Source organism: Methylobacterium brachythecii (assembly GCF_014196345.1).
In the GTDB taxonomy this organism is placed as follows: domain Bacteria; phylum Pseudomonadota; class Alphaproteobacteria; order Rhizobiales; family Beijerinckiaceae; genus Methylobacterium; species Methylobacterium brachythecii.
This window is the reverse complement of the sequence record NZ_JACIDN010000010.1, coordinates 110,506-213,275: the sequence shown is the minus strand read 5'-3', so window position 1 is coordinate 213,275 and position 102,770 is coordinate 110,506. Positions and strand designations below refer to the sequence as shown.

102 protein-coding genes, 2 tRNA genes, 1 other RNA gene and 1 pseudogene (1 of these 106 running past the window's edge) are annotated in these 102,770 nt (G+C 66.3%); 46 read left to right on the top strand and 60 right to left on the bottom strand.

Going from position 1 to position 102,770, the window contains the following annotated elements; all coding sequences use genetic code 11:
• Nucleotides 1-199: 199 nt before the first annotated feature.
• From GGR33_RS23275 to GGR33_RS23255, 5 genes are all read right to left on the bottom strand, one after another.
• Entirely contained in the window at nt 200-952 is a 753-nt protein-coding gene (locus tag GGR33_RS23275; protein ID WP_183511904.1) for a GntR family transcriptional regulator, read from the bottom strand.
• A 132-nt stretch (nt 953-1,084) separates the two neighbouring features.
• Complete coding sequence (locus GGR33_RS23270; RefSeq protein ID WP_183511901.1) at nt 1,085-2,074, bottom strand: Ldh family oxidoreductase; 990 nt, start codon at nt 2,072-2,074, stop codon at nt 1,085-1,087.
• 2 nt (nt 2,075-2,076) lie between these two features.
• Nucleotides 2,077-3,018, bottom strand: coding sequence for a hydroxyacid dehydrogenase (locus GGR33_RS23265; protein ID WP_183511896.1), 942 nt, complete (start codon nt 3,016-3,018; stop codon nt 2,077-2,079).
• 206 nt (nt 3,019-3,224) lie between these two features.
• A complete protein-coding gene (locus GGR33_RS23260; protein ID WP_183511890.1) occupies nt 3,225-4,502 on the bottom strand; it encodes a UxaA family hydrolase in 1,278 nt (425 codons plus the stop codon).
• Between the two features lie 7 nt (nt 4,503-4,509).
• Nucleotides 4,510-4,797, bottom strand: coding sequence for a UxaA family hydrolase (locus GGR33_RS23255; RefSeq protein ID WP_183511885.1), 288 nt, complete (start codon nt 4,795-4,797; stop codon nt 4,510-4,512).
• Between the two features lie 400 nt (nt 4,798-5,197).
• Here GGR33_RS23255 and GGR33_RS23250 point away from each other — a divergent pair, with 400 nt between their 5' ends.
• Entirely contained in the window at nt 5,198-6,586 is a 1,389-nt protein-coding gene (locus GGR33_RS23250; protein ID WP_183511881.1) for an MFS transporter, read from the top strand.
• A gap of 118 nt (nt 6,587-6,704) precedes the next feature.
• Here the strand turns inward: GGR33_RS23250 and GGR33_RS26320 are convergent, their stop codons facing one another.
• Together GGR33_RS26320 and GGR33_RS23245 are read right to left on the bottom strand one after the other, a co-directional pair.
• Nucleotides 6,705-6,839: a hypothetical protein gene (locus tag GGR33_RS26320; protein WP_281381202.1), complete on the bottom strand. Its 135-nt coding sequence runs from the start codon at nt 6,837-6,839 to the stop codon at nt 6,705-6,707.
• Between the two features lie 515 nt (nt 6,840-7,354).
• Nucleotides 7,355-7,444: transfer RNA gene (locus tag GGR33_RS23245), tRNA-Ser, on the bottom strand.
• A gap of 210 nt (nt 7,445-7,654) precedes the next feature.
• On the opposite strand from GGR33_RS23245, the gene GGR33_RS23240 reads away from it, so the two are divergent.
• Nucleotides 7,655-8,308 (top strand): ABC transporter ATP-binding protein, encoded by a 654-nt coding sequence (locus GGR33_RS23240; protein ID WP_183511877.1) that lies wholly within the window; start codon nt 7,655-7,657, stop codon nt 8,306-8,308.
• A 127-nt stretch (nt 8,309-8,435) separates the two neighbouring features.
• Nucleotides 8,436-9,677 (top strand): KpsE/RkpR family capsule polysaccharide export protein, encoded by a 1,242-nt coding sequence (locus tag GGR33_RS23235; RefSeq protein WP_183511874.1) that lies wholly within the window; start codon nt 8,436-8,438, stop codon nt 9,675-9,677.
• A gap of 9 nt (nt 9,678-9,686) precedes the next feature.
• Here the strand turns inward: GGR33_RS23235 and GGR33_RS23230 are convergent, their stop codons facing one another.
• Complete coding sequence (locus GGR33_RS23230; protein WP_183511870.1) at nt 9,687-10,376, bottom strand: general stress protein; 690 nt, start codon at nt 10,374-10,376, stop codon at nt 9,687-9,689.
• Between the two features lie 202 nt (nt 10,377-10,578).
• Here GGR33_RS23230 and flhA point away from each other — a divergent pair, with 202 nt between their 5' ends.
• Both flhA and GGR33_RS23220 read left to right on the top strand, forming a co-directional pair.
• Nucleotides 10,579-12,723: a flagellar biosynthesis protein FlhA gene (gene flhA / locus GGR33_RS23225; RefSeq protein ID WP_183511864.1), complete on the top strand. Its 2,145-nt coding sequence runs from the start codon at nt 10,579-10,581 to the stop codon at nt 12,721-12,723.
• A gap of 339 nt (nt 12,724-13,062) precedes the next feature.
• Nucleotides 13,063-15,144 (top strand): protein meaA, encoded by a 2,082-nt coding sequence (locus tag GGR33_RS23220; RefSeq protein WP_183511859.1) that lies wholly within the window; start codon nt 13,063-13,065, stop codon nt 15,142-15,144.
• Between the two features lie 72 nt (nt 15,145-15,216).
• Here GGR33_RS23220 and egtD read toward each other — a convergent pair whose 3' ends face one another.
• Entirely contained in the window at nt 15,217-16,197 is a 981-nt protein-coding gene (egtD, locus tag GGR33_RS23215; protein ID WP_183511854.1) for an L-histidine N(alpha)-methyltransferase, read from the bottom strand.
• Nucleotides 16,198-16,295: 98 nt separating this feature from the next.
• Complete coding sequence (gene egtB, locus GGR33_RS23210) at nt 16,296-17,564, bottom strand: ergothioneine biosynthesis protein EgtB (RefSeq protein ID WP_183511842.1); 1,269 nt, start codon at nt 17,562-17,564, stop codon at nt 16,296-16,298.
• 241 nt (nt 17,565-17,805) lie between these two features.
• Between egtB and murI the strand changes: the two genes are divergently transcribed.
• The 4 genes from murI (at nt 17,806) to rpsD (ending at nt 21,942) form a co-directional block, all read left to right on the top strand.
• Nucleotides 17,806-18,681 (top strand): glutamate racemase, encoded by an 876-nt coding sequence (gene murI / locus GGR33_RS23205; RefSeq protein WP_183511838.1) that lies wholly within the window; start codon nt 17,806-17,808, stop codon nt 18,679-18,681.
• A 16-nt stretch (nt 18,682-18,697) separates the two neighbouring features.
• The gene (locus tag GGR33_RS23200) at nt 18,698-19,027 is read left to right on the top strand and encodes a GlpM family protein (RefSeq protein WP_183511835.1); all 330 of its coding nucleotides are present in this window, start codon (nt 18,698-18,700) and stop codon (nt 19,025-19,027) included.
• A 143-nt stretch (nt 19,028-19,170) separates the two neighbouring features.
• On the top strand, nt 19,171-20,766 hold the full coding sequence (locus GGR33_RS23195) for a sensor histidine kinase (protein WP_306484389.1): 1,596 nt from the start codon (nt 19,171-19,173) through the stop codon (nt 20,764-20,766).
• A 558-nt stretch (nt 20,767-21,324) separates the two neighbouring features.
• Nucleotides 21,325-21,942 (top strand): 30S ribosomal protein S4, encoded by a 618-nt coding sequence (gene rpsD, locus GGR33_RS23190; protein ID WP_183511822.1) that lies wholly within the window; start codon nt 21,325-21,327, stop codon nt 21,940-21,942.
• A 103-nt stretch (nt 21,943-22,045) separates the two neighbouring features.
• Here rpsD and GGR33_RS23185 read toward each other — a convergent pair whose 3' ends face one another.
• The 3 genes from GGR33_RS23185 to GGR33_RS26315 form a co-directional block, all read right to left on the bottom strand.
• Nucleotides 22,046-23,044 carry a phosphoribosylaminoimidazolesuccinocarboxamide synthase gene (locus tag GGR33_RS23185; RefSeq protein WP_183511809.1) on the bottom strand — a complete coding sequence of 333 codons (999 nt, stop codon included), beginning with the start codon at nt 23,042-23,044 and terminating at the stop codon, nt 22,046-22,048.
• 156 nt (nt 23,045-23,200) lie between these two features.
• A complete protein-coding gene (locus GGR33_RS23180; RefSeq protein WP_246413412.1) occupies nt 23,201-23,473 on the bottom strand; it encodes a hypothetical protein in 273 nt (90 codons plus the stop codon).
• Between the two features lie 105 nt (nt 23,474-23,578).
• Nucleotides 23,579-24,349 carry a cold-shock protein gene (locus tag GGR33_RS26315; protein WP_183511804.1) on the bottom strand — a complete coding sequence of 257 codons (771 nt, stop codon included), beginning with the start codon at nt 24,347-24,349 and terminating at the stop codon, nt 23,579-23,581.
• Nucleotides 24,350-24,693: 344 nt separating this feature from the next.
• Between GGR33_RS26315 and GGR33_RS23170 the strand changes: the two genes are divergently transcribed.
• Nucleotides 24,694-25,167, top strand: a complete 474-nt coding sequence (locus GGR33_RS23170) for a response regulator (RefSeq protein ID WP_183511798.1) — start codon at nt 24,694-24,696, stop codon at nt 25,165-25,167.
• A 137-nt stretch (nt 25,168-25,304) separates the two neighbouring features.
• On the top strand, nt 25,305-26,459 hold the full coding sequence (locus GGR33_RS23165) for a Ppx/GppA phosphatase family protein (RefSeq protein ID WP_246413411.1): 1,155 nt from the start codon (nt 25,305-25,307) through the stop codon (nt 26,457-26,459).
• Nucleotides 26,460-26,465: 6 nt separating this feature from the next.
• On the opposite strand, the gene GGR33_RS23160 is transcribed toward GGR33_RS23165, so the two are convergent.
• On the bottom strand, nt 26,466-27,089 hold the full coding sequence (locus GGR33_RS23160) for a TetR/AcrR family transcriptional regulator (RefSeq protein WP_183511793.1): 624 nt from the start codon (nt 27,087-27,089) through the stop codon (nt 26,466-26,468).
• A 235-nt stretch (nt 27,090-27,324) separates the two neighbouring features.
• Here GGR33_RS23160 and GGR33_RS23155 point away from each other — a divergent pair, with 235 nt between their 5' ends.
• Nucleotides 27,325-29,058 (top strand): methyl-accepting chemotaxis protein, encoded by a 1,734-nt coding sequence (locus GGR33_RS23155; RefSeq protein ID WP_183511787.1) that lies wholly within the window; start codon nt 27,325-27,327, stop codon nt 29,056-29,058.
• A gap of 64 nt (nt 29,059-29,122) precedes the next feature.
• Here the strand turns inward: GGR33_RS23155 and GGR33_RS23150 are convergent, their stop codons facing one another.
• Nucleotides 29,123-30,076 (bottom strand): GlxA family transcriptional regulator, encoded by a 954-nt coding sequence (locus GGR33_RS23150; RefSeq protein ID WP_183511782.1) that lies wholly within the window; start codon nt 30,074-30,076, stop codon nt 29,123-29,125.
• A 120-nt stretch (nt 30,077-30,196) separates the two neighbouring features.
• On the opposite strand from GGR33_RS23150, the gene GGR33_RS23145 reads away from it, so the two are divergent.
• From GGR33_RS23145 to GGR33_RS23135, 3 genes are all read left to right on the top strand, one after another.
• Complete coding sequence (locus GGR33_RS23145) at nt 30,197-30,436, top strand: hypothetical protein (RefSeq protein ID WP_183511779.1); 240 nt, start codon at nt 30,197-30,199, stop codon at nt 30,434-30,436.
• 142 nt (nt 30,437-30,578) lie between these two features.
• Nucleotides 30,579-31,391 (top strand): SDR family NAD(P)-dependent oxidoreductase, encoded by an 813-nt coding sequence (locus GGR33_RS23140; protein ID WP_183511776.1) that lies wholly within the window; start codon nt 30,579-30,581, stop codon nt 31,389-31,391.
• A 14-nt stretch (nt 31,392-31,405) separates the two neighbouring features.
• Nucleotides 31,406-31,801: a tautomerase gene (locus GGR33_RS23135; protein WP_183511773.1), complete on the top strand. Its 396-nt coding sequence runs from the start codon at nt 31,406-31,408 to the stop codon at nt 31,799-31,801.
• A gap of 179 nt (nt 31,802-31,980) precedes the next feature.
• On the opposite strand, the pseudogene GGR33_RS26080 reads toward GGR33_RS23135, so the two are convergent.
• From GGR33_RS26080 to GGR33_RS23115, 5 genes and pseudogenes are all read right to left on the bottom strand, one after another.
• Nucleotides 31,981-32,208 (bottom strand): annotated as a pseudogene (locus tag GGR33_RS26080) (hypothetical protein); the annotation flags it as partial.
• Between the two features lie 191 nt (nt 32,209-32,399).
• Nucleotides 32,400-32,801 carry a hypothetical protein gene (locus tag GGR33_RS23130; RefSeq protein WP_183511770.1) on the bottom strand — a complete coding sequence of 134 codons (402 nt, stop codon included), beginning with the start codon at nt 32,799-32,801 and terminating at the stop codon, nt 32,400-32,402.
• A gap of 345 nt (nt 32,802-33,146) precedes the next feature.
• Nucleotides 33,147-34,982 carry an NADPH-dependent assimilatory sulfite reductase hemoprotein subunit gene (locus GGR33_RS23125; protein ID WP_183511765.1) on the bottom strand — a complete coding sequence of 612 codons (1,836 nt, stop codon included), beginning with the start codon at nt 34,980-34,982 and terminating at the stop codon, nt 33,147-33,149.
• Between the two features lie 172 nt (nt 34,983-35,154).
• The gene (locus tag GGR33_RS23120) at nt 35,155-36,927 is read right to left on the bottom strand and encodes a diflavin oxidoreductase (RefSeq protein ID WP_183511760.1); all 1,773 of its coding nucleotides are present in this window, start codon (nt 36,925-36,927) and stop codon (nt 35,155-35,157) included.
• Between the two features lie 112 nt (nt 36,928-37,039).
• A complete protein-coding gene (locus GGR33_RS23115) occupies nt 37,040-37,543 on the bottom strand; it encodes an Lrp/AsnC family transcriptional regulator (protein WP_183511757.1) in 504 nt (167 codons plus the stop codon).
• A gap of 274 nt (nt 37,544-37,817) precedes the next feature.
• Here GGR33_RS23115 and GGR33_RS23110 point away from each other — a divergent pair, with 274 nt between their 5' ends.
• Genes GGR33_RS23110 through cysN form a run of 3 tightly spaced genes read left to right on the top strand, consistent with a single transcriptional unit; the run spans nt 37,818 to nt 40,977 of the window.
• Nucleotides 37,818-38,627, top strand: coding sequence for a phosphoadenylyl-sulfate reductase (locus tag GGR33_RS23110; RefSeq protein WP_183511751.1), 810 nt, complete (start codon nt 37,818-37,820; stop codon nt 38,625-38,627).
• The gene (gene cysD / locus GGR33_RS23105; RefSeq protein WP_183511745.1) at nt 38,627-39,577 is read left to right on the top strand and encodes a sulfate adenylyltransferase subunit CysD; all 951 of its coding nucleotides are present in this window, start codon (nt 38,627-38,629) and stop codon (nt 39,575-39,577) included. The genes GGR33_RS23110 and cysD overlap by 1 nt, the downstream gene beginning before the upstream one ends.
• Entirely contained in the window at nt 39,577-40,977 is a 1,401-nt protein-coding gene (gene cysN / locus GGR33_RS23100; RefSeq protein WP_183511733.1) for a sulfate adenylyltransferase subunit CysN, read from the top strand. Before cysD ends, cysN begins: the two co-directional genes overlap by 1 nt.
• 463 nt (nt 40,978-41,440) lie before the next feature.
• On the opposite strand, the gene GGR33_RS23095 is transcribed toward cysN, so the two are convergent.
• Nucleotides 41,441-41,671, bottom strand: a complete 231-nt coding sequence (locus tag GGR33_RS23095; protein ID WP_183511728.1) for a DUF6894 family protein — start codon at nt 41,669-41,671, stop codon at nt 41,441-41,443.
• A gap of 295 nt (nt 41,672-41,966) precedes the next feature.
• On the opposite strand from GGR33_RS23095, the gene GGR33_RS23090 reads away from it, so the two are divergent.
• Both GGR33_RS23090 and GGR33_RS23085 read left to right on the top strand, forming a co-directional pair.
• Nucleotides 41,967-43,169: a pyridoxal phosphate-dependent aminotransferase gene (locus GGR33_RS23090; protein WP_183511725.1), complete on the top strand. Its 1,203-nt coding sequence runs from the start codon at nt 41,967-41,969 to the stop codon at nt 43,167-43,169.
• 29 nt (nt 43,170-43,198) lie between these two features.
• Nucleotides 43,199-44,050: an NAD(P)-dependent oxidoreductase gene (locus GGR33_RS23085; RefSeq protein ID WP_183511722.1), complete on the top strand. Its 852-nt coding sequence runs from the start codon at nt 43,199-43,201 to the stop codon at nt 44,048-44,050.
• A 32-nt stretch (nt 44,051-44,082) separates the two neighbouring features.
• Here GGR33_RS23085 and GGR33_RS23080 read toward each other — a convergent pair whose 3' ends face one another.
• The 10 genes from GGR33_RS23080 to rpmE all read right to left on the bottom strand — a co-directional run bounded on the left by GGR33_RS23080 (nt 44,083) and on the right by rpmE (nt 52,493).
• Nucleotides 44,083-44,646 (bottom strand): DUF4142 domain-containing protein, encoded by a 564-nt coding sequence (locus tag GGR33_RS23080; protein ID WP_183511719.1) that lies wholly within the window; start codon nt 44,644-44,646, stop codon nt 44,083-44,085.
• Nucleotides 44,647-44,751: 105 nt separating this feature from the next.
• A complete protein-coding gene (locus GGR33_RS23075; RefSeq protein ID WP_246413409.1) occupies nt 44,752-45,141 on the bottom strand; it encodes a hypothetical protein in 390 nt (129 codons plus the stop codon).
• Nucleotides 45,138-46,889: a S10 family peptidase gene (locus GGR33_RS23070; protein ID WP_183511713.1), complete on the bottom strand. Its 1,752-nt coding sequence runs from the start codon at nt 46,887-46,889 to the stop codon at nt 45,138-45,140. The genes GGR33_RS23075 and GGR33_RS23070 overlap by 4 nt, the downstream gene beginning before the upstream one ends.
• 8 nt (nt 46,890-46,897) lie before the next feature.
• Complete coding sequence (locus GGR33_RS23065) at nt 46,898-47,350, bottom strand: DNA polymerase III subunit chi (protein WP_183511707.1); 453 nt, start codon at nt 47,348-47,350, stop codon at nt 46,898-46,900.
• A 60-nt stretch (nt 47,351-47,410) separates the two neighbouring features.
• Complete coding sequence (locus GGR33_RS23060; RefSeq protein ID WP_183511701.1) at nt 47,411-48,580, bottom strand: glutathionylspermidine synthase family protein; 1,170 nt, start codon at nt 48,578-48,580, stop codon at nt 47,411-47,413.
• Nucleotides 48,580-49,179, bottom strand: coding sequence for a DUF1190 domain-containing protein (locus tag GGR33_RS23055; protein ID WP_183511696.1), 600 nt, complete (start codon nt 49,177-49,179; stop codon nt 48,580-48,582). Before GGR33_RS23055 ends, GGR33_RS23060 begins: the two co-directional genes overlap by 1 nt.
• Before the next feature lie 78 nt (nt 49,180-49,257).
• Nucleotides 49,258-49,656 carry a DUF350 domain-containing protein gene (locus tag GGR33_RS23050; protein WP_183511692.1) on the bottom strand — a complete coding sequence of 133 codons (399 nt, stop codon included), beginning with the start codon at nt 49,654-49,656 and terminating at the stop codon, nt 49,258-49,260.
• 16 nt (nt 49,657-49,672) lie between these two features.
• Nucleotides 49,673-51,328 (bottom strand): CTP synthase, encoded by a 1,656-nt coding sequence (gene pyrG, locus GGR33_RS23045; protein WP_183511681.1) that lies wholly within the window; start codon nt 51,326-51,328, stop codon nt 49,673-49,675.
• A gap of 215 nt (nt 51,329-51,543) precedes the next feature.
• Nucleotides 51,544-51,975, bottom strand: a complete 432-nt coding sequence (gene secG, locus GGR33_RS23040; RefSeq protein ID WP_183511668.1) for a preprotein translocase subunit SecG — start codon at nt 51,973-51,975, stop codon at nt 51,544-51,546.
• A 263-nt stretch (nt 51,976-52,238) separates the two neighbouring features.
• The gene (gene rpmE, locus GGR33_RS23035) at nt 52,239-52,493 is read right to left on the bottom strand and encodes a 50S ribosomal protein L31 (RefSeq protein ID WP_183511664.1); all 255 of its coding nucleotides are present in this window, start codon (nt 52,491-52,493) and stop codon (nt 52,239-52,241) included.
• 181 nt (nt 52,494-52,674) lie between these two features.
• On the opposite strand from rpmE, the gene GGR33_RS23030 reads away from it, so the two are divergent.
• Both GGR33_RS23030 and GGR33_RS23025 read left to right on the top strand, forming a co-directional pair.
• On the top strand, nt 52,675-54,567 hold the full coding sequence (locus GGR33_RS23030; RefSeq protein ID WP_183511659.1) for an ABC transporter transmembrane domain-containing protein: 1,893 nt from the start codon (nt 52,675-52,677) through the stop codon (nt 54,565-54,567).
• A gap of 6 nt (nt 54,568-54,573) precedes the next feature.
• Complete coding sequence (locus GGR33_RS23025) at nt 54,574-55,596, top strand: D-cysteine desulfhydrase family protein (RefSeq protein ID WP_183511971.1); 1,023 nt, start codon at nt 54,574-54,576, stop codon at nt 55,594-55,596.
• Between the two features lie 138 nt (nt 55,597-55,734).
• On the opposite strand, the gene GGR33_RS23020 is transcribed toward GGR33_RS23025, so the two are convergent.
• From GGR33_RS23020 to GGR33_RS22985, 8 genes are all read right to left on the bottom strand, one after another.
• Nucleotides 55,735-56,748, bottom strand: coding sequence for a peptidoglycan -binding protein (locus GGR33_RS23020; protein ID WP_183511644.1), 1,014 nt, complete (start codon nt 56,746-56,748; stop codon nt 55,735-55,737).
• Entirely contained in the window at nt 56,748-57,728 is a 981-nt protein-coding gene (locus GGR33_RS23015; RefSeq protein WP_183511638.1) for a MotA/TolQ/ExbB proton channel family protein, read from the bottom strand. Before GGR33_RS23015 ends, GGR33_RS23020 begins: the two co-directional genes overlap by 1 nt.
• A gap of 123 nt (nt 57,729-57,851) precedes the next feature.
• Nucleotides 57,852-58,673 (bottom strand): TIGR00282 family metallophosphoesterase, encoded by an 822-nt coding sequence (locus GGR33_RS23010; RefSeq protein ID WP_183511632.1) that lies wholly within the window; start codon nt 58,671-58,673, stop codon nt 57,852-57,854.
• Between the two features lie 4 nt (nt 58,674-58,677).
• Nucleotides 58,678-59,286 carry a 5-formyltetrahydrofolate cyclo-ligase gene (locus tag GGR33_RS23005; RefSeq protein ID WP_425488810.1) on the bottom strand — a complete coding sequence of 203 codons (609 nt, stop codon included), beginning with the start codon at nt 59,284-59,286 and terminating at the stop codon, nt 58,678-58,680.
• Nucleotides 59,276-59,432: non-coding RNA, 6S RNA (ssrS, locus tag GGR33_RS23000), on the bottom strand. The genes GGR33_RS23005 and ssrS overlap by 11 nt, the downstream gene beginning before the upstream one ends.
• Nucleotides 59,433-59,561: 129 nt before the next feature.
• Nucleotides 59,562-60,515, bottom strand: a complete 954-nt coding sequence (locus tag GGR33_RS22995; RefSeq protein WP_183511625.1) for a DMT family transporter — start codon at nt 60,513-60,515, stop codon at nt 59,562-59,564.
• Between the two features lie 189 nt (nt 60,516-60,704).
• Nucleotides 60,705-61,082, bottom strand: a complete 378-nt coding sequence (locus GGR33_RS22990; RefSeq protein WP_183511621.1) for a cell division protein ZapA — start codon at nt 61,080-61,082, stop codon at nt 60,705-60,707.
• Nucleotides 61,083-61,205: 123 nt separating this feature from the next.
• A complete protein-coding gene (locus tag GGR33_RS22985) occupies nt 61,206-61,496 on the bottom strand; it encodes a DUF4164 domain-containing protein (RefSeq protein ID WP_183511617.1) in 291 nt (96 codons plus the stop codon).
• Nucleotides 61,497-61,898: 402 nt separating this feature from the next.
• Between GGR33_RS22985 and gap the strand changes: the two genes are divergently transcribed.
• The 6 genes from gap to GGR33_RS22955 all read left to right on the top strand — a co-directional run bounded on the left by gap (nt 61,899) and on the right by GGR33_RS22955 (nt 67,738).
• Nucleotides 61,899-62,906, top strand: a complete 1,008-nt coding sequence (gap, locus tag GGR33_RS22980; protein ID WP_183511613.1) for a type I glyceraldehyde-3-phosphate dehydrogenase — start codon at nt 61,899-61,901, stop codon at nt 62,904-62,906.
• 69 nt (nt 62,907-62,975) lie between these two features.
• Nucleotides 62,976-63,461 carry a hypothetical protein gene (locus GGR33_RS22975; protein WP_183511600.1) on the top strand — a complete coding sequence of 162 codons (486 nt, stop codon included), beginning with the start codon at nt 62,976-62,978 and terminating at the stop codon, nt 63,459-63,461.
• Nucleotides 63,462-63,471: 10 nt separating this feature from the next.
• On the top strand, nt 63,472-64,674 hold the full coding sequence (locus GGR33_RS22970; protein ID WP_183511593.1) for a phosphoglycerate kinase: 1,203 nt from the start codon (nt 63,472-63,474) through the stop codon (nt 64,672-64,674).
• 191 nt (nt 64,675-64,865) lie between these two features.
• Entirely contained in the window at nt 64,866-65,933 is a 1,068-nt protein-coding gene (gene fba / locus GGR33_RS22965; RefSeq protein WP_183511586.1) for a class II fructose-bisphosphate aldolase, read from the top strand.
• Between the two features lie 96 nt (nt 65,934-66,029).
• Complete coding sequence (locus GGR33_RS22960) at nt 66,030-66,692, top strand: thiamine phosphate synthase (protein WP_183511574.1); 663 nt, start codon at nt 66,030-66,032, stop codon at nt 66,690-66,692.
• Nucleotides 66,689-67,738 carry a tetratricopeptide repeat protein gene (locus GGR33_RS22955; protein WP_183511561.1) on the top strand — a complete coding sequence of 350 codons (1,050 nt, stop codon included), beginning with the start codon at nt 66,689-66,691 and terminating at the stop codon, nt 67,736-67,738. Before GGR33_RS22960 ends, GGR33_RS22955 begins: the two co-directional genes overlap by 4 nt.
• Before the next feature lie 155 nt (nt 67,739-67,893).
• Here GGR33_RS22955 and GGR33_RS22950 read toward each other — a convergent pair whose 3' ends face one another.
• The 4 genes from GGR33_RS22950 to GGR33_RS22935 form a co-directional block, all read right to left on the bottom strand.
• On the bottom strand, nt 67,894-68,343 hold the full coding sequence (locus GGR33_RS22950) for a hypothetical protein (RefSeq protein ID WP_183511555.1): 450 nt from the start codon (nt 68,341-68,343) through the stop codon (nt 67,894-67,896).
• A 147-nt stretch (nt 68,344-68,490) separates the two neighbouring features.
• Complete coding sequence (locus GGR33_RS22945; RefSeq protein ID WP_183511550.1) at nt 68,491-68,886, bottom strand: hypothetical protein; 396 nt, start codon at nt 68,884-68,886, stop codon at nt 68,491-68,493.
• A 75-nt stretch (nt 68,887-68,961) separates the two neighbouring features.
• A complete protein-coding gene (locus tag GGR33_RS22940; RefSeq protein ID WP_183511547.1) occupies nt 68,962-70,788 on the bottom strand; it encodes a methylmalonyl-CoA mutase subunit beta in 1,827 nt (608 codons plus the stop codon).
• Nucleotides 70,789-70,907: 119 nt separating this feature from the next.
• The gene (locus GGR33_RS22935) at nt 70,908-71,765 is read right to left on the bottom strand and encodes an undecaprenyl-diphosphate phosphatase (RefSeq protein WP_183511543.1); all 858 of its coding nucleotides are present in this window, start codon (nt 71,763-71,765) and stop codon (nt 70,908-70,910) included.
• Between the two features lie 292 nt (nt 71,766-72,057).
• Between GGR33_RS22935 and GGR33_RS22930 the strand changes: the two genes are divergently transcribed.
• From GGR33_RS22930 to GGR33_RS22920, 3 genes are read left to right on the top strand one after another with little or no spacing between them, the layout of a single operon-like run.
• A complete protein-coding gene (locus tag GGR33_RS22930) occupies nt 72,058-72,750 on the top strand; it encodes a glutathione S-transferase family protein (RefSeq protein WP_183511538.1) in 693 nt (230 codons plus the stop codon).
• 44 nt (nt 72,751-72,794) lie between these two features.
• A complete protein-coding gene (gene queG, locus GGR33_RS22925) occupies nt 72,795-74,015 on the top strand; it encodes a tRNA epoxyqueuosine(34) reductase QueG (RefSeq protein WP_425488811.1) in 1,221 nt (406 codons plus the stop codon).
• Complete coding sequence (locus GGR33_RS22920; protein ID WP_183511535.1) at nt 74,012-74,881, top strand: SDR family oxidoreductase; 870 nt, start codon at nt 74,012-74,014, stop codon at nt 74,879-74,881. The genes queG and GGR33_RS22920 overlap by 4 nt, the downstream gene beginning before the upstream one ends.
• A gap of 2 nt (nt 74,882-74,883) precedes the next feature.
• Here GGR33_RS22920 and GGR33_RS22915 read toward each other — a convergent pair whose 3' ends face one another.
• On the bottom strand, nt 74,884-76,299 hold the full coding sequence (locus tag GGR33_RS22915; RefSeq protein WP_183511531.1) for a TAXI family TRAP transporter solute-binding subunit: 1,416 nt from the start codon (nt 76,297-76,299) through the stop codon (nt 74,884-74,886).
• A gap of 224 nt (nt 76,300-76,523) precedes the next feature.
• Here GGR33_RS22915 and GGR33_RS22910 point away from each other — a divergent pair, with 224 nt between their 5' ends.
• The 4 genes from GGR33_RS22910 to GGR33_RS22895 all read left to right on the top strand — a co-directional run bounded on the left by GGR33_RS22910 (nt 76,524) and on the right by GGR33_RS22895 (nt 80,634).
• Nucleotides 76,524-77,003 carry a RecX family transcriptional regulator gene (locus tag GGR33_RS22910; protein WP_306484265.1) on the top strand — a complete coding sequence of 160 codons (480 nt, stop codon included), beginning with the start codon at nt 76,524-76,526 and terminating at the stop codon, nt 77,001-77,003.
• Nucleotides 77,004-77,063: 60 nt separating this feature from the next.
• Nucleotides 77,064-77,489, top strand: coding sequence for an OsmC family protein (locus GGR33_RS22905; protein WP_183511502.1), 426 nt, complete (start codon nt 77,064-77,066; stop codon nt 77,487-77,489).
• Nucleotides 77,490-77,731: 242 nt separating this feature from the next.
• The gene (locus GGR33_RS22900) at nt 77,732-78,943 is read left to right on the top strand and encodes a putative DNA modification/repair radical SAM protein (protein WP_183511497.1); all 1,212 of its coding nucleotides are present in this window, start codon (nt 77,732-77,734) and stop codon (nt 78,941-78,943) included.
• Between the two features lie 248 nt (nt 78,944-79,191).
• Entirely contained in the window at nt 79,192-80,634 is a 1,443-nt protein-coding gene (locus tag GGR33_RS22895; protein WP_183511490.1) for a UdgX family uracil-DNA binding protein, read from the top strand.
• On the opposite strand, the gene GGR33_RS22890 is transcribed toward GGR33_RS22895, so the two are convergent.
• The 4 genes from GGR33_RS22890 to GGR33_RS22875 form a co-directional block, all read right to left on the bottom strand.
• Nucleotides 80,631-80,936: a hypothetical protein gene (locus GGR33_RS22890; RefSeq protein ID WP_183511465.1), complete on the bottom strand. Its 306-nt coding sequence runs from the start codon at nt 80,934-80,936 to the stop codon at nt 80,631-80,633. The two genes, GGR33_RS22895 and GGR33_RS22890, sit on opposite strands and share 4 nt — an antisense overlap.
• 8 nt (nt 80,937-80,944) lie before the next feature.
• The gene (locus GGR33_RS22885; protein WP_183511456.1) at nt 80,945-81,622 is read right to left on the bottom strand and encodes a hypothetical protein; all 678 of its coding nucleotides are present in this window, start codon (nt 81,620-81,622) and stop codon (nt 80,945-80,947) included.
• A gap of 183 nt (nt 81,623-81,805) precedes the next feature.
• Complete coding sequence (locus GGR33_RS22880) at nt 81,806-82,165, bottom strand: hypothetical protein (protein ID WP_246413405.1); 360 nt, start codon at nt 82,163-82,165, stop codon at nt 81,806-81,808.
• Nucleotides 82,166-82,504: 339 nt separating this feature from the next.
• A complete protein-coding gene (locus GGR33_RS22875) occupies nt 82,505-82,984 on the bottom strand; it encodes a cupin domain-containing protein (RefSeq protein ID WP_183511446.1) in 480 nt (159 codons plus the stop codon).
• Nucleotides 82,985-83,132: 148 nt separating this feature from the next.
• Between GGR33_RS22875 and polA the strand changes: the two genes are divergently transcribed.
• Nucleotides 83,133-86,210 carry a DNA polymerase I gene (gene polA, locus GGR33_RS22870; RefSeq protein WP_183511438.1) on the top strand — a complete coding sequence of 1,026 codons (3,078 nt, stop codon included), beginning with the start codon at nt 83,133-83,135 and terminating at the stop codon, nt 86,208-86,210.
• A gap of 96 nt (nt 86,211-86,306) precedes the next feature.
• On the opposite strand, the gene GGR33_RS22865 is transcribed toward polA, so the two are convergent.
• A complete protein-coding gene (locus tag GGR33_RS22865) occupies nt 86,307-86,852 on the bottom strand; it encodes a hypothetical protein (protein WP_183511429.1) in 546 nt (181 codons plus the stop codon).
• Between the two features lie 489 nt (nt 86,853-87,341).
• Between GGR33_RS22865 and trhO the strand changes: the two genes are divergently transcribed.
• From trhO to GGR33_RS22840, 5 genes are all read left to right on the top strand, one after another.
• On the top strand, nt 87,342-88,091 hold the full coding sequence (gene trhO, locus GGR33_RS22860) for an oxygen-dependent tRNA uridine(34) hydroxylase TrhO (RefSeq protein WP_183511424.1): 750 nt from the start codon (nt 87,342-87,344) through the stop codon (nt 88,089-88,091).
• A gap of 675 nt (nt 88,092-88,766) precedes the next feature.
• A complete protein-coding gene (locus GGR33_RS22855; protein ID WP_183511417.1) occupies nt 88,767-88,982 on the top strand; it encodes a SlyX family protein in 216 nt (71 codons plus the stop codon).
• A 61-nt stretch (nt 88,983-89,043) separates the two neighbouring features.
• Nucleotides 89,044-89,119: transfer RNA gene (locus GGR33_RS22850), tRNA-Val, on the top strand.
• Between the two features lie 232 nt (nt 89,120-89,351).
• Nucleotides 89,352-90,116: a class I SAM-dependent methyltransferase gene (locus GGR33_RS22845; protein ID WP_183511409.1), complete on the top strand. Its 765-nt coding sequence runs from the start codon at nt 89,352-89,354 to the stop codon at nt 90,114-90,116.
• 93 nt (nt 90,117-90,209) lie between these two features.
• A complete protein-coding gene (locus GGR33_RS22840; RefSeq protein ID WP_183511401.1) occupies nt 90,210-90,713 on the top strand; it encodes a hypothetical protein in 504 nt (167 codons plus the stop codon).
• A gap of 92 nt (nt 90,714-90,805) precedes the next feature.
• On the opposite strand, the gene GGR33_RS22835 is transcribed toward GGR33_RS22840, so the two are convergent.
• From GGR33_RS22835 to GGR33_RS22810, 6 genes are all read right to left on the bottom strand, one after another.
• Complete coding sequence (locus GGR33_RS22835; RefSeq protein ID WP_183511393.1) at nt 90,806-91,162, bottom strand: hypothetical protein; 357 nt, start codon at nt 91,160-91,162, stop codon at nt 90,806-90,808.
• Nucleotides 91,163-91,168: 6 nt separating this feature from the next.
• The gene (locus GGR33_RS22830; RefSeq protein ID WP_183511389.1) at nt 91,169-91,579 is read right to left on the bottom strand and encodes a hypothetical protein; all 411 of its coding nucleotides are present in this window, start codon (nt 91,577-91,579) and stop codon (nt 91,169-91,171) included.
• Complete coding sequence (locus GGR33_RS22825) at nt 91,579-91,842, bottom strand: hypothetical protein (protein WP_183511383.1); 264 nt, start codon at nt 91,840-91,842, stop codon at nt 91,579-91,581. Before GGR33_RS22825 ends, GGR33_RS22830 begins: the two co-directional genes overlap by 1 nt.
• Before the next feature lie 2 nt (nt 91,843-91,844).
• The gene (locus tag GGR33_RS22820; RefSeq protein ID WP_183511378.1) at nt 91,845-92,561 is read right to left on the bottom strand and encodes a lysozyme family protein; all 717 of its coding nucleotides are present in this window, start codon (nt 92,559-92,561) and stop codon (nt 91,845-91,847) included.
• Nucleotides 92,562-92,840: 279 nt separating this feature from the next.
• Nucleotides 92,841-93,344 (bottom strand): sterol desaturase family protein, encoded by a 504-nt coding sequence (locus GGR33_RS22815; RefSeq protein WP_183511367.1) that lies wholly within the window; start codon nt 93,342-93,344, stop codon nt 92,841-92,843.
• Nucleotides 93,341-93,685 carry a septal ring lytic transglycosylase RlpA family protein gene (locus tag GGR33_RS22810; protein WP_183511358.1) on the bottom strand — a complete coding sequence of 115 codons (345 nt, stop codon included), beginning with the start codon at nt 93,683-93,685 and terminating at the stop codon, nt 93,341-93,343. The genes GGR33_RS22815 and GGR33_RS22810 overlap by 4 nt, the downstream gene beginning before the upstream one ends.
• A 149-nt stretch (nt 93,686-93,834) precedes the next feature.
• Here GGR33_RS22810 and GGR33_RS22805 point away from each other — a divergent pair, with 149 nt between their 5' ends.
• Complete coding sequence (locus tag GGR33_RS22805; protein WP_183511344.1) at nt 93,835-94,314, top strand: YadA-like family protein; 480 nt, start codon at nt 93,835-93,837, stop codon at nt 94,312-94,314.
• A 5-nt stretch (nt 94,315-94,319) separates the two neighbouring features.
• Here GGR33_RS22805 and GGR33_RS22800 read toward each other — a convergent pair whose 3' ends face one another.
• Genes GGR33_RS22800 through GGR33_RS22785 form a run of 4 tightly spaced genes read right to left on the bottom strand, consistent with a single transcriptional unit; the run spans nt 94,320 to nt 97,889 of the window.
• A complete protein-coding gene (locus tag GGR33_RS22800; protein ID WP_183511329.1) occupies nt 94,320-95,954 on the bottom strand; it encodes a hypothetical protein in 1,635 nt (544 codons plus the stop codon).
• A gap of 3 nt (nt 95,955-95,957) precedes the next feature.
• Nucleotides 95,958-96,317 carry a hypothetical protein gene (locus tag GGR33_RS22795; protein ID WP_183511325.1) on the bottom strand — a complete coding sequence of 120 codons (360 nt, stop codon included), beginning with the start codon at nt 96,315-96,317 and terminating at the stop codon, nt 95,958-95,960.
• A gap of 13 nt (nt 96,318-96,330) precedes the next feature.
• Nucleotides 96,331-96,735, bottom strand: a complete 405-nt coding sequence (locus GGR33_RS22790; RefSeq protein ID WP_183511321.1) for a hypothetical protein — start codon at nt 96,733-96,735, stop codon at nt 96,331-96,333.
• Between the two features lie 2 nt (nt 96,736-96,737).
• Nucleotides 96,738-97,889, bottom strand: coding sequence for a hypothetical protein (locus GGR33_RS22785; protein ID WP_183511315.1), 1,152 nt, complete (start codon nt 97,887-97,889; stop codon nt 96,738-96,740).
• A 314-nt stretch (nt 97,890-98,203) separates the two neighbouring features.
• On the opposite strand from GGR33_RS22785, the gene GGR33_RS22780 reads away from it, so the two are divergent.
• From GGR33_RS22780 to GGR33_RS22765, 4 genes are all read left to right on the top strand, one after another.
• Complete coding sequence (locus GGR33_RS22780) at nt 98,204-99,103, top strand: S1 family peptidase (RefSeq protein ID WP_183511308.1); 900 nt, start codon at nt 98,204-98,206, stop codon at nt 99,101-99,103.
• Between the two features lie 403 nt (nt 99,104-99,506).
• Nucleotides 99,507-99,857: a Rap1a/Tai family immunity protein gene (locus tag GGR33_RS22775; RefSeq protein ID WP_183511302.1), complete on the top strand. Its 351-nt coding sequence runs from the start codon at nt 99,507-99,509 to the stop codon at nt 99,855-99,857.
• Between the two features lie 124 nt (nt 99,858-99,981).
• Nucleotides 99,982-100,329 (top strand): Rap1a/Tai family immunity protein, encoded by a 348-nt coding sequence (locus GGR33_RS22770; RefSeq protein WP_183511298.1) that lies wholly within the window; start codon nt 99,982-99,984, stop codon nt 100,327-100,329.
• The gene (locus GGR33_RS22765) at nt 100,326-100,562 is read left to right on the top strand and encodes a hypothetical protein (RefSeq protein WP_183511291.1); all 237 of its coding nucleotides are present in this window, start codon (nt 100,326-100,328) and stop codon (nt 100,560-100,562) included. The genes GGR33_RS22770 and GGR33_RS22765 overlap by 4 nt, the downstream gene beginning before the upstream one ends.
• Here GGR33_RS22765 and GGR33_RS22760 read toward each other — a convergent pair.
• Nucleotides 100,545-102,770: the 3' portion of a hypothetical protein gene (locus GGR33_RS22760; RefSeq protein ID WP_183511286.1), read on the bottom strand. It continues 1,194 nt past the right edge of the window; the window shows 2,226 of its 3,420 coding nt (coding positions 1,195-3,420); its start codon lies beyond the right edge, outside the window; it ends in the stop codon at nt 100,545-100,547. The genes GGR33_RS22765 and GGR33_RS22760 overlap by 18 nt on opposite strands.

Below are 102,770 nucleotides of genomic sequence, written 5' to 3'. Positions count from 1 at the left end.
GCCCCTCGATCCATGGGTCGAAACACAAACCAAAACGGTTCAAAAAAAACCGGAAGATCCTTGAGAGGGCGATTGCGGAAACCGGAAGCCCAGGCCGTCGACCGATAGGGATCATGCCATCCTCACCGCCGCGCTCTGTCCACCTTCGATCCGGCTCTCGAGCATACCCAAGGCGGGCCGCTTTGATGGCGGCGGGTCGTCAGCGCAGTAACGAGTTGTAATGCAGCAGCTGCGTCAAGCAGATCGAGAGACGCCATTCGACGGGGCGATCTTCGAGATCGACGGCGATGCGATCGATCTCCAGGGCGGCGGTGCCCGTGCTGGTTTCGAGCAATTGCGCTTGGCGGGCGTCGAGGGAGATGGCTTTCAGACGCTCGTTGGCCGTCGCGATCGTGATGCCAAAACGGGTCGCGTAGAGACTGTAGAGCGTATTTGGGATCTCCATGCGGGCAAAGCCCGGAAACAGCACCGCAGGAACGCTGATCGTCTCGGCGATGCAGAGCCGGCCGTCGAGGTAACGCAAGCGTTCGATCCGCACGACCTGGGCCGTTCGCAGAAGATCGAGATTCTCGCGCTCGTCGGCGTTCGGGCTGGTCTCGGTCATCGTGATGACGCGGCTGGTCGGCATGCCGGCGCCGGCGCGATCGGGCCGCAGCTTGAAGAAGCGAAACACGCTCTGCTGATCGTCATGCTCGGCCACGAAGGTGCCGCGGCCCTGCCGGCGGATCAGCAAGCTGTCGGCGGTGAGCGCATCCAGGGCCTTGCGGACGGTGCCCTGGCTCACGCCCAACTCGACGGCGAGCTGACCCTCGCTCGGGAGCATCTGGCCCGGCTGCCAGACCGCGTCGGCGAGGCGCTTGAGAAGCTTGTCGTAGACTTGGCGGTAGAGCGGCCGGTACCCGATCTCGCTTCGGCCTGCCGCGGTCGTTGGGTCGTCGCCCGTGCGTTCCATGTCGTGCCGCTGATGCGCCCGCTAGAAGGGAAGGGCGTCGAGGGACGGAACCAGCAACTCTTCCTCCCTTTGCTTAGCTGTACCCACCAGCGCGAGCAATCACGGACCCGGCCGCGGATGGGTGCCGTGCCATCAGAGGGCCTCGATCTCGGTCAGCAAAGCCTCGGAAACGGCGAGCCCGGATTCCGCAGCGCGGCGGCGGAGTTCGAGCCGCCGCGTTCCCGGCAGGCGCGCGCCCTCCTGGCCCTCGATCGATCCAGCGAGGACCGCGAAGCGTTCCAGCGCGTCCGGCGACAACGTGTCCGTAGCGATCGCGATCAGGAACTGTCCGGTGCCGGGCGGACCTCCTTCGGCGTCGAGGAAAGACGAGGCTTCGTCGGCGTACCGGGCTCCCACGAGGCCAGCTGCAAGAAGCTCGACCATCAGCGCCAGCGCCGTGCCCTTGGCGTCGCCGAGCGGCACCATCGTTCCCTTCAACGCGGCGGTCGCATCCGTCGTCGGTTTTCCCTCGGCATCGAGCGCCCAGCCTTCGGGGATCGTCTCTCCCCGCTGCTTGGCGCCCACGATGTTGCCCCTGGCAACCTTCGATAGGGCGAGGTCGACGACGATCGGTGCTCGGCCAGGTAGCGGGCAGGCGAAAGCGAGCGGGTTGGTGCCGAACACGGCCCGACGGCCGCCCCAGGGTGCCATCGCCGCCGGAGTATTTGCGAACAGCAGCGCGATCAGGCCTTTCTCGGCCAGCGCCTCGACGGGGAGGCCCGCGGCGCCGCAATGGTGCGAGCGACGGATGCCGGCCGCGGCGATGCCCTGGCTGCGGGCGATTTCGGGCAGGCGTTCCGTCGCCGCGTCGATGGCCGGATAGGCAAAGCCGTTCGCCGCGTCGATGGCGAGAAGGGCCGGCCTAGGCTGCTCGACGCCGACGACCGCATCACCGACGACCTTTCCCGCTTTCACCTGCGCCGCATAGCTCGGGACGCGCGTAAGGCCATGGCCCTTGAGGCCGTCGGCCTCCGCGGCCACCAAGGCGCGGGCGACGCTCGCGGCCGCTCCTGGCGAGGTGGCGCATCGCTCGAGCGCGTCGGCGACGAGATGCTCCGCGTCGCGCAGGGAGAGGTTCGGCATGGTCAGCCCTCCAGGAGATGCCGCCGCACCGCTTCCGCGGTGACGGCCGAAACGCGCACGTTCGACTCGACGGTCACGCCGGCGATGTGCGGCGTCAGGATGAGATTAGGCGCGTCGGCGAAAATCGCCCCGGCCGCGGCATCGAGCGGTTCACGATCGAAGACGTCGAGCGCGGCACCGCCGAGATGCCTCGATTTCAGCGCGGCTGCGACGGCCGCCTCGTCGACGACGCCACCGCGGGCGGCATTGATCAGGATCGCTCCTTTTGGCATCCGTGCGATCGCCGCGGCACCGATCAGCCGGCGGGTCTTGTCGGTCAGCGGGACGTGCAGCGAGAGCACGTCGCTTTCCGCGATCAGCGCCTCGAGGGTTTTGGACGCGACGGGTCCGTAACCCGGCCTCCAGGCCGGATCATCGGTGCCGAGAAATGGATCGTAGGCGGCTAGCTGCATGCCGAGCGCAGCCGCGCGTTGCGCCGTTTCGCGGGCAATGGCGCCGAACCCGACGAGGCCGAGGCGTTTGCCGGAGATCTCGCGGCCCATGAGGGCGTTGCGCGGCCATTCGCCTGCGGCGACCCGGCCCGTGGCGCCATAGGCGCCGCGCAGCAGCAGCATGGCCGTGCCAATCACGTATTCGGCGACCGCGCCATCGTTGGCGCCCGTCGCCGGGAAGACCGCGATGCCACGCGCCTGGCAGGCGTCCATGTCGATGTTGTCGAGCCCGACACCGAGCCGTCCCACGACCTTCAGGTTCGGAGCGGCCTCCAGCAGCGGTGCCCGGACCTGCGTCCGGTTGCGGACAATCAGGCCGCGCGCTTCCGTCAGGGCGGCGCGCAACGCGTCTGGCTTGTCGACAAGCGTGGGGTCGTAGAGCACGTCGAACCCGGCAAGGCCGTCCCGAATGGCGGCCTCGTCCATGAATTCCGCAACGACGATGTCGGGCATTGCCTATCCTGCGAGCGTGATGGTGGCCGTTCTCGCACGGCGTGGGGCTCGTTTCGGCGAAGACGGCCGATTGTCCCGATCAGATAGAGCAATGGATCGGTTCGAGCTTGGAATGGCCGGCGACCGGAGCATTCGGCCGGCGCTAGAGCATGTTCTCGTAAGGATGGATACGGCGGCCTCAGCCGCCGCATCCGGCGTTTTGCGGTTCAGGCGCTGCGGTAGAGCTTCGTCATCACGAACTCGCGGTGCCCGAGCGACTCCGCCGCAGTCAGACGACCATTGGCCGTGCGCACGACCATGTCGATCAGCGAGTCACCGGCCTGATCGAGCGTCATGTCACGCCGCAGGATGCCCGATACGTCGACGTCGATGTGCTCGCCCATCGTGCGGATCGTCTTCGGGTTGCCGGTGATCTTGATCACCGGGACGATCGGGTTGCCGATGACGTTACCCTGGCCGGTCGGGAAGGTGTGGATCGCGTAGCCCGCCGCGGCCATCAGGGTCACGCACTCGGCCGCTGCCGAGGAGGTGTCCATGAAGTAGAGCCCCGGCCCCTTGGCAGGCGCCTCGGCCGGCTGGAGCGCGTCGATATAGGTGCACTCGCGGCCGATCTTCTCGAGGTTGCCCAGAGCCTTCTCTTCGATGGTCGAGAGACCACCGGCGATGTTGCCCTTTGTCGGCTGGGAGTCCGAGAGGTCGTCGGTCTTGTGGGCCTCGATCACGTCGTCTTGGTAGGCCTGCCAGATCTTGAACCACTTCTCGGCGACCTCGGGGCTCGCCGCGCGCTCCTTGCAGAGATGCTCGGCGCCGGTGATCTCGGAAGTTTCGCCGAAGACACCGTAGATCCCCTGGGGAATCAGCTTGTCGTACATGTTGCCCACGGTCGGGCAGGAGGCGAGGCCCGTCGTCGTGTCGGACTCACCGCACTTCGTCGAAACCCAGAGTTCGGAGAGCTTGCACTCCGTCTTCGGGAGCTCGGTCGCCCACTGCAGCATGCGCTTGGCGGCGTAGCTCGCCTTGGCGATGATCGCGATGTCGCCATGGCCCTCGATGCCGAAGCCCACGACCGGCTTGCCGGTCTTGGCGATCCCGTCGACGACGCGGCCGGTCCAGCTATCCTCGATGCCGATCACCACCACCGCGGCGACGTTCGGGTTCGAGCCGATGCCGATCAGGGTGCGGAAATGGACCTCGAGATCCTCGCCGAACTGGAGGCGTCCGTAGGCGTGGGGCAGCGCGAGCGTGCCCTTCACGTTGTTGGCGACCGCCTCGCAGGCGGCGTTCGACAGGTCGTCCAGCGGCAGCAGGACGACGTGGTTGCGCACGCCGACGCGGCCGTTCTCGCGACGCCAGCCCATGAAGGTGGCGTTCTGATAGTCGGCGGATGCCCGCTCGGCCGGAAGGGCCTTGGTGACGAACTGATCGGGAGCGCCACCCGGGAAGGGCGACGGCGTCTCGTGTTCGAGAGCTGCTTGTAGGCTCATGATTCCCTCACCAACGCTTCGTTTTCATGTTGTGGGTGTGGACGTGCTCGCCCTTGGCAATGTCGGCGACGGCCTTGCCGATGTCCTGGCCGTACTTCCAGATCGTGTCGCCGGACTTGATGTCCTTGAGCGCGACTTTGTGGCCGATCGGGATGTCGTGCTTCGACCCGAGGCGGAAATCCGAGTTGTCGTGAGTGACGACGCAGAGCATGTCGGATCCGGCCTTGAGGCCTTCCACCACGACGACTCCGACCGTGTCCTTCCCATCATGTACGAGGAGTTGTGGAACTCCCATGGCGTGCCTCCCGATGATTGTTGCAGTAGCTCTTGTATAAGACAGATGATTTGGCTGTCAATCGGCTGTCTGCGTGCGGCTTACGCTTCGTTGCCCTCCGCTAAGTCGCTGACGCTCGTACAAGGACAACGCCTTCGCCAGACCTCGCTGGGACAGTTCGATTATGCGCCGATTCCCTCTGGGCAACCAGTCGGCGAACGGTTCGATCCACGGAGCGCACGTTGACATAGTTCATATCTTATACAAGACTATGGCCTGCCGTAGACGCCATGCGGTGTAAGTTCGTCGCGCGACGGTATCGCGGCTCGCGATGCGAGTCTGCGAGCGGTTCGACGGTCTCGAAAAACAAGACAGCGTAACGATTGTCTGCGAGATAATATAAATTCAGGGAAACGCGCCGATGAAAGAGCAGGCTCACGAACACGTCGATACGAAAACCATATTCCTGCTCGCATTCTCGGCGACATCTGGGGTTCTCGTCGAATTCTATGACTTCTTCATATTCGGATATGCGGCCGCCAGCGCGTTTCCGCAGACGTTCTTTCCCAATCTCTCGCCCACCGCGGCCCTCGTCGTCTCCTACGTGACCTTCGGCGCCGGGTTCCCGGCACGTCTCCTGGGCGCGTTCCTGTTCGGCCACTTCGGCGATCGGATCGGGCGCAAATCGTCGTTCCTGCTGAACATCCTGATCGTCGGTGCTACCACGATCCTGGTGGGTCTCCTGCCTGGCTACGACTCGATCGGGGTGGCCGCGCCCATCCTCCTCATCCTGTTGCGCGTCATCCAGGGCATTGGTCTCGGCGGTGAATTCGGCGGAGCGTCGTCATTGCTCGCGGAGTTTGGTGCAAAGCGAAAGCACCGCGCCTTCTGGGTCTCGCTCGCGAATCTCGGCATTCCGGGCGGCGCGATGGCCGCCAGCGCAGTGCTCTACTTCCTCTCCGACAGCTTCGCGACCGGCGGTTGGCGTATCGCCATGCTGCTCTCGGCGGTCGTCGTCATCCCGGGCCTGCTGGCTCGGTCCCGCTTGGGCGACTCGCCGCTGTTCGAAACCTTGAAGGAGAAGGAAGAGCTTTCGAAGATGCCGAGCATAGACGTGATGCGCCGGCACTGGCGTCCGATCGTCCTGCTGGCCCTGGTCTGCGGTTTCCAGCAGATGGACGGGTATGTGAGCGGAACCTATGCGATCTCGTTCATGAAATCGGCGGGCATCCCGCTGGCGACGACGGCGGTGATCATCTTCGTCGCGCGGATCGGCGACGTTCTCGGTGTGCTCATCAGCGGACCGGCGGCAGATTTCATGAAGCGAAAGCAGGTCACGTTCCTTGCCATCGCGGTCACGGCAGCCTTGTCCTATCCCTACACGCTGGCGATCCTGCACAAGCAGGTCGAACTGACCCTCGTGCTTCAGTTCCTGATCACCCTGACGGGTGTCGGCGTGCTGCATGGACTCGCGCCCATCCTGACGTCCGAGGCTTTCCCGACGAAGTATCGCTATTCCGGAGCGGGCATCTCCTACAGCCTGTCCGCGATCTTCGGGGGCATGTGCGCCCCGCCGCTGCTCGCCGGGCTGATCGGTGAGAACGTGGCCGAGAAGTGGTTCTACGTTCCGGTCGTGTACGGGCTCTACGCGCTCGTCGCTTTCGTGGCGCTGTACTTCGTCCCGGAGAGCCGAGATCTCGCCCTCGACGATCTCGACGAGACGCCTGCTTCGGAGACGCCCGTTAGCGGCACTACGGCCGCCGGGACGTGGGCAGAGCCGATCAATCCGGCCGAGGCCCGCTCGAGGTAGCAGGCGCGCCGAATACCGCGACGTCACGCAGCATTTCGGTCCGCAAGTCCGCGGCGTGTCGAGACAACCGGCCGACAGGCTGGTTGTCGGCAATTGGCTTGCGGCCGGAACGTGGAGGTCAGGCGTTCAGCCACAGACGGGCGATGATGCCATCGTCCGTTGCAGCGGTTCCGCTCTTCGGGCTCACCCGGCCGGCCAGAAATGCGACGAACGCTACGGTGGCAATGACGGCGACGGCGAGCAGGGCGGTCATCTGGCGGATCCGAGAGAAAGAATGCGCTGCAGCATATACTGCAGTGCACAATTCCTCTGAGCGCCGATTGCAACTGGCAGCGTTGCAGTTCGGGCATGGTCCGACAAGGCACCGGCAGAGATCCAACGCCGGGGAACCCATTGCCGGCCCGCTTCGTTGCCGGCTGCTAGTCAGGAGGAAACCATGCTCACCGGCGGTCTATTGTGGCTCATCGGCATCCCGATCCCCGTGATCCTCTTGATCTGGTTCTTCTTTCTCCGCGGGCGCTGATTGGGCGGCGTTTGAGATTCTGATTACGGCCGGCCAGCTTCTGCTGAGCCGGCCTTTTCTTCGTCACTGAGTATTCGGCGGCCAGACAAGAGCAGGCTGGAGGTTTCCGCAGCACTCGGATGAACGCACACCGTGCTGGAGAACCATCGTCCCAGGCGGTGCCTCGTTCAAGCAGGCCGACAGTGCGGGCAGATAAAGGATCGGCGCGGCGCAGAGAGTGCTGCCGTTCGATCAGTCCGATGCGCTGGCGGAGGGAGCGGGATTCGAACCCGCGATACGGTTTCCCGTATACACACTTTCCAGGCGTGCGCCTTCAACCACTCGGCCACCCCTCCAGGTCCGCGCATCAGCACGGGCGGCGTCCTGTAACCCGCTGCGGCCACGGCTGGCAAGGCGCTCTCGAACCGGCGCGCTCCGGTGACCCGCCTTCGGGCGGCCGGCCCGGCAAGAAGCGCGGCCGCGATCCTCAGATTCGCCGTTTTCGCGGGACATCGAGCCGTCCGCGAACGTCGGCGTGAGCAGGCGGCATCGGGGATGGACGGCTGGTGATCCGCTTCGACAACGTCACGAAGATCTACCGGACCAACGGGCAGAAGCGGACGATCCTCGACAAGGTCTCCTTCAGCCTGCGGCCCGGCACGAGCTACGGCATCGTCGGGATCAACGGCGCCGGCAAGTCGACGACGATGCGGCTGATCGCCGGGACCGAGGAGCCGACGAGAGGCAAGGTGCATCGGGGCCTGCGCGTCTCCTGGCCGCTCGGCTTCGGCGGCGGCTTCCATCCGCTGATGACCGGGCGCGACAACGTCATCTTCGTCGCGCGCATCTACGGCGAGGATCCGCGCCGGGTTCTCGAATTCGTCGAGGACTTCTCCGAACTCGGCAGCTACCTCGACGTGCCGATCAAGACCTACTCGTCCGGCATGGGCGCGCGACTCGCCTACGGCATGAGCATGGCGATCCCGTTCGACTGCTACTTGATCGACGAGACCCTCGCCGTCGGCGACGGCCGCTTCCAAAAGCGCTGCAAGGAAGTCTTCGACCAGCGGCGCGAGACTGCCGACGTGATCCTGATCTCGCACGACATGGAGACGATCCGCCAATACTGCTCGGAGGTGCTGATCCTCGTGGGCGGCCGGGCGATCATCTACGACGACGTGAACGAGGCGATCGCGGCGTACCGGCGCCTCAACATCTGAAACTTGCGTGCAAGCGGCAAGGCGGACACGGTTTTGCCGTGCGTGTGGGCCAGACGAGCGATCCGAGACAGGCGGACACGGGTCGCGGTACCCGGGCCGCGGGCGAACCACACGGACCAGCAGGCCTATGACCGTCGAGATCCGCACTCCGCAGGGCCAGGCTCTCACCACGGCCGACCGCTCGAATGCCGTGGCGGAATCCTTGCGCCAGATGGCGCGCGCCTCGCGCTTCGCGGACCGCAACAAAGGCATCCGGTCCTATCACAGCCACGTCAAGAGCGATCCGCTGCTGCCGCTGCTGTTCGTGGTATTCTGCCTCGTGCCGACCCTGCTCGGCGCGCTGTACTACGGTGTCATCGCCTCGGATCGCTTCGTGACCGAAGCGCGCTTCGCCATCCGCCCTGCCATTGGCGGTAGCGAGAAGGCGTCCTCCGACGAGGTCGGCACCGGCAACGGCGTGCCCAAGCAGCTCATCGCCCAGGACACCATCATCACCGCGAGCTACGTCAACAGCCGCCCGATGATCGAGGCGATCGAAAAGCTGATGCCGTTGCGCGAGATGTTCTCGCGTGACGGCATCGATTGGCTCTCGCGCTTCAATCCCGAGAAACCGATCGAGAAATTCGTCAAGTACTGGGGCGAGCGTGTCGGCACGAAGATCGAGACCGGTTCCGGCATCGTCACGCTGCACGTGGAAGCCTTCGATCCGCACGAATCCCTCGCGCTCGCCCAGGCGGTGATGAAGGAGAGCGAGCGCAAGGTGAACGAGCTGTCGCAGAAACTGCGCGACGACGGGCTCGCGGAGAGCCAGCGCGAGCTCGTTCGGGCCGAGGAGCGGATGACCAAGGTGCGCTTCGCCATGCGCGACCTGCGCAACCGCGAGGGCGTGCTCGATGCCGCGAAGACGAACGAGACCAACCTCAAGGTCATCGGCGAGCTTCGCAAGGTGCGGATCGAGCAGCAGGTCCAGCTCACCATGTCGCTGCGCGACCTCGCGCCGGAGACGCGCCGCATCCAGGACATGAAGGCGCAGATCAAGAACCTCGACGACAACATCGAGAGGCTCGAGCGCCAGCAGACGAGTGCGGATCCTGCTCAGCGTCAGGTGCTCTCGGCGGCCTTGTCCCAGTTCGAGGCCTATGAGAACGAGCAGAAGGATGCCGAGAAGTACTTCACGAAAGTTCTCTCGGCGAACGAGCGGGCGCGGATCGTAGCGGCCCGCCAGCTCGAATTCTTCAGCCCAATCGTCGAGCCGATCCTCGCCGAATCCTCGACGGAGCCGCGCCGGACGCTGATGATCAGCTTGATCGCTGCGGGATCGCTGGCTGCCTTCGCGCTCTCCGTGATCTTCCGCAAATACGCCAGCTGAGGCACCCGGTCAGCGGATGCCGCCAGGTGGAAGCCGGGTCGGCGGCGCGGCGTCGGGATCGGCAGCGGGTCCCGGGACGGCGAGAGGGGTGTCGTCTTCCGTCAGGGCGTGACCGGTGGCGGCCGCGTGGTCGGCGCCCGACGTGCCGCCGGTCCAGCCCTGCGCGCGCCAGCCTTGCGCACGCTCGTCGATATCGATCGAGCCACTCTTCTGCAGCAGGCTCATCACCCGGTCCGCCCGCGCGTCGTCGGCGCGAACGGTGACGAGAGTCCCCCCGCGGCGCACGCCCTCCGCGTAGGTCTCCGCGTCCGACTGGCTGAGGCCCGCGCCCGTCAGCGCACCGAGCAGGCCGCCGGCCGCAGCACCCACGCCCGCGCCCGTCACCGCTGCGACGAGCCAGCCTGCTGCGACCACCGGCCCGACGCCCGGAATCGCGAGCATTCCGAGGCCCGCGAGGAGACCCGCCCCGCCGCCGAGCACGGTGCCCACGGTCGCACCGGCACCGGCGCCGTCGGCAGCGTCGCTCTCCTGATGAGCGGCCGTGGCCACCGGCGGCAAGCGGCTGAGATGACGCTCGCCTTCGTTGCTCGCGACGACGGCGATGTCACTGTGCGGAACGCCTTCCGCCTCGATCCGGTCGACCGCCTTTGCAGCCTCCTCGTAATCGTCGAACAGGGCGGTAATGGCGCGTGAGGCCATGGGTCGACTCCTCGATGTCTCGTCGATGATGGCGCGCGGCGGCTCGGCTGCGCCTGAATGCCGGTTCAAGCCATGGCCGCGCGGTCGGGTTCCAGCGCCGTCCGGCTCAGTCCGTTAACGGGGCGCTAACCATGCACCCGGCAAATCTTGCCGGGCGTGCCAGCGCGTCGATGCGCGCGGGCCGAGGGCAGTCGGGACCATCATGAGCGAGAGCGCGAGCGCCGCACCCGGCGCCGGTGCCGGGATTTCCGGCTTCGGCGGCTTCTCGCTGCCGACGCGCGCGAACTGGCAAGCGCTCGGCAAGCGCACCGACCTGTTCTTCGCCACCGCGGTGCTCGGCATCCTCACGGTGCTGATCTTCCCGCTGCCGGCGATGCTGCTCGACCTGCTGCTGGCGGTGTCGATCATCATCTCGGTGCTGATCATGATGACGGGCCTGTTCATCGACAACCCGCTCGAATTCACGGTCTTCCCGACGCTGCTCCTCGTCGCGACGCTGCTGCGGCTCGCCCTGAATCTCGCCTCGACGCGCCTGATCCTCGGCCACGGTCACGAGGGCACGGCAGCGGCCGGGCACGTCATCGAGGCCTTCGGGCACTTCGTGATGGGCGGCAACTTCGTGATCGGGATCATCGTCTTCGCGATCCTGATCATCGTGAACTTCGTCGTCATCACGAAGGGCTCTGGCCGTATCGCCGAGGTCGCCGCCCGCTTCACCCTCGACGCCATGCCCGGCAAGCAGATGGCGATCGACGCCGACCTCTCGGCCGGCCTCATCGATGAGAAGGCGGCCAAGGCCCGCCGCGCCGCGCTCGAGGAGGAATCCTCGTTCTTCGGTGCCATGGACGGTGCCTCGAAATTCGTTCGCGGCGACGCGATCGCGGCTCTGCTGATCACCGGCATCAACGTGGTCGGCGGCATCATCATCGGCGTGGCGCAGCAGGGACTCGCCTTCGGGGCGGCCGCCAAGACCTACACGCTGCTCACCATCGGCGACGGGCTGGCCTCGCAGGTGCCGGCGCTGATCGTCTCGACCGCGGCCGGCATCCTGGTCTCGAAGGCGGGCGTGCGCGGCTCGGCGGACAAGGCGCTGGGCAAGCAGCTCGCCAACTACCCGAAGGCGCTCGGCATGTCGGCGGGCGTCATGGGGCTGATCGCGTTGCTGCCCGGCATGCCGATGCTCCCCTTTGCACTCCTCGGAGGTGCCGCCGGCTACGCCGCCTGGAAGATCGCCAAGGATGCCAAGAATGCCCCGCCCGTCACCGACGAGGCCGGCAAAACGGCCGACGGCAAGCCCGGAGCGGCCCCCGCCGAAGAAACCGTCACCGATCTGCTCAAGCTCGACGACCTCAAGCTGGAAATGGGCTACGCGCTCCTGGCTCTGGTCAACGGCGAAGGGCAGGACCGGCTGACGGACCAGATCAAGGCCCTGCGCCGCCAACTCGCGGCAGAACTCGGCTTCGTGATGCCCTCGGTGCGCATCCTCGACAACGTGGCGCTCGACGCCAACGCCTATGTCGTGCGCGTCAAGGAGATCGAAGCGGGCGCGGGTCAGGTGTTCCCCGGCCAGTTCATGGCGATGGACCCGATGGGCGGCCAGGTCCAGCTACCGGGCCAGCACATGCAGGAGCCGACCTTCGGCCTGCCGGCGACCTGGATCGATGCCTCGTTGCGCGATCAGGCCCAACTCAAGGGCTACACCGTCGTCGATGCGGCCACCGTGATCTCGACGCATCTGACCGAGACCATCAAGGCGCATGTCTCGGAGCTCCTGAACCACGTCGAAGTGCAGAAGCTCCTCAAGGAGCTCTCGAAGGAACACGGCGAACTCCTAAAGGAGGTCGTGCCCTCGCAGATCGCCACCACCGGCATCCAGCGCGTCCTGCAACTCCTGCTCTCCGAGCGGGTCTCGATCCGCGATCTCGGCTCCATCGTCGAGGGCATCGCCGAGGTCGCCGGCCACGTGAAGAACCCTCGCGACATCGTCGAGCATGTCCGCGCGCGCCTGGGTCGCCAGATCTGCGCGCAGTACCAGGGGCCGGACGGCACGCTGCCGATCATCACCCTGTCGCCGGCTTGGGAGCAGGCCTTCCTCGAATCCATCGTCGGCGAGCGCGACGAGCGCTACCTTGCGATGCAGCCCTCGAAGCTCTCGGATTTCGTCAACGCGGTGCGCGACCGCTTCGAGCAGGCGGCCCGGCTGGGCGAGATGCCGGTGCTGGTCACCTCCGTGCAGTCACGACCCTTCGTGCGCTCGATCATCGAGCGCTTCCGCCGCGAGACCCCGGTGATGAGCCAGGCGGAGATCCATGCGCGGGCACGGCTGAGGACGGTGGGATCGGTTTAAAGGTCCCTCCGACAAATGACGTCGACCGAGCCAGCCGTCGTGGCAGGATCATACGGACCTCTGGAAGCCCCACAACTTGGACGAAGTCTGAACCACATCATGGGGCAGCGCCCGATCGAGGACGCGATCACTCCGACCCCGAACCAGCAAACCCAATTCGGCCAGTAAAGGCGTCGCTAGGACGAGTTCGCTTCAAAGAGCCCGCAAAGTTTTTTCGGCGGATGCCCGACCAATGGCGGGTGCTGCGCCTAATGACCTTCTCTTCCCGCTTCGTTACGGTGCGCGACAACGCTGCATGCGAGCGCGCGTGTATACAAAATACGAATGGAGTTGAGTGGGATGACCAGTAACGCGAGCGTCGCGGAGGGTCAGCGCGAGCAGGTCAAGCGGGACAAGCCCTGGCTCATCCGCACCTATGCGGGCCACTCGAGCGCGGTCGAGTCGAACAAACTCTACAAGGGCAATCTCGCCAAGGGCCAGACCGGCCTGTCGGTGGCCTTCGATCTGCCGACTCAGACCGGCTACGACCCCGATCACGAGCTCGCCCGCGGCGAGGTCGGCAAGGTCGGCGTCTCGGTCGCCCATCTCGGCGACATGCGGACTCTGTTCGACCAGATCCCGCTCGCCCAGATGAACACCTCGATGACGATCAATGCCACCGCGCCGTGGCTGTTGTCGCTCTATCTCGCGGTCGCCGAGGAGCAGGGCGCGCCGATCGCCGCGCTCCAGGGCACGACGCAGAACGACATCATCAAGGAGTACCTGTCACGCGGGACCTACGTGTTCCCGCCTCAGCCGTCCCTGCGGCTGACCAAGGACATGATCCTGTTCACGACGAAGGAGGTTCCGAAGTGGAACCCCATGAACGTCTGCTCCTATCACCTGCAGGAGGCAGGGGCGACGCCGGTCCAGGAGCTGTCCTACGCGCTCGCCACTGCGATCGCGATCCTCGACACGGTGCGGAACGACCCGAATTTCGACGAGGCGACCTTCCCGGACGTGTTCAGCCGCATCTCGTTCTTCGTGAATGCCGGCATGCGGTTCGTCACCGAAATCTGCAAGATGCGGGCCTTCGCCGAGCTCTGGGACGAGATCGCGCAGGAGCGCTACGGCATCGACAACCCGAAGAAGCGGATGTTCCGCTACGGGGTGCAGGTCAACAGCCTCGGACTGACCGAGCAGCAGCCCGAAAACAACGTCCACCGCATCCTGATCGAGATGCTGGCGGTGACGCTGTCGAAGCGCGCCCGCGCCCGCGCCGTGCAGCTTCCGGCCTGGAACGAGGCGCTCGGCCTGCCGCGCCCCTGGGATCAGCAATGGTCGATGCGCATGCAGCAGATCCTCGCCTACGAGACCGATCTCCTCGAATACGACGACATCTTCGATGGCTCGAAGGTGATCGAGGCGCGCGTCGAAGCCTTGAAGGAAGAGACCCGGGCCGAAATCAAGCGGATCGACGGCCTCGGCGGCGCGGTCCTCGCCGTCGAGGCCGGTGAGCTGAAGCGGGCACTCGTCGAGTCGAACGCCAAGCGCATTTCGGCGATCGAGTCCGGCGACCAGATCGTGGTGGGCGTCAACAAGTGGGAGCAGGGCGAGCCCTCGCCGCTGACGGCAGGGGAGGGGGCCATCTTCACCGTCTCCGAGACCGTCGAGATGGAGGCCGAGGCCCGCATCCGCGCCTGGCGCTCGAAGCGCGACGAGAACGCGGTCGGCCGGGCGCTCGAAGCGCTCGAACAGGCGGCGCGCTCGGGCGACAACATCATGCCGGTCTCGATTGCCGCCGCGCAGGCGGGCGTCACCACCGGTGAATGGGGCCAGCGGCTCCGGGACGTGTTCGGAGAATACCGTGCACCGACGGGCGTCACCCTGGAGACGGTGACGTCGGGAGCGGCAGTGGACGCCCGCCTGCTGATCGCCGATCTCGGCGAACGCCTTGGCGAGACACCGAAGATGGTGGTCGGCAAGCCGGGGCTCGATGGGCATTCGAACGGCGCCGAGCAGATCGCGCTCCGCGCCCGCGACGTCGGTTTCGACGTGACCTACGAGGGCATTCGGCAGACGCCAGCGCAGATCGTCGCCAAGGCGAAGGAGACCGGTGCGCACGTCATCGGCCTGTCGATCCTGTCGGGATCGCACGTGCCGCTGGTTCGCGACGTCAAGGCGAAGCTGCGCGAGGCAGGCCTCGACCACATTCCCCTCGTGGTCGGCGGTATCATCTCGCCCGAAGACGAACTGGTGCTCAAGAACCTCGGCGTGAACGCCGTCTACACGCCGAAGGATTACGTGCTCGACACGATCATGGTCGGCATCGCGAAGGTGGTCGGGCGGGCGCTCGACAAGCGGGATGCCGAACGTGCCGACACCAAGGCCGGCATCCGAGGTGCCGCGCCCAGAGCAGAGGGTGCCGAGACGGTCTACTGATCGCCCACGCCGGCGCGACGTAACACCAAGTCCTTCCCGCTCATGCGGGAAGGCCTTTTTCTTGCGCCGCGCTCAATCGCGAACGCGGCGCAGGGCATGCACCGAGAAGAGGCCGTCGGCATCCGTCCAGACGGCTTCCGCCGCCCATCCGGCGCCGCCGGCGAGGTTCTGGAAGCTGGCGATCGAATACTTGTAGCTGTTCTCGGTGTGGATGGTCTCACCTGCCGAGAAGCCGAACCGCCGGCCGCCGACCTCGATCTCCTGCTTCGCCTGGCTGACGAGATGCATCTCGATCCGCGACGCGGCGGCGTTGAAGAAAGCGCGATGCCGGAAGCTGTCGCGCTCGAAGCTGCCGGCGAGTTCACGGTTGATCCGGGTGAGCAGGTTCAGGTTGAAGGCGGCCGTGACCCCGGCGGCATCGTCATAGGCGGCTTCGAGCACGCTGGTGTCCTTGACCAGGTCGACGCCGACGATGAGCCAAGCATCCTTGCCGAGGATTTTTCCGAAGGTGTCGAGAAGGCTGGCGGCTTCCTCAGGTCGGAAATTGCCGATGGTCGAGCCTGGGAAGAAGCCCGCGCGCGGCGCATCGCCGATCGAGTCCGGTAGCGCGAAAGGTTGCGTGAAGTCGGCGACGACCGGCTCGACGGCCAGCCCTGGCCTGTCGCGGCGCAGGGTCGTGGCCTGGGCGTTAAGGAACTCTCCCGAGACGTCGACGGGAACGTAGGCCGCGAGATCGCGAAGATGGCGCAGCAGGCGCCGGACCTTCACGGTCGAGCCGGCGCCGAATTCGACGAGGGCGGCGCCCCGCGGCAGCGTGGCGGCGATCGCAGCACCATGCTCGTCGAGGATGCGCAATTCCGTGCGGGTCGGATAGTATTCGGCCAGTCCGGTGATGCCCTCGAACAGCTGCGAGCCCGCCGCGTCGTAAAAGTACTTCGCCGGCAGGGCTTTCGGGGTCGCGGACAGCCCCTCCCAGACGTCTTCGAGAAAACGGCGATCATCCGGCAGGGGGCCGATCGGGCTGGCGCCCTCGAAACGGGGGGTGATGGTCAAGCGGCGTCCTCCGTTCGTGACACCGGCGATCCGCAGGGGCGAACCGATGTCGGGATAACAAACTGGACTTCAGTCGATTTGTTCATGCCGTCTGCCGGTCAGCGTCCGGCGTCGGACAGCCGCAGCCCCGTGAACTGCCAGCGCTGGTGCGGGTAGAAGAAGTTCCGGTAGCCGATCCGGGCATGTCCCTCGGACGTCGCCACGGACGAGCCGCGCAGCACGTATTGGTTCGACATGAACTTGCCGTTGTACTCGCCGAGCGCGCCGGGGAGCGGGCGGTAGCCGGGATAGGGGCCGTAGGCGCTGCGGGTCCATTGCCAGACATGGCCGAAGGCATCGCCGAGCAGGCCGTCGCGCGCGGCGATCTCCCATTCGGCCTCGGTCGGCAGGTCGCGGCCGGACCAGCGGGCGAAGGCATCGGCCTCGTAGTAGCTGATATGGGTGACGGGCTGGGTCGGATCGATCGGCTGGATGCCGGCGAGCGTCATGCTCGACCAGCCGCGCTCGGTCCGGCGCCAGTAGCCGGGCGCCTCCCAGCCTTCCGATTGGACCTTGAGCCACCCGTCGGAGAGCCAGAACTCGGCGCGCCGGTATCCACCGTCTTCAATGAAGGCCAGCCATTGGGCATTGGTGACCAGCGCGCGATCTATGGTTGCCGGCAACACCAGCACGTCGTGGCGCGGCGACTCGTTGTCGAAGGCGAAGCCCTCGCCGCCATGGCCGATCTGGGTGACGCTGCGCGACAGCTCGACCTGTCCCTTCCGGCTCTCGGAGACGGGCCAACGCCAAGCCTCATCGTAAACCGGCCCGAGCGGGTTCTGCGCGAAGGCATGCAGGATGTCGGTGAGCATCAACTCCTGATGCTGCTGCTCGTGATAGAGGCCGATCTCGAGGATCGGCAGGATCGCCTCGAGGGCCGCCGTCTCCGCGTCGCGGAGCAACGATGCTACGGCAGCGTCGACATGGGCACGGTAGCCGCGCGTCTCTTCGGCCGTCGGCCGCGTGATCATGCCCCGCATGAAGCGCGGCTGACGCGGGCCGGCCTGCACGTAGTACGAGTTGAACAGGTAGTGCAGGCGCTCGTCGTAGATCCGGTATCCCGGGCAATGCTCGCCGAGCAGGAACTGCTCGAAGAACCAGGTCGTATGGGCGCGATGCCACTTGGTCGGGCTCGCATCCTCCATCGACTGGATCTGCTGATCTTCCGGCGAGAGCGGCGCCGCGCGGCTTTCGGTCTCCGCTCGCACCGTCCGGTAGGCCGCGATCCAGGCCTCTCGATCGATGGGCCGCTTCTGCGGGCTCGGCGGTGGAAAGGCGGATCCGGCTTGCGGCTCGGTGGAGTGGGAAATCGCTGCGCTTGCGGCCATTCCTAGGTACTCATTCTCTCAGGCCACGGGCATGTAGCCATGAAATTCCCTGCGACAACGTCGGACGGCCCGCGCCGTTCGTCGCGCCCCGGCCGAATGGGCGGCTTGCGACCCGCGATTCACAGGCTTCTTCGGCCGTTCGGGGCCGGCGTTACGTTTTCGGGCCTTTTTGCTGCCGCAGTGAGCCTGCGTTAATTGTCTCGCTTCGACACTGGCCCATCGGGCGATGTCGGGTGACGTCATGCGGATCGATCTCATGGCCGGAGCGACCATCTCTGCGGCTTGGCCCGCGCCGAGCCCCCAACCGCTGATCCTCGTCTTCGATTCCGGCCTCGGCGGATTGACCGTGCTGGAGCAGGTCCGCCGTGCGCGGCCGGATGCGCGCTACGTCTACGTCGCCGACAACGCGGCCTTCCCCTATGGCGGCCTGAGCGAGCCCGCGCTGGTGGCCCGCGTGCTCGCGGTGATGGAGCGGCTGCTCGCGCTCCATACCCCCGATCTCGTGGTGATCGCCTGCAACACGGCCTCGACCGTAGTGTTGCCGAGCCTGCGGCAGCGCTTCGTCACGCCCTTCGTCGGCGTGGTGCCGCCGATCAAGCCGGCCGCCGCCGCGACGCGATCCAAGGTCGTGACGCTGCTCGCGACGCCCGGAACCATTGCGCGCAGCTACACTCGCGACCTCGTCGCGACCTATGCCGGCGATTGCGATGTCACCCTCGTCGGCGCTCCCAATCTCGCCGGCTTCGCCGAGGCCGAGATGGCCGGCCAGCCGGTCGATGACGCGACGCTCTCGGCCGAGATCGCGCCCTGCTTCGTGATGCGCGACGACGGCCGGCGCACGGATGTGATTTGCCTGTCCTGCACCCATTACCCGCTGCTGCTGCCGCGCTTCGAGGCGTTGGCCCCGTGGCCCGTCACCTGGATCGACCCGGCCCCGGCCATCGCCCGCAGGGTGGTGCAACTGCTCGGCCCGTCAGCCGAGGAGATGGAGGCCGCCCCGGATGTCCTCGGTACCTTCACTGCCGGCGCGGGCCTGAGCGCGGCCTTGGAGCGCTCGCTGGCGGTCCGCGGTCTGCGCTCGCTCACCGTCGAGGCGATGCCGCTGGTGCGGCAGTGACGTTCGACCGCCGCTGATGGACGTCCTCTGGAAAGGCATCGTCGGCGGCCTGGTGACGATGGCGATCGTGCTGGCCTCGCGCCGCGGCAACGTCCTGCCCGGCATCCTGCCGCTGGCACCGACCTTCGCGATCATCGCGCTGCTGGCGGTGGGCTCGAAAGGCGAGGCCGGCGCGTTCCGCGAGACATGCCTGGCCGGTGCCCGCACGATTCCCGCCTATCTCGTCTTCCTCGGCGCAGCGTGGTGGCTCGCCGGACCGCTCGACTACCGGCTCGCCATTCTCGGAGCGCTCGCGGCGTGGCTCGTCGTGGCGCTCGTGATCTTTCTCGGGCCGCGCTGGCTCTAGCCGTTGCTCTCCACAGGCGGTCATGTCCCAATGACAACGCCCTGGCCTGGCGGTAAGGTGACGCTGGCACCAACCTGTACCTCGACGCCATGATCTCTTTTCCGGAAAACCGTATCAGACCAGACACATCCGACCCGGATCGTTTGGCTGAACTCGAAGCCTTCGACGTTCTCGATACCGGTCCCGAAGAGGGTTTCGAAGATGTCGTTCAGATCGCCCGGCAGATCTGCGACGCACCCGTAGCTCTGGTCAGCCTGGTCGCCAGCGACCGCCAGTGGTTCAAGGCACGTGCAGGCTTCCCAGACTGTCAGACCGACCTCACGCGGTCCGTCTGCGTCTATGCGCTGAGTGAGCCGGATCTCCTGATCATTCCCGACCTGAGCGCCGATCCACGGACCCGTGGCAATCCGCTGGTGACCGACGAGCCGCACATACGGTTCTATGCGGGCGCACCGCTCCGGACGGACAGTGGACGGACGATCGGCAGTCTGTGCGTGATCGACCACAAGCCCCGGCCGGCTGGATTGGACGAGGGGCAAGCCGATGCCCTGCGGAGGCTCGCCCGGCAGGTGATGCTCCTGCTCCGGGAGCGCGGCCAGCTCGCCAAGATGCAGGCGAGCGACCTGCTCGCCGCCGCCGCCGCGTCACGCCGCGCTGCATTGCTCGAGCTGGGCGACCATCTGCGCGATGCGTCCACGGTGGCGGACATGACGGCCAGGGCGGCCGAGATCGTCGGCAGGGTTCTCAACGGCAGCCGCGCCGGCTACGGCGAGCTCGATCAAACCGGCGAGTTTCTGACGATCGCCGAGGAGTGGGTGACGGCGGGCACCTCCCGCCTCGCCGGCAACCATCGCCTCGCCGATTACGGGACCATCGTTCCTGTGATCCAGAGCGGGGAGACCCTCGTCGTTCGCGCGGCATCGGAAGACGATCGCACTGCTGGACATTCGGCTGCTTTCGCCAAGCTCGACGTGAGCGCCATGCTCAACGTGCCGGTGCGTGAACGAGGCCGCACCGTCGGTCTGCTCTACGTCCACACCCCCGAGGCGCGTGCCTGGGCGCCGGAAGAGATTGGCTTCGCCCGCAACGTCGCCGACCGGGTGCAGGTGGCCATCGGCCGTCTGCGGGCCGAAGAACAACAGAGCATCCTCAACCACGAACTGAGCCACCGGATGAAGAACGTGCTGGCGATGGTGCAGGCCATCGCAGCGCAGACCATTCGGAACGCGTCCGATCTCGACGCAGCCGGCGATGCCTTGTCGGCTCGTCTCGTGGCCATGGGCAAGGCCCACGATATCCTGCTCGGTGGTGAGCATGCGACGGCCAGCCTCGATGCGGTCATCCGGGGTGCTCTCTCCATCCACGACGATGCTCAGGTCGGTCGCCTGAAGCTCGATGGTCCGCTCGTGCCTGTCGGCTCCAAGGCCGCTCTGTCGTTGGCCCTGATGATCCACGAGCTTGCGACCAACGCTGGAAAATACGGCGCATTGTCCACGCCGGACGGCCATGTGACCGTGAAATGGGAGGTCACCTCCGATCAGGATCGGCTCGTGCGGATCTGCTGGATCGAGAAGGACGGACCGCTGGTCGCGCCCCCGAGCCGCCGAGGCTTCGGCACCCGCCTGATCGAACGCGGCCTCGCCGGGCTGATCGGCGGCGAAGTGCAGCTGACCTATCCGCCGGAAGGAGTGATCTGCGAGTTGACTGCGCCGCTCACGGAATTCCAGGCGAACACCTGAAACGCATCATCGGACTTTCGCCGACCAGGAAACCAAGCGGGGTCAGCGCGGTTGGAACGTTATGCCCCGTGAAGAGCACGATGATCTCGGCGCTTTTTGCGCACGTCTCAGTCTCGCGATCGAAATCGAAGAGGTTTTGATTTCGACGCTGTCGACGAGCTTGTCCGTGAACCGGCACGGCATGCCGCTTTCGGAGATCGCCGAGGTCGAGCACACCATCCGCGAGCATCGGATCAGTATCCTGAAGCAGCGTGCCAGGATGGATGCGATCGGTATGCCGATCTGACACTCGAACGCGCGGTGGACCGCTGTGGCTAGGTTGGGGTGCAAGCGAGCTGCACCAACGCCCTGATTCCAGTATCCCAATCCATCGACGCTGATTGACCTTCGCCGGCTTTCCGTCTAGGCACGCGCGGTTCGCGGGGCTCCGATCAGGGGCCCCGTGACGTTTTCAAGCGCACCCGCGAGCGGCCAAGGGCCGGTCTGTCGCCCCCGCGCATTGCATGGGGGAGAGGAGGGCGCGTTCCTCTACTCAAGCGTTCTCGAGAGGAACCGCGAATGTCAAAACGTATCGAGGCGAAGCACAAACTCGATCGCCGGATGGGCCAGAACATCTGGGGCCGTCCGAAGAGCCCGGTCAACCGTCGTGAATACGGCCCCGGCCAGCACGGCCAGCGCCGCAAGGGCAAGATGAGCGACTTCGGCACGCAGCTGCGCGCCAAGCAGAAGCTCAAGGGCTATTACGGCAACATCACCGAGAAGCAGTTCCGCCGCTACTACGCCGAGGCGATCCGCCTGCGTGGCGACTCGGGCGAGAACCTGATCGGCCTGCTCGAGCGCCGCCTCGACGCCGTCGTGTACCGTTCGAAGTTCGTGGCGACCCCGTTCGCGGCGCGCCAGTTCGTCAATCACGGCCACGTCAAGGTCAACGGTCGCCGGGTGAACATTCCGAGCTTCCAGGTGAAGCCGGGTGATCTCATCGAGATCAAGGAGGCCTCGCGCCAGCTCGAGATCGTCATCGTCGCCTCGCAGCTCGCCGAGCGTGACGTGCCGGACTACATCGAGGTGGATCACGCCAAGATGACGGCCCGCGTGACCCGGATCCCGGCCCTCAACGAGGTGCCGTACCCGGTCCAGATGGAACCGAACCTCGTGATCGAGTTCTATTCGCGCTGATTCCTTCGATCAGAGCCGAATGCGAAAAGGGCCGCCCCCATCGGGCGGCCCTTTTTCGTGTCTGGTGATCGGCGCGAGTTCAGCGCCGAGCGCGCAACGACGCTCAGGCCGACCCATTCGCGGTGTCGTTACGCAGATAGGCTGCGAGATTGCGCTGGATGCGATCGAGCGGCATTTCAGCAGGATCGGGCAGGACGAAGGTCTCGCCGGTGATGGTCTCGTAGGCACGGATGTAGACCGCGGCGGCCTCCAGCACGATCTCGCGCGGGATCTCCGGGATCGGATCCCGGTAGGGATCGCAGCGCGCCACGACCCAGTTGCGGACGAAGTCCTTGTCGAAGCTCTCCGGCGCCGCGCCGGCCGCGAACCGCTCGGGGTAACTCTGCGCGAACCAGTAGCGGCTGCTGTCGGGAGTGTGGACTTCGTCGGCGAGCACGATCCGCCCGTTCGCATCGGTCCCGAATTCGTACTTCGTATCGGCGAGGATGAGTCCGCGCTCCGCCGCGAGTGCCTGGCCGCGGGCGAACAGCGCCAGTGCCGCCTCGGAAACGGTCCGCCATTGCTCTGCCGTGAGCAGGCCCTGCTCGAGGATCGCGGCTTCGGTCAGCGGCTCGTCGTGGCCGCCATCCGCGGCCTTCGTCGTCGGGGTAATGATCGCCTGAGCCAGCCGCTCGTTCGGGCGCAGGCCTTCCGGCAGACGGTGACCGTACATCTCGCGTTCGCCCCGCCGGTAACGGGTCAGGATCGAGGTGGAGGTCGTGCCGGCGAGATAGCCCCGCACCACGATCTCGACCGGCAAGATGTCGAGGCGGCGGCCGACGACGACGTTGGGGTCCGGATAGGCGAGCACGTGGTTCGGGCAGATGTCGGAGGTCCGCTCGAACCAGAAGCGTGCGGTCTGCGTCAGCACCTGTCCCTTGAAGGGGATGGCGGCGAGCGGGCGGTCGAACGCGCTGATCCGGTCGGTGGTGATCAGGATGCGGCGGCCGTCGGGCAGATCGTAGTTGTCGCGGACCTTGCCCCGGTAGCGGTTCGGCAGCCCGGCGATCTCCGCCTCGTTCAGGACTTGATGCGCGTGCTGCGCGAGAGACGCGGTTTCCATCGACTGCCTTACCCGCTCGGCTCGAAGTGAAAGAGCAAGCAGGGCTCGTAGCAGGAAAGCTTCATCCGCGCTCCCGTGATGTGCAGCGGACTGTCGGATCACCTCCGCTGAGGCTGCAGGCGTCCGCGAGACGCGCTGTTTCAGTCGAAAGCCGTATCAGCGCCGCGGAGACGATGCGGCGCGGGAGCCGCGCATCGCCGAGGACTGCGACGCCGTCTCCGCGCTGGGAGGCAGGCCGGGCGCGGCGTCGGCGTTCGTCGAAGGGCCTGGGACTGCTTGCGTGCTGCTGCCCTTCCGAACGTCGCGATCGAAGGCGTAGCCCGCATTCACCCCGGCGTAGAAGCCGCTGAAGTCCTCGGCATGCGCGGCGAGGGTTCCAACCGGTGAAGCGAGCACTGACAGGCCGAGACAGATTCGGAGGAGGCTCAAGCGGATGATCCTGCCGACCGCCTCGATGCGGTCCATCCGCAATCACAAACAAAAAGGGCGGCGGCATTGCGGCCACCGCCCTCGATCTCGTCGTCAGCGGGTCGATCAGTAATCGACGCTGACGCTCTGGGCCTCGCGGCCCTTCTGGCCGTCGACCACGCCGAGCGTGACCGTCTGGCCTTCAGCGAGCGAGTCGAGCCCGGCGCGCGACAGCGCGGAGCGGTGCACGAACACGTCCTTGCCGCCGTCATTGACGGAAACGAAGCCGAAGCCCTTGGCCGGGTCGTACCATTTCACGGTGCCGGTCATCTCGGTCGAGGGGCCGCTGGCGAAACGTCCGCCACCGCCGCCACCACCACCGCCGAAGCGGTCGCCGCCACCACCGTAGCCGCCGCCACCACCGCCGAAGCGGTCGCCGCCGCCGAAGCGACCGGCAGGACGAGCCTCGCGGCGCGGGGGAGCGGCTTCCGCCGTCGACGTGTCGACGCTGGTCACGGCCGTAACCTGCGGACCCTTCTGGCCCTGCGCGGTCTGAACCGTCAGGCGGGTGCCCGGCATGAGATCGTCATGGCCGGCAGCCTCGACGGCGCGGATGTGGAGGAAGGCATCGCCCGAACCATCGCCGAGTTCGACGAAGCCGAAGCCCTTCTCCTTGTTGAACCACTTGACCGTCGCATCACGCTCCGGTCCCGTCGGAGCAGCGGCGGGAGCAGCACCGCGCGGCGGGCCGCGGTCGAAGCCGCCGCCACCGCCACCGAAACCACCGCCACCATATCCGCCACTGCTGGGGGGCAGCTGGTCGGGCCAACGCGGCTCGGCCCCACCCTCATCGAAGCCGCGCTTGGGCGACCCCCGAAAATCACGACCACGTCCCATAGAAAGCTCGCAAAACCCGACCGCTGACCATCTTGCTGCAAATCGTGTGCATCCCATCCCGGACAGGATACGTCCACGCCACCATCCCCATCGGTCGCGGTAACCGACAGCAACGCCTCAGTCCTGACGCAATCCCGGCCGCGCCGCAAGGACCTTCTGTTAACGGATAGCCCTATCGAAACGAATTTCGTGGGTGAAATGCGTAGACGTTGCAATCGAGCGTCATCGTGCGGTGCAGCGATTCTCCAATGAAGCCCGGGTCGCCATTCGATCCCGGTTAGGGAAGCGCAAACCAACCCGGCGCTAAGGTCGGTTCAGACGCCACTTCGCCGAGGATCGCGTTCGTGATCGCGACCCCGTCATTTCCCGATCTCTCCGCCCTCGTGGTCGACGAGAGCCTCTACATCCGCCGCACGGTGCGCGACATGCTCCTGCGCGTCGGCATCAAGCGCGTTCTCGAGGCGCCCGATGGCGCGGAGGCGCTCGGCGTGCTCGCCGAGAGCAAGCCCGACCTGACCATCCTCGACTGGGATCTCGGCATCCTGTCGGGCGAGGAGTTCATCCGCCTGGCGCGCACGCCGATGACGTCGCCCTCGCCGACCGTGCCGATCATCCTGATGCTGGCCCAGCCGCGCCGCAACGTGGTGGACCGCGCCATTTCGCTCGGCGTCAACGAGATCATCGCCAAGCCGTTCTCGCCGAAGACGCTGTGGTCGCGGCTCGACGAGGTGATCAACCGGCCGCGGCCCTTCTCGCAGGTGAAGAGCCTGCTCCGACCCGTGCCGCGGGCCAACAGCGCCGCCAAGGTCATGGCCTGACGCATCGTGACCGCCGAGCTTGGTGCGCGATGCCATGCGAAGGAGCCTTTGCGTTTCTTAACAACGCCTGTAGCGTCGGCATCAAGTGATGGCCGGCTGCCTGCCGCAGCCGAGACCTTGAGGATCCGGCTTTGCCGATGAGGGATGAGAGCACCGCGGCCGATCAAGGCAGCGGATCGGCCGTCGTGGCGGCCCATCCCGCCGCGGGGTCGCAGCTTCCGCATGTGGCCATGCCGTTCACGTCGGACGGCATCAGGAGCGTCGGCGCGCCGGGCTATGGACAGCGGAGCTCCCCGTTTCGCCATGGGCGACGCAACGCCTACGCGGCGCTCGACCTCGGCACCAACAATTGCCGTCTGCTGGTTGCAGAGCCGGCCTCGCATGGTTTTCGCGTCATCGACGCCTTCTCGCGCATCGTGCGCCTCGGCGAGGGCCTGAGCGCCTCCGATCGGCTCAGCCCCGCCGCCATCGAGCGGACCATCGAGGCCCTCAAGATCTGCCGCTCGAAGATGGAGCACAGGGGCGTCGTCCGCTCCAAGGTCATCGCGACCGAGGCCTGCCGGCTCGCCGTGAACGGAGCCGAGTTCGTCGAGCAGGTGCGACGGGAGGTCGGGCTCGATCTCGAGATCGTCGATCGGCAGACCGAGGCCTATCTCGCCGTAACCGGATGCGCGGCGCTCGCCGACCCGGCCGCCGAATCCGTGGTGATCTTCGACATCGGCGGCGGTTCCACCGAGATCGCCTGGCTCGACGGCGCGGCGACCAACCCGTCCACCGATCCGACCCTGCGCATTCGCGCCTGGGACTCGCTCCCCGTCGGCGTCGTGACGCTCGCGGAGAAGCATGGCGGCTCCGAAGTCACCCGCAGGATGTTCGAGGGCATGGTCGAGGAGGTCGGCGACCTGCTCGCACCCTTCGCGATCCGGGCCGCTGCGGCCGCCACGGCGCCGTATTTCCATCTGCTCGGGACGTCCGGCACGGTGACGACGCTGGCGGCGATGCACCTGCGGCTCGTGCGCTACGAGCGCCGCCGGGTCGATGGGCTCTGGATGACCGATACCGAGGTTACCGAGGCGATCGAGGATCTCCTCGATACGCGCCTCGACCAGCGCGCCGACAATCCCTGCATCGGCCGCGACAGGGCCGACCTGGTGCTCGCCGGCTGCGCTATCCTGGAGGCGATACGGCGGGTGTTCCCGTCCGAGCGCCTGCGCATCGCCGATCGCGGCCTGCGCGAGGGGCTGCTCATGAACATGATGCGCGAGGACGGCGTCTGGCGCCGGGGGCGCTGACGTCGCTCAGCGGGCCGGGGCCAGCCCCTTGAGCAGGAAGGCGATCATCGCCTCCAGCGGAGGCACCGGCGCGTCCGGGCAGGTGCTCACCAGCACGGGATGGCAGTAGCGCACCACGGCGGCGTGGACGCATCCGGCGGCGATGCGGGTATCCGCAACCTCGAATTCGCCGCGTCGAACGCCCTCGGCGATCACGCGCTCGAACGCCCCGACGATCATGTCGACGTGCTGGCGGCAGACGTCCCAGCTCTCGGTCATGGCCGCCTCGATCATCTCGTGCATGCGCGGGAAGGCCTCGCAGCGCTCGAGACAGTCGCGGTGGAGCGCGAAGATCATCTCGGATACGCGGTCGGCCGCGCTGAGCCCGGGGGCGTCCGCGATGGTCAGGATCAGATGCTCGACCTCGCGCGTCAGCCGTTCGACCACGGCCTCGTTGATCGCCTTCTTGGAGTCGAAGAAGCGGTAGACGTTGGCCGGGCTCATCTTGAGCGTCTTGGCGATGTCGGCGACGGTGGTCTTCTGGTAGCCGATCTCGCGAAACGAGCGCTCCGCCGTCGCGATGATGCGGCAACGCGTCGTCGGGGCGCTCTCCTCGGCGAGCGGATTGATCGGATCGGCGATGGCACTCATCTGTCGAGCTTACGGACCGCGGCTGTTTGCGTCAAAATGCATCTTTCGACAACGTTATGATGCCCGATCGGTGCCCGACGCATGCCCGCGGCATTGAGCGCGGTCGTCCCGCCTGATGCAGATCACACGAATGATGCGTTCAGATCGAGGCCGAGCCTCGGCCGACGTAACCTGAACAGTCGCGATCAGGGACAGGCTTAACCCCATCGTAGGCCCGACAGTGCTTTCTGATGGAATGCGCTTCCTTCGCAAACAACCGATCGTGGTTCAGGTGTCGGAAACGGCGCCTCCGGCCGTAGCGCCCGAGCCGCTGCCGCCCATCGCCGGGCAGGCGACACGCAGCGACGCCCTCGATGCCATCGAGGAGGATGTCTCCTCGGCGATCGCCGGGGTGAGCGGCTCGATCGCGACGGCCCGCGCCGACGTGGCGTCGATGAAGACCGGCCTGTCCGGCATTCGCGGCCAGATGGACGCGCTCACCCAGGCCGCGCGAGATGCCGCCGCGGCGACGGCCGGACTCGCGGAGAGAACCGGCGGCCTCTCGGCGCTCGCAGCGCAGGCGCGGTCCGCCATCGATCTGGCCGGCAGCCATCTCGATCAGGCCGGACATCGCGGCATCGAGGCACGCGCCCTGATCGCGGCCCTGGCCGAAGCCGGCGACGAGATCGCCGGGATCGTCGACACCATTTCGGCCGTGGCACGGCAGACGAACCTGCTCGCGCTCAACGCCACCATCGAAGCGGCGCGGGCCGGCGAGGCGGGGCGCGGCTTCGCGGTCGTCGCCAACGAGGTCAAGGCCCTATCGGTCCAGACTGCGCGGGCGGCCGACGACGTGCGCGCCCGGGTGATGCGGCTGCGCGACGGCGCCTCCGCTTCCGCCACGGCGATCGAGGCGGCGGCAGGTGCGATCGAGTCCGTGCGTCCCTCCTTCGCCACGCTGCGGGACATCGCCGATATCCAGGCTCAGACCGTGACGACGATCGTGGGCGAGGCGGAGCGGGCCTCGCATTTGGTCTCGACGGTCGATGCAGATGCAGGATCGGCCAGCGCGCGGGCGCTCGACCTCGATCGGCAGGCCGAGGGTATGGAGGCGGCCGCCGGTGCCGCCGCGGATCAGGCCTCGGGCCTCGGCCGGCGCTTCGTGACAGTGATGCGCGCCAGCGAGGCGGGCGACCGCCGCCGCTTCGACCGCTACCCGATCGATCTGGCCGTGCGGCTCGCGGATGGCCGCGCCACCCGCACCGTCGATCTCAGCGAAGGCGGCGTCTTGCTCGTCGCCCTAGACGGCGCGCCGGTCACGGCCGGCTTCCGCATCGCCCTCGATCTCGAAGGGATCGGGTCCGTGCCCGCACGGGTTGTCGCGGTCAGCGAGATGGGCGTCCATTGCGCCTTCGAGACGGTCGAGCCTGTCGTGCAGAGCCGACTCCGGGCGAAGCTCGCCGCCGTCCGCGACGAGCACGCGCCCCTGGTCGGAAAGGCACAGCGGCTCGCCCAGGAGGCGGCCCGGCTGATGGAGGCCGAGATCGGCACGGGGCGGCTCTCGGAAGCGGCCTTGTTCGATACGGATTACCAGCGCGTCGACGGGACGAACCCACCGCAATTCCTGACGCGCTCAGCGCAGTCTCTGGCTCGGTTGATGGCGCCGCTGCTGGAACCGGAGCTCGGCCACGACAGGCGGATGCTGTTCTGCATCGTCACCGACCGCAACGGTTACCTGCCGTTCCACAACGCCGCCTATTCGAAGCCGCAGCGGCCGGACGATCCGGCCTGGAACCAGGCCAATGCCCGGAACCTGCGCATCTTCGACGATCGCACCGGCATCACCGCTGCCCGATCCACGCGCCCCGCGACGGTTCAGGTCTATCGCCGCCAGATGGGCGACCAGACCGTCATGGTGCTGGAGGTCGACGCCCCGATCCGCGTCGGCAAGCGCCATTGGGGCGCCTGCCGGACGGCGTATCGGCTCTAGCGATCCCAACCTGCATCGGCTCTCCGGCACCGATGCCGGGAGGAATCGAAGCGATTGATCTGCATCAGGCGCTCGCCGCATCCAGAGCCGAGCGCGCATTACGCCGGATCACCTGCGGTGGCTGCCCGAAGGCACGAAGAAAGGCCCGCCGCATCCGATTGCGGTCCGCGAAGCCCGTCTGATCGGCAACGACGTCGATGGGGTGCCGGCTGCGCTCCATCATCACCCGCGCCGCCTCGACGCGCAGATTCTCGACCGCCTTGGCGGGCGATTGGCCGGTCTCGGCATGGAAGACCCGGCTGAACTGGCGCGGGCTAAGGCGGGCGGCCTCCGCCAATTCCTCGACCGAGAGCGGCCGATGCAGGTTCCGCTTGGCGTAGGTCAGGGCGGACTGGATGCGATCCGACTTCGGTTCGAGTTCGAGCAGGGTCGAGAACTGCGACTGTCCCCCGGCTCGGCGATGGTAGAGCACGAGCTTCTTGGCGACCGCTTGCACCACCTCCTGGCCGAGATCGGCCTCGATCAGGGCCAGCGCGAGGTCGATGCCGGCGCTCATTCCGGCCGAGGTCCAGATCGGGCCATCGTTGATGAAGATGCAGTCCACGTCCGCCGTGCATTTCGGAAATTGCTGCTGCAGTTCACGGGCGTGCATCCAGTGCGTCGTGACCCGCCGGCCATCGAGGAGGCCGGCCTCTCCGAGCACGAAGGCTCCGGTGCAGATCGCGGCGATGCGTCGGGATTGCGTGGCGGCTCGCTGCACGAAGGTGATGAGGCCGGGGGGCGACGAGCGCACGAAGGTCCCGCCACCGACGACCAGCGTGTCGAAGGCGGTTTCGCCGAATGCCTCCGTCTCCACGCTCATGCCGGCCGAGGTGCGGATCGGGCCGCCATCCTCGGAGATGAAGTGGATGTCGTAGGTCGGCTCGTCGCCGATGAGATTGGCGAGCTCGAAGGCCGGAACGGCGGCCAGGCCCATGATCGAGAAGCCCGGATAGATGACGAAGCCGACGCGCTGCATGGGCCACCTCCTTATGTCCTAAAGCGACGCACCTATGACATTTGAGACGCAACTGGTCAACGATAGTCTCTCCTCATCGAACGCCGGCACCCGCCGACGTGAAGCAGATGGAGAGCGATCATGTTCGGTCGGAACGGAAAAACCTTGGTGCGTGCAGCGACCCTCGCGGCCTCGCTGACGGGCGGTATCGCCGCCGGTAGCGTCGCCTCGGCACAGGAGGCCATCAGGCTCGAAACCATCGGAGCGGTGCGCATGGCGCAGCCCGAGGAAGTGCGGCGGATGGCCAGCGAGCATGAGGCAGCCCGTTCAGTGGCACAGGGGCAGGCGCGCGGCGAGGAGCGGGAAGCCTCTGCGCGCTGACGTCTCTAACCCCGCGCGTCACGCCGGACCTTCCGGCGCGATGCGTGGCTGAAATCGACGCATCTTAGACATTTTGGCTGGGTTCGAGCGGGCGTACGCCCTGGGTGGAAACGCCGCGAACCAACACACGGAGCGACAATCGATGACCACTCAGTCCAGTAAAGGCGTTGCCGTCGTAACCGGCGCATCGGCCGGCATCGGCGCCATCTACGCCGACCGTCTCGCAAGGCGCGGGTATGATCTCCTGCTCGTCGCCCGCAACGACGAGCGCTTGCGCGCGCTGGCCGACCGCTTGGCTCATGAGACCGGGCGCAAGGTCGAGACCTTCAAGGCCGATCTCGGCCGCAAGGATGATCTCGCGCGCCTCGAGGCCCGTCTGCGCAGCGACGCGGACATCACCATGCTCGTCAACAATGCCGGCATCGGCTCCGTTGCGTCGATCCTGAAGGACGACGTGGAGGAGATGGACGCCATGATCCAGCTCAACGTCACGGCGCTGACGCGCCTCGCCTACGCGGTCGCACAGCCCTTCGCCGCGCGTGGATCGGGGACCATCATCAACATCTCGTCCGTGGTCGGCATCGCGGTCGAGGCGCTGAACGGCGTCTACAGTGCCTCGAAATCCTACGTCCTCAGCTTCGGACACTCGCTCCAGAAGGATCTGGCGGGCAAGGGCGTGCGCATCCAGACCGTTCTGCCCGGTGCGACCGCGACCGAGTTCTGGGACGTCGCCGGCTACGCGGCGCAGAAGACGTCGGCGATCACCATGTCGGCCTCGGATCTCGTCGATGCGGCATTGGCCGGCCTCGATCAGGGTGAACTGGTCACAATTCCGGGTCTGCAGGATGAGGGGGACTGGGCACGCTGGGAGGAGGGTCGCCGCGCGATCTCCGCCAAATTCAACAATGCCAAGCCCTCGCCACGTTATGGGCTGGCGACGGTCAGCGCGACCTGAACGGAGGGACGTCCATGCCGTATCTGCAACTCGATGTGACCGGTCACCACTCCGTCGCTTCCAAAAAGCGCGTTGCTGACCTGATGGCTCGGACCTACGCGGAGATGATGTCGGTCGACATCCGGCGGATCAGCGTCGCCATTCGCGAACTCGGCGAAGGGGGGGGCTGGCGGATACCGGATGCTGATGGTGAACCGGTCCCGGTCTCCGTGATGATGCTCGATATCCGCAGGGGGCGCCCGCCCGAATTGCGGATGGAGGTCGCCAAGGCGCTCTGCGCGCACTGCATCGAGGTTCTCGGGCTGCGCGAGGATCGCCTCAACGTGGAATTCACCCAGCATTCCGGCGACGAGATGTATCATCCCACCCTCGGCGGCTACAGTCCGGACTGGACGCCGGACGAGCATTGAGGTCGTGTCGCGGGCGGCTTAGTGCGTCGCTCAACGCCTAGTCTGCGTAAAGCAATCGCTATGACGTGAGCAGGTCGTGAGCTGCTGCTCGGGAGAAGTTCCGAGCGGCAGCTTTCGGCTTATCGGACCGGTCCGAGCGATCGGGCCTTCCAGCGTCGCTCGAGCGATCGAGGGACCGCTCAGCCGGCCGGCTTCAGTGCGCCCGTCCGGTCGTGGAAGTCCGGCCCGTTCGTGGTCTTGGCCACGTGGCCAGCGCGGCTCACGAAGTCGCCGAAATGCTCGCCCGTCGGCCGGCTCTTGGCATAGTCGGCGAAAAGCGGATCGAGCGTCGGCCTGATGTCCTTGGCCTGCAGGCGTTGGCTGGCGAGGCTCTCCTCCAGCTCGGAGATGAGATCGGGCAGGTAGCGGGCGCCTCTCGGAGGCGGCCTTGTCCGACACGGATTACCAGCGCGTCGATGGATCGACCCCGCCGCAATTCCTAACCCGCTCCGCGCAGTCTTGGGCCCGGCTGATGGAATCGCTGCCGGAGCCGGAACTCGGCCACGACAGGCGGATGCTGTTCTGCATCGTTACTGATCACAACGGCAATAGACGGCGCTCAGTAGCTTCGATTGATCGTCTCTAACTGAGCTTGCACTTGCTCGAAGGGCTGCTTCATGAGCACGCCGACACAGCGGTCCACGCCCATGCCGTAGAAGAACCGGCCGGTGTCCTTGAACGACTGGCACACATAGCGCGTCCGCAAATAGGCCGCGCCGTATGAGATCGAGATCGCGACGACCAGCCAGACGAATTTCGAGCGGACGAGGCTGAAGCCGACTTCGTCCTCGCGTCCCCTGCCGCGTCTACGCTCATCGCCGAGATTGATCTGGACGTTGATCGGACGCCGATGCTCGTCGAATGTCTCGCGAGACTGCGCGATCAACCGCTGCACGTCGTCGATGGTCAGTAACGTGGGGGCGGCTTCTGCTGGCTTCTTCAGATCGACTGTTTGGCTCATGTCGTGCTCGCCCGACGAGGATCGTTACCAAATCGTTACCATGGCGACGTCATCTGTCGGGAGCCGGAAATTGCAACCTGAGCCTGTAAGCTCTTGTTAAGGTTTACGATCGGGCTCTTCGCAGTTCTCAGAAGGGAAAGCCGGACGTTTGGCGCCGTGCCTGCCGGCTTCTTTATCCAGGCCAGCATTCTGAGGTGCCCAGATCGGCGGCTTTCGCAGGTAGGCTCCAGGGAGCGCAGTGGGGTCTGGAGCCCTCCTTCGAGGCTGCTTCGCACCACCTCAGGATGAGGGGTATGGTGGGATCAAGGATCAGATCCGTTAAGCCGTAAGAGCGTCGGTGAGCGCTCAGCTGGCCGGCTTCAGCGCGCCGATCCGGTCGTGGAAATCCGGCCCGTTCGTGGTCTTCGCGACGTGGCCCGCGCGGATCACGAAGTCGCCGAAATGCTCACCCGGCTTCCGGCTCTTGGCGTAGTCGGCGAAGAGCGGGTCGAGCGTCGGCCGGATGTCCTTGGCCTCGACGTCTTCCTTGTAGAGCTTGCTCAGGCGCGACCCGTCGAAGGCGGCGCCGAGATAGAGGTGGTAGCGCTCGGGGCCACGGCCGACGAGACCGATCTCGGCGATGTAAGGACGGGCGCAGCCATTGGGGCAGCCGGTCGAGCGGATCGTGATGTCCTCGTCCTGCAGCCCGTGGCTGGCGAGGCTCTCCTCCAGCTCGGAGATGAGATCGGGCAGGTAGCGCTCGCTTTCCGCGAGCGCGAGGCCGCAGGTCGGCAGGGCGACGCAGGCCATGGAGTTGCGGCGCAAAGCGCCGGCACCCTTGGTCAGGTGGTACTCGTCGACCAGCGCCTCGATCTGCCCGCGCTTCTTGGCAGGGACGTTGGCGATGATGACGTTTTGGTTGCCGGTGAGGCGGAAATCGCCCTCGTGCGCCTCGGCGATGCGGCGCAGGCCCGAGAGGAATTGCGGGCCGTCGTCGACGTCCTTGATGCGGCCCGAGGGCACGTAGAGCGTCAGGTGATGACGGCCGTCATCGCCCTCGGTCCAACCGTAGCGGTCGCCGTTGCCGTCGAAGGTGAAGGGCTTCGGGGCGCCGAGCTTCTTTCCGATGCGGTTCTCGACCTCGGCGCGGAAGGCATCGAGGCCGTAGCGCTCGATCGTGTACTTGAGCCGCGCGTTCTTGCGGTTCTTGCGATTGCCCCAGTCGCGCTGGACGGTCATCACGGCCTCCGCGACCTTCAGGGCGTCCTCAGGCTTGCAGAAGCCCATCACGTCGGCGGTGCGCGGGAAGGTGTCGGGCTCGCCATGGGTCATGCCCATGCCGCCGCCCACCGTCACGTTCCAACCGGTGACCTTGTTGGACTTGTCGAGGATCGCGATGAAGCCGAGATCGTGCGCGAAGATGTCGACCTCGTTCGAGGGCGGCACCGCGACGACGATCTTGAATTTACGCGGCAGGTAGGTCTTGCCGTAGACCGGCTCGAACTCCTCTTCGCCGCCGACGACCTTCTCGCCGTCGAGCCAGATCTCGCGCCAGGCATTGGTCTTCGGCAGCAGCGTGTCGGAGATCGTCTTGCCGAGCTCGTAGGCGGCCTTGTGCGCGCCGGACTGGGCCGGGTTCGTCGCGGCCATGACGTTGCGGTTGACGTCGCCGCAGGCGGCAATGGTGTCGAGCAGGCACGAGTCGATCGCGGCCATGGTCCGCTTGAGATTCGACTTGATGACGCCGTGATACTGGAAGGTCTGGCGCGTCGTGGCGCGTAGCGTGCCGTTGGCGTAGGTCGTGGCGATGTCGTCGAGGACGAGCCATTGCTTGGGCGTCACCACGCCGCCCGCGATGCGCAGGCGGATCATGAAGCTGTAGGCCTTCTCGAGCTTCTTCTTGGTGCGCTCCGCCCGGATGTCCCGGTCGTCCTGCATGTACATGCCGTGGAACTTGACGAGCTGGCCGTCATCTTCCGTGATCGCGCCGGTCGCGTGCTGCAGGAGCCCCTCGGCGAGACCGCCGCGCAGGAAGCGGCTGGCGATCTTCAGGTGCTCGTTATGCGCGAGGCCCGCCTCCTTGGCGGCCACCGGATCGTCGATGGGACGGCCGGTCGGCGGCGTCTCGTAGCGACGCGCGCCGACGCCGGGCGTCTCGAAGGCGGGGCCGTCTACGGTCTCGATCGGCTTGTGGTCGTCCATGGTGATCTCTGTGGGTCACGTATTGATCGGCTGCCGCCGCCGGACCATCTCCGGCCGAGATGGCCGCGTGCGGCTGCGGCCAAGAAAGCTTCGCAGGAAAAGCCGCGAAGCCCCTCCTGCAACGTGGGACGGCGTGGGACATGCGGGACGTTCGTCCCGCCTGTTCGCTGCGTCAGTAGACGTCCTGCTGGTAGCGCTTCGCCTTTTCGAGCCCTGCAACATGCGCCTCGGCCTCGGCCTCGCTCAAGCCCTTATGGGTCGAGAAGGCGCGCACCAGCGCAGCGCGGACGTCCTTGGCCATGTTCTTGGCATCGCCGCAGACGTAGAAATGCGCTCCACCATCGAGCCACTCGACGAGCTCCTTGGCATGCTCGTCGATGCGGTTCTGGACGTAGATCTTTTCGGGCTGATCGCGCGAGAAGGCGACGTCGATCTTCGAGAGCGCGCCGTCCTCCAGGGCTTCCTGCCATTCGAGCTGGTAGAGGAAGTCGTGCGTGAAGTGGCGGTCGCCGAAGAACAGCCAGGAGCGGCCGCTCGCCTCGGTGGCGCGGCGCTCCTGCACGAAGGCGCGGAACGGCGCGACGCCGGTGCCGGGGCCGACCATGATGATGTCGGTGGCAGGATCGGCGGGCAGGCGGAAATGCTTGTTCGGCTTCAGGCGCACGCGCAGCTTGGCACCGTTGCTGATGCGGTCGGCGACATGAGTCGAGGCCACGCCCGTCCGCGACCGGCCATGCGTCGCGTAGCGCACGGCGGCGATGACGAGGTGCACCTCGTCGCCAGCTTCCTTGCGGGATGAAGCGATCGAATAAGCGCGCGGCGGCAGCGGCCGGGTGATCGTGTCCAAGTGTTCGGCCGTGAGCGCGGCCGGATAGGCCTCGATCAGGTCGATCAGGTGCCGGCCCTCGATCCAGGCCTTGACCTCGCCGCTCTCGATGAATTTCTGCGCGTCGGCATGGCCAGTCGCCTTGGCAAAGCGCTCGACCGTAGCGGCCGAGAGGGTGGTGATGTCGCGCTCGGCGAGCAGCGACTTGCGCAGGGCCTCGTTGTCCGTGAGGCCGGTGGCCTTCAGGATCTCCTCGACGAGCTGCGGGTCGTTCTCCGGGTAGATTTCGAGAGAGTCGCCAGGCTCATAGGCCGGGGCACCGTCCTCGAATTCGAGGGCCAGGTGGATCGTCTCCTTGTCGGAGCGCGACGAGTTGAGGTTCACGTGCTCGATGACCTCGACCACTTTGGGCTCGCGGCTCGGCTCCTCGTCCTCGTCATGGGCGCCGGCACGGGCGAAATCGACGGCGACGACGTTGTCGGCGGCGGTCTCGGCGGGGGCGAGCGCCTTCAGCGCGCCCTTGATCCAGTCTGCGGCGGGCTTCTCGAAGTCGAGGTCGAGATCGGCGCGGTCATAGGCGCGCTTGCCGCCGAGCGCCTCGAAACGCGCGTCGAGCGCCTTCCCGATGGCGCAGAACTCCGCATAGGAGGTGTCGCCGAGTGCCAGCACGCCGAACTCGACGCCGTCGATGCGCGGGGCGCCGTCGGCCATGATGGCGTTGTAAGTCTCCACCGCGCGGGCCGGAGGCTCGCCTTCGCCCCAGGTTGCGGCGATGGCGACGAGCTTGCCCGCCTTCGGCAGGGTCGCGAGGTCGAGATCGGCGAAGTCGACGATCTTCGGCTTGAAGCCCTGCTTCTTGGCGAGCTTGGCGACGTTGCTGGCGAGCGTCTCGCTGTTCCCCGATTCCGACGCGAAGATGATCGTCAGCGGCTCGGAGGCCTTTGGCGGCGCTGACGGCTGGGCCGCGGGCTGGCCACCCGCTGCGGCGTCGAGCCCGGCCAGGAAGCCGGCGAGCCAGGCGCGCTGGATCGGCGTCGCCGTCCCGAGGACCGCGTCGAGATTGGCCCGCTCGGCATCGCCGAATGGGGCCGTCTGAGGAAGGAGAGCGTTGCGTGCCATTATGAATGCCATGTCGTCTGCGGACGGCCCGCTGTCAACGAGAAAATGTTCTTTTTATAGAACATGCACCGGAGAGAAGGGCTTGCCTGCCGTCGCGCCGCACAAGAGAAGATTATTCCCCGACTACAGCGAGCTGAGGCGCGATCCGGCCGCGGGTCGGGGGCGCCGGCAGAGGCAGGGCAGTGGTGGACTTCACCTTTTCCATCGCGAAGCGTGAGGTGACGTTCTTGAGGGGCAGGGTCGCGATCAGGTTCTTGTAGAAGAGATCGTAGGCCTGCATGTCGGCGACCACGACGCGCAGCATGTAGTCGACGTCACCGGCCATCCGGTAGAATTCGAGCACCTCCGGCATCGCCGCGATCTCCGAAGCGAATCGGTCGAGCCAGTCCTTGGAATGGTCGGCCGTCTCGATGGAGACGAAGACCGTGAGGCCGAGGCCGAGCTTCACCGGGTCGAGCACGGCGACGCGCCGGTCGATCACGCCATCGGCTTCGAGGCGCTGGATGCGCTTCCAGCAGGGCGTCTGCGACAGGCCCACCTGCTCGCCGATGGCGGCGATGGAGAGCGTCGCGTCCTTCTGCAGAAGGGCGAGAATCTTCAGGTCTATGGCGTCCACGCTGACCTCTTCTTGACGGGCGCCCAAGCGGCGCGGTGGCGAAGGCCGGCTCACCCGGCATGCTGCGTGCGCTTCCGCACCTGGCTTGAGAAGGATTTTCTTCGAGAAGGCAACGGATAGCCCTCTTCTCGGTTTCCAACTCACGAATTGCTGCACCGCCGGATGGCGAGCGGGCACCCCGTATGCCTTGACAGCGTTCTATATAGCGAACATGTCAGGTCTCCGACAAGCTGGTCAAGCTCAAGCGGCAGACGCCACACACGGACCCGTTCACATGACCGTCACTCTCGCGCAGCAGGCCGAGAGGCTCGCCGAACGACTGGCGGGGCTCGACCTCATCGCTCGCATCCGCCTCGTCGAATCCGAAATTTCGGGCCGCCTCGTCTTCACGACGAGCCTCGGCATCGAGGACCAAGTCCTCACGCACGCCATTGCGATGGCGAAGGGCCGGACCGAGATCGTCACCCTCGATACCGGACGTCTGTTTCCCGAGACCTACGACGTCTGGGCAGAGACGGAGGCGGCTTATGGCATCCGCATCCGCGCCTACGCGCCAGAACGAAGGACGGAAGAGGCCTTCGTCGCGAAGGAAGGCATCAACGGCTTCCGGCATTCCATCGAGGCACGTCAGGCCTGCTGCGGCTTCCGCAAGGTCGAGCCGCTGGGGCGTGCACTGGATCAGGCCGCCGTATGGTTCACCGGCCTGCGCGCCGGGCAATCGGCCAACCGGGCCGACACGCCGCTGGCCGAGGCCGACGAGCAGCGCAGCCTGATCAAGGTCAATCCGCTCGCCGACTGGACGCGGGCGCGGATCGACGCCTTCGTGAAGGACCAGTTCATTCCCTACAACGCCCTGCACGATCGCGGTTTTCCGTCGATCGGTTGCGCGCCCTGCACCCGTGCCGTCCGCATCGGCGAGGACGAGCGGGCCGGCCGCTGGTGGTGGGAACAGGAATCCAAAAAGGAATGCGGCCTCCACGTGCATCGGCCGGAAGGCGATGTCGTGCCGGGCGAGGAACCGGCGGCTTTCGAAGAGCCGGCCCGCGCCGCGACCGTGCGTGAGAACAGAAGGGAACTGGTTTGATGAGTGCTGCCACCGCCGAGAAGCTGTCGGATCTGGCCGCGCCGTCGCCTGCGCGCCTGACCCATCTCCAGCGCCTCGAAGCCGAGAGCATCCACATCTTCCGGGAGACGGTCGCCGAGACCGAGAACCCGGTGATGCTCTATTCCATCGGCAAGGACTCGTCGGTCCTGCTGCATCTCGCGCTGAAGGCCTTCGCGCCGGGACGCCTGCCGTTCCCGCTGATGCACATCGACACGACCTGGAAGTTCAAGGAGATGATCGCCTTCCGCGATCAGCGGGCGAAGGAGCTCGGCCTCGATCTCCTCGTGCACACCAACCCGGACGGGCTCGCCAAGGGCATCGGCCCTGTCAGCCACGGTTCGGAAGTCCATACCGACGTGATGAAGACGCAGGCCCTGCGTCAGGCCCTCGACAAGCACAAGTTCGATGCGGCCTTCGGCGGCGCCCGCCGCGACGAGGAGGCGAGCCGCGCCAAGGAGCGCATCGTCTCCCTTCGCAATGCGCAGCATCGCTGGGATCCGAAGCGCCAGCGCGCCGAGCCCTGGCACCTCTACAATTTCAAGAAGCGCCGCGGCGAGAGTTTCCGGGTCTTCCCGCTCTCCAATTGGACCGAGCTCGATATCTGGCTCTACATCGAGCAGGAGAAGATCCCGATCGTGCCGCTGTACTTCGCGGCCGAGCGGCCCGTCGTCGAGCGCGACGGCCAGCTCATCATGGTCGATGACGAGCGGCTGCCGCTCGAGCCGGGCGAGACCCCGCAGCTCCGGCAGGTCCGCTTCCGCACGCTCGGCTGCTACCCGCTGACCGGCGCCGTCGAGAGCCCGGCCGCGACCCTGCCGGAGATCATCGGCGAGACGCTGGCTGCCCGCACCTCGGAGCGCCAGGGCCGAGTCATCGACAAGGACGGCTCGGGCGCCATGGAGCGCAAGAAGCAGGAGGGCTATTTCTGATGACCATCCATCAGTCCCCGGAAGCCTTCGGCTACGAGACGTTCCTGCATGCTCACCAGAGCAAGGAAGTCTTGCGCTTCATCGCCTGCGGCTCCGTCGACGACGGCAAGTCGACGCTGATCGGTCGCCTGCTGCACGACACCAAGCAGATCTTCGACGACCAGGTGACCGCGCTCCAGCGCGACTCCCGCAAGCACGGCACGCAGGGCCAGGAGATCGATCTGGCGCTGCTCGTCGACGGCCTTCAGGCCGAGCGCGAGCAGGGCATTACCATCGACGTCGCCTACCGCTTCTTCTCGACGGAGACGCGCTCGTTCATCGTCGCCGACACGCCCGGCCACGAGCAGTACACCCGCAACATGGCGACTGGCGCCTCGACCGCCGACGTGGCCGTGATCCTGGTCGATGCCCGACAGGGCCTGACCCGTCAGACCCGGCGCCATGCGCTGCTGGTTTCGCTGCTCGGCATCAAGCGGATCGCGCTGGCTGTGAACAAGATGGATCTCGCCGGCTGGTCGCAGGATACGTTCGACCGGATCGTCGCGGGCTTCGGCGAGTTCGCAGCCCCTCTCGGTTTCACCGAGATCCGCGCGATCCCGCTTTCGGCCAAGAACGGCGACAACGTCGTTCTGCCGGGCACGGCCGCAGTCTGGTACGAGGGCGGCCCCCTGCTGCGCTACCTCGAAGAGGTTCCGGTCAAGTCGGAGGAGCGCGCCGCCGCGTTCCGCTTGCCGGTGCAGTGGGTCAACCGGCCGAATTCCGAGTTTCGGGGATTCTCGGGCTTGATCGCCTCCGGTTCGGCTGCACCCGGCGACAAGGTCGTCGTTGCGCCTTCGGGCAAGACCTCGACCATCGCGCGGATCTTCACGGCCGATGGCGATCTGCCACGCGCCAGCGAAGGCCAATCGGTCACGATCGTGCTGGCCGATGAGGTCGATGCCTCGCGCGGCGCCGTCATCACCACGGCCGACGCGCCGCTGACGGTCACGGATACACTCGACGTGCGCCTATTCTGGGCGTTGGAGACCGAGTTGACGCCCGGCGCGAGCCTCTGGGCGAAGATCGGCACCGTCACGACGAACGCCGTAGTGAAGTCGATCCGCAACCGGATCGACCCGGAGACGGGTAAGGCGGCGCCTGCCGACAAGCTCGGCATCAACGACATCGGCGAGGTGACGTTGAACCTCGACCGCGAGATCGCCGTCGACCCATATGCCGACAACCGCGATACCGGCTCGCTCATTCTGATCGATCGGGAGACGACTGACACGGCCGCCCTCGGCCTCGTGAAGGCGTCGATCGCCGTCGCACCGAAGGGCGACGAAGCCGCTCGGAAGGGCGACACGCGGCCCGGTGGCGGGTTCCTGTCGCGGCTGCGCTGGGTGTTCGGCGGGATTTGACGCGGAAGAACAGCCAGCCTTCGCGACACTGACGGAACGTCGCCTCACCCGTCCGCTTCGACGATGCGGACGGGTGAGGCTCGTCGGCACCTTGTCTTGTAAGACGCCGTTACGATCGGGATGGCCGTTGCACGGGCGCTGAAGCGTGTGGCTGAAGGTGGAGCGCCACAGGCACCCTCGCACCGGCCGTTGCCTGAAAAACACAAGCCGTGAACCAAAAGCGCCCTGCCGCTTGCGACAGCCAAATCCTCGGCAACAAAGAGCTGGACTTGTCTTGGCTGTTCACTGCATCAGCGTTGATGTGATCCACGCTTCGCAGATCAGAGAATGCCTGAGCAGGAAAAAGTTCTCGATGATGTCGAGAGCTTGTGCCGGGAGGCCAGAGATTTACTAAGCAAACATGGAAGATTCCGGCTTCGTGTCTTGCTTGAGATGGTGTTGATCGAGCTTGCGCAGGAACGCGCTAAGGCGCGTCGATCTGACAAATCAATCTGACGACAGCTACGGTCTCGCCTGCCTCGCTGCGGACGGTCACGACGAGAAGACCGCTCGCTGACAGGTTCTCGACGACCTTGGCGTAGTCGGCCGCGAGCTGCAGGGCTTCACGACGCGCACCCTCTTGATCCGCGAAGACGCGACCGACGTCGTCTCGAACTTCAACGCCGTCGTGAACATCAAAGAAGTAGCGGGGCATGCGGTCCAGCTTCGTTGCTGCGCAGCGTCGTCGCTGCCAAGGGTGTATGTGCGAAGCATTCAGGCAGAAATGCGCTGAACCCTAGCTGACTGTGATCGGTCGGCAACTTGACCGAAGCGTCGGTCGGCAACAAATCAAAACTGCAAATATCGACCATCACAGGTGTTGATCGTTCGCGGGCGAGCTTGCCCAAAACTCGCGCCCTTGTCCCCCCGACACCGCAGGAATAGGGTCCGGCCCCGTCGCGCGCATCGCCTTGCGCGCCTCATGTCACGACCTCTCGGAGACCCCAGTCATGGCCCTGTTGGCCGACGCCCTGTCGCGTGTGAAGCCGTCCGCGACGATCGTGATGACGCAGAAGGCACGCGAGCTGAAAGCCCAGGGCGTCGACGTGATCAGCCTGTCAGTGGGCGAGCCCGATTTCGACACGCCGGACCACATCAAGCGGGCCGGGATCGAGGCGATCGAGCGCAATCAGACGCGATACCCTCCGGTCTCCGGCATCGTGCCTCTGCGCGAGGCGATCGTCCGCAAGTTCCAGCGCGAGAACGAGCTCGACTACAAGGTCTCACAGACCATCGTCGCCACCGGCGGCAAGCACATCATCTACAACGCGCTGCTCACGACGATGAACCCCGGCGACGAGGTCGTGATCCCGCGGCCCTACTGGGTGTCCTATCCGGAAATCGTCGTGCTCTGCGGCGGCATCCCGGTCTTCGTCGAGACAGATATGGCGCATGGCTTCAAGCTCCAGGCCGAGGCCTTGGAGCGCGTGCTGACGCCGAACACCAAGTGGATCATCCTGAATTCGCCCTCGAACCCGTCGGGCGCCGCCTACACGCGCGGCGAGATGAAGGCGATTACCGACGTATTGCTGCGGCACCCCCGGGTGCACGTCCTCACCGACGACATCTACGAGCACCTGACTTACGGCGATTTCGACTTCGTCACACCCGCCCAGGTCGAGCCGGAGCTCTTCAACCGCACCGTGACGATGAACGGCGTCTCGAAGGCCTATGCCATGACCGGCTGGCGCATCGGCTATGCAGCTGGTCCGGAGCCGATCATCAAGGCGATGGATTTCGTGCAAGGCCAACAGACCTCGGGCGCCACCACGATCTCGCAATGGGCGGCCGTCGCTGCACTAGACGGCCCGCAGGATCATCTCGTGCAGTTCAAGAAGGCCTTCGAGGGCCGGCGCGACCTCGTCGTGTCGATGCTGAACCAGGCGCGCGGGCTGACCTGCGCGACCCCGGAAGGCGCGTTTTACGTGTTCCCGTCCTGCGCGGAGCTGATCGGAAAGCGCACCGAGGGCGGCACGGTGATCGAGACCGACCAGGACTTCGTCACCCAGCTGCTGCAGGTCGAGGGCGTGGCCGCGGTCCACGGCTCGGCCTTCGGTCTCGGCCCGAACCTGCGGATTTCCTACGCCACGTCGAATGCGGTGCTGGAAGAAGCCTGCACGCGCATCCAACGCTTCTGCGCCTCGCTCCGTTAGGAGCTTCGCGACCCACGGGAGAGCGCGCCATGCGGACGGTCGCCATTGTCGCTCCTGGTGCAATGGGCAGCGCCATCGCCGCCCGGTTGACCGAAAATGGCGTCCGCGTCCTGACCTCATTGGAGGGACGTGGCGAGCAGACGCGTGAACGGGCTCGGGCTGCCGGCATGTCGGATGCCGCGGATTCGGATCTCGCGCGCGCCGATCTGCTGCTCTCGATCGTGCCGCCGGCCGATGCCATGGGCGTGGCCCATCGCTTCGCGGGGCCGCTCGCCGCTGCCGGTGAAGACCGAGCGATCTACGTCGATTGCAACGCGATCAACGTCGAAACCAAGCGTGAGGTCGCCGGCGTGATCGCGGCCGGTGGCACGACGTTTCTCGACGGAGCGATCATCGGCCTGCCGCCGAAGCCCGGCGCGCCGGGGCCGCGCTTCTACATAGCTGGCGATGATCCCGGCCCGGCGGTGCAACTGCGCGCGTTCGGGCTCGACATGCGCCCCTGCGAGGGCGGCATCGGCGCGGCAGCGGGGCTGAAGATGTCCTTTGCCGGCCTGAACAAGGGCCTGACGGCGTTGGCGGCGACCATGGTGCTCGCGGCAGCACGCGCGGGATCGCTGGAGGCGCTACGCGCCGAACTCGCCGAGACCGAGCCGGCGCTTCTCGCGCGGTTCGAGCGCGGACTGCCCGACATGGTACCCAAGGCCTATCGCTGGGCGCCCGAGATGCGTGAGATCGCCGGCTTCGTCGGCGACGACGAGGCCGGCCGATCCATCTTCGAAGGTGCCGAACGGCTCTATGCCCGCTTGGCACGAGACGAGGGCGCCGACGACGTCGCCGCGCTCCGCGCCTTCGCGGCCGGAGCGCGGCGAGGGGACGTCTGAAGAGCTACCGCCCGCCAGACGCAGACAGCACCTTATTTCTGCAGGTCCTGCGCCATCTTCAGGTGGCCCTCGAGATGGGGCTCCGTCTTGACGGCCCAGGTCTTGAGATCGGCGTTGTCGCCGCCCGCCCCATAGCGCTTGAACAGGTCGACCGCGGTCTTGTGCGCGCTGACCTGGTCGGACAGGTATTGCTTGGTGAAATCCTCGCCGTTCAGGCCCTTGAGCTTGTCGAGCTTGCTCTGGTGTGTGCTGTCGAGCGCCGTCGGCAGTTCGGCCTTCACCTTGCCGCCGGTCACTAGGGATTTCAGCTCTTCCGACGTCTTTCCGTGATCCGCGATCATCGTCTTGGCGAAGGCCTTGGTCTTGTCGTCGGCTTTCTCCTCGGCGAGCTTGCTCGACTGAATCTCGAACATGTCGCTGATCGCGACCTCCTTCACGAAGTCTTCCGTGATTGGGGCGACGCCGATCAGCGAGTTCACACCGGTCGATTCACCGACGGATTTGGCGCGCTCCCCGACGGTCTTGTCGTTGGACTCGGCGGCAAGGGCTGGGCCCGCCAGCAGCGCGCACAGGGCTGCAATGGCTACGCGATTCATCAGAACATCTCCTCGGACTGTCGCCGGGAAACCGGAGGTGTTCGGTCATGTTCCTGAGAAATCCGCCGGAGCCGGCGCCCTTGCGCGAACGGGGCTCGGGTCTGGTTACGACTTCACGATCCGATCGAGCTTGTTGTTGACGAAGAAGTACAATTCCTTCGCGCCGGGCTCGTTGTAGAGCACCTGGACTTCCCGGCCGGCACGCCCTTCGCCGACGAGAACGTCGGTCGGCGGCTTGCCCTTCAGGCGCACGAGTTCGCACTCTCCGATCCCCGGCGCGATGGCGCTCGCCGCGATGGGCACCGGACCGTTGCAGGTCCCGGTGCCGTCGAGGATCGGTCCGGAGAAGGTGGGCGCGGCTGGGGGCGACAGCACAGGGCGGGGCGTCGCCGCCGCCTGCTGGGAGGGCGCCGGCCCGCGATCCTCGGTGCTGGTGCAGCCGGCCACGAGGCCGGCGGCCAGGGTGAGGACGATGACGTTGCGAATTGCGCTCAAGGCGTCGGACGCTCCTGTGGCCGCTCGCCCCGGATACCGGGTGCCGCCGTGCCGTCCGAGCGGTCCTTGAGCGCGCGGGCGTAGAGATCGGCGGCGTCGGCATGGAAGGCGGCGCGGGAATCGGCCCTCGCATAGAACATGTGCCCGCCGGGGTACACGGCGAGTTTCAGGCGCTCGCCGGCACCGTAGGAGGGCATCTGGTCGATCAGGATTTTCGAGGCGAAATACGGCGTGACCAGGTCGGTGAAGCCGTGGGCGACGAGTACGCGCAGCGAGCCGTCGAGAGAGAGGATGCCTTTGAGCGCCCCCATCGCCTCCGGGGCGCTGCGTCCCGAGCCCCAGGACCAGCCGCGATTGACCGCATTGCTGAGCAGCTCGTAGCGCATGTTCGTCACGCGCCAAGTCAGCGTGTTAGCATAGAGATCGACCATGGCGCTGGTGAGCGGCGCTTGCAGAGCCGTCAGCACCGGGTCCTCGAAGTGGGAGGTCGGCGCGGTTGGATCCGGATCCCATCCCGTGACGGAGGCGTCGTAGGCCGAGGACACGCGGCCTTGGTCGCGGCCGATCTCGCGCTGATAGCTGCTCGATGTCGGCCGACCTGCCTGGCGGCGGACCGTCTCGGGATCGAGCCCGGTCAACGCCGAGATCTTTTGGGACAGCCTCCCCACGGCTGCTGCGTCGCCGGGGCCCTTGAGCAGGTCGGCGATGTAGTCGCCCGAGGCGTAACGCTCGGCCTCCGCCATCAGGCTGCGGGTCGGCCGGGTGCCCGAGCGTTCGAGCGCGGCGGCGGCGAGTGAGGGCAATCGCGTGACGAATCCCCACGGCGTGGTGCGGGCTGATTGCAGCCAGGCGAAATCGAGCACCGGCGACAGCAGGACGAGCCCAGACAGTCCGACTCCGATATCCTCCTGCAGCTTCGCGGCGATCAGCGGACCGCGGAAGCCGCCATAGCTCTCGCCGACGTAGAATTTCGGCGAGGTCATCCGGTCGTTCTGGCGCAGGTAGCGCGCGATGGCCGAGGCGAGCACCGAGGCATCGCCGTCCACGTTCCAGTAGCTCTTGCCGTCGCCGTCGGCCGAGCGGCTGTAGCCGGTGCCGACGGGATCGATGAAGACGAGATCGGTGAAATCGAGCCAGGTCTCGGCGTTGGGCTGCAGCGCTATTTTTTGCGATGGGCTGATAGAGGTGCCGTCGCTCGGCAGGCGCCAGGGGCCGATCGCGCCGATGTTGAGATAAGCCGAGGCCGCCCCGGGGCCGCCATTGATCGCGAAGCTGACCGGCCGCGCGGCGATCTCTTCAGCCGAGCCCTTCTTCACGTAGGCGATGAAGGCGATCTCGGACTGGAGCTTCCCGGATTCATCGACGAGGCCGAGGCTGCCGGCGGTGGCGGTGAACGCGATGCTGCGGCCGCCCGGAAGGGACAGGGTGTGCTCGGTCGTCGAGTCCGGGGGTAACTTGCGGCCCTCGCGAGCTTCCGCCGAGCGCTCGGTCTTCTTCGCGGCACCGGGCTGCGTTTCGGCCAGCGAGGGCAGAGGCGCGAAGGCGACAGCAAGCGCCAGGAGTCCAGAACCGACCACGCGCAATAACCGTCCCCCCTCTGCGGGGGAGGGGGCCCCGCGAAGCGGGCCGGGAGAGGAGAGCGAGGTCTCCGGAGAGGGCGCACCCCTCTCCCGATCCTCGCTTGCGCGAGGCCCCCCCTCTCCCGCAGAGGGGAGAGGGTTTGCGCGTAGCGCCAAATGGTCGGCCATCGAAATCCTCACGCCTTCTTGCTCCAGCGGCCGTCATCGTCCTGCTGCCAGTAGGCGATGGTGTGACCCAACTCCTTGGCGCTCTTCCACTGCTCGCGGGCGAGGACCAGCGCGTCGGTGTCGTTGCCGTCGAACAGGATGCAGATGCGGGCGTAGTCGTTGGCGTCCTCCGGCAGATCGGCGCCCTCGACGAGGAACCGGATCGCCGCCTTGTTCGGGTTGATCTCCCGCAAGGTCAGCACCACTGGCTGCGTCGCCGCATCCGGCTCGCGATCGATGCCGTGAGGCAGGAAGCTGTCGTCCGAATAGGTCCAGAGACCGTCGTCCAGAGCCGACAGGCGTTCCTCGCTCACGACCTGGATTGCCGCCCGCCATCCGCGCTCCAGCGATTTCTCGACGAGGCTCGGCAGCACCTTCTCGAGGGGCTGGCGCTGCAGGTGATAGAACAGGATTTCGGTCACGATGGTCTCAGCATAGCGCGGAACGGGCCGAGCCGCAGGGGTCGCAGCCGCATCGCGGCCTCAGGCCGCGGGCTCGATGTAGTGCGGGACGAACAGCGCGTCGTTGCCCGTGATGGCGCCGCGCCCCTCGCGCACGCAGAGTCCGGCCGGCGCATCGCCCACGATCCAAGAGCCGATCAGCGGGCGGCGGCGGTCGTCGAAGCTCGGCAGCTCGGCGAGCGCCTGCCGGATGTAGCCCTCGCCGCCATAGGGTCCGGGCTCGTGCGCGAGCACCGTGCCCTCGCGGACGATCTCGATGTTAGAGCCCTCCCGAGAGAAGACCGGCTTGCGCACGTAGGATGCGCCGAGGCTCGCGGCTTGTGGATCGTCCTCGAAGAAAGCCGGCAGCAGATTCGGGTGCCCGGGCTCCTGTGCCCAGAGATGAGGGAGCACTCCCTTATTGGAGAGGATCGCCTTCCAGGGTGGTTCGAGGAAGCGCGTCGGGCTTCCTGCGACGCCCTTGGCGAAGGCGTCGGAGAACGCCCATTCCCACGGGTAGAGCTTGAACAGCAGGTCGATTGAGGCCTCGTCCGGCGCACAGAAGCGTCCATCAGGCTTCAACCCGATCTCGGAGAGGTCGAGGAAGCGCGTAGCGTGCCCGGCCTGAAGCGCGCAGTCCTGCAGATAGGTGACGGTGCCGCGATCCTCTGGCGCATCGGCTTCGGCAGCGAAGGCCGTGAGGGTGCCGGCGCCGATCTCGCGGAAGCGCGCGATCAGCCGCTCGTGGATGGCGTTGTACTGGTCGCTGCCCGCGGGGAGGCGACCATCGCGCAGCAGCTCCTCCAGCCAGAGCCACTGAAACACGCCGGTTTCGTAGAGCGCCGTCGGCGTGTCGGCGTTGTATTCGAGGAGCTTGGCCGGGCCGGTGCCGTCATAGGACAGGTCGAGCCGGCCGTAGAGGCTGGCATCGCCCCGGCGCCAACTGCCGCGGACCGCGTCCCAGGCGCTCTCGGGAATGCACAGCGAGGCGAGGATGCGCTCGTCCTCGACGGCGCGGGCGGCGAAGTCGAGGCAGAGCGCGTGCAGCTCGCCGCTCGGGGCCTCGATGTCCTCCTCGATCTCGTCGAGGGTGAAGGCGTAGGCGTGGCTCTCGTCCCAATAGGGCGCGCCATCGAGGGTGTGGAAGACGAAGCCGTTTTTTCGCGCGATCTCGCGCCAGTCGGGCCGCTCGCCGGTGGGAACGCGCCGCATCAGCCGCCGAAGAAGCCGTGCGAGGACGACGAGTGGGACGAGAAGGATCGTCCCGAACTCCCGAACCCGCCGAAGGACGACCCGCGCAGGGCCGCCGAGGACACCCGCGCCGCCGAGGATCGGCCATAGCCGGTCGTCCAGATGCGCGCACCCGAGCCGGTGCAATATCCGCTGTGGAAGCCCGTCGAATGGCTGGCCTGATGCGTCTCGTCCTTCGGAGCGTGGTCGAAGACCGGCTGCGGCGGCAGCTTCTGCTCGGTCGTGGCACCGATCACGTAGCCGGCCATCACTGGAATGAACTTGCCGCGCGCCGCCTCGGCGACGCTCTCTCCGGCGACGCAGTGGCCGGAGCCGTGGTGAGCCTCGCAGTCGGTCGTCGATGGGTAGCGCGGGGCGGCTGTCGGGTAGAGCGCACGGGCAATCTCGTACTCGCTCCGGCAATCCGCCTCGCTGCGTAGATGCGCGGCGATGCAGGCCGAGGGGTCTGCGTAGACGCGGACGTCCTCCTCATCCTGCGAGTGATCGACCGAGGCGAGCCCGAATGCTGCGGCGCCGGCACCCGCGAGGAGGACGAGTGAGACGGTCTGCGAGCGCTTCATCGGCGCTTGGCTGCCGGAATGAGCCGGGTGTCCGTCCGCTGGTTCGTCATCCGACTATTCTCGCCCCCGCGCGCACCCTCAATACGACATCGAGGCGGCGTTCACGATCCCGCCCGCGAGCGAGGCCGCACCGAGCAGGATTGCGGCTGACATCTCGTTCTCCGAAATGCGGCGGGACAGATCGGGCAGGAGGATCCGCACGAGCCAATAGATCAGGATCTGCACCACCAGGGCGACGAGACCCCAGACGATGCAATCGAGAATCGACTGCGCGTTGCGGATCGCCACCGAGAGCGGCAGGGCGTAGCCGATCAGGCTCGCGCCGAGGCTGAGCGCGGCGGCAGTGTTGCCGGCTCGGATCAGCGCCATCTCGCGATGCGCCGTCGCGGTGATGTAGACCAGGATGTAGAGCGCGACGAGGACCAGCGCGGCGGCGAAATAGGCGAGGAAGGCCGGAAGCCCGGAGATCACGTTCATCGGGCGGCCCTCATGCTCAGACCAGTCGGCTCTGCTCCACCGCCGCGGCGACGAAGCTCTGGAACAGCGGATGCGGCTCGAACGGCCGCGACTTCAATTCGGGGTGGAACTGCACGCCGATGAACCAGGGATGGCCCTCGTGCTCCACGGTCTCCGGGAGCAGGCCGTCCGGCGACAGCCCCGAAAAGCGCAGGCCCTTGGCCTCTAGCCGCTCGCGATAGGCCATGTTGACCTCGTAGCGGTGGCGGTGACGCTCGGAGATCTCGGTCGAGCCGTAGATTCCGGCGATCTTCGTGTCCGATCCGAGCGTCGCCTTGTAGGCGCCGAGCCGCATGGTACCGCCGAGATCGCCCTCTGCCGCGCGCCGCTCCAGGGCCTCCCCCTTCATCCATTCGGTGAGAAGACCGACCACGGGCTCCGGCGTCGCGCCGAACTCGGTAGAGTTGGCGCCCTCGATACCGACCAGCGACCGGGCGGCCTCGACCACCGCCATCTGCATTCCGAAGCAGATGCCAAAATACGGAACGCGCCGCTCGCGGGCATAGCGCGCCGCCCGGATCTTGCCCTCGGCACCGCGCTGGCCGAAGCCGCCGGGCACCAGGATGCCGTGCAGGCCTTCAAGGAACGGTGCGGGGTCCTCGCGCTCGAAGACCTCGGCCTCGATCCACTCCAGATGGACACGCACCTTGTTGGCGATGCCGCCGTGGATCAGTGCCTCGGTCAGCGACTTATAGGCGTCCTTCAACCCCGTGTACTTACCGACGATGGCGATGGTGACCTCGCCCTCGGGGTTCTTCACGCGCTCGGAAATGGTCCGCCAACGGTCGAGCGGCGGCTCGCGCTCGGCATCCAGGGCAAAGTGCTCCAGCACCTCGCGATCGAGCCCGGCGCCGCGATAGGAGAGCGGCACGTCGTAGATCGAGGGCACGTCCAGCGCGTCGATGACGGCGGTCTCGCGCACATTGCAGAAAAGCGCGAGCTTGCGCCGCTCGTCGTTCGGAATCGGCCGGTCGCAGCGGCAGAGCAGGATGTCCGGCTGGATGCCGATGGAGCGCAGCTCCTTCACCGAGTGCTGCGTCGGCTTCGTTTTGAGCTCGCCGGCGGACGGGATGAAGGGCAGCAGCGTCAGGTGGATGAACAGGCAAGTGCCGCGCGGCTGCTCCTGACCGAGCTGGCGGATCGCCTCGAAGAAGGGCAGGCCTTCGATGTCGCCCACCGTGCCGCCGATCTCGACGAGCACGAAATCGTAGCCCTCGTTGCCGTCGAGCACGAAGGCCTTGATGGCGTTGGTGACGTGCGGGATCACCTGGATGGTCGCGCCGAGATAATCGCCGCGCCGCTCCTTGGCGATGATGTCCTGGTAGATCCGGCCGGTGGTGATGTTGTCGGCGCGGCTCGCCGGCAGTCCGGTAAAGCGCTCGTAATGGCCGAGGTCGAGGTCGGTCTCGGCGCCGTCGTCGGTAACGAAGACCTCGCCGTGCTGCGTCGGGCTCATCGTGCCCGGATCAACGTTCAGGTAGGGGTCGAGCTTGCGCAGGCGGACGCGGTAGCCGCGGGCCTGGAGGAGGGCGGCCAGTGCCGCCGACGCGAGTCCCTTGCCGAGCGACGAGACTACGCCGCCCGTGATGAAGACATACCGCGTCGAAATCCCATGCGTCGGATACTGCGTCATGGGCCTCGGTCCTTAAACGGGGTTACGCGATTCGCCAAACCGCAAAGGTTCATCCACCGCGCGGCCCATCGGGCACGCGCCGCGGGGCCATGCCGCTGACGGACTTCATGAATTTCGACGGGCGAATGCCCGCATCGGCCGGCTCATGCGCCGGCCGCACGTCTCTCGGTCGCCCGGAGGCGCTCGTCGCGCGGATTCCGTTCCGCGCTGTTGCCTTAGCGCGACTGCGGCGCGGAAGGCGTCGCCGGAGCCGCGGGGGCAGCCGGCGCGGCGGGAGCCGGGGTCTGCGGCGCGGGCGCGCCGTCGGCCGGGTTGCCACCCTGCTTGCGCAACGTGTCGAGCAGGTTGTCGGCGTTCGGCTGCTGGGCCGGCTGGGCATTGCCCTCGCCGTCGAGGATCGAGCGCGGCCCGGCGCTGTGATGCGCCATGATCGCCAGGGTAATGCTGGTCACGAAGAACAGGGCCGCGAGGATCGCCGTCGCACGGGTCAGAGCGTTGGCCTGTCCGCGCCCGGTCATGAACCCGGACACGCCGCCGCCACCACCGCCGCCGCCAAGGCCGAGGCCGCCCTCGGAGCGCTGCAGCAGCACCGTGACGATGAGCGCCAGGACGATGAAGAGGTGGACGACGATCAGGACGGTCTGCATGGGGTTCCGGCGGTCCGCATGTGCGGACGCGTAGTGTTCGGCAAAACGAAACGACCGCCCGGAGGTCTCCTCCGTTCGGTCAGCGGGCTCGTACACCAGTTGGGCATCTGCGCCAACCGGCGCCAGGGGCTGGCCTGCACGGGCGACGTCAGCCGCGTCCCGGCCGGTCGTCCCCGGCGGTCGGATACGAAAAAGGCGACGCTGCAGAGCGCCGCCCCTTCATCGACCGAGGGTCGGGCGCAGGCGCCCAACTCCCTAGAGAATCACTTCTTGCCGAAGGCCAGTCCACCGAAGCGCGAGTTGAAGCGCGAGACGCGGCCGCCGCGATCGAGCATCTTCTGCTCGCCGCCGGTCCAGGCCGGGTGAGTGCTGGGATCGATGTCGAGGTTGAGGACGTCGCCGTCCTTGCCGTAGGTCGACCGGGTCATGTACTCGGTCCCATCGGTCATCACGACCTTGATGAAGTGGTAGTCGGGATGCTCGGTCCCCTTGGCCTTGGCGGCCGCATCTTTTGCCATGACGAAGTCCTGATTGGGTCACGCCGACCGGACGGCGCGGCGTCCCGCGGCCGAATATCACGCGCGTATCGGTGAAGGCGGGCCTATACCTCAGCCGCCTTCCGTGAACAAGACCGCGCCAGAGCACAACCAAAAGACTTCTGGCCAAGACAAACCTGGGACGAGACGATGACGAGGACCAATGGCCGCCGTGCGTGACACCGCCACCGAGGCGAGAGGCAAGCGCAGGGGTAGGGGCAAGGCGACGGAGGATGGCCGCGACGCCGCCAAGCGCGCCCCGCTCGGCGCGCTGAAGCCACTCATTCCTTTCGCCGCCGTCTATCGCGGCCGCATCTTCGCGGCGCTGCTCTCGCTGATTTTCGCCAGCGGCGCGACCCTCGTGGTGCCGATCGCGATCCGCCGCGTGATCGATCACGGCTTCTCGCCCGAGGGCCATGCCTTCATCGACAGCTATTTCGTGGCGCTGCTCGGCGTGGTGGCCGTGCTCGGCCTGTCGAGCGCCGGGCGCTACTACACCGTGGTCAGCCTCGGCGAACGCGTCGTCGCCGACCTCCGCACGGCCGTCTTCTCGCGGCTGACCATACTCGATCCCGCCTTCTACGACCGCACCCAATCCGGCGAGATCGTCTCGCGGCTCACCGCCGACGCGACGCAGGTGAAGTCGGTCTTCGGCGTCTCGATCTCGATTCTGCTGCGCAACGCCTTCCTGTTCGTCGGCGCCGTCGTGATGATGGTCTGGACGAGCCCACGGCTCTCGATCCTGGTGCTCTGCGCGATCCCGCTGATCGTGTTTCCGCTGATCCTTTCGGGCCGCGGCGTCCGCCGTCGCTCGCGCGCGGCGCAGGACCGACTCGCCGATGCCTCGGCCTATGCCTCGGAGGCGATCGGCGCAGTGCGCACCATGCAGGCCTTCGGTATGGGCCGCGAGACCACGGCCCGCTTCGGCAACGCGGCCGAGAACGCCTATGCGGCCGCGCTCGCCTCGATCAAGGCGCGCGCCATTCTCACGGGCGTCGCGATCTTCCTGATCTCGGGCTCCGTCGTCGGCGTGATGTGGTACGGCGCGCAGAGCGTGCTGTCGGGCGCCATGAGCGCGGGCACGCTTTCGCAGTTCGTGCTCTATGCGGTGTTCGGCGCGAGCGCCCTCGGGCAGCTCTCCGAAGTCTATGGCGAGCTGGCGCAAGCCGCGGGCGCAGCCGAGCGACTCGGCGAGATCCTGGCCAGCGAGCCGGCGATCCGGGCACCGGAGAACCCGGCTGTCCTGCCGCTTCCGCCGCGCGGCGAGGTGGCGTTCGAGGATGTCCGCTTCATCTATCCGACGCGGCCGGAGCATCAGGCCCTCGACGGCATCCGCATCAACGTCGCCTCGGGTGAGCGCGTCGCGCTGGTCGGCCCGTCGGGTGCCGGCAAGACCACCGTGCTGCAACTGCTCCTGCGCTTCTACGATCCGCAGAGCGGCCGCATCCGTGTCGACGGCACCGACATCGCCACCGTCGATCCGGAGGCATTGCGGTCGCGCCTCTCGCTCGTGCCGCAGGACCCCACCGTGTTTTCGGGCAGTGTCCTGGACAACATCCGCTACGGGCGTCCCTCCGCGAGCGTCGCCGAGGTGGAGCACGCGGCTCGCCTCGCCAATGCCGACGGCTTCATCCGCGCCCTGCCGCAGGGCTACGAGACGCAGGTCGGCGAGCGCGGCACGACGCTCTCGGGTGGCCAGCGCCAGCGGGTCGCCATTGCCCGCGCCATCCTCAAGGATGCGCCGATCCTGCTCCTCGACGAGGCCACCTCGGCCCTCGACGCCGAGAGCGAGCGCGCCGTGCAAAACGCCCTCGACCATCTGATGGAAGGCCGCACAACCCTGGTGATCGCCCACCGCCTCGCGACGATCCGCGCCGCCGACCGCATTCTCGTCTTCGACGACGGCCGCATCGTCGAGGAGGGCACGCATGAGAGCCTGCTGGCGCGCGGGAAGCTCTACGCGCAGCTCGCCGCCCTGCAGTTCACCGATCCGCTCGCCGACAGCGCGCGGCCGCGCGATCCCCATCTCAAGCTCGCAGCTCTTCCGGCGGAGTAGGCCTTGCTGGATCTCTCGCGTTTTCCACGGATCGACTTGATCGGCGGACCCACGCCGATTCAGCCGCTCGACGGGTTGAGTCGCCATCTGGGAGACCAGCTGAACGGCGTGCGGATCTTCGTGAAACGCGACGATATCGGGCCGGTCGGCGGCGGCGGCAACAAGCTGCGCAAGCTCGAATTCCTGCTCGGGCAGGCGCGGGCGGACGGTGCCGACACCGTGATCACGGTGGGCGCCCTGCAGTCGAACCACGCCAGGCTGACCGCGGCGGCGGCGGCGCGGTGCGGGTTCCGCTGCGAGCTGTTTCTGACCCGCTCGGTGCCGCGGGACGACGGCGACTATGTCGGCAACGGCAATCGCCTCCTGCACGAGTTGTTTGGTGCCCGCGTGCATCTGCTGCCGGGTGATGCGGATTCGCTCGCCGCCGCCACGGCGCGTGCGACCGAGCTGGAAGGCGAGGGGCGGCGGGGCGCAGTGTTTCCGTCCGGCGGATCGAGCGCCCTCGGCAGCCTCGGCTACGCCGCCTGCATCGCCGAAATCCTCGATCAGTCGGCGGCCCTGGGGCTCGCCTTCCGGCACGTCGTCACCGCCAATGGCAGCAGCGGCACCCATGCCGGGCTCGCGGCGGGATTGGCGGCGCTCGGGCGAGATGCGCGTTTGGCGAAGTCATACACGGTGCTCGCGCCGCTCGACGAGGCGCGGCGGATCACGCTCGCCAAGGCGCGCGATACGCTGAAGCTGCTCGAAGCCGAGCGCGCCATCTCGGATACGGACATCGTCATCGACGGCGCGGCACGCGGTGAGGGCTACGGCATTCCCACTGACGGCATGCGCGAGGCGGTCACGCTGATGGCCCGGACCGAAGGGTTGCTGCTTGACCCGGTCTATAGCGGCAAGGCTTTCGCGGGTTTGCTCGCCGACATTCGCGCTGGGGCCTACCGGCCGGGGGACGCGGTGCTTTTCCTGATGACCGGTGGTGTGCCGGGACTGTTCGCGTATCGTGGCGAGTTCGGAATTCGGCAGGCCTAGACAGCCTCCTCCGTCATTCCGGGGCGCCGTAGGCGAACCCGGAATCCAGAACCGCAGATGGCGCAAGATCAGGCATCCTCGGCGGCTGTCATTCCGGGTTCCGCTGCGCGGCCCCGGAATGACAGCCGCGAGAGCCGGCTACCGCTCCGTCAGCTTCATCTCGATGCGACGGTTCTTGGCATACGCGTCTTCGCTGCTGCCGGTGTCCAGCGGCTGGAACTCGCCGAACGCCCCAGCCAGCAGCCTCTGCGGCGGAATACCCTTGCCGCGCAGGTACTGGACCACTGCGATGGCGCGGGCGGCCGAGAGCGACCAGTTCGAGGGAAACTGCGCCGACTGGATCGGCCGTGAATCCGTGTGGCCATCCACGCGCAGCACCCAGGGGATGTCTGCGGGAATCTCCTTGGAGATGTCGAGGATGGCGCTGGCGATGCGGTCGATCTCGGGGCCGGCCTCGGGTTTCAGGCTGGCGGAGCCTGCCGGGAACAACACCTCGGATTGCAGCACGAAACGATCGCCGACGATGCGGATGTCGGAGCGGCTGCCGATGATCTGGCGCAGCCGCCCGAAGAAGTCGGAGCGGTAGCGAGCGAGCTCCTGCACCCGCTGGGCGAGCGCCACGTTCAGGCGGCTGCCGAGATCGGCGATGCGGGCCTGGCTCTCCTTATCGCGTTTCTCAGAGGCGGAGAGCGCATCCTCCAGCGCCGCGAGCTGCCGGCGCATGGCGCGGATCTGCTCGTTGAGCACATCGATCTGGTTCTGGGCCCGCGAGGTGGCGGCGCGCTCGGCCTCGAGCTGCTTGTCGACTTCGCCTGACTGGCCCTTTTCGGCCTGCGCGGCGTCGGCCAGCGCCTTGAGGCGATCGCGGTCGCTCTCGGCGCGCTCCAGGCTGCTCTTGAGCGAGGCGGCGCTGTCCTCCTGGCTGCGTCGGTTCGAGCGTTCGAGGGCGAGGAGATCGGTGAGGTCGGCGATCTGGCGGTTGAGGCGGTTCAGGACCTCGTCGCGCCCGGTCAGCTCCTGCGACAGGAAGAACTGCCCGACGACGAAGATCGTCAGCAGGAAGACGACCGAGAGGAGCAGCGTGGCGAGCGCGTCGACATAGCCCGGCCAGACGTTGATGCTGCGATGCGTACGGGCGCGGCTGGACGCCATTAAGGTTCGACCCGATCACGGCTCAGCCGGTCGAGCACCTGCTTCAGCTCTTTCTCGCGGCTCGCCTGGGCCTCGACCCAGTCGCGGATCATCTGCTGCTCGGCCCGCATGTGCTGCACGAGGCCCTGGATGCCCTCCGCGAGGTTGGTCATGGCCTGCGTCGCGGAGCGGCTGCCGCCGCCTTCAGCGATCTGCTTGCCGAGCCGGTCGAGCGTCTCCTGCAGCTCGCGCGAGAGCGTCGCGTCCTGCTGCGGAGCGGCGGCGGCTTTGACGGTGACGGCCTGCTCCTCGCCGGAGACCAGCCAATCCTCCAGCTCGTTATGGAAGCGGGCATGGGCCTGCCCGGCCTGGAGATCGAGGAAGCCGATGATCAGCGAGCTGGCGAGGCCGAACAGCGAGGCCGAGAAGGCGAGGCCGATGCCGGAGAGCGGCACGGCGAGGCCGTTCTTGAGTTCGTCGAACATCACGGCCGCATCACCACCGCCGCGCATGCCGCTGATCACCCCGCCGACCGCCGAGAGAGTATCGATCAGGCCCCAGAAGGTGCCGAGCAGGCCGAGCAGGATCAGGATGCCGGAGACGTAGCGCAGGATCTCGCGGCCCTCGTCGAGCCGCGCCGCAGTAGTATCGAGATGGGCGCGGGTGCCCGACAGAGTGGCGCCGTCCGTGCGCGCACTGATGGCCGGAACCAGCGGGCCGAGCAGGCTCGGCTTGGACTTGGGAGGGGTCTGACGGCCGGCGACGGCGTTGACGTAGGAGACCTCGCGAAACAGCCGGATCACCTGCCCGAAGGCGAGCAGCACCGCGATCAGCAGCACGCCGAGGATCAGCCCGTTGAGCCCGGGATTGGCGAGGAAGGCCGGTGTGATCTGCCGGAAGAGAACGAAGGCAAGGAACCCGACCAGGATCAGGAACACCAGCATCCGCACGAGGTAGATGCCGGGCTTGCTGAGCGGAGGAGACGCGGGACGAGCCACCATCGGATCCGGGTTCGGGTTGGGCCAAGCCGTTGCTTCGAAAAGCGTGGCCGCTCGCGCCGCACTCTGAATGCTGGTTCAGGGCCGATCAAGCCGCGTCGGTGTTCTGCAACGCTTACTTGATCCTCAATCCCAGGCTCGCGGCCAAGTTTCCTCCAGGTGCGGCCCGAGACGCACAGCGGAGACGGTCTTGGCGAGGCCGGTCGCGTCGTCGGTCTCCACGGCGATGCCGCAGAGCGTGCCTTCGCCCTGGGCGGGCTCGAGGCGCGAACCGGGCGTCTTCTGGAGGAAGCGGCGCAGCGGCTCCTCCTTCTGCATGCCGAGCATCGAATCGTAGTCGCCGCACATGCCGGCATCGGTGAGGTAGGCGGTGCCGCCGGGCAGGATGCGGTGGTCAGCGGTCGGCACGTGCGTATGCGTGCCGACGACGAGGCTCGCGCGGCCGTCGAGATGCCAGCCGAAAGCCTCCTTTTCGCTCGTCGCCTCGGCATGCACGTCGACGATCACGGCGTCGGCGGCATCGCGCAGCGGGCAGGAGGCCAGTTCGCGATCGACTGCCGTGAAGGGGTCGTCCATCGGGTCGATGAAGAGCCGGCCCATCACGTTGACGACGAGCACGCGGGCGCCGGACCGGGTCTCGATCACCGTCGCGCCGCGGCCCGGTGTGCCGGGCGGGTAGTTGGCGGGGCGGATCAGGCGGGGCTGGCGCTCGATGAAGACGAGGGCCTCGCGCTGGTCGAAGGAATGGTTGCCGAGCGTGATCACGTCGGCGCCGGCACCGAGGACCTCGTCGCAGATCGACTCGGTGATGCCGAACCCGCCGGCGGCGTTCTCGCCGTTGATCACCACGCAATCGAGGCGCCAGCGCTCGCGCAGGGCCGGCAGTCGGTCGGCCACCACGTGACGGCCGGGGCGGCCGACGATGTCGCCGAGGAAGAGAAGGCGCAACGCTCTAAGCCTTGATCAAAGGGACGGGGCCGATCTCGGTGACGAGATGATCGAGGGGCCGGTCATGTGCCTCCGCCGGCACATGCGCCACCTCCTGCACGGAATAGGCGATGCCGATTGTCAGAAGCGCGCCACGGCCGGACAGGCGTTCGATCGCCCGGTCGTAATAGCCCTTGCCGTAGCCGATGCGGTTGCCGGTGCGGTCGAAGGCCGCGAGCGGCACGATCAGTGCAGTGGGAAACACCTCCGGCAGGTCGTCGTGCGGCTCGCTGAGGCCGAAGCCGCCGCGTACCAACGCCTCGCCGGCGCGCCACTCGCGAAAGGCGAGCCCGTCCGGCGTCACCTTCGGCAGGGCCACGCGCTGGCCGCGCGCGAAGAGCTTTTCGATGAGGGGACGCGGGTCGATCTCGCTGCGGATCGGCCAGAAGCCGCCGACCAACTCGGCCTCGCCAAGGCCGGGGATCGCGATCACCGTCTCCGCAACCGTCCGGGAGCCGCCTTTGCGCGCGTCGAGTTCGAGCGCATCGCGCCGTGCCAAGACCTCGGCCCGCAGCCGGGCCTTTTCGGAAGGGGAAGGTGCGTCTGGCATCGTCTGGGAAGGGTGCGGAGCCACGTGGGCCGTCGGAGGATCGATCCCGGGAAACCTACAGAGTAGGTGGGCGCCGTGTTGACCAAGTCCAGGGACAAGGCCAGGGACAGCTCCCGAGGGAGTCGATAAGGCCCCGGGGATAGTGCTCCAGTCGAACCCTGCAGCCCCGCCTTACCGATGTAATGCCGGCGAGGCCGGGACGCCAGTGAATTGAATGCACGGCCGGTCAGATTTTGCCGGCTCGCGACAATTGGCGCTCTCATGCAGAAGCGTGTCGCGCCGGGTGCCCCCAGCCTCGATCAATGCGACCTGCGCGCCAACGGCCCGGGTGCCGGTGCCGGTCGACGCCATCGAGGAACGGCGCCAGAGCCGATCAGGACGCCGAGCGAGATCAGCCCGATGGCGCCGACCTCGCTGGAGGACGGTACCTCGCCGAGGATCGGTATCGCCATGAGGGTTGCGAGCGCCGGAACGAGCGACGCGAACACCGCGGCGCGAGACGCTCCGAGGATTGAAACGGCCCGGTTGAAGGCGATGAGTGAAACGACGCTCGTCAGAAGCCCCTGGAAGATCACCTGGATCGCGATGGTCGAGATGCTCGCGCTCGCGATGCCGCGCGGTAGCGGCGCAAGCAGGTAGATCGGCAGGAAGAGGCAGGCCGACCAGAACGTCACGACGGCCGCGCCGTGCAGCGGTCGGAGGCCCGATCGGCGCACGGTCACCGTGTAGATCGCCCAGCACAGCGCGGCGGACAGGAACAGCACCTGGCCGATCCAGCGGTGGCCGACCGGCGCTAGCAGACTCGGGCCAACGAGGAGCAGCACGCCCAGGGGAATCAGGATGAAGCCGACCAAGCGCTGGCGCGACACGGCTTCCTTCAGGACGACGACAGAGAGAGCCGTCGCAAAGAGCGGCATGACGCCCGGGATCAGGGCTCCGGCCTGAGCGGCCGGTGCGAACTGCAATCCTGATGCGGCGACGAGGGCATAGGGCGCGCCTGCTCCCATCACCATCAAGGCCGTGCCGCCGATCCCGACCGATCTGGCGATGGCCCCATGCCGAAACAGAACGGGCAGCAGCAGGATCGCAGCGGTGCCGAAGCGGATCGCCGTGATGTCGTAGATCGTCAGCGTCGATTCGCCGAGATCGAACCGCGTGAGAACCATCCAGCCGGCCCAGATCGAGATCGCGAAGAGAGCCCAGGCCGATCCCTGGGCGGCGCGCAGGGGTTGGGATGCCGGATCGTCGATCATCGCTGCTTATCTCGGCACGGAGTCGAGGTTGCGGAATCGAAACGACCCGGACAGCCGCATCAAATTGGAATTCGGGCTTAGACGACGCCGCGCCATCGATGCGGAAGTTGCAATCGGCGCAACACATCGATGCGCGTGATGGAACAATGACCGAGGTCGTCGGGGTCCGGCCGCCCGCCCAGCGGCCCCTCAATCGGTCTCCCGATGGCCCTCAGCACCTCCAGGTGAGGCCGGTTTGGTCAGCGCGTGTGTCAGGCGCTCGATCCGCTCCGCCGTCCGTTCGATCCCCTCGGCGAGGTGCGCCTCGCCCGATGAGGCCGCCTCGCGCAGGGTTGCGGTCTCTGCCTCCAGGGCGGCGAACCGCCGTTTCAGCTCGGCGAGTTCGTCCGAGACGGTGAGCGCGGCCATGACGTGGAGGCGCATGTCGCCGATTTCACCGAAAGCCTTGCGCATTTCGGCGACGCGGTCGTCGAAGCCCGAGGCAAGGTTCGTGAGATGCGCCTCCTCGCCCTCGCCGCAGGCCATGCGGTAGGTCTTGCCGGCAATGGTGACGGTAACGTGGGCCAAGCCGCTCTCCCTCAGATCACGCTGCGTTTTGACGGAGCCCTCAAAACGAAGAAAACGTGATCGATTCAATAGTTTAGAGCATGCTTAAGGCGAAAAACCGTTGCCACTTTTTCGCAGCATGCTCTAGTCCCCTGGACGCGAAGGCGACGGCCGACGATCGAGCACGGTGGAGACGGTGTCGATGGCTCGGTCCAGTCGGCGTTCGACCTCACCGGTGACGCTCGCCATGCGCGCGAGTTGTGCGCTCGCCGCGTCGAGCTCCGCGGCGAGCCGCGCACGATCCTCATCCATCAGCGCCAGCTCGATATCCCGATCGGCGCGGGCCTCGTCCACCTCGACCCGCCGCGTCACCGCGGCTTCGAGGCGCACCATGGCCAAGTCCAGCCTCCGCAGCGCGTCCTCGACTAACGACATCCGCAACCATCTCCCGTGTGCGTGGTGTCGCCCGAAGAGCGTGAATTTTCCAGCCGTCGCCGCAGCATAATCGACGCCGGAAACGCTCCCCCGTGCTTTGCTCCCCTGTGCTTTGACAGCCCCCCTCCCCATGTTAGAGAGCCGGCGCCCGCCACGCTCCCGTCGGGGCGCGCACGATTTTCCGGATCTTCCGCCCGTGACAGCTCCCGGCCCCTCGCGCAGATCGTCCGCTTCGCGGTCGGTTCCGCGTGACGCCCGGATCGCAGTCTCGTGGAACGCCATCGGTTCATCCGAGGTTCAAGCGGAGCCGTCATGGAGCGGGCGACGCACTGATTTGCCGGTGCCGTCGCATGAGCTGATCGAGCGGCGTCGAAGCGCCGTGTTTTGTGAAGGAGTCACGCCGTGACCGTGAAGGTTGCCATCAACGGGTTCGGACGCATCGGTCGCAACGTCCTGCGCGCCATCCATGAGGCCGGCCGCAAGGATATCGAGGTCGTCGCCATCAACGATCTCGGCCCGGTGGAGACCAACGCCCACCTGCTGCGCTTCGACTCGATCCATGGCCGCTTCAACGCGGACGTGAAGGTGGACGGCGAATTCATCGTCATCGACGGCAAGCGCATCAAGGTCACGGCCGTGCGTAATCCGGCCGAGCTGCCGCATCGCGATCTCGGCGTCGACATCGCGCTGGAATGCACCGGCATCTTCACCTCGAAGGACAAGGCCAAGGCGCATCTCGATGCCGGCGCCAAGCGCGTCCTCGTCTCGGCCCCGGCCGACGGCGCCGACCTGACGGTCGTCTACGGCGTGAACCACGACAAGCTCACCGCCGAGCACCTCGTCGTCTCGAACGCCTCCTGCACCACGAACTGCCTGGTGCCGGTGGCCAAGGTGCTGCACGATCTCGTCGGGATCGAGCGCGGCTTCATGACCACGATCCATTCCTACACGAACGATCAGCCGTCGCTCGACCAGATGCATAAGGATCTGTACCGGGCCCGCGCCGCTGCGCTCTCGATGATCCCGACCTCGACCGGCGCCGCCAAGGCCGTTGGCCTGGTGCTGCCGGAGCTGAAGGGCAAGCTCGACGGAACCTCGATCCGCGTGCCGACCCCGAACGTCTCCGCCGTCGACCTGGTCTTCACCGCCAAGCGCGAGACCACGGCCCAGGAGATCAACGACGCGATCAAGGCCGCCGCGAACGGCGCGCTCAAGGGCGTTCTGGCCTTCACCGACCAGCCGAACGTCTCGGTCGACTTCAACCACGACCCGCATTCGTCGACGTTCCACCTCGACCAGACCAAGGTTATGGACGGCACTTTCGTGCGCATCCTGTCCTGGTACGACAACGAGTGGGGCTTCTCGAACCGCATGGCCGATACGGCCGTGGCGATGGCCAAGCTGATCTGATCGTTTCCCGGGGGGCCCAGTGCCCCCCGTTTCATGCCGACCCGAACGACAGCCGGAGTGATTTCACCGATGGCCGACGACGCTCAGACCAAGCCCTCCGGAGAGAGCTTCATCCCGTCCTCTCCCGCGCCAGCACCGGTGCCCCAGACCCCGGCTCCGGTCGTTGCCGCTGCCGACAAGCCGGCCGTCTCGCCGAGCGCGCCCGCTCCGGTCGGCTCGGCCGTTGGCGACCAGCTCGCCCGGATCGAGGACAAGACGGCCCGCATCGAGGACAAGTACGCCCGCTCCGAGTCGCTGCTCTCCCGCATGGAGGACAAGATCGAGGGCGCCACGACTCGTATGAACGAGGTCGCCCGCCAATCCGATCTCGCCGCGCTCCGCAGCGAAGTCCGCAGCATCAACGAACGTGTGAAGCGCAGCCCCGGCACCGGCGCCCTGGTGCTCACCGCGATCATTACGTCGGTGCTCACCGTCGTGCTGACCGTGGCGGTGCAGCGCCTCAACATCGACAGCATGCTGCCCCAGCGCGCCGCCCCGGCCGCGTCGCAGCCCTGAGCGAGACCCAATGAGTTCCTTCCGTACCCTCGACGATGCCGGCGCGCTCGCCGGCAAGCGTGTCCTCGTCCGCGTCGACCTCAACGTGCCGATGGATGCCGGCCGCGTCACCGACGCGACTCGTATCGAGCGCATCGTCCCGACCATCCGCGAGATCGCTGATAAGGGTGGCCGCGTCGTCCTGCTCGCGCATTTCGGACGGCCGAAGGGCAAGCGCGAGCCGAATGAGTCGCTGCAGCCCGTGGTCGAGCCGCTCTCGCAGGCCCTCGGCAAGCCGGTCGCCTTCGCCGAGGATTGCATCGGCGAGCCGGCCAAAGCTGCCGTGTCTGCGCTGAAGGATGGCGGCGTGCTGCTCCTCGAAAACACCCGCTACCATGTGGGCGAGGAGAAGAACGATCCGGATTTCGCAAAGGCGCTCGCCGCAAACGGTGATTTCTACGTCAACGACGCCTTCTCGGCCGCCCACCGGGCGCATGCCTCGACCGAGGGCATCGCGCGCCTGCTTCCGGCCTTTGCCGGCCGCGGCATGCAAGCCGAGCTCGACGCCCTGACCAAGGGCCTGGAGGCGCCGAAGCATCCGGTGATCGCGCTGGTCGGCGGCGCCAAGGTCTCCACCAAGATCGACCTGCTGCAGAACCTCGTCGCCAAGGTCGACATGCTCGTGATCGGCGGGGGCATGGCCAACACCTTCCTGCACGCGCAGGGCAAGGATGTCGGCAAGTCGCTCTGCGAGAAGGATCTCGCGGACACCGCCAAGCGCATCGTCGAGGCGGCCAAGGCCGCGAACTGCCGCATCATCCTGCCAACCGACGCGGTGACGGCGAAGGAGTTCAAGGCCAATCCGCCGACCGAGACTGTCGCTGTCGACGCCGTGCCGTCTGACGCAATGATCCTCGATGCCGGCCCGGATTCGGTGAAGGTCGTCAACGCGGCGATCGACGAGGCGGCCACGCTGGTTTGGAACGGCCCGCTCGGCGCCTTCGAACTCACGCCCTTCGACGCCGCCACCGTCGCTGCGGCCCAGCACGCGGCCGAGCGTACCAAGGCCGGAGAGCTCGTCTCGGTGGCCGGCGGTGGCGATACGGTCGCCGCGCTGAACCACGCGGGCGTGGGCGAGACCTTCACCTATGTCTCGACGGCCGGCGGCGCGTTCCTTGAATGGCTCGAAGGCAAGGAGTTGCCGGGGGTCGAGGCGCTGCGCGCGAACGGCTGAGACGCGCCTTTCACCCTGGGCCTCATCCTGAGCGCCCGCGCCAGCGGACCTCGAAGGAGGGCTCCAGGGATCGCGCTACGACGGGAGCCCTCCTTCGAGGCCTCCGCTTTGCTACGGCGCCTCGGGACGAGGTTTTTTATTGGGGATCGGCCGCTCGCTGCCGATCGCATTGGATCGGGGGACAACGGACCATGGCACGCATCACCCTTCGGCAGCTTCTCGATCACGCCGCCGAGCACGGCTACGGCGTTCCGGCGTTCAACCTGAACAACATGGAGCAGGGCCTCGCCATCATGGCGGCAGCCGATGCTACGGATTCTCCGGTGATCCTGCAGGCCAGCCGCGGCGCGCGCGCTTATGCCAACGACGTGGTGCTGGCCAAGCTCATCGACGGCCTCGTCGAGATCTACCCGCACATCCCCGTCTGCATGCATCTCGACCACGGCAACAACGAAGCCACCTGCGCCACCGCGATCCAGTACGGCTTCACCTCGGTGATGATGGATGGCTCGCTGAAGGGCGACGGCAAGACCCCCGCCGATTACGCCTACAATGTCGAGATCACCCGCAACGTCACCAAGATGGCCCATTGGGCCGGCGTCTCGGTCGAGGGCGAGCTCGGCGTGCTCGGCTCGCTGGAGAGCGGCCAGGGCGAGGCGGAGGACGGCCACGGTGCCGAGGGCGTGCTCAGCCACGACCAGCTCCTGACTGACCCGGAAGAGGCCGTGAAATTCGTGCGCGAGACCAAGGTCGACGCGCTCGCCGTCGCCATGGGCACCAGTCACGGCGCCTACAAGTTCACGAAGCAGCCCGACGGCGACGTCCTCGCGATGAACGTGATCGAGGAGATCCACCGCCGCCTGCCGACCACGCACCTCGTCATGCACGGCTCCTCCTCGGTCCCGCAGGACCTCCAGGACATCATCAACCAGTACGGCGGCCAGATGAAGCCGACCTGGGGTGTGCCGGTGGAAGAGATCCAGCGCGGCATCAAGCACGGTGTGCGCAAGATCAATATCGACACCGACAACCGCATGGCGATGACCGGCCAGATCCGGAAGATCCTTACCGAGAACCCGTCGGAATTCGACCCGCGCAAGTATCTGAAGCCCGCGATGGACGCGATGACGAAGCTCTGCAAGCAGCGCTTCGAGGAGTTCAACACCGCCGGCCAGGGCTCCAAGATCCGCCCGATTTCGGTGGCCCAGATGGCCAAGCGCTACGCCGACGGCTCCCTCGATCCGCGCATCGACGGCTGATCGACGGCGGAGGTTGACCAATCGCCTCCGCAACGCTCATTGCCACGTCGGCTCCTCCCCGGTTCGGGAGAGGGGCGGCAGCCATCCGCGGAGCCGATGTCCGAAGACGCCCCCCGCCTCGCCCTCCTGACGCCCTACGGCGTCGACGACGCGCAGGCCGAGAAGACGATCGCCGCGCTCGCCGGTGCATGCACGGGCGGCGATGTCGCCGCGGTGATCCTGCGCCTGGCCGCCTCCGACGAGCGGTCACTGGTGAATCTCGTCAAGCGCTTGGCTCCAGCGGCGCAGGAGGGTGGCGCGGCCGTCCTCGTCTGCATTCCGGATTTCAAGGGCGACCTCGTTGGCATCGCCGCCCGCGGTGGAGCCGACGGGGTGCATGTCGACAAGGCGGATGAAGCCGTGTTGCGCGACCTGCGAGGACGTTTGCGCGACGGACGCATCCTGGGCTGCGGCGGCTTCCTGGAGTCCAAACATGCGGCGATGGCCGCCGGAGAGGCTCAGGTCGACTACCTGATGTTCGGCGGCCTCTATCCCGATGGCGCCGCGCCGGACCGAGACCTCGTCCGCGAGCGGGCGATCTGGTGGGCGGAAATCTTCGAGACGCCCTGCATCGCAGTGGCTGCCGAGGCAACCGAGATCGAGGCGCTCGCGGCGACCGGTGCGGAGTTCGTCGGGCTGGAGAGCGCTCTGTGGTTCGACACGCCGCAGACCGTGACGATGGCCGCGAAGACGCTGGCTGCGGCGGGCGCCGCGCGATGAGGAGCGTCGGAGCCGGATTGGCCGGCCTGCTGGTGTTGGCCACCACGCTCGACGCCACGGCGGCACCGAACCAGCCGCCGATCGCCGCGCCGACGACCGATCAGACCCTGAAGCCGGCCGATCCGAAGAAGACCTCGAAAGGTCTCTCGCGCGATCTGCCGACGCCCTACACGCCGGGTGCCGAAGGCTCGCGGCCGCCGTCGAACACCAATGCCGATCTCGCCTACGGCGCCTATCAGCGTGGCCGCTACATGGCGGCGTTTCGCGAAGCGACGAAACGCATCGAGGCGAACTCGAAGGATTCGGCGGCGCTGACCCTGCTCGGTGAGCTCTACAATCAGGGCCTCGGCTTGAAGCAGGACCCGAAGCGGGCGCTGGAATGGTATCGCCTCGCGGCCAATCTCGGCGACGCGCATGCCATGGCCTCCCTCGGGCTGATGGCGATGGACGGGCGCGGCCAGGCCAAGGACCAGAAGGCCGGCCGGCAATGGCTGGAGCAGGCCTCCGTCAAGGGCGAGCCCTCTGCCTGCTACAACCTCGCCCTGATCCTGCTCGGCTCGGGCAAGCCTGAGGACGTGGCCAAGGCCGCGACGCTTTTCGAGAAGGCGGCGAAGGCCGAGCTCGCGCCGGCGCAGCACGATCTGGGCGTGCTCTACCTCCAGGGCCGCGGCGTCCCGAAGGATGCTGGCAAGGCCGCCGAAAACTTCCGGCGCGCGGCCGATAACGGTGATCTCGCCGGAGAGGTCGAGTTCGCGATACTGCTCTTCAACGGCACCGGCGTCGCCAAGGACGAAGTGAGGGCGGCCCGTTATTTCCTGCACGCGGCCTCGCGCGGCAACGCCATCGCTCAGAACCGCATCGCCCGGCTCTACGTCGTCGGCCGCGGCGTTCCGAAGAATCTCGTCGAGGCAGCCGCCTGGAATCTCGCGGCGAGCGCGCAGGGTCGGTCGGACGGATGGCTGGACCAGGCCTTGACTGGCCTGAGCCCCGATGAGCGGAAGAGGGCCGAGGCGCTCGGTACGGAGCGCGCGACGATTCAGCAGTAGCCGTCAAGCTCCGTCGCCGTCATCCCGGGGCCGCGCAGCGGAACCCGGGATTCAGAACCGCAGGGGCATTCCCATTTCGGCTCGGTCGGCGGCTCGGGATCCCGGGTTCGCCTGCGGCGCCCCGGGATTACGGGGTGGCTGTGAAAGCCGCGCCGCTACTGGGCCGCATCCGCCGCCGGCTGCACGTCGCCGGCGGTGCCAGTGACCTTTTCGGCGGCCGGCTCGGCGCTCGCGACCGTCTTGGTCTCGAGCATCGGCTGCAGTCGAGCTTCGAGCTGCTTGTCGAGGTGCTTGGCGTAGGCACCCTTGAAGTAGCGGTCGCCGGTGCCGCTGCCATAGAGCCGGTCGTGAGCCTGCACCATGCGGCTGACCTCGGGCCGACACAGGAAGCCGATGACGCCGGCCGCGTCGTACCAGCGGCCGGCCTGGGCGAGCCGCGTGGCCTTCGGGTTCGCCATCACCGTCTCGGCGAAGCAATCCGTGGCGGCCTGCTCGAGCGGCGCCATCACGGGATGCGGCTTGCCCGGGATGCGTTGGTCTGGCCGGGCCTGGGCGGCCGTCGAAACCAGGAGGACGGCAAGACCGGGAACGAGCAGCGCTTTCATCACGGGTGCCTCGAAGCAGGACTGATTTGCCGAGTATCACCTCAGAATTGAGCCCGGAACAGGGCGATGTGCGATGCAAAAGTCAGGAACTCGCGCGAGCGACGGCCTCTGTCGCCTGACGGTTACAGAGGCCCTCCTCACAGCGGCTCAGCCGCGGCGGGTCGCGGTCCAGTGGCCGCTGCAGCCGATCGGTCCGTCGCCGGTGCTGCCCCACTGGCCACCGCCAGAGCCACGCACCGTCAGGCGCCCGGAAACCTGCGCGGAGTCGCCCCCGCGGGAAATCACGCCCTGGACCACTCCGGTCTGGGAGACGCGGCCGCGGATCGAAACGTCGCCGCCAGGATAGATCGCCTCGCCCTTATAGACCTGGATGCCGTAGCGATATGCCCGGTCACATGGACCGTCCTGGGTGACGACCTCGATGCTCCAATTGCCGTCGAACTTGTTCGGGATGGCGACCTTGCGTTTGGCGGCGTCTGCCGGCGCGCTCAGCACGCCGACCGACAACGCGGCCATGGTCGCGGCGATGATCGGTAGTCTCATGGTCAGCCCCTGCTGCGCAGTCTTTCGTTCTCACGAACGATCCAGCAACGCCCGAGGCGACGTGAGGTTTCAGGCTCAAGCTTGCGCTATCGCACACCGCTGTGCGTCGGCGAGAAGCGCGAGCAGATCGCCGCCCGCGAACAGGAAGGCATCGACGCCCGCCGCCTTGAGCGCGTCGGCATCGGCCGGCTTGCCGGCGAGATAGACGGTTTTGGCGCCTGCCTCCTTGAGAGCCTTCGCGGCCGCGGCCGCATCGGTCTCGTAGAGCGCGTCGGACGAGCACAGGCAGGCGATGGAAGCGCCCGATTCCCTGAAGGCGTGCGCCACGTCGTCGGCCTTTGAGAAACCCTCGTTGCCGAGCGCCTCGATGCCGCCGGCCGCGAAGGCGTTGGCGGCGAAGGTCGAGCGGGCATTGTGGATCGCGACCGAGCCGAGATTGGCCAGAAAGACGCGCGGCCGCGCCTCGTTCGCCTTGAGATAAGCGTCGGCGGCGTCGCGAAGCGCCTCGAAGGGCTCGGCGAGGCGCAGGGAGGGCAGGGCGCCTTCGCCGGACGCGACGGGCGAGGTCGGCGCGACGTCGAGCACCGCCACCGGCTTCTCGGCCAGGAACGGGAATTCGCTGGCGCCGGTTAGCGGCTCGCGCCGTGTGGCGATGCGCTTCGTGCGGGCATCGCGGACCTCTGCGATGCGGGCCTGGACCTTGCCGGCCTGCAGGCTGGCGAGGATGCCGCCTTCGCTCTCGATCTCCTGGAACGCCTTCCAGGCGCCCTCGGTGAGCGAGGCCGTCAGCGCCTCGAAGCCACCGGCCCCGGCGGCCGGATCGGAGACCTTGGCGAGGCTCGATTCCTCGACGAGGATGGTCTGGCTGTTGCGCACGACGCGGCGCGCGAAGGCGTCTGGCAGTCCGAGCGCCTGGGTGTAGGGCAGGGCAGTCACGGAATCCGCCCCGCCGAGGCCGGCCGAGGCGGCGGCCATGCCGGTGCGCAGGATGTTCACGAAGGGGTCGCGCCGCGTCATCATGCGCCACGCCGTCTCGGCATGGAGGCGCAGTGGCTTGGCATCGAGCCCGCAGGCCTGCTCGACGCACGCCCAGAGACGCCGCGCGGCGCGGAACTTGGCGATCGTCAGGAACTCGTCGGCATCGGCGACGAGCAGGATGGCGATGGCGTCGCGGGCGCGTTCGAGCGGGATACCCTCGGCTTCGAGCGCGCGCAGATAGGCGACGGCGGTGGCGAGCGCCGCGGCGAGTTCTTGCACCTCGCTGGCGCCGGCCTCGTGATAGGGGCGCCCGTCGGCGAGCGCGATGCGGCCGCGATAGCCCTCGAAGCTCTTCGCGGCCCCGGCGAGGCGGGCCTGCCAGTCGGGCAGTTCGCGGCCGGTGGCGGCGACGAGGCCGATCGGGTCGAGACCGAGATCGATGTCGAGTTCGGCCGGATCGTCGCCGCGCTTCTCGACGAGGGCCTTCAGGTGCTCGGCGGTCTCGAAGCCCTTGGGGCCGGCATCGAGACGCAGCGCGATGATGGTGAGCAGCACGTTGTCGAGGGCCGCGTCGAGATCCGCGACACTGCCGATGGCGAGGCCGAAGCCGCGCGCGGCCGGGGCCTCGCGATGGACCAGCGTCAGGGAATCCGCGCCGCCTTCGAGGTCGAGCAGGGCCTGGGCGGCCGCCTTTTCGGCATCGGGATGGTCGACGCGCTGCGACAGGCGCCACGGGCCGGGCGCCCGCACCGGCTGGGCGATGGGATCGGCGGCCGGGTAGAGCGGCTCGATGCGCAGGCCATCGGAGGTCTTGGAGACGAGGCGCTTCTCGAAATCGCCGCCCTTCAGCGCCGCCTGGACGGCCTCGCGCCAACGTTCCTGCGTGGCGGGCTCGAACAGCTCGGCAAGCGGACGATCTTCCATCTCTCTCACAGATCCCAGGCACCGGCATGACCTGCGGACCTCATGTTGCCCGCAGCTTCGTCCCTAGCCCATGCACCGCCGTGGCAGGCGGTGCAATCGTCCGAAGGTCGATTCAACCGTCAGCCGAGCAGGATCAATCCGGCGAAGCCGAGCGAGCCGACGATGATGCGCCACCAGGCGAACAGCCAGAAGCCGTGCTTGGTCACGTAGTCCAGCACGCTGCGCACCACGATCAGCGCCGAGATGAAGGCCGCGACGAAGCCGATGACGATCAGCAGGGCGTCGTTGCTCGACAGATTCTTGTAGTTGTCGAGCAGGTCCTTGGCGAAGGCGCCGGCCATGGTCGGCATGGCGAGGTAGAACGAGAACTCGGTTGCCGCCCGCTTGCTCGCACCCATCAGCATGGCGCCGACGATGGTGGCGCCGGAACGCGACACGCCGGGGATCATGGCGAGGCACTGGAACGCGCCGATCTTGAAGGCCATCGGCAGGCTGAACTCGTAGACGTCGTCCATGCGCTGGCGGCGCTCGGTGCCGACCTGGCGGTCGTCGTCGCCCTGCGCATCCGTGCGCTGGTACGGGTCGGCCTCGTCGATCACCAGCAGCACGAGGCCGCCGGCGACGAGGGTCGCGCAGACGATCCAAGGGTTGAACAGGTAGGCCTTGATCATCTTCGAGAAGATGCCGCCGATAATCGCCGCCGGGATGAAGGCCAGCAGGATCGAGCCGACGAAGCGGCGCGCCCGCGGGTCGTTCGGCAGCGAGGTCGCGATCTTCCAGAGACGGGAGAAGTAGGCGTAGAGGATCGCCAGCACCGCGCCGAGCTGAATCAGCACCTCGAAGGTGTTGTTCGGCGAGTGGAAGCCGATGAAGTGCCCGATCAGGAGCTGGTGGCCGGTGGAGGAGACCGGGATGAACTCGGTGGCGCCTTCGACGACGGCGAGCACCAGCGCCTTCACCAGGTTTGCGAAATCCATCAGCTTGCCTGCCTCGTCCTGTCTTGGAAATCCCGGCCGATCCGGTCGGACCGGATACGGCCTTCGATCTCAGCTTTGCCGTCATCGGACGACGAAATGGTGGCAGCCGTTTCAGCGCGCTTCCCCACGGCAGCCGCACGTCCGGCAGGCGCCGATCATCCAGATGTCGCCTGTCGCGGTTGACATGCGGTTACCGCTGAGGTTCGAGCGTGTTAATGAGGCGGCAACGATCGGGCAATATTCGTTCCATAGCCGCCCGTTCCGCCGGCTCTCCCGCCAGATCACGGCCTGAATGGCGACGCTGCATCACGCCCCCTTCTGCCCAAACTCCCGCTTCATCCGCTTGGCGCTGGCCGAGATGGGCATGGAGCCCGAGCTCGTGGAGGAACGCCCCTGGGAACGGCGCGACGGTTTCCTGGCGCTGAACCCGGCCGGCACGACGCCGGTGCTCGTCGAGCAGACCGGGCTCGTGGTGCCGGGCGCCGGCATCATCGCCGAATATCTCGACGAGACCCGGGGTCTGGGGCTCAGCGGCCGCCGCCTCCTGCCGGACACCACGAGCGCGCGCGTCGAGGTGCGGCGCCTGATGCACTGGTTCCTGGTCAAGTTCGACGGCGAGGTGACCGACTATCTGATCACCGAGAAGATCTACAAGCGCTTCATGAAGACCGAGGAGGGCGGGGGCGCGCCTGACATGGCCGCGATCCGCGCGGCGCGGGCCAACGTGCGCTACCATCTGAAGTATATCGGCTATCTGATCGGCCAGCGGCGCTGGATCGCTGGCGACCACATGACGTATGCCGACTTCGCGGCTGCGGCCCACTTGTCCTGCGTGGATTATCTCGGCGACGTGCCATGGGAAGAGGACGAGATGGCGAGGGACTGGTACGCGCGGCTGAAGTCGCGCCCGTCCTTCCGCGCGATTCTCGCCGAGCGGGCCCCGGGAATGGCCCCGGCCGCGCATTACGCGAATCTGGACTTCTGAAGACCGCCAAGGCGCCGCTCACCGGCAATGCCCTGCGGCAGGTGATCGAGACCCGCGCGAAGGCGCTCGGCTTCGATGCCTTCGCCGTCACGCGCCCTGATGCCGTGCCGGAGCTTGGCGAGCGCCTGAGCCGCTGGCTCGAGGAGGGCCATCACGGCGAGATGGCCTGGATGACCGATCGCAGCGACCAGCGCGCCGCGCCCTCCGCGCTCTGGGACGGCGTGCGCTCAATCGTGATGCTCGGGCTCAATGCCGCGCCCGATGCCGATCCATTGGCCAACCTCGCGCGGAAGGATCGCGCCACCATTGCGAGCTACGCCCAGCGCCGCGACTATCACGAGGTAATCAAGGGCAAGCTCAAGGAGGTCGGGCAACTGCTCTCCGCGCGAAGCGGCGCCTCGGCGAAAGTCTTCGTTGATACGGCGCCGGTGATGGAGAAGCCGCTCGCCGCCGCCGCCGGGCTCGGCTGGCAAGGCAAGCACACGGTCCTGGTCTCACGCGAGTTCGGAAACTGGATGCTGCTCGGCGCGATCTTCACCGCCGCCGAGCTTGAGCCCGACGCACCGGGCCGGGATTCGTGCGGCTCCTGCCGCCGCTGTCTCGACATCTGCCCGACGGATGCGTTTCCGGCGCCGTATCGGCTCGATGCGCGGCGGTGCATCTCCTACCTGACCATCGAGCACGAGGGGCCGATCCCACACGAATTCCGTGCGGCCATGGGCAATCGCATCTTCGGCTGCGACGACTGCCTCGCCGTCTGCCCCTGGAACAAGTTTGCGGAGCAGGCCGGCGAGGCGAAGATGGCCGCACGGGCCGACCTCGCCTCGCCGCCGCTGGCAGAGCTGTCGCGGCTCGACGATGCGGAGTTTCGCGCCTTCTTCGCCGGAACGCCGATCAAGCGGACAGGGCGCGACCGCTTCCTGCGCAACGTGCTGATCGCGATCGGCAATTCGGGTGATCTGGCGCTGGCCAGGGAGGCCATGCGCTGCCTCGACGATCCGGCTCCGGTGGTTCGCGGTGCGGCGGTCTGGGCCTGCGATAGGTTGCTCGACGATGGGCGGATGAGGGCATTGGCTAACGCGCACGCGGCCCGCGAAAGCGACGCTACCGTGCGCGAAGAATGGCGCGCCTGCTCTCCTCTCCCTTGCGGAGAGGAGTTGGAGTTGGGGGTGGCTCCGCCTGATCCGACACCGGCAAGCGGAACCACCCCCACCCTTCATCCCTCCCCGCAAGGGGGAGGGAAACGCGCGAGCTTTTCCGCATGAACCTCTTCGTCTTCGGCCTCGGCTACACGGCCCGGCATTTCGCCGAGCGGGAGCGTGCGCGCTTCGCGGTCGTTCGCGGAACGGTCACGGAAGCCGAGCGCGCCGAAGCCATCGCCGCCGAGACCGGCTTCGCCATGCGCGCCTTCGGGCCGGAGACGGACGACGCACGCATCGCCACCGACCTCGCCGACACCGACATGCTCCTGATCTCGGCCCCGCCGGGGCAGAGCGGTGACGGCGCGCTCGCCCGCTACCGGGATGCCATCGCCGCGAGCCGGATCGGCTGGATCGGCTACCTCTCGACCATCGGCGTCTATGGCGACCAGGGCGGCGCCTGGATCGACGAGAGCGAGCCGGCGCTCCCTAAGAGCGGCCGCTCGAAGGGACGGCTCGAGGCCGAGGAGGCGTGGCTGTCTCTCGGCTACGAGGCGGGCAAACCCGTTCAGGTCTTCCGGCTCTCGGGAATCTACGGCCCCGGCCGCAACCCAATCACCAAGCTGCGCGAGGGCAAGTCGCAGCGCATCGTGAAGGCCGGGCAGGTCTTCAACCGCATCCATGTCGACGACATCGCGACGGTGCTCGCCGCCTCGATCGAGCGGCCTCGGGGCGGCGCGATCTACAACGTCACCGACGACGAGCCGACGGCTCCGCAGGTGGTGATCGAGCATGCGGCCGAGATCACCGGCCTGCCGCTCCCGCCCGAGGTCGATTTCGAGACGGCCGATCTCAGCCCGATGGCGCGCAGTTTCTACGGCGAGAACAAGCGGGTGCGGAACCAACTGATCCGCCAAGAACTCGGCGTCGCACTCGCCTATCCGACCTATCGCGAGGGGCTCGCCGGCCTCGTCGCGGATGCCGAAGGCTGAGACTACTCGGCGGCTGGCAGGTTCAGCGAGAGCAGACGGGCCGTGCGGACGCGGGCGGCACCCGTGCTCTCGGCCATCGGAGGCGTGACGCCGAGTGCGCGGCGGGCATCGTCGAGGGCGGCGTGCACGGCGTCGATGGCGAGGATCAGCGCGCTGAGGACGCGGGTGTCGATCGACCGCTCGCGTGCATGGCGCACCACGTCGGCGACGAGTCCGTCCATCTCGCAGCCGATGGCGTTGAGCGCTGCCGGATTTTCCGCGGCGCGCACCTCCGCCAGGATGTCCAGCAAGCGGTCGAGCACGGCGTCGACGCGCTCGCGCCGCTTGCGGGCGAGGCGCTGGCCAATCCAGGCGAAGCAGGAGCCGAGCGTGCCGCCGAAGAAGGCGACGAGGTAGATGTAATCCTCGTAGCGCTGAAGGAAGGTCTGCTGCTCGCGCTCGAAATAGTCGACCGCGCCGGGGTGGTTCGGCAGCCGCGCGCTCGTGGCGGTGACCGTGGTCTCGTATTCCGGCGCCTTGACCTGGTTGGCGAGCGGTGTCGCCGCGGCGAGGCGCGGGCGCCATTCGAACAGATGCTGCACCACAGAGGCCACCGCGACCCGGTTCACCGAGCCGCGTGCCATCAGGCGGTAGGACACGCCGAGCGTATCGATGTCTTCCTCGGGCAGGGTCGGCCGTCCGCCGAAGGTGCCTGCGGCCACCGACATCGGCTGCAGCTCGGGAAACCGTTGGATGATCGCCTTGCTGTCCGGCACGCTGACCAGCGTCACCTTCTTCTCGGGCGAGAACGCCGCCACGGCGCGCACCACGGACACGGCCGGCTTGGAGGACGGTGCCGCGATCACGGCGATGGCATCGACGCGCTTCTCCTCCAGCGCGGACTTCACCTCGGCGGCCTTCAGCGGCACGATGCCGACGCGGCCGGCCGCGAGGGCCGGGTTGGTGGCGTCGGCGCCCGAAGCGGGCACGAAGTCGTAGAAGTCGAGCAGGTGGCTGATGACGGCGAGATCGGCATCGTGACGCATCAGCACGCCGAGCCGGCGCTTCGACAGATCGGGGAAGGTGTCGATGTCCGAAGCATCGGGCGCGGCGATGATCAGGGCCTCGTCGTGCAGCACCGCCAGCGTCAGGCCGTTATCCGGCAGCTTGACGTCCGGGCGGACCACGGCGAGGTCGGCACGATTCTCCTGGAGCGCCCGCGCACTGTCGTCCACGTCGTCGAGGGTCAGCAGATTGAGGCGGATGTCCTCGCGATTCTTGGCGAGCGCCTTCGCATAGGCGTCCATCAGGACGGCCTCGGCGCCGTCGCGCGGGCCGACGGCGACGGTGAGCGTGGTGGGGCGCGACAGGTAGACCACCGCCCCGGCGATCGCGGCGAGGCCGAGGGCGAGCAGGACGAGAATCCACTCCCGCCTCATGAGGCAGGTGGCCAAGAAAGCGGCGACGGAGCGCCGGAGCGTTCGAAGCGGCGTGTTATCCATACCCAAGTCATGGAATGGAAACCTGTCCAGATCGTGAAGAACCGATGAAAACGCGGAACGTTGCCGCCGAAAGGAAAGCAAGACCTGCGCCCGCCGTAACTGAGCAGTGGCTGGAGCGCGTCGCGCTACATTACCTTGACCGTTACAGCGCGACTGCAGAGATGCTTCGCCGTGTGCTCGCGCGCCGCGTCGAGAAGCGCTCCCGCGACCGTCTGGAAGAGCCCGCGGAGCATTCCGAGCTGATCGAGGCGACGGTCGCGCGCGCCGTCCGCGCCGGCCTCGTCGACGATGCGCGCTTCACGAATGCGCGGCTCGCGACGCTGCGTCGCAGGGGTACCTCGACCCGGAAGGCCGGCGCGGCTCTGGCCGCCAAGGGCGTCGATCGTGCGACCGTGGAGGCCGCTCTCGCGATGGAGCGGGAAGAGAGCGAGGCCGGCGAGACGGCCGAAGAGGTAGCAGCCCGGGCTTTCGCCCGCCGCCGCCGAATCGGACCGCACCGCCCGGCCGACACGCGCCCCGCCCATCGCGAGCGCGATCTCGCCGCGATGGCTCGGGCAGGCTTCTCCTATTCCGTGGGCAAAGCCGTGATCGACGCCGACGCGAACGAGAGCCAACCCTCGACGAAGGGCCTCGACATCTGATCCTGCCGCACCACCTCGCCTCTCATCGCGCAGCCGCGCGAGATGCCAAGGGAGCACCAGATGACCGACCGCCACGCGAGCGCCCATTGGGAAGGCGACGGCAAGTCCGGCAAGGGCACGATCACGACGCAGTCCGGCGTGCTGGACAACAATCCCTACGGCTTCAACACGCGTTTCGAGAACGAGCCGGGCACCAACCCGGAGGAGCTGATCGCCGCGGCCCATGCGAGCTGCTTCACCATGGCGCTCGCCTTCCAGCTGCAGGAAGCGGGACTGAAGGCTGATTCGCTGGATACGAAGTCGGTGGTCACGCTCGTGAAGGACGGTGCCGGCTTCAAGGTGACGAAATCCGCCCTGACGCTCACCGCCAAAATCCCCGGCATCGACAAGGCCAAGTTCGACGAACTGACCTACAACGCCAAGACCGGGTGCCCGATCTCGAAGCTCTTCACGGCGGAAGTCACGCTTCAGGCGACGCTGGCCTGAAAGCGGGCACCGTCGTTCCGGGGCCGCGCAGCGGAACCCGGAATCCAGACGCACAGGTTCGGTCGAACCTGACTGCGTCGGCGGCTCTGGATTCCGGGTTCGCCTTCGGCGCCCCGGAATGACGATGATGGAGACGGTAAAGATCCGTGGGCGGATCGGTCGCATCTCCGATCCCTGCCGATTCCCTCGTTCGACCGCCCGCATCCTTGTTCTCGTTCCCTCAAACGTTCATGGTACGTTCCATGGACGAAACGCTCGCGAAGAAGCTGCGCATCCTCGCGGACGCAGCCAAGTATGACGCTTCCTGCGCCTCATCGAATGCGCCGAAACGCTCGGCCGGCAAGGATGGGCTCGGCTCGACAACGGGGGCGGGCATCTGCCACGCCTATACGCCCGACGGGCGATGCGTCTCGCTGCTCAAGATCCTGCTGACGAATTACTGCCTGTTCGATTGCGTTTATTGCGTAAACCGGCGCTCCTCGAACGTCCAGCGCGCGCGCTTCTCGGTCGATGAGGTCGTCACGCTCACAATCGAATTCTACAAGCGCAACTATATCGAGGGCTTGTTTCTCTCCTCCGGCATCATTCGCTCGCCCGACTACACGATGGAGCAAATGACGCTGGTCGCGAAGAAGCTGCGGCGCGATCACGGATTTCGCGGTTACATCCACCTCAAATCGATCCCCGAGGCGAGCCCGTGGCTTGTCGAAGAGGCGGGTCTCTTCGCCGACCGGCTCTCGATCAATCTGGAGCTCCCCACCGAAGCGAGCCTGACGCGGCTCGCGCCCGAAAAGAGCGGCGCGACGATCGAGACGGCGATGGGCCGGATCGGCGAGCGGATCAGCCAGGCCCGCGCCGAGAAGCGGCGCTTCTCTCCCGCCGGGCAATCGACACAGGTGATCGTCGGCGCCGATGCCACCGACGATTCCGCCATGATCGCCAAGAGCGCCGTGCTCTACGGGTCCTATCGGCTTTCGCGCGTCTATTACTCGGCCTTCAGCCCGATCCCCGATGCCTCCTCGGCCCTTCCGCCGCAGGCGCCCCCGCTGAAGCGCGAGCACCGGCTCTATCAGGCCGATTGGATGCTCCGGTACTACAAGTTCACCGCCCCAGAAGTGGCCGAGGCGACCGATGGCGGCATGCTCGCCCTCGACATCGACCCGAAGCTCGCCTGGGCGCTCAAGAACCGGCACCTCTTTCCCGTCGACGTGAACCGGGCCGATCGCGAGATGCTGTTGCGCGTGCCCGGGCTCGGCACACGGGCGGTCGATGCGATCCTCAAGGCGCGTCGCCACACCCGATTGCGGCTCGACGACGTGAAGCGACTGACCGCCGGGCTGAAACGGGCGCGCGAGTTCCTGATCGCCGAGGATTATCGCCCCGGCGCGACGAGCCAGCGGCTCGACCTGCGCGCGCGTCTCGCCGAGCCGGCACAGCAGTTGAGCCTGTTCTGAGATGTCTGAACGTCTCCACCGTCATTGCGAGCGCAGCGAAGCAATCCAGACTTTTCAGACGCGGAAACGTCGCTTGGATTGCTTCGCTGCGCTCGCAATGACGGGGTGGATGCGGAGCGCGTTGTGAGATGAGAGCCGGGCCACCGCTCAACCCTCCCCCCTCTGCGGGAGAGGGTGGCGCGCGAAGCGGGTCGGGAGAGGGGAACGACCTCTCCGGAAAAGACGCTCCCGTCTCCCGACCCTCGCTGATGCGAGGGCCACCCTCCTCCGCGGAGGGGGGAGGGGTCTCCGTTGCATCTCTTGAACAGGGGGCTGACCTTGCCGGCTTCCGGCGGGCTGCGCGGCGCCTGATCGCCGCCTCGATCCCGCCAGAGCGCATCGTCTGGCAAATCGGCGAAGCCGCGAGCCTGTTCGGCGACGGCGCGGAGACCGCGGAAGCTCCGCCGCTCCATCTGCCGCGCGCGGTCGGCGAACTGATCCCGATGATCGTCCCGCACAGCGACCCGGAGCGCTACGCGCTGCTCTACGCTTTGATCTGGCGCGTCACGCGAGGCGAGCGCGCACTCCTCGACGTATTGAGCAATCCGCTCGTCCATCGTCTGCACCTGATGCGGAAGGCCGTGCGGCGTGACCTGCACAAAATGCACGCCTTCCTGCGTTTCCGCCGTGTCGAGGGCGGCCCGCCCGAAAAGTTCGCGGCTTGGTTCGAGCCGGATCACCACATTCTGGAGGCGGCCGCACCGTTCTTCGTGGAGCGATTCCGCTCCTTCGCCTGGTCGATCCTGACGCCGGAGGGCTCGGCACATTGGGACACCGATCGCTTGAGCTTCGGGCCGCCGGGGCGCCGCGAGGAGGTGCCAGAGGGCGACGGCTTCGAGGCCGGCTGGCGCGACTATTACGAGAGCACCTTCAATCCAGCCCGGCTCAACCTCGACGCCATGCGCGCCGAGATGCCCAAAAAGTACTGGCGGAACATGCCAGAGACGGCCGCGATTCCCAGGCTCGTCCGTGATGCCGCCATGCGGACCTCGGAGATGATTGAGAGGATGCCGCAGATGCCGACGAAACGCGATCCCGCCAAGGCCGTCGCGGCGATGGCCGACCAAAATCCGGCCTCGCTCGACGCGCTGAACGCCATCATCAAACGCTCGGAGCCGCTGGTGCCGGGCGCCACACAGGCCGTGCTTGGCGAAGGGCCGGTCGGCGCAGCGATCGCCTTCGTTGGCGAGCAGCCGGGCGACCAGGAGGATCTGCAAGGGCGCCCCTTCGTCGGGCCGGCCGGCCAGCTTTTCTCACGGGCGATGGAGCAGGCCGGACTGAGTCGCGGGGATGCCTACGTCACGAATGCGGTGAAGCACTTCAAGTTCACCCAGCGCGGCAAACGCCGCATCCATGAGAAGCCGACGGCCGGCGAGGTGAGCCACTATCGCTGGTGGCTCGAGCGCGAGCTCGACTTCGTGCATCCGAAGATCGTGGTGGCGCTTGGCGCGACCGCAGTTTTGGCGCTCGCCGGCAAGGCCGTTCCGATCACCCGCAACCGCGGCCCGTTCGATTTCGGCGGCAAGCCGTTCCAGGGCTTCATCACCGTCCACCCGTCCTACCTACTCAGGTTGCCGGACGAGGAGGCGAAGGCAGCGGCCTACGAGGCCTTCGTGGACGATCTTAGGCGGATTGGAGAACTGGCGGCTTAGACAGTTTCGGCGTCGGGCGGTGGCTTTTGTCGGCCGCTGGAGAGAGCGGCGCGAATTGCGTGGCCAATCGTGTCTGCGAAGAGCAGCTCCGTTGCCATGATCAACAGCTCCGCCGTGAGATATCCCGCGACTTGTGCGAAGCCGCCGGATGGGTTCGGAACCGAGGTGGTGCTCACCACCGATGCCACGGTGACGACGTTCCAGGCGGACACCATCAGCCAGATGATCGCCACGCCGATGAAGATTTGACGCCACGTCCTGACAATCACGCCGCAAAGAAACGCGACGAGGACGAGCGCCACGAGCAGCCCTACTGCTCCACCGGCCGCTTCCAGGGCATGATCTTGCGCATGGTCTGCATCTGCTGATCGGTCGGCTCGTTCTTCGCCTCGATCGCCTTGATCTCGTCGTCCTGCGCCAGCTTCAGCCTGACCTTCATCACCTTGCGGGCTTGGTCAGCGGGCATGGCACCGATTGGCACCATCATCGCGATGAGCTGGAACCGGGTCTTCTTGTCGATGAAGCGCGACGACTTCACGTCTTCGAATTCGCTCATACGGTGGATTTTCTGCGAACCGCCGACGAACACTTTCGGGCCGGCGGGCATCACCACGATGTCGCCGGGACGCAGCGTCTTGTCCTCGAGGATAGCCTTGGTCGGGTTGTCCTGGATCGCCTGCTGATCCACCGGCTGCTTACCGCTGATGTCGCTCTTGAGATCGTCGGTGCGGGGCAGGGCGGCGTAGCGTGTTCGCAACGCACGGCGGCGTTCGGAACGGTAGCGCCGGTAGGAGCGGTCTCCGAACACGCCCGGGCTGCCATAGGACGGCGCGGGAGCCGGCGCCGCTTGGCGCTGCGTCCCAAACAGCATTTCGAAGAAGCCACCATCCTGGGCATTCACGCCGACGGCGGTGGCCAACAGCAGGCTTGCCGAAGCGAAGCCCAGTGCAACGGCACGCCGCGCGCTGCCTTTTCGGGGCGAGTTCATGGCGTGTCCCTCGCTGCTCGTCCAAGCTGGGCCGGTTATGCCTCAACGGGAGCATGTGCATCGGGTTCCGGTCAGGCTCAAATGATACCTTAAATTAACCTGAACGGCACGCCCGGCTGACGAAGTTTAATTTGTCGGCAGACAAGAAGGCGGCGGGGTCTCTGCCCCGCCGCATCCGTCGGTTCAGAATGTTGGCCGGCCGTTTGCGTAGCGCCCGCCGGTCGAGCCGGTGACGACGTCGTCCGCGGCTCCGGTCACACCACCGACGACACCGCCAACCACGCTGCCGACACCGTTGGTCACGCCGCCGACGACGTTGCCGACGCCACCAACTAGACCGCCGCGAGCGCCGGGCGGGTCGATATGTGCACCGAACACGTTGAGCGTGCCGTCGTCGTTGTAGCCGGGCGCGCGGCCGTCATAACCCGCCGCGCTGCCTTGGTCGCCATAGCCGCTGCCGAGGACCTGCGCAGAGGCCGGCGCCGCGGCGAGGCCGAGGGTCACGGCGGCGGCTGCGATGGCGGTCTTCATACGAGTGTTCATGACGAACTCCACTGATGCCGAGCTACCCGGAAGACCGGGGATCGGTCTCGGGTGCTGCCCGGCGTTGCGTGGACCGGATCTGGTGAGTGTGAATCTCACGACAAGACACGCTTTGTCGCAGTGCAGCATCGTTATATTTCGCTTATCGGCCAGTTGTTTGCAGATTATTTCATGTCGCCCGCCGATCGTGAAAAGTCTCTCAAAGATCAGAGACGGTTCCCGTTGCTCGGCTCGATCGCGTGGGTGCCGTGCTCAATCACACATGGTTCGGCGGAGAACGGACGAATGCGGAAGCGGCGGAGCCGAGGCCCCGCCGTGATTTCCAAGAAACCCGAAAAGTCAGCCGCCCTTGCTCGGGTCGTCGGCCGGGTTGACGTAGTCCACGCCGAACGGGCCGGAGCCGTTGACCTGCTGCTCCACCGGCTCGCCCGTCGTCCACAGCGAATGTGGCATCAGCTCCGGCAGATAGACGAAGCCGCCGGTCCGCAATTCCTTGCCCTTCGTCTTGTCGACCGTCTTGCCATGCTGGTGGAAAATCGAGCCGCTGAGGATCGTCAGTGTCTCGGGCTTCGAATGGGTGTGAGGCGCGATCAGGGTGTTGGCCGGGAACTTCACCCGGAGCGCGAAGGGGCCCGGTTGCGAGGGATCTCCGGAGAGAACGGCGAGCTCCGTGCCCTTCGGCAGGTTCTTCGGGCCCGGCCCGTATTTCACCGAAGCCGCATCGGGCGTTTCGACCAGGTGCTCCTCGGCGAGGGCCGCTCCGCCGATCGTGAGCCCCGCGAGCCCGGCGAGCAGGGCGACTTGGACGTGCTTCCTCATCCTGTCCTCTTGTCGTTGTGTCGAGGAGCGGAAGATGTCGCTCGGGCGGAGGGTCCTCAAGCCGTCCCTTGGTCCACCCATCCGCCACGGTGGCGCGGGCGCGTCCGGCCCTCTAGACAGGGCCTCGATCCGTGCACGAGTCCGAAGAATGACCGCCGAGCCTGAGAACCAGCCCAAAAAGTCCGTCGGCGAAGGCGATCAGGTCATCCTGGTCGACGGCTCGTCCTTCATTTTTCGCGCGTATTTCCAGTCGATCAATCAGGACCAGAAGTACAACACACGGCCCTCGGACGGCCTGCCCACCGGCGCGGTGCGGCTGTTCTGCACGAAGATCGCCCAGTTCCTCCAGGACGGCGCGGCCGGCATCAAGCCGAGCCATCTCGGTATCGTCTTCGACAAGTCCGAGCAGAGTTTTCGCAAGGAACTCTACCCCGACTACAAGGCCCACCGCCCCGATGCGCCGGACGACCTCAAGCGCCAGATGCCGCTGATGCGCGACGCCGTGCGCGCCTTCGGCCTGCATGCCATCGAGATGGAGCGCTACGAGGCCGACGACCTGATCGCGACCTATGCCCGGCAGGCCGAGGCCCGGGGTGCCGGCGTCATCATCGTGTCCTCCGACAAGGACCTGATGCAGCTCGTCTCGGAGAAAATCCGGTTCTACGACTTCGAATCCGGGGCCAAGGGCAAGCCGGGCTACCGGCCTGAGCGCAACCTCGATCAAGAGGCCATCGTCGCCAAGTGGGAGGGCCTGGAGCCGAGCCAGATCGGCGATGCGCTCGCGCTGATCGGCGACACCTCGGACAACGTGCCCGGCGTGCCCGGCATCGGCCTCAAGACCGCCGCCGCGCTGATCAAGGAATACGGTGGCCTGGAGCAGCTGCTGGAGCGGGCCGGCGAGATCAAGCAGCCCAAGCGCCGCGAGACACTGCTCGCCAATATCGAGCAGGCCCGCCTCTCGCGAAAGCTCGTGGCGCTGGTCGAGGACGTCGCGGTGCCCGTGGCGCTCGACGAACTCGGCGTGCCGAAGCCCGACCCGGACAAGCTCGTCGGCTTCCTGAAGGCGATGGAGTTCAACACGCTCACCCGCCGCATCGCCGACATGCTGCATGTCGACCCGGAGAAGGTGAAGCCGGACCCGTCCCTGGCGCCCGGCGCGCGTGACGACGCCCCCTTCGACGATCCGGAGACGGCGGCCGCCGGGGCTGAGCGCGGGCCGGGCGAGGCGCCTCCCAGCGCCGATCCCTTCGCGGGCCTCGACCTGCCGGATGCGCCGGCCAAGAAGCGCGGCTCGGCCGAGCCGACGCCCTCCACCCTCGTCGCCGAGCGCGCGGCCGAGGCGGTCAAACCGTTCGACCGCGAGGCCTACGAGACCATCCTCAACCGCGAACAGCTCGATGCCTGGATCGCCGAGGGCTTCGAGGCCGGCATCGTCGCGGTGGACACCGAGACCGACGCGCTCGACGCGCACCGGGCCGGGCTCGTCGGCGTCTCGCTCTGCGTCGGCGTGGGGCGCGCGGCCTACATCCCGCTGAGCCATGTCGCGGCCGTGGGCGGCGGCGACCTGTTCGGAGACAAGGCCGCTTCCGACGTCACCGAGCCGGTCGCGGGCCAGATCCCGCTCAAGGAGGCGATCGCGGCGCTCAAGCCGCTGCTGGAAGACCCTGGCACGCTGAAGATCGGCCAGAACATCAAGTACGACCTGTCGGTGCTCGCGCGCTACGGCATCACGGTCGCGCCCTTCGACGACACCATGCTGATCTCCTACGTGCTCGATGCCGGCAAGGGCGGGCACGGCATGGACGAGCTCTCCAAGCGCCATCTCGGGCACACGCCGATCACCTTCTCCGAGGTCACCGGCACCGGCCGCAACAAGATCACCTTCGAGCGCGTGCCGCTGGACAAGGCCACCGCCTATGCCGCCGAGGATGCCGACGTCACCTTCCGGCTCTGGCGGATGATGAAGCCGCGGCTCGCCGCCGAGCGCCGCGTCACCGTCTACGAGACGCTGGAGCGCCCGCTGGTCTCGGTGCTCGCCCGCATGGAGGCCGAGGGCATCCGCATCGACCGCGACATGCTGAGCCGCCTCTCCGGCGACTTCTCCCAGACGCTCGCCCGGCTGGAAGAGGAGATCCAGGAGGATGCGGGCGAGAAATTCCAGGTCGGCTCGCCGAAGCAGATCGGCGATATCCTGTTCGGCAAAATGGGCCTGCCCGGCGCCAAGAAGACGCCGTCCGGCCAATGGGCCACGCCCGCGACCCTGCTCGAAGAACTCGCCCAGGCCGGCCACGATCTCCCGAAGAAGATCCTCAACTGGCGCCAACTCTCGAAGCTGAAATCGACCTATACCGACACGCTGCAGGAGCATGCGGACCGGCAGACCAACCGCATCCACACCTCCTTCGCGCTCGCCGCGACCACCACCGGGCGGCTCTCGTCCTCGGAGCCGAACCTGCAGAACATCCCGATCCGCACCGAGGAAGGTCGGCGCATCCGCAAGGCCTTCGTCGCGCCGGAGGGCACGCGGCTGATCTCGGCCGACTATTCGCAGATCGAGCTACGCCTGCTGGCCCATATCGCCGACATCCCGCAGTTGCAGGAGGCCTTCGAGCAGGGGCTCGACATCCACGCGGCCACGGCCAGCGCCATGTTCGGCGTGCCCCTCGACCAGATGACCAGCGACCTGCGCCGGCGCGCCAAGACGATCAATTTCGGCATCATCTACGGCATCTCGGCCTTCGGCCTCGCCGACCGCCTCGGCATCGGTCGCGAGGAGGCGAGCCTCTTCATCAAGCAGTATTTCGAGCGGTTCCCGGGTATCCGAGACTACATCGAGGCCACCAAAAAACTCTGCCGGGACAAGGGCTACGTGACGACCCTGTTCGGCCGCGTCTGCCACTACCCGCAGATCCGCTCCAACAACCCGAACGAGCGCGCCTCGGTGGAGCGCCAGGCCATCAACGCCCCGATCCAGGGCACGGCCGCCGACATCATCCGCCGCGCCATGATCCGCATGGAGGCCGCGCTGAAGGCCGAGCGCGTCACCGCCCGCATGCTGCTGCAGGTGCACGACGAGCTGGTCTTCGAGGTGCCGGAGGAGGAGATCGACAAGGCGATCCCGGTGATCCAGCGCGTCATGGTCGAGGCGCCGGCCCCAGCCGTGTCACTGAAGGTGCCGCTGGTGGTGGAGGCGCGGGCGGCTGGGAATTGGGATGAGGCGCATTAGTCAGGCGCGGTTCGCCCATCCATCCGCCTCTTCCTGACGGCATTTCGCCGAGGCTGGCTAGCCAAACGAACAACGGAGGGAGCAACGTGGTTGCAATCAGGGCAACCCGCTCTGCTGCCGTGCCCGAACCTGAGCGATGCCGTCGGACCATTGTGTGACTGGTTTCAAAAGCGCTGATTTCATCGCGCTGATGTTCGTTTTGCTTAATCCTACCTTGGTGGGCACGGTAGCGCTGGCAACCCCTCCAAGCGCATGCATACTATTTCCCTTCTTAAGTTTCATATGCATCGCTTCATGAAAAACTAAATTGGCCATAACTGTAGCAGTATACGGGCGAGTGTATACCTCGGCAATAGAAGGCTTATTGCCTGGTCCAATAAGAGTTTGACCATCTGAGCCGTCTTGCGCAAAATCTCCAGTTGAGTCGTACATATATGCGACGCTGTCAAATCTAGATGGAACCATATAAATTAAAATATCAAGACTACTTGGCGTCGGATCCCAATACCACCACCAAGCCCGCATAGTTGGTTGGTTTTCGGTAGAACATTGGCTCAAATATCCATTCAGTATTTTTATCATATCTGCTTTCTTCTCAGGCTTATATTCCTCCCATAGGTCCAATAGGTACATCTCCGGCACGAGCAACCTCCGTAAGGAACTGGAATGAGCAGACAAATTTCTAGGGAATCTTCAACAAGTCTATGCCGACATCTAGCTGCTTATCAAGACTAATTTCTAGTTGTGGTGGCGTTAGTGGAGCTGATAATCACTCTAAACGAAAGCGCATAGAAAATTAATACAAGTTTATAGACTTTGCGCGGCTCGATCAATATTCATCGTGAAGTCATCCGAGATAAAATGAGTGCGTTTGATTGAACGTGGTGTGCCAACTAAGTTTAGAGGCAAGTCTTCAATTTGCTTGCCCCTCACCGCTGCGTCCGCGCAGTAGCGCCGTTTCGCAAAAACCCCGATAGGGTCCAATCGATTGTTTGTTTTTGATGATTTGGACTAAGGCCCCCGCCCGCAATCCTTATCCTGGGGTAGGCTGGCGGGTTGGCGGACAGGGACGGCCGCTCTGCGCCGACGTGCGTTTCACCATCGCCACGCCGCTGCTAAACCCTCGGCGACATGCCCCACACCGTCGCCGCCCTCTACCAGTTCGTCTCTCTGCCCGACGCCGCCGCGTTGCAGGCGCCGTTGCAGGCGCTGTGCGAGTCGCTCGGCATCGCCGGCACGCTGCTGCTGGCGGAGGAGGGGATCAACGGTACCGTCGCGGGCTCGGCCGAGGCGATCGACGCCTTCCTGGCGGAGCTGCGTGGCCCCTTGCTCGGCGGCCGGCTCGACAACCTCGAATGCAAGCTCTCCACCGCCGAGGCGCCGCCCTTCCGCCGCCTCAAGGTGAAGCTGAAGCCCGAGATCGTCACCTTCGACGGGGGCCGCACCGATCCGACGCGCGGGGCCGGCGAGACCGTCGCCCCCGAGGACTGGAACGCGCTGATGGCGCGGCCGAACCTGCTCCTCGTCGATACCCGCAACGCCTTCGAGGTGGCGCTCGGCACGTTCGAGGGCGCGGTCGATCCCGGCACAAGGAGTTTTTCGGAGTTTCGCGCCTATGCGGACGGGCTCGATCCGGCCGAGCAGCCAGAGGTCGCGCTGTTCTGCACCGGCGGCATCCGCTGCGAGAAGGCCGGGGCCTATCTGAAGGAGCGCGGCTTCGCGCATGTCCACCTGCTCAAGGGCGGCATCCTAAAGTACCTCAAGACCGTGCCCGAGGCCGAGAGCCGCTGGCGCGGCGACTGCTTCGTCTTCGACGAGCGAGTCGCGTTGGGCCACGGGCTGGAGGAGCGGCCGGAGCACGAGCCGGAGGAGACGCGGTAGCGGTTCCCGAGTGGGCGCCCCGCCATCGCGCCGATCCTCGTCATTGCGAGCGCAACGAAGCAATTCAGCCGCTTCAGACGCGGAGACGTCGCCTGGATTGCTTCGCTGCGCCCGCAACGACGGTCACATGTTGACATAATTCCTATTTTATGATTGTTTCCTTTCACTCGCGTCCCGGACTTTCGGGGTGCGCCGCCGGTGACCGACTGGAGGCGTGATGGGAGGCGGGGCGGTGCCTGCGGCGGGGGTTCGGTCCCCTCGCTCCGGGCGACGGGTTCGGCGAGACGCCGCTCTCGGATCGGGCACGGACACGCGGGAACGCGCACCGGGAGGAAATGACCGGTCCCGTGACCCAACTCTGGGACGGAAGAGTGAACTGCGGCGCTGCTCACTACGGGGCAGTAGGCTGGGACAGACCCTTTTGTGGCAACCCGGGGCATCACGACCCGGAAACGTCTACTCGCAGGCCGGATCCCGTTGGAGACACCGCGACGAAAAACCGGCCGACGGCCTCGCATGGGGGCCGCCGACCGCGGGACGCCGGGGAACCGTCGTTTCTGACTGCAAGCTTGCCGTGGTTCTGCGGCGTCCCGCGTCACCCCACCCCCCGGAGCGCTCAGCTCGCGGGGACGCGTGAACGCGCCTCGGATACAAGGGCCGGCGACAGGAGCACCGATGACCGACCCACATGACAGCCGGATCGACCGCCTCGAGATCCGCCTCACCGAGCAGGAGGCCACGATCGAGGATCTCAACGCGACGATCACCGCGCAATGGAAGAAGATCGACGCCCTGGTGCGCGCGGTCCAGCGCCTCGAAGCCCAGATCGAGGAGGCCTCTGCCGCCCGCGGGAGCGCCGGCGCGCCGGAGCCGCCCCCGCCGCATTACTGAGCCACGCCGCGGCCCCGCTTGCGAAAGCGGAGCGTTTTTCGTAACGCTCCGCGCACGGTCAGGGCGGTTAGCTCAGTTGGTAGAGCGTCTCGTTTACACCGAGAATGTCGGCGGTTCGAGCCCGTCACTGCCCACCAATCTTTTTAGCTACTTAAGCGGATCGTTAAATTCGATTCTCCATTTATTCTCCGAAAACCCCCAGCTTCGGTGCTCATGAACGGATCCAGCCTATGATGATCTATGTGAGCCCCGCGCCCACGGTCTGCATAAGGTTGAGGGCGATCGAGACGTCTGAAAAAGTTGCTTTGTGGTTCGGGCAACTGCCCTTTAGAGATTCGGGCCTCGCAGATTTGTAGGTCAAAGCGCCCCGTGACGTTCACCGCACACAACGTTCGTCTGCCAGATGGCTCTAGTACGTTTCCGGAAGCGGGGGGCCTGTTGTCTGACGAAGGTTGGGCAAAAGCGGCGATCCGCTGCCTCGAGTTCCTTTACAGGGCCAATCTCAAGGGACGCAGGATAGCTGATCTGGGATGTCTCGAAGGCGGCTATACCGCTGAGTTCGCTCGACTTGGATTGGACGCGCTTGGTATTGAGGTAAGGCAGAATAACTATGATAATTGCCTTTTAGTTCAGAAATCACTTGGTCTTCCCAATATTTCTTTCGTTAAAGATGATGTCTTAAATATAAAAACTCACGGAATGTTTGATGTAATATTCTGTTGTGGTTTGCTTTATCATTTGCAGAATCCGGTGCAGTTTATCGATGCCATGTCTGCCCAGGCACGGGATGCGGTAATAATAAACACCCACTACGCCCCTGAAGAAGGGGGAGAGCAATTCAACCTATCCTCAATGACCGAGAATGAGGGTATGCGTGGCCGTTGGTTTTTCGAGCATGATGCGAAGAACGTAGAGGAACTTGAAAGCCTTAAATGGGCAGCATGGTCAAATACGAAATCATTCTGGCTGACTAAGCCAAGCCTTTTTCAATGTCTACACAATGCCGGATTTGATATGGTATTTGAGCAAATTGATCATATTAGCCCAAACATTAAAAACTCCATGGAAGCCGGTTATTATGCAAGTAACTTTCGTTCTATGTTCGTGGGAGTGCGGACGTCATCGTTTTTGTGACTACAGTTGATAAGATGTAGCTACCGCGGAGTGCAGCTTATCGAACTGCCGATTGCTGCTAATCCCTAAGGTGGCGGAGATCATCAGCTACAATTGAGCTTTCACCAAAGGCCGCGCCGTAAACCGATGCAGAAGATTTGTTTTCATGGCGCAGCTGACGAAGCGTTACTCATCGCTCTCGGGAAGCTGGTTTTCGACACCGCCGGCCTTGATGTGATGCTGAGTGCAGCCTTCTCGCTGCTTCAGGGCAACGGCGGTTCAGAACTTGGAGACTTTCACGGCCGCATGATTGGCAATAAAGCCAAGGATATTGAAGTGCTTGCAAGGGAAAAGGGTGACGAAACCGCAGTCACGCTAGCGCAGCGTGCCATCGCGATAATCGAGTCCCGAAATCGACTTATCCATGGTATCGAAGGGTTCGAAGCGGATAATTTCGAAAAGCGGGTGTTGGTCCGTCAAAAGGGTAAAGTCCCAGAATTTGTCGTTCCGCGAACGGCTAAAGACGTAGAGACCCTTCTGGACGAACTCGGCGAGCTCTGCGGCTTAATACTGCAATGGTCTCGCGACAATGGCGGTCGCTTCATCGAACCTGCGTGAGAAGCTCAATTTTGCTTAATTTACCAGGCCGCAAAAAAGCGCCCCCAGCCGAAGCCAGGGGCGCATGGGACGATCTGGGAAGAATTCGGCGGCTATCGCGGCGGCCGGCCCATGAAGGCCTGCAGCATGGCCTCGCGCGTCTCCGTCATCTCGTGGCGCACCGAGGTGACCATGTCGTCGATCCGACGTTCAAGACGAGTGATCACGTCACCAGTCACATAGGTTCGCGCTACTTCGACCTTGAAGGCATTTAGCTGCTCGGCCTGGCTCGCGATCTGAATTTTGACGGCGGCCATGTCGACCGTAAGCGGGCTCACCGCCTTGTCGGTGCCAGCCTTCAGCTTCGTCCCGACCCAGTCAGCGGCGCGGCCAAGCGCGAATAGAAACAGGGCGAACGCGATCAGCGCAGGCCACGAAATCGGACCCGTGGCGAGGAAGGACGTGTCCATGGTCGGTTATGCCTTCAGCAACCGGGCGGCGCCGGCGCGAGCGAGCGTGGTGAGGGGCGAAGAGATGAAGAGCGCCGTGAGGATCGTCTGCTCGACCGGCACGTATTCGGCCGGCAGCGGCATGACGGGCCAACCGAGGGCGAATGTATGGTTCAGGCAAGTCGCCCCAAAATGGATCGCGGGCGGTGTGCCGATTCCATAGACGAGCGCCTTGAACGACGTTGCGATCGCGGCCTTGGCCTGGTTCGCGGCGATCTCCGCCTGGACCATGGCTATGGCCGTGTCCCGGTTCGCGGCCGTCGACGCGTCGAGATGCTGAAGGATCGGCTGCAGGATGGAGTTGCCGAATACGCCGAGGATGCCCTTGGCGATCATGCTCCACCCGCCGGTGAAGATGCCAGTGAAGAGGCTCCACATCAGCGTGGCCCTCCCGGCGGCAGGATGCGCGCAAGGCTCAGCGAGTAGGCCCGAGCCAGCACCCGCGCGACGGCGAGACCTGCGGCGAACTTCGCGCCCGGCACCCAGGGCGGCAGCAGCGTGGTGATGTCGATGCCGGCGAGGGCATCAAGCATGTCGGGCAGGCCGATCACGAGGGCGAGCAGGTAGACCTTCCAGCCGCGCACGGCCTCGGCCCAGCGATGCAGGCGCAGCCGCGCCCGGAAGAGGGGGCGATCGAACATCGTCAGGCCTTCAGCGAGTTGTGGACGGTCGAGTAGAGCCAGTTCAGCGCGCCCTTGGTGGCGGCGCCGGTCGCCTGGACGCCGGTCCGGAGCATGCTGCCGGAGGGCGCCGGCTGAGCTGCGACCTGCATCGCCGCTGCGGTCGGGATGATGGAGTGTCCGGCCGCCCGCAGCGCGTCGACGAAGTGCCCGCAGTAGCCGGCGATCAGGTCGTCGTCGTCGGTCCCGTTGATGATGTGCCGGGCACCGACCGGATCGTAGCGGCCGCCGGCGAAGTAGTCCGCGAGCTTCCTGCCGGTGAACCAGCCCTCGACCATGCCGTAGAACAGGATCGCGGCCGCCACATCGAGGCGCATCGCGAGCTTCGGCGTCTTCACCAGGTCCTCGGAGGCGTTCAGGATGCCGAGCTGCCGAAGCCGCGCCGTCGCCTTGGCGTAATTCGCCTCCCAGGTGAGCTGCACGAAGCCGCGCCCCCAGAAGCCGGTCGGACCGTAGCTCCGCCCTTTGCCGCGCCCGTACTCCTCGATCGGCTGCATGGTGCGCGCCGTCTCGTGGAAGGTCGTTGCCAGGGAGTATCCGAGCGAGGTCGTGCCGAGCAGCGACGGCGCCGCGTTGAGAATCGCCTCCATGCCGGCGACCTGCGCGGACGACAGGCCCTTGCCGAACGGGGCGGTGCGCACAGCCTTGTAGAAGGCAGCGCGATCGAGGCTCGCGGCCATTTGTACCATCTCTCTGCTGGAACGAGGGTTTCCTCGCCGGATTGGCTTCCGGTGCGAGGAGTATGACGATGAGCGAGACGTTTCGGCGCGAGGCCCTGGCGATCATCCAGGCGGACACGCGAACGGCGACATGCATGTCGCCCGCGGAGGTCTACGCGGCGGCTCGGATAAGCCTCGCGAGCGTGTGTCGCGTCCCGCAGCGCGTCGAAATCGCAGCGAATGGCCGGAAGCGCGGAAGCGTCCGCGTCCGCATCTGTGGCCCCGAGCTCATCGGTGAGTTTACGGTCGGCCTGAAGCTCGGCTTGGCCGCTTGATCTGGCGGTACGTGCCGAAGACGCGGTCCCAGACCGTGGTCACCACGCCGAAATTCGCCTCGACGCCGCGGTGATGAGCGTTGTGCCGGAGCTTCAGCGCGTAGAGCAGATGTCCCGGCGCGATACGCCAGTGGTGCACGGCGTGGTGCGCGGTGATGTAGGCGAGGTACCCGATCACGAAGCCGGCGAGGATCCCGGCCGGTAGCACCAGGGCGAGACCCCCGAAGACCGCGAGCGAATGCCAGGACGTCACGCCGGTGCGGCCCGAGGGCTTGGCGTGGTGCTCGTCGTGCGCCGGCTTGAAGAAGGGCAGAGCGTGAAAGGCCCAGCGATGGAGCACGTATTCGGCGAGCGTCCAGAGCAGGATACCGGCGATGACGCCATGCATGGTCGCGTCGCCGAGGGCGATCAGCACCAGCGCCAGGACCGGCATCGTGACGAAGTCGGCGTAGTACGCGAGGCGGCTCATCGGACCACCTCGAGGCGAACGTGGCTTGTCCCCAAGACGCCGATCGCGCGCGCCGCGCCGGCGGCGAGATCGATCGACCGGCCGGCGACGAATGGGCCGCGATCGTTGATCCGGACAACGACCGAGCGGCCGTTTGCATGGTTCGTCACCCGCACCCGCGTGCCGAAGGGCAGCGAGCGATGGGCTGCGGTGAAACCGCCCGGATTGAAGCGCTCGCCATTCGCGGTCGGGCGGCCGGCGAGGCCGGGACCGTACCAGGAGGCGATGTCGGCATGCGCGGGCACGCTCGCGAGCACGAGGCAAGCGAGGGCGGCCCGCAGCGCGATGCGCTGCAGGAGCATTCAGATCTCCGGTGTTGGGTAAGCCCCGGTTAGGGACGTTGCCGGGAAGGTGTGCAGCAAACGCAGGCTGCACGGTGTGCGTGTTGTCTGAGTGATCGACTCAGATCAGCAGGTGAGGCCCGCTACCCGAAACTTCGGGGAATGGGCTGATGAAGCGACTGTTGATTGCCGCGGCCATAATGTGCGCGGCCAGCAATGCGGACGCGCAGACGTTCGGAACGTTTCAGCCATCGATCGACTACTTCTCGGTCCAGCGCCCCGACACCCCTGGGGATCCCCGAACCACCTACACGGGGTTCCCTGTGAAGGCGTCTGACGTACTGGCCGCAGCGGCAGCCGCTAACCAAGGCGCCTCCTCGGCCGCCCTAGCGGACATAGCCGGACGCTTGGACCGGGTGCGAGACCGCTTCCGGGAGGGAATTGCTCTGGCCGGCGCGATCAACGTGCTGCCCCCGGAGCCCGGACGGAAGCTCAATATCTCGTTCGGGGGCGCCGGCTACGATGGGGCGGGTGCAGCGTCAATCGCCATCTCGGCTCGGATCAGCGAGAACACCATCGGCTACGTAGGGGTAGCGCAGGGGCCTACGCAGACGCTTGTGAAGGGCGGCTTCGGGTGGTCGCCCTGGTAGAACTCTTAGTGCTGGGTCCAGGCTGAGCCGGTGCAGAACGCGAGGATGACTTGGCTACCGCCGGCGTTGCCGCCTGCAATAGGTCCGTTCCAAGTGGGGGCACCGTTAAAGTCGGTAAGCGACACGAGCGTGCCTTTCGCCGCCGCGTTGCAGGTGGGGAGGGTTGCCACGGTGACGTTCGGCAATTGGATCGCGCCGCTGAACACCACGGTGGTCGTGCCGGTTGGTACTGCGAGCACAGAGCTTCCCGCCGCCGACAGGATGTTCAGATCGGAGTTGGTACCGGTCGCGCCTTGAATGACGGTGCCGAGAGCGGCCGTCTTGGTCATGGAGGCTGCGGCCGGCGTGCCGTTGCTGCCGATGGTGACACGGTTCGTCGAGGCGCCTGCCGAGGTGACGGTGACGTAATCGCTCGAAGCATTGCCGAGCACGAGCTTGCCGGTACCCGCCGAGCGCAGAGCCACATCGGCGTTGCTGCCGCTCAAGGGCGATGCCGCGAACGCGGTCGGCGTCGAAGCCTGCCCGGCCTGGACGACGCCGGCCGCGGTCTGCGTGCCGCCGATGTAGGGGATCAGCAGCAACGGGATATTGCCGGTCGCGTCGCCGATGAAGGTCCCGGCATCGCGGAAGCGGATCGACTGCCCGTTGGCCGGCGTCAGGATCTCCGAGGTGATGACCGACGACGGTGACCCGGCCTGCGTGTTGAACCATTCGAGCGTCTGGAACACGCTCATCCGCATCGCGGAGGCGCCGCCACCCGTCACGTTGCCGGAGCCGTCATAGGTCAGGCCTGCGATGGCGGTTTGCGCCATGACGATGCCTGTCAGGAATTTGGCCCCGTTGTTACCGATGGTCAGCGCCGCAGACGCGGTCGTCGCACCCGGCACGACTGCACCCGAATTGAGCTTGAGAGCCGTGGTGTGGCCGGCTGGGCTGTCGACGTTGCTCGGCAGCAGTTGGACCGAGTTGCCGAGATTGGCGATGTCGATCTCGGCACCCACCGTGCCCGTGTAGGCGCCGATGCCGGCGCCGGGTTGCCGGAACGCGACCGCGTACATCGCCGTGGCGAGCTGCTGGTTTGTAGTGTTGTCGTTGTTGGTCGCGAACAGGCCACCCATCGCGAGCTGGAAGGTCGGAAGGTTGATGTCCGACGTCCGGGCCGCGCCGAGAACGCCGATACCGCCGTTTGTCGAGATGGACGCAGTCTGCGCCCAAGACGTCCGGAAGCCGATCGGATGCGTCGTTCCTGCCTCGAGCTGCTCGTACCAATCCTTCGTCGTGGCCGGGAAGTCGCCGGAATTGGCGGTAGCGGCGCCGACGAGCAGGCGATCGTTGACGCGGTTGACCTTGGCCCCGACCTTCGAAGGGGTCGGAATGCCGTACTGGGCGCCGACGGCCGAATTGAAGGTCGTGAAGAACGCACCCGAGGCGGGCTGGGCGACCGGCGCGAGTTGGAAGGTCTGCTTCGTAGTATCGAAGCAACCGAGCGGCACCATGGTCGTGCTCGTCCGGTCGCGCACCGCGAATTGCCGGCACGAGCCGATGTTCTGCAGTCCGATCTCGGGCAGGGTGTACGTCTGAGCCCAGGCCGCATCGGACAGGCTGGCCAGCGCCAGGAGCGCGAGAAGAGAGCGGCGCATCGACTATTCCGTGATCAGGCGGGCGGCATCGAGGATGGTGGCGAGCTGATTGTCGGTCAGCCCCAGCGTCGTCTTGACGAACTGCGCGAGCGGTCCGGTCCCGGCGACGAGCAGCGAGCCGGTGAAGGCGCGATTGACCGGGTCCGACGGATCGGAGGGGACGGCTGCCATGACGGTGGCAGAGGCGCCGGGATACGCCGTCTCAAGCGCCGTGAAGAACTGGTTGCGGCTCGGCTTGAGGTTCTGCGCGATGGTGCCGATGTCGACGCCGATTTGCAGGCTCGCCCCGACGCGACCCGTGATCACGCCGGGACCCGGGCGGACATCGATCGGGAAAGTTGGACGGACGGGATAGCTACCCACGGAACGCTCCGGATTAGGCGAATTCGATCGGCTCGTTGAAGATCTCTTCCGTTTCCGGCCCGATCGTGACGCTGACGCGCACGTCGTAGAGGCCAGGCGGAAACCCGAGCAGCGAGCCCCGGGGAAACAGCGCCTCGACGATGCCTGGGTTGGACACCGCCAGAGTTCCGGCGGACAGGGCCGCCATCAGCACCGGCCGGTGACCGTGGCAACCGCCGAGTTCGAAGCACCAGGCGCGCGGCTGCACCGGTTCGCGCGGCACGACCGTGAGCACGACATCCGAGGCGGTCGAGAAGTCGATCAGGCCGGCATCGGTGACGTCGAGCTGACCGCGCTCGTTGGCGGAGCGAAAGACATGGCGGAATCGCCATTGCCCGCGACGCGAGACGCCACCGAGCGTGTTCATGAACGCCGGCATGATCAGAGCTTCATGTAGAAGGTGCCGAGGCGGCTCGGCTGAACCGTCGGGAACGGGCGGCCGCCGTTCGGATTGGCGATCGCGACCGGATGGTCCACCGGATCCGGCGGTGTGGTGGCGGCGTCCACGCTCCCCAGGTTGACGTTGACGACGGTCCCGTCGCCGTTCTTCGTGCCCTGATTGCCCTCACCCGACCGCTTATAGCCGTGCGCCGGGTAGGTCACCGTTACCAAGCCGCTCGGAAAGGCGGGCGGAAGGTTCGCGTTGCTCAGCGTCCTGACGGTGTCGCCACCGATTTGCCCTGGCGTCTGCGCGTCGGCGAAGACCGAAAAACGCGCCGGCACGGTTCCGGTGGAGCCCGCCCCGGCCGGGTTCGACATCGTGACCGTCGTGCCGCCGATGTCGACGACGATCGTGTTGGCCGGAATGCCGTCGCCCACGATCGTCATGTTGGGCGCTATGCCTGCAGGGTTGCTGACAGTCGCGGTGATGGAGCCCGCCGAGAGGGTCAGGTTAGCCGAGACCTGCAGGCGGTTCGCCGCGGTCGAGCCCATGTCGTCCAGACCGGCCGCGACCAAGCCCTGCATCGTTGGGATGCCGATGGGCTTGCCGGCGTTGAAGTCCGCGAGCGCCGCCGTGCCGCGACCACTCGTGACCGGCGCGATGGCGTCGGAGAAGTTCTGCCAGAGGTAGACGTAAAGCGCCTGGGTCGAGACGTCGGCGAGCTCGGTGGCCCCTGAGATCGCCGAGCCGAGCGTGCGCGCGTTCATCCGCACCCATCCCGGCAAGATGCCCGGGTCGAGCCGCCACTTGATGTCTCCGGTCGAGGCGACCGCCGTCGGATCGACTGCGCCACCGCCCGTGTCCGTCTGTGTTGCCGGCACGTAGCCGAGCCCGTCGTCACGCCACAGGAGATTGTCGTAGGGACCACGAACCTCCTCGGCGTACAGCAGGGCCGGCAAATAGATCCTCGGGAACTTGCCGAAGGCGTCGGCCTTCACGGGTTGCTCGTGCGGGATCGTGCGCGCTGAATCCTTGAAGACGTCGAGCGGATCGGTCGTCCCGGCGGCGAAGAACTGCACGCTGGGCACGAGCAACGGCCGCCCGGACGCATCCGGGATCTGAAGCCGCGAGAGCGGCCACGATGTCGTCATGTCGGGGAGATCCTGAAACGACAAAAGCCGCCCCGGTCGGGAGCGGCTCTGCAGGTCCGGCGCGCAGCGCTGCGGACGGTGGCTTAATCGGTGCGTTTGCCCGTCGGGTCAAGTGCGGGACGGAAAAGGCCGGGCGCTTGTGGAAGCGACCCGGCCTCGTCATCCTCCGTGATGCGACTCAACCAGAGGATAAGACGTCGACTATGATCGGCTCAGCCGCTGAGACAAGCGTAGATCTAACGCGCCGAACACTGATCTCGGCCATAGCGTTCGCAGGTTTATGCGGATCACCCCAACGGGTATTAGGATTAACAATGGCAACTCCAGCACATCGCCAAGCGAAACTTACGTTGTCTGAGCAAATGATGTACTGCACCGTACGTCTTGAGTTTCCTGACCCAAAAACACCTCGCTACGGGACGGGCTTTTTCTACTCACTTTTTGAACACAATGGACTGTCAGTGCCCTGCATTGTAACGAATTCTCATGTTTTCGGGAATTCCGATGAAATGCAATTTAAATTTACATTGAAAGACAATAACAATCTTCCAAAAATAGGCAATAATCACATCATTACAGTGAATAATCTACAGAAAGCCATCATCAAGCACCCTGATGTAGATCTAGCTATATTACCGCTGGCCGACATATTTAACAACTTGAACCAAACTGGCGTATCACCTTTCACGGTATTCCTTAATGAGGCGGTTATTCCAACCCAAGCCCAATACCAGGCTCTATCGCCGATAGAAAACGTAACAACGGCAGGATATCCAGGAAATTTGTGGGATGATACAAATAATCTACCGACATTTCACAGAGGCTATACGGCAACGCCACCATATATTGATTTCAAAGGCAGGCGCGAATTTTTAGTTGATTTTGCAACATGGCCGGGAGCCAGCGGCTCACCTATGTTTCTGATGAATGAGGGCTCTTATCATGACCCAAGAAGTAATTCAGCTCTCAACATAGGAAGTCGGTTTTTCTTACTTGGCGTCGTTTATGGGGTCGCGGTTCAAGAGGTTACTGGGGCTGTAGTCTTGCAGCAAGCACCAACAGTATTTACGCAAACAGCAATGATATCTGCAAGCAATATTCCGACCAATCTTGGTGCATGCATTCGCGCAGACAGGATACTCGAATTTGAACCATTACTGCTGACCAAAGGGTTCTCGGTGCCCCCCGGTTACACCATGCGCGCCAAGCCCTAGGTTGTTAGTTCGTACAAGCCAACGACTGGCATTTGTAAGACTCTGCCCGTCGATAATTGTATCTCCGGCATGTTTTTGGCGGTCTCCTTCAGGTGTTCCATCTCGAGTTGAGACTTCAGATGGATCGCCAAAGACTGCCGGGGGTACTTGAGGCCGAGCAATCATGTCCTGCCCCCATGAACATGCAGGGTGCAGAGCCAAAAACGCCATGCCGATCTGAAGCAGTCTGCGCATCGCTCGAACCCTAAAACGCAGAAATGACGTCGCTCTCAACGTGACGCCGACACGTTATCGTACAAGACACTAGCTGTCAGAATGGCCAAAGCAGATCTCTTTTGAGAGGGAGGCATCATATCAGGCCGATCGGGTTTGGCGAGGAGCATCCACATGCTAGAGTCTACCCATGCCGCGTTGGGCCCAGATCACCCTCACGCTCGTCCTGTTTGCCGCCTCGTCGTCGCGGGCGCCGGCGCAGGGCACCGTGTTCTTTACCGGCAACGAAGTTCACGACGGCTGCGTCAAGGAACCGGACGCCGTCACCCCATACGTGATCGGTGTCATTGACGGTCTCGGAGCTGCTGCAGCCGCTGGCAAATTCACCAGTACCGCTTGCATCCCGGCAGAAATCACCGGCGGTCAACTCGGCGAGACAGTGTGTCGGTACCTGCTGGCGAACCCCGGCGAGCGACACAAGCCCGGCGGTGGACTAGTGAACACGGCGCTTTCTGCCGCCTATCCCTGTGGGGGCAAGTAATGAAGTTGGCCAAGATCGCACTATGCCTGGTCGCTATCGCCGTCGTGATGCGGCCGCGACCTGTTGCGGGGCGGTAATCGACAACCGTTATGCGCCGTGGTTCCTCCGAACGGTCGGAGGGACGATGACACGGATTGCACTGTTTCTGTTTGCTGCCGGCATCCTCGCGCAGATGGGAAGAGTATCGGCGGAGCCGGTCGTCGTCAGCACCGTCAAAACGCCCTTTCTCGCTCAGGAATGCCAACGCGCCCAAGGCACGGGAGCAGATTTCTGCGTCGGCTACATCCTGGCGGCCTTCGACGCCTTGGCAATTACAAAAACTATTTGCCCCGGCGAGAACTCCTCAACTGAGCAAGCGGTCGCGGTTGCACGTAAGTTTATCGCTGATAATCCTAAGCTGTGGAATCGACACCCGATCTTTGTGGTGCGCTTAGCGTTCGAAGATGCTTTCCCATGTGACGCGAAACGATGATGACTCGCTGGGTTCAGATCACTCTTACGGTTGTTTTCTTCGCAGCCATCATGCTGGCGCTGCGGGCGGTGCTGCATGCGACCGTGCCGGGCGGGATTGCTTGGCTCGACGCAACGATCGGAGGCGGAGGCACTTCGGCGCTGATCATCGGATGCCTCATTTCTATGGCCGCGCTGGCGTACCTGCTCTACCAGCGAGACCTGCGGAAACAGCGGTTATCGCGGCGCTGCTGAAGGACCTTGAACAGCGGAGGCTGTCCCGCGGTAGCCGAGGTGCAGCAGCTTCGTGGTCAGCATCTCCGCGCCGCGCCCACCCTCCGGCTGCTTCGCGAGCGAGCGCAGCATCGGGATGGCTTTCAGATCGGTCAGGATGCGCGCGATCGCTTCGCCGTCCTTCTTCATCCGCCGGAGCTGTAGGGCCTCTTGCCCAGCGCGCTTCGCCCCGAGCACCGCGCCGCCGGCGGCACCCTTCACGCCGCCTACGCCGGCACCAGCCGAGGCGCTCGACACCACTTCGGCGATCGCCTGGCCGAGCGGCCCTGCGCCTTCCTTCAACCGAGTCTGGATCGCGGTATTGAACGCGGTGTCCGAGCCCTTCTGCGGCCGATAACCGGTCGCTTCGAGCGTGGTCAGCATCCGGTCGAGACCGCCGAGTATCGTCTCGCCATCGGGAAGAGCCCGGATCGCGGCTTCGAGGTTCTGCCGCTGCTGTCCGTTTCCGCGCACTGCCGAGGCGAAGCCGGCGCCGCCATATTGCGAGGCGATGCCCTTCACGTCCTGCGTCGCCTCGTTGAACACGGATTCGAGGTGATAGCGCACGAGCTGGCGCGCGATCAGCGGCCGGCTCTTCGCGAGCGCAGAGACGGCCGTGGCGATCTCCTGATGGGTGCCCGCGCCGGGATTGGTAGGGAAGAGCGCGTTCACCGCAGCCTTCACGTCTGGATCGCGGGTTGCGACCCGCCCGAGCGGTGAAGCCTCGACGCGAGCCAGACCGTCGCGCGCGATCGCCACGGCTTCGAGGCGGCCGTAGGTTTCCGGCATCTGCGCAAGCACATCGGCATGCTCGCGCATCGCGGTGTGCAGCTTATCCGGGTCGATGACGCCGCGCTTGTCGGTGGCGCCCTCGATGATCTGTGTCGCGGTCCGACCCTCGAAGGCTTTACGCGCCTTCGGCGTTGCGTTGGCCAAGAACTCGCGCGCGGCCGAGGCGCCCTGCAGATAGCTCGGCACCGTCTCGCTGGGCGTCAGCAGCCGCTCGGTCTGCGGGTCTTTGCGGACGATGCGACCAAGGGGCGTCTCGCCCGTGAAGGGTTCGAGCTTTGCGGAGTTGGCGGCGAAGTTCGCGTCGGCCGTCGCAACCTCGGGGACGGTCTTCAGCGACCCATCCAAGGCCTTCCGCGGGATCGTCAGGTCACGAACCTTCGTCGCATCCCCGTCCTTGAGGGCGGCCTGGATACGTTGGTCCAGACGCTCGCGCGCGTGGAGGCCTTCCTCGACGCTCATGATCGGCTCTCGCTTGCCGGTCACGGGGTCCTTCACGTTCTCCAAGAGATCCCGGCCGGTGGCCGAGATCACGCCCCGCACATCTCCCTTGGCGGTGCGCCCCTGTGCCGCCACCGCGTCCAAGGCCGGCGTCGGATCGAACTGGCCGAAGCGCACGTCCGGGATCTGCTCCTGGACCGTCGTCGACTTCACGAGCGGCTGGGGATTCTCCTTCATGCCGCCGACGACGCGCTCGAAAGCGTCGAGCGGGTCCGGATGCTCGCCTCGCATCATCGCGCCAAGCACACGATCGCGAACATCCGGGTGAACGCTCGCCGGATCGACACCGTGATTACGAAGATCGGTGTTCAGACGGCTCTCGGCCTCGGACAGTGCGGCCTGGTACTCGTCGGCGACGCGGCCGGCGGTCGGACGAGCCGCCTGCCGCTCATTCCCGATCGGGAAGCTCGGCACGCCGCGCTGCTCGTTCTGAAGCTTGCGCAGCAGCTCCGAGGAGATGTCGCGCGCCGCGCCGCCGTCGGCGTCCGGGCGGAAGTAGCCGGCCTCGATCAGCGCCTCGCGCCAATGGTTGTCGATCGACTTACCGCCGGTGCGCGCGACGTTGCCGGCGCCCGGGATGTTGAAGCGATGAAGATCGGTCGCCAGGACGTCGCCATCGAGCGCGATGCCGCCACGCTGCGCGATGTATCGGGCGAGGCTGATCGGACCGGCGCCAACGGCTTCTTCAGCGGTCGGAGGCAGGTCGAGCGGCCGGGGCGTACCGTCTCGGAACTGGGGGCGCGAATACTCCTGCGGCGTGACGATCGGCTCGCCCGGGCGCTCGACGGTGACGGTGCGCTCGACCCCGACGTTTTCCGGAGCGCCACGCGCGGCGGCATAGTCCTTGTTCGCCTGCTCCGACCGCTTGGCTTCCAGCTTGTCGGCGACGCCGCGCATCTC

Excerpts from the sequence above, each read along its gene's own strand:
- GGR33_RS23260 (WP_183511890.1), bottom strand. The coding sequence starts at position 4,502 with ATGAGCCTACAAGCAGCTCTCGAACACGAGACGCCGTCGCCCTTCCCG.
- GGR33_RS22765 (WP_183511291.1), top strand. The coding sequence starts at position 100,326 with ATGATGACTCGCTGGGTTCAGATCACTCTTACGGTTGTTTTCTTCGCA.
- GGR33_RS22780 (WP_183511308.1), top strand. The coding sequence starts at position 98,204 with ATGGCAACTCCAGCACATCGCCAAGCGAAACTTACGTTGTCTGAGCAA.
- GGR33_RS23110 (WP_183511751.1), top strand. The coding sequence starts at position 37,818 with ATGACCGTCACTCTCGCGCAGCAGGCCGAGAGGCTCGCCGAACGACTG.
- GGR33_RS22945 (WP_183511550.1), bottom strand. The coding sequence starts at position 68,886 with ATGAGACTACCGATCATCGCCGCGACCATGGCCGCGTTGTCGGTCGGC.
- rpmE (WP_183511664.1), bottom strand. The coding sequence starts at position 52,493 with ATGGCAAAAGATGCGGCCGCCAAGGCCAAGGGGACCGAGCATCCCGAC.
- GGR33_RS22770 (WP_183511298.1), top strand. The coding sequence starts at position 99,982 with ATGACACGGATTGCACTGTTTCTGTTTGCTGCCGGCATCCTCGCGCAG.
- GGR33_RS22835 (WP_183511393.1), bottom strand. The coding sequence starts at position 91,162 with ATGGACACGTCCTTCCTCGCCACGGGTCCGATTTCGTGGCCTGCGCTG.
- flhA (WP_183511864.1), top strand. The coding sequence starts at position 10,579 with ATGAGCGAGAGCGCGAGCGCCGCACCCGGCGCCGGTGCCGGGATTTCC.
- GGR33_RS22970 (WP_183511593.1), top strand. The coding sequence starts at position 63,472 with ATGAGTTCCTTCCGTACCCTCGACGATGCCGGCGCGCTCGCCGGCAAG.
- GGR33_RS22855 (WP_183511417.1), top strand. The coding sequence starts at position 88,767 with ATGACCGACCCACATGACAGCCGGATCGACCGCCTCGAGATCCGCCTC.
- GGR33_RS23200 (WP_183511835.1), top strand. The coding sequence starts at position 18,698 with ATGGACGTCCTCTGGAAAGGCATCGTCGGCGGCCTGGTGACGATGGCG.
- GGR33_RS23080 (WP_183511719.1), bottom strand. The coding sequence starts at position 44,646 with ATGAATCGCGTAGCCATTGCAGCCCTGTGCGCGCTGCTGGCGGGCCCA.
- GGR33_RS22820 (WP_183511378.1), bottom strand. The coding sequence starts at position 92,561 with ATGGCCGCGAGCCTCGATCGCGCTGCCTTCTACAAGGCTGTGCGCACC.
- GGR33_RS23095 (WP_183511728.1), bottom strand. The coding sequence starts at position 41,671 with ATGCCCCGCTACTTCTTTGATGTTCACGACGGCGTTGAAGTTCGAGAC.
- GGR33_RS23060 (WP_183511701.1), bottom strand. The coding sequence starts at position 48,580 with ATGCGGCGCGTTCCCACCGGCGAGCGGCCCGACTGGCGCGAGATCGCG.
- GGR33_RS22955 (WP_183511561.1), top strand. The coding sequence starts at position 66,689 with ATGAGGAGCGTCGGAGCCGGATTGGCCGGCCTGCTGGTGTTGGCCACC.
- GGR33_RS23255 (WP_183511885.1), bottom strand. The coding sequence starts at position 4,797 with ATGGGAGTTCCACAACTCCTCGTACATGATGGGAAGGACACGGTCGGA.
- GGR33_RS23030 (WP_183511659.1), top strand. The coding sequence starts at position 52,675 with ATGGCCGCCGTGCGTGACACCGCCACCGAGGCGAGAGGCAAGCGCAGG.
- GGR33_RS22910 (WP_306484265.1), top strand. The coding sequence starts at position 76,524 with ATGCTTCGCCGTGTGCTCGCGCGCCGCGTCGAGAAGCGCTCCCGCGAC.
- GGR33_RS23155 (WP_183511787.1), top strand. The coding sequence starts at position 27,325 with ATGCGCTTCCTTCGCAAACAACCGATCGTGGTTCAGGTGTCGGAAACG.
- GGR33_RS23125 (WP_183511765.1), bottom strand. The coding sequence starts at position 34,982 with ATGGACGACCACAAGCCGATCGAGACCGTAGACGGCCCCGCCTTCGAG.
- cysD (WP_183511745.1), top strand. The coding sequence starts at position 38,627 with ATGAGTGCTGCCACCGCCGAGAAGCTGTCGGATCTGGCCGCGCCGTCG.
- secG (WP_183511668.1), bottom strand. The coding sequence starts at position 51,975 with ATGCAGACCGTCCTGATCGTCGTCCACCTCTTCATCGTCCTGGCGCTC.
- polA (WP_183511438.1), top strand. The coding sequence starts at position 83,133 with ATGACCGCCGAGCCTGAGAACCAGCCCAAAAAGTCCGTCGGCGAAGGC.
- GGR33_RS22950 (WP_183511555.1), bottom strand. The coding sequence starts at position 68,343 with ATGAAAGCGCTGCTCGTTCCCGGTCTTGCCGTCCTCCTGGTTTCGACG.
- GGR33_RS22900 (WP_183511497.1), top strand. The coding sequence starts at position 77,732 with ATGGACGAAACGCTCGCGAAGAAGCTGCGCATCCTCGCGGACGCAGCC.
- GGR33_RS22995 (WP_183511625.1), bottom strand. The coding sequence starts at position 60,515 with ATGATCGACGATCCGGCATCCCAACCCCTGCGCGCCGCCCAGGGATCG.
- GGR33_RS23085 (WP_183511722.1), top strand. The coding sequence starts at position 43,199 with ATGCGGACGGTCGCCATTGTCGCTCCTGGTGCAATGGGCAGCGCCATC.
- rpsD (WP_183511822.1), top strand. The coding sequence starts at position 21,325 with ATGTCAAAACGTATCGAGGCGAAGCACAAACTCGATCGCCGGATGGGC.
- GGR33_RS23145 (WP_183511779.1), top strand. The coding sequence starts at position 30,197 with ATGTTCGGTCGGAACGGAAAAACCTTGGTGCGTGCAGCGACCCTCGCG.
- GGR33_RS22785 (WP_183511315.1), bottom strand. The coding sequence starts at position 97,889 with ATGACGACATCGTGGCCGCTCTCGCGGCTTCAGATCCCGGATGCGTCC.
- GGR33_RS22940 (WP_183511547.1), bottom strand. The coding sequence starts at position 70,788 with ATGGAAGATCGTCCGCTTGCCGAGCTGTTCGAGCCCGCCACGCAGGAA.
- GGR33_RS23140 (WP_183511776.1), top strand. The coding sequence starts at position 30,579 with ATGACCACTCAGTCCAGTAAAGGCGTTGCCGTCGTAACCGGCGCATCG.
- GGR33_RS23275 (WP_183511904.1), bottom strand. The coding sequence starts at position 952 with ATGGAACGCACGGGCGACGACCCAACGACCGCGGCAGGCCGAAGCGAG.
- GGR33_RS22975 (WP_183511600.1), top strand. The coding sequence starts at position 62,976 with ATGGCCGACGACGCTCAGACCAAGCCCTCCGGAGAGAGCTTCATCCCG.
- GGR33_RS23230 (WP_183511870.1), bottom strand. The coding sequence starts at position 10,376 with ATGGCCTCACGCGCCATTACCGCCCTGTTCGACGATTACGAGGAGGCT.
- GGR33_RS22885 (WP_183511456.1), bottom strand. The coding sequence starts at position 81,622 with ATGAACTCGCCCCGAAAAGGCAGCGCGCGGCGTGCCGTTGCACTGGGC.
- GGR33_RS23055 (WP_183511696.1), bottom strand. The coding sequence starts at position 49,179 with ATGAAGCGCTCGCAGACCGTCTCACTCGTCCTCCTCGCGGGTGCCGGC.
- GGR33_RS22800 (WP_183511329.1), bottom strand. The coding sequence starts at position 95,954 with ATGCGCCGCTCTCTTCTCGCGCTCCTGGCGCTGGCCAGCCTGTCCGAT.
- GGR33_RS26315 (WP_183511804.1), bottom strand. The coding sequence starts at position 24,349 with ATGGGACGTGGTCGTGATTTTCGGGGGTCGCCCAAGCGCGGCTTCGAT.
- GGR33_RS22875 (WP_183511446.1), bottom strand. The coding sequence starts at position 82,984 with ATGAGGAAGCACGTCCAAGTCGCCCTGCTCGCCGGGCTCGCGGGGCTC.
- GGR33_RS22810 (WP_183511358.1), bottom strand. The coding sequence starts at position 93,685 with ATGCTCCTGCAGCGCATCGCGCTGCGGGCCGCCCTCGCTTGCCTCGTG.
- GGR33_RS23150 (WP_183511782.1), bottom strand. The coding sequence starts at position 30,076 with ATGCAGCGCGTCGGCTTCGTCATCTATCCGGGCTTCTCGATCATGGGC.
- GGR33_RS22935 (WP_183511543.1), bottom strand. The coding sequence starts at position 71,765 with ATGGATTTCGCAAACCTGGTGAAGGCGCTGGTGCTCGCCGTCGTCGAA.
- GGR33_RS22830 (WP_183511389.1), bottom strand. The coding sequence starts at position 91,579 with ATGTGGAGCCTCTTCACTGGCATCTTCACCGGCGGGTGGAGCATGATC.
- GGR33_RS23185 (WP_183511809.1), bottom strand. The coding sequence starts at position 23,044 with ATGGAAACCGCGTCTCTCGCGCAGCACGCGCATCAAGTCCTGAACGAG.
- GGR33_RS23050 (WP_183511692.1), bottom strand. The coding sequence starts at position 49,656 with ATGAACGTGATCTCCGGGCTTCCGGCCTTCCTCGCCTATTTCGCCGCC.
- GGR33_RS23070 (WP_183511713.1), bottom strand. The coding sequence starts at position 46,889 with ATGGCCGACCATTTGGCGCTACGCGCAAACCCTCTCCCCTCTGCGGGA.
- GGR33_RS22920 (WP_183511535.1), top strand. The coding sequence starts at position 74,012 with ATGAACCTCTTCGTCTTCGGCCTCGGCTACACGGCCCGGCATTTCGCC.
- GGR33_RS23020 (WP_183511644.1), bottom strand. The coding sequence starts at position 56,748 with ATGGCGTCCAGCCGCGCCCGTACGCATCGCAGCATCAACGTCTGGCCG.
- GGR33_RS22985 (WP_183511617.1), bottom strand. The coding sequence starts at position 61,496 with ATGTCGTTAGTCGAGGACGCGCTGCGGAGGCTGGACTTGGCCATGGTG.
- GGR33_RS23135 (WP_183511773.1), top strand. The coding sequence starts at position 31,406 with ATGCCGTATCTGCAACTCGATGTGACCGGTCACCACTCCGTCGCTTCC.
- GGR33_RS22905 (WP_183511502.1), top strand. The coding sequence starts at position 77,064 with ATGACCGACCGCCACGCGAGCGCCCATTGGGAAGGCGACGGCAAGTCC.
- GGR33_RS23160 (WP_183511793.1), bottom strand. The coding sequence starts at position 27,089 with ATGAGTGCCATCGCCGATCCGATCAATCCGCTCGCCGAGGAGAGCGCC.
- GGR33_RS23270 (WP_183511901.1), bottom strand. The coding sequence starts at position 2,074 with ATGCCGAACCTCTCCCTGCGCGACGCGGAGCATCTCGTCGCCGACGCG.
- cysN (WP_183511733.1), top strand. The coding sequence starts at position 39,577 with ATGACCATCCATCAGTCCCCGGAAGCCTTCGGCTACGAGACGTTCCTG.
- GGR33_RS22880 (WP_246413405.1), bottom strand. The coding sequence starts at position 82,165 with ATGAACACTCGTATGAAGACCGCCATCGCAGCCGCCGCCGTGACCCTC.
- egtB (WP_183511842.1), bottom strand. The coding sequence starts at position 17,564 with ATGGCCGCAAGCGCAGCGATTTCCCACTCCACCGAGCCGCAAGCCGGA.
- GGR33_RS23015 (WP_183511638.1), bottom strand. The coding sequence starts at position 57,728 with ATGGTGGCTCGTCCCGCGTCTCCTCCGCTCAGCAAGCCCGGCATCTAC.
- GGR33_RS23265 (WP_183511896.1), bottom strand. The coding sequence starts at position 3,018 with ATGCCCGACATCGTCGTTGCGGAATTCATGGACGAGGCCGCCATTCGG.
- GGR33_RS23165 (WP_246413411.1), top strand. The coding sequence starts at position 25,305 with ATGAGGGATGAGAGCACCGCGGCCGATCAAGGCAGCGGATCGGCCGTC.
- GGR33_RS22775 (WP_183511302.1), top strand. The coding sequence starts at position 99,507 with ATGCCGCGTTGGGCCCAGATCACCCTCACGCTCGTCCTGTTTGCCGCC.
- GGR33_RS22915 (WP_183511531.1), bottom strand. The coding sequence starts at position 76,299 with ATGAGGCGGGAGTGGATTCTCGTCCTGCTCGCCCTCGGCCTCGCCGCG.
- pyrG (WP_183511681.1), bottom strand. The coding sequence starts at position 51,328 with ATGACGCAGTATCCGACGCATGGGATTTCGACGCGGTATGTCTTCATC.
- GGR33_RS23220 (WP_183511859.1), top strand. The coding sequence starts at position 13,063 with ATGACCAGTAACGCGAGCGTCGCGGAGGGTCAGCGCGAGCAGGTCAAG.
- GGR33_RS22960 (WP_183511574.1), top strand. The coding sequence starts at position 66,030 with ATGTCCGAAGACGCCCCCCGCCTCGCCCTCCTGACGCCCTACGGCGTC.
- GGR33_RS22895 (WP_183511490.1), top strand. The coding sequence starts at position 79,192 with ATGCGAGGGCCACCCTCCTCCGCGGAGGGGGGAGGGGTCTCCGTTGCA.
- GGR33_RS23250 (WP_183511881.1), top strand. The coding sequence starts at position 5,198 with ATGAAAGAGCAGGCTCACGAACACGTCGATACGAAAACCATATTCCTG.
- GGR33_RS26320 (WP_281381202.1), bottom strand. The coding sequence starts at position 6,839 with ATGACCGCCCTGCTCGCCGTCGCCGTCATTGCCACCGTAGCGTTCGTC.
- trhO (WP_183511424.1), top strand. The coding sequence starts at position 87,342 with ATGCCCCACACCGTCGCCGCCCTCTACCAGTTCGTCTCTCTGCCCGAC.
- murI (WP_183511838.1), top strand. The coding sequence starts at position 17,806 with ATGCGGATCGATCTCATGGCCGGAGCGACCATCTCTGCGGCTTGGCCC.
- GGR33_RS22815 (WP_183511367.1), bottom strand. The coding sequence starts at position 93,344 with ATGAGCCGCCTCGCGTACTACGCCGACTTCGTCACGATGCCGGTCCTG.
- GGR33_RS23120 (WP_183511760.1), bottom strand. The coding sequence starts at position 36,927 with ATGGCACGCAACGCTCTCCTTCCTCAGACGGCCCCATTCGGCGATGCC.
- GGR33_RS22930 (WP_183511538.1), top strand. The coding sequence starts at position 72,058 with ATGGCGACGCTGCATCACGCCCCCTTCTGCCCAAACTCCCGCTTCATC.
- fba (WP_183511586.1), top strand. The coding sequence starts at position 64,866 with ATGGCACGCATCACCCTTCGGCAGCTTCTCGATCACGCCGCCGAGCAC.
- GGR33_RS22790 (WP_183511321.1), bottom strand. The coding sequence starts at position 96,735 with ATGCCGGCGTTCATGAACACGCTCGGTGGCGTCTCGCGTCGCGGGCAA.
- GGR33_RS22825 (WP_183511383.1), bottom strand. The coding sequence starts at position 91,842 with ATGTTCGATCGCCCCCTCTTCCGGGCGCGGCTGCGCCTGCATCGCTGG.
- GGR33_RS23130 (WP_183511770.1), bottom strand. The coding sequence starts at position 32,801 with ATGAGCCAAACAGTCGATCTGAAGAAGCCAGCAGAAGCCGCCCCCACG.
- GGR33_RS23235 (WP_183511874.1), top strand. The coding sequence starts at position 8,436 with ATGACCGTCGAGATCCGCACTCCGCAGGGCCAGGCTCTCACCACGGCC.
- GGR33_RS22805 (WP_183511344.1), top strand. The coding sequence starts at position 93,835 with ATGAAGCGACTGTTGATTGCCGCGGCCATAATGTGCGCGGCCAGCAAT.
- GGR33_RS23090 (WP_183511725.1), top strand. The coding sequence starts at position 41,967 with ATGGCCCTGTTGGCCGACGCCCTGTCGCGTGTGAAGCCGTCCGCGACG.